The organism is Pseudomonadales bacterium (assembly GCA_024234165.1).
Taxonomy (GTDB): domain Bacteria; phylum Pseudomonadota; class Gammaproteobacteria; order Pseudomonadales; family UBA5518; genus UBA5518.
In genome coordinates this window covers 1-111,912 of the sequence record JACKOP010000003.1, presented here as the reverse complement: position 1 = coordinate 111,912, position 111,912 = coordinate 1, and the positions used below count along the sequence as shown (strand labels likewise).

Annotated in this window: 111 protein-coding genes, 1 other RNA gene and 1 pseudogene (1 of these 113 only partly in view); 50 read left to right on the top strand and 63 right to left on the bottom strand. The window is 64.2% G+C overall.

All coding sequences use genetic code 11. From position 1 onward, the window contains the following. From ubiA to H7A12_09820, 4 genes are all read right to left on the bottom strand, one after another. Positions 1-525, bottom strand: partial view of a 4-hydroxybenzoate octaprenyltransferase gene (ubiA, locus tag H7A12_09835; GenBank protein MCP5321108.1) — the 5' portion only. Its footprint begins 339 nt before the window's first position; the window shows 525 of its 864 coding nt (coding positions 1-525); it begins with the start codon at positions 523-525; the stop codon falls past the left edge of the window. Between the two features lie 29 nt (positions 526-554). Beyond that, entirely contained in the window at positions 555-1,121 is a 567-nt protein-coding gene (locus H7A12_09830) for a chorismate lyase (GenBank protein MCP5321107.1), read from the bottom strand. Positions 1,122-1,267: 146 nt separating this feature from the next. After that, positions 1,268-2,122, bottom strand: coding sequence for a class II glutamine amidotransferase (locus H7A12_09825; protein MCP5321106.1), 855 nt, complete (start codon positions 2,120-2,122; stop codon positions 1,268-1,270). A 221-nt stretch (positions 2,123-2,343) separates the two neighbouring features. Next, complete coding sequence (locus tag H7A12_09820) at positions 2,344-3,720, bottom strand: pyridoxal-phosphate dependent enzyme (GenBank protein MCP5321105.1); 1,377 nt, start codon at positions 3,718-3,720, stop codon at positions 2,344-2,346. A 23-nt stretch (positions 3,721-3,743) separates the two neighbouring features. Here H7A12_09820 and H7A12_09815 point away from each other — a divergent pair, with 23 nt between their 5' ends. Beyond that, the gene (locus H7A12_09815; protein ID MCP5321104.1) at positions 3,744-5,111 is read left to right on the top strand and encodes an FAD-dependent oxidoreductase; all 1,368 of its coding nucleotides are present in this window, start codon (positions 3,744-3,746) and stop codon (positions 5,109-5,111) included. A gap of 32 nt (positions 5,112-5,143) precedes the next feature. Here the strand turns inward: H7A12_09815 and H7A12_09810 are convergent, their stop codons facing one another. From H7A12_09810 to H7A12_09780, 7 genes are all read right to left on the bottom strand, one after another. Beyond that, the gene (locus H7A12_09810; GenBank protein MCP5321103.1) at positions 5,144-6,508 is read right to left on the bottom strand and encodes an HDOD domain-containing protein; all 1,365 of its coding nucleotides are present in this window, start codon (positions 6,506-6,508) and stop codon (positions 5,144-5,146) included. 90 nt (positions 6,509-6,598) lie between these two features. Continuing rightward, complete coding sequence (gene recG / locus H7A12_09805) at positions 6,599-8,695, bottom strand: ATP-dependent DNA helicase RecG (GenBank protein MCP5321102.1); 2,097 nt, start codon at positions 8,693-8,695, stop codon at positions 6,599-6,601. Positions 8,696-8,767: 72 nt separating this feature from the next. Further along, positions 8,768-9,157, bottom strand: coding sequence for a RidA family protein (locus tag H7A12_09800; GenBank protein ID MCP5321101.1), 390 nt, complete (start codon positions 9,155-9,157; stop codon positions 8,768-8,770). Positions 9,158-9,188: 31 nt separating this feature from the next. Next, a complete protein-coding gene (spoT, locus tag H7A12_09795) occupies positions 9,189-11,309 on the bottom strand; it encodes a bifunctional GTP diphosphokinase/guanosine-3',5'-bis pyrophosphate 3'-pyrophosphohydrolase (protein MCP5321100.1) in 2,121 nt (706 codons plus the stop codon). 55 nt (positions 11,310-11,364) lie between these two features. Continuing rightward, positions 11,365-11,622, bottom strand: coding sequence for a DNA-directed RNA polymerase subunit omega (gene rpoZ / locus H7A12_09790; protein MCP5321099.1), 258 nt, complete (start codon positions 11,620-11,622; stop codon positions 11,365-11,367). Between the two features lie 73 nt (positions 11,623-11,695). Next, entirely contained in the window at positions 11,696-12,328 is a 633-nt protein-coding gene (gene gmk / locus H7A12_09785) for a guanylate kinase (protein MCP5321098.1), read from the bottom strand. Next, positions 12,325-13,179: a YicC family protein gene (locus H7A12_09780; protein ID MCP5321097.1), complete on the bottom strand. Its 855-nt coding sequence runs from the start codon at positions 13,177-13,179 to the stop codon at positions 12,325-12,327. Before H7A12_09780 ends, gmk begins: the two co-directional genes overlap by 4 nt. A gap of 133 nt (positions 13,180-13,312) precedes the next feature. On the opposite strand from H7A12_09780, the gene rph reads away from it, so the two are divergent. Continuing rightward, entirely contained in the window at positions 13,313-14,047 is a 735-nt protein-coding gene (rph, locus tag H7A12_09775; protein ID MCP5321096.1) for a ribonuclease PH, read from the top strand. Between the two features lie 49 nt (positions 14,048-14,096). Here rph and H7A12_09770 read toward each other — a convergent pair whose 3' ends face one another. Then, positions 14,097-14,873 carry an endonuclease/exonuclease/phosphatase family protein gene (locus H7A12_09770; GenBank protein ID MCP5321095.1) on the bottom strand — a complete coding sequence of 259 codons (777 nt, stop codon included), beginning with the start codon at positions 14,871-14,873 and terminating at the stop codon, positions 14,097-14,099. Positions 14,874-15,035: 162 nt separating this feature from the next. Between H7A12_09770 and pyrE the strand changes: the two genes are divergently transcribed. Both pyrE and H7A12_09760 read left to right on the top strand, forming a co-directional pair. Further along, positions 15,036-15,686, top strand: a complete 651-nt coding sequence (gene pyrE / locus H7A12_09765; GenBank protein MCP5321094.1) for an orotate phosphoribosyltransferase — start codon at positions 15,036-15,038, stop codon at positions 15,684-15,686. Positions 15,687-15,767: 81 nt separating this feature from the next. Further along, complete coding sequence (locus H7A12_09760) at positions 15,768-16,424, top strand: hypothetical protein (protein MCP5321093.1); 657 nt, start codon at positions 15,768-15,770, stop codon at positions 16,422-16,424. Between the two features lie 24 nt (positions 16,425-16,448). On the opposite strand, the gene slmA is transcribed toward H7A12_09760, so the two are convergent. From slmA to coaBC, 4 genes are all read right to left on the bottom strand, one after another. After that, positions 16,449-17,033: a nucleoid occlusion factor SlmA gene (gene slmA / locus H7A12_09755; protein MCP5321092.1), complete on the bottom strand. Its 585-nt coding sequence runs from the start codon at positions 17,031-17,033 to the stop codon at positions 16,449-16,451. A 53-nt stretch (positions 17,034-17,086) separates the two neighbouring features. Next, on the bottom strand, positions 17,087-18,007 hold the full coding sequence (gene argB / locus H7A12_09750) for an acetylglutamate kinase (protein MCP5321091.1): 921 nt from the start codon (positions 18,005-18,007) through the stop codon (positions 17,087-17,089). Between the two features lie 92 nt (positions 18,008-18,099). Next, entirely contained in the window at positions 18,100-20,547 is a 2,448-nt protein-coding gene (locus H7A12_09745) for a phosphomannomutase/phosphoglucomutase (GenBank protein MCP5321090.1), read from the bottom strand. Next, the gene (gene coaBC, locus H7A12_09740) at positions 20,544-21,761 is read right to left on the bottom strand and encodes a bifunctional phosphopantothenoylcysteine decarboxylase/phosphopantothenate--cysteine ligase CoaBC (protein MCP5321089.1); all 1,218 of its coding nucleotides are present in this window, start codon (positions 21,759-21,761) and stop codon (positions 20,544-20,546) included. Before coaBC ends, H7A12_09745 begins: the two co-directional genes overlap by 4 nt. A 113-nt stretch (positions 21,762-21,874) precedes the next feature. Between coaBC and radC the strand changes: the two genes are divergently transcribed. The 5 genes from radC to H7A12_09715 all read left to right on the top strand — a co-directional run bounded on the left by radC (position 21,875) and on the right by H7A12_09715 (position 24,586). Further along, the gene (gene radC / locus H7A12_09735) at positions 21,875-22,549 is read left to right on the top strand and encodes a DNA repair protein RadC (protein ID MCP5321088.1); all 675 of its coding nucleotides are present in this window, start codon (positions 21,875-21,877) and stop codon (positions 22,547-22,549) included. A 134-nt stretch (positions 22,550-22,683) separates the two neighbouring features. Then, complete coding sequence (gene rpmB, locus H7A12_09730) at positions 22,684-22,920, top strand: 50S ribosomal protein L28 (GenBank protein MCP5321087.1); 237 nt, start codon at positions 22,684-22,686, stop codon at positions 22,918-22,920. Positions 22,921-22,945: 25 nt separating this feature from the next. After that, on the top strand, positions 22,946-23,101 hold the full coding sequence (gene rpmG / locus H7A12_09725) for a 50S ribosomal protein L33 (protein ID MCP5321086.1): 156 nt from the start codon (positions 22,946-22,948) through the stop codon (positions 23,099-23,101). Positions 23,102-23,196: 95 nt separating this feature from the next. After that, positions 23,197-24,015 carry a bifunctional DNA-formamidopyrimidine glycosylase/DNA-(apurinic or apyrimidinic site) lyase gene (mutM, locus tag H7A12_09720; protein ID MCP5321085.1) on the top strand — a complete coding sequence of 273 codons (819 nt, stop codon included), beginning with the start codon at positions 23,197-23,199 and terminating at the stop codon, positions 24,013-24,015. 262 nt (positions 24,016-24,277) lie between these two features. After that, positions 24,278-24,586, top strand: a complete 309-nt coding sequence (locus H7A12_09715) for a hypothetical protein (protein ID MCP5321084.1) — start codon at positions 24,278-24,280, stop codon at positions 24,584-24,586. A gap of 39 nt (positions 24,587-24,625) precedes the next feature. Here H7A12_09715 and coaD read toward each other — a convergent pair whose 3' ends face one another. Beyond that, a complete protein-coding gene (coaD, locus tag H7A12_09710) occupies positions 24,626-25,111 on the bottom strand; it encodes a pantetheine-phosphate adenylyltransferase (protein ID MCP5321083.1) in 486 nt (161 codons plus the stop codon). Positions 25,112-25,235: 124 nt separating this feature from the next. Further along, positions 25,236-25,817 (bottom strand): 16S rRNA (guanine(966)-N(2))-methyltransferase RsmD, encoded by a 582-nt coding sequence (gene rsmD, locus H7A12_09705; GenBank protein MCP5321082.1) that lies wholly within the window; start codon positions 25,815-25,817, stop codon positions 25,236-25,238. Positions 25,818-25,907: 90 nt separating this feature from the next. Here rsmD and ftsY point away from each other — a divergent pair, with 90 nt between their 5' ends. From ftsY to trmB, 3 genes are all read left to right on the top strand, one after another. Continuing rightward, positions 25,908-27,011 carry a signal recognition particle-docking protein FtsY gene (gene ftsY / locus H7A12_09700; protein ID MCP5321081.1) on the top strand — a complete coding sequence of 368 codons (1,104 nt, stop codon included), beginning with the start codon at positions 25,908-25,910 and terminating at the stop codon, positions 27,009-27,011. Between the two features lie 95 nt (positions 27,012-27,106). Beyond that, positions 27,107-27,961, top strand: coding sequence for an RNA polymerase sigma factor RpoH (gene rpoH, locus H7A12_09695; protein MCP5321080.1), 855 nt, complete (start codon positions 27,107-27,109; stop codon positions 27,959-27,961). Beyond that, positions 27,958-28,710 carry a tRNA (guanosine(46)-N7)-methyltransferase TrmB gene (gene trmB / locus H7A12_09690; GenBank protein ID MCP5321079.1) on the top strand — a complete coding sequence of 251 codons (753 nt, stop codon included), beginning with the start codon at positions 27,958-27,960 and terminating at the stop codon, positions 28,708-28,710. The genes rpoH and trmB overlap by 4 nt, the downstream gene beginning before the upstream one ends. Here trmB and hemW read toward each other — a convergent pair. From hemW to H7A12_09645, 9 genes are read right to left on the bottom strand one after another with little or no spacing between them, the layout of a single operon-like run. Further along, entirely contained in the window at positions 28,677-29,816 is a 1,140-nt protein-coding gene (hemW, locus tag H7A12_09685; protein ID MCP5321078.1) for a radical SAM family heme chaperone HemW, read from the bottom strand. The genes trmB and hemW overlap by 34 nt on opposite strands. Next, complete coding sequence (gene rdgB, locus H7A12_09680) at positions 29,810-30,406, bottom strand: RdgB/HAM1 family non-canonical purine NTP pyrophosphatase (protein MCP5321077.1); 597 nt, start codon at positions 30,404-30,406, stop codon at positions 29,810-29,812. The genes hemW and rdgB overlap by 7 nt, the downstream gene beginning before the upstream one ends. A 4-nt stretch (positions 30,407-30,410) precedes the next feature. Beyond that, positions 30,411-30,851 carry a DUF4426 domain-containing protein gene (locus H7A12_09675; GenBank protein ID MCP5321076.1) on the bottom strand — a complete coding sequence of 147 codons (441 nt, stop codon included), beginning with the start codon at positions 30,849-30,851 and terminating at the stop codon, positions 30,411-30,413. Beyond that, entirely contained in the window at positions 30,851-31,441 is a 591-nt protein-coding gene (metW, locus tag H7A12_09670; GenBank protein MCP5321075.1) for a methionine biosynthesis protein MetW, read from the bottom strand. Before metW ends, H7A12_09675 begins: the two co-directional genes overlap by 1 nt. Further along, positions 31,431-32,612: a homoserine O-acetyltransferase gene (locus H7A12_09665; GenBank protein MCP5321074.1), complete on the bottom strand. Its 1,182-nt coding sequence runs from the start codon at positions 32,610-32,612 to the stop codon at positions 31,431-31,433. Before H7A12_09665 ends, metW begins: the two co-directional genes overlap by 11 nt. A gap of 48 nt (positions 32,613-32,660) precedes the next feature. After that, positions 32,661-32,966 carry a YggU family protein gene (locus H7A12_09660; protein MCP5321073.1) on the bottom strand — a complete coding sequence of 102 codons (306 nt, stop codon included), beginning with the start codon at positions 32,964-32,966 and terminating at the stop codon, positions 32,661-32,663. After that, positions 32,966-33,553, bottom strand: a complete 588-nt coding sequence (locus H7A12_09655) for a YggT family protein (protein MCP5321072.1) — start codon at positions 33,551-33,553, stop codon at positions 32,966-32,968. Before H7A12_09655 ends, H7A12_09660 begins: the two co-directional genes overlap by 1 nt. Positions 33,554-33,569: 16 nt before the next feature. Next, on the bottom strand, positions 33,570-34,394 hold the full coding sequence (locus H7A12_09650; GenBank protein ID MCP5321071.1) for a pyrroline-5-carboxylate reductase: 825 nt from the start codon (positions 34,392-34,394) through the stop codon (positions 33,570-33,572). 32 nt (positions 34,395-34,426) lie between these two features. After that, entirely contained in the window at positions 34,427-35,113 is a 687-nt protein-coding gene (locus H7A12_09645; protein MCP5321070.1) for a YggS family pyridoxal phosphate-dependent enzyme, read from the bottom strand. Positions 35,114-35,258: 145 nt separating this feature from the next. On the opposite strand from H7A12_09645, the gene H7A12_09640 reads away from it, so the two are divergent. Both H7A12_09640 and H7A12_09635 read left to right on the top strand, forming a co-directional pair. Then, entirely contained in the window at positions 35,259-36,293 is a 1,035-nt protein-coding gene (locus H7A12_09640) for a type IV pilus twitching motility protein PilT (GenBank protein ID MCP5321069.1), read from the top strand. A 75-nt stretch (positions 36,294-36,368) separates the two neighbouring features. Further along, on the top strand, positions 36,369-37,514 hold the full coding sequence (locus H7A12_09635; GenBank protein MCP5321068.1) for a PilT/PilU family type 4a pilus ATPase: 1,146 nt from the start codon (positions 36,369-36,371) through the stop codon (positions 37,512-37,514). On the opposite strand, the gene ruvX is transcribed toward H7A12_09635, so the two are convergent. The 4 genes from ruvX to gshB all read right to left on the bottom strand — a co-directional run bounded on the left by ruvX (position 37,515) and on the right by gshB (position 40,391). After that, positions 37,515-37,940: a Holliday junction resolvase RuvX gene (gene ruvX, locus H7A12_09630; GenBank protein MCP5321067.1), complete on the bottom strand. Its 426-nt coding sequence runs from the start codon at positions 37,938-37,940 to the stop codon at positions 37,515-37,517. Further along, a complete protein-coding gene (locus H7A12_09625; protein ID MCP5321066.1) occupies positions 37,941-38,501 on the bottom strand; it encodes a YqgE/AlgH family protein in 561 nt (186 codons plus the stop codon). A gap of 74 nt (positions 38,502-38,575) precedes the next feature. Further along, positions 38,576-39,469 carry an energy transducer TonB gene (locus H7A12_09620; GenBank protein MCP5321065.1) on the bottom strand — a complete coding sequence of 298 codons (894 nt, stop codon included), beginning with the start codon at positions 39,467-39,469 and terminating at the stop codon, positions 38,576-38,578. Next, positions 39,441-40,391 (bottom strand): glutathione synthase, encoded by a 951-nt coding sequence (gshB, locus tag H7A12_09615; GenBank protein ID MCP5321064.1) that lies wholly within the window; start codon positions 40,389-40,391, stop codon positions 39,441-39,443. The genes H7A12_09620 and gshB overlap by 29 nt, the downstream gene beginning before the upstream one ends. A gap of 124 nt (positions 40,392-40,515) precedes the next feature. Here gshB and pilG point away from each other — a divergent pair, with 124 nt between their 5' ends. Genes pilG through H7A12_09585 form a run of 6 tightly spaced genes read left to right on the top strand, consistent with a single transcriptional unit; the run spans position 40,516 to position 49,865 of the window. Then, the gene (gene pilG / locus H7A12_09610; GenBank protein MCP5321063.1) at positions 40,516-40,905 is read left to right on the top strand and encodes a twitching motility response regulator PilG; all 390 of its coding nucleotides are present in this window, start codon (positions 40,516-40,518) and stop codon (positions 40,903-40,905) included. Positions 40,906-40,914: 9 nt separating this feature from the next. Continuing rightward, entirely contained in the window at positions 40,915-41,289 is a 375-nt protein-coding gene (locus H7A12_09605) for a response regulator (GenBank protein MCP5321062.1), read from the top strand. After that, positions 41,286-41,834, top strand: a complete 549-nt coding sequence (locus tag H7A12_09600; GenBank protein ID MCP5321061.1) for a chemotaxis protein CheW — start codon at positions 41,286-41,288, stop codon at positions 41,832-41,834. Before H7A12_09605 ends, H7A12_09600 begins: the two co-directional genes overlap by 4 nt. 46 nt (positions 41,835-41,880) lie before the next feature. Then, positions 41,881-43,920 (top strand): methyl-accepting chemotaxis protein, encoded by a 2,040-nt coding sequence (locus H7A12_09595; GenBank protein ID MCP5321060.1) that lies wholly within the window; start codon positions 41,881-41,883, stop codon positions 43,918-43,920. Positions 43,921-43,938: 18 nt separating this feature from the next. After that, positions 43,939-49,392, top strand: coding sequence for an Hpt domain-containing protein (locus H7A12_09590; protein ID MCP5321059.1), 5,454 nt, complete (start codon positions 43,939-43,941; stop codon positions 49,390-49,392). Continuing rightward, on the top strand, positions 49,389-49,865 hold the full coding sequence (locus H7A12_09585) for a chemotaxis protein CheW (GenBank protein ID MCP5321058.1): 477 nt from the start codon (positions 49,389-49,391) through the stop codon (positions 49,863-49,865). Before H7A12_09590 ends, H7A12_09585 begins: the two co-directional genes overlap by 4 nt. A 205-nt stretch (positions 49,866-50,070) precedes the next feature. Here H7A12_09585 and H7A12_09580 read toward each other — a convergent pair whose 3' ends face one another. The 16 genes and pseudogenes from H7A12_09580 to H7A12_09505 form a co-directional block, all read right to left on the bottom strand. Then, entirely contained in the window at positions 50,071-50,802 is a 732-nt protein-coding gene (locus tag H7A12_09580; protein ID MCP5321057.1) for a 16S rRNA (uracil(1498)-N(3))-methyltransferase, read from the bottom strand. A gap of 2 nt (positions 50,803-50,804) precedes the next feature. Then, positions 50,805-51,650 carry a methylenetetrahydrofolate reductase gene (locus H7A12_09575; protein MCP5321056.1) on the bottom strand — a complete coding sequence of 282 codons (846 nt, stop codon included), beginning with the start codon at positions 51,648-51,650 and terminating at the stop codon, positions 50,805-50,807. Between the two features lie 9 nt (positions 51,651-51,659). After that, a complete protein-coding gene (locus H7A12_09570; protein ID MCP5321055.1) occupies positions 51,660-53,045 on the bottom strand; it encodes an adenosylhomocysteinase in 1,386 nt (461 codons plus the stop codon). Positions 53,046-53,079: 34 nt separating this feature from the next. Further along, on the bottom strand, positions 53,080-54,240 hold the full coding sequence (locus H7A12_09565) for a methionine adenosyltransferase (GenBank protein ID MCP5321054.1): 1,161 nt from the start codon (positions 54,238-54,240) through the stop codon (positions 53,080-53,082). Continuing rightward, positions 54,237-55,244: a metalloregulator ArsR/SmtB family transcription factor gene (locus H7A12_09560; protein MCP5321053.1), complete on the bottom strand. Its 1,008-nt coding sequence runs from the start codon at positions 55,242-55,244 to the stop codon at positions 54,237-54,239. The genes H7A12_09565 and H7A12_09560 overlap by 4 nt, the downstream gene beginning before the upstream one ends. 68 nt (positions 55,245-55,312) lie before the next feature. After that, positions 55,313-55,516, bottom strand: a complete 204-nt coding sequence (locus H7A12_09555; GenBank protein ID MCP5321052.1) for a hypothetical protein — start codon at positions 55,514-55,516, stop codon at positions 55,313-55,315. Between the two features lie 41 nt (positions 55,517-55,557). After that, positions 55,558-55,768, bottom strand: a pseudogene (locus tag H7A12_09550) (transcriptional regulator). Between the two features lie 106 nt (positions 55,769-55,874). Then, positions 55,875-59,066: a type I restriction endonuclease subunit R gene (locus tag H7A12_09545; GenBank protein MCP5321051.1), complete on the bottom strand. Its 3,192-nt coding sequence runs from the start codon at positions 59,064-59,066 to the stop codon at positions 55,875-55,877. A 22-nt stretch (positions 59,067-59,088) separates the two neighbouring features. Continuing rightward, on the bottom strand, positions 59,089-60,522 hold the full coding sequence (locus H7A12_09540) for an ATP-binding protein (protein MCP5321050.1): 1,434 nt from the start codon (positions 60,520-60,522) through the stop codon (positions 59,089-59,091). A gap of 117 nt (positions 60,523-60,639) precedes the next feature. Further along, positions 60,640-60,810: a transcriptional regulator gene (locus H7A12_09535; protein MCP5321049.1), complete on the bottom strand. Its 171-nt coding sequence runs from the start codon at positions 60,808-60,810 to the stop codon at positions 60,640-60,642. Then, positions 60,810-62,090, bottom strand: coding sequence for a putative DNA binding domain-containing protein (locus H7A12_09530; protein ID MCP5321048.1), 1,281 nt, complete (start codon positions 62,088-62,090; stop codon positions 60,810-60,812). Before H7A12_09530 ends, H7A12_09535 begins: the two co-directional genes overlap by 1 nt. Beyond that, positions 62,090-62,797, bottom strand: a complete 708-nt coding sequence (locus tag H7A12_09525) for a hypothetical protein (GenBank protein ID MCP5321047.1) — start codon at positions 62,795-62,797, stop codon at positions 62,090-62,092. Before H7A12_09525 ends, H7A12_09530 begins: the two co-directional genes overlap by 1 nt. After that, the gene (locus H7A12_09520; protein ID MCP5321046.1) at positions 62,794-64,074 is read right to left on the bottom strand and encodes a restriction endonuclease subunit S; all 1,281 of its coding nucleotides are present in this window, start codon (positions 64,072-64,074) and stop codon (positions 62,794-62,796) included. The genes H7A12_09525 and H7A12_09520 overlap by 4 nt, the downstream gene beginning before the upstream one ends. Before the next feature lie 42 nt (positions 64,075-64,116). Next, positions 64,117-66,054, bottom strand: a complete 1,938-nt coding sequence (locus H7A12_09515; GenBank protein ID MCP5321045.1) for a putative DNA binding domain-containing protein — start codon at positions 66,052-66,054, stop codon at positions 64,117-64,119. Next, complete coding sequence (locus H7A12_09510) at positions 66,051-67,631, bottom strand: SAM-dependent DNA methyltransferase (protein MCP5321044.1); 1,581 nt, start codon at positions 67,629-67,631, stop codon at positions 66,051-66,053. Before H7A12_09510 ends, H7A12_09515 begins: the two co-directional genes overlap by 4 nt. An 11-nt stretch (positions 67,632-67,642) precedes the next feature. Beyond that, on the bottom strand, positions 67,643-67,981 hold the full coding sequence (locus H7A12_09505) for a transcriptional regulator (GenBank protein ID MCP5321043.1): 339 nt from the start codon (positions 67,979-67,981) through the stop codon (positions 67,643-67,645). A gap of 280 nt (positions 67,982-68,261) precedes the next feature. Here H7A12_09505 and tkt point away from each other — a divergent pair, with 280 nt between their 5' ends. The 6 genes from tkt to H7A12_09475 all read left to right on the top strand — a co-directional run bounded on the left by tkt (position 68,262) and on the right by H7A12_09475 (position 75,756). After that, entirely contained in the window at positions 68,262-70,271 is a 2,010-nt protein-coding gene (tkt, locus tag H7A12_09500; protein MCP5321042.1) for a transketolase, read from the top strand. Beyond that, positions 70,268-71,383 carry an erythrose-4-phosphate dehydrogenase gene (locus H7A12_09495; GenBank protein MCP5321041.1) on the top strand — a complete coding sequence of 372 codons (1,116 nt, stop codon included), beginning with the start codon at positions 70,268-70,270 and terminating at the stop codon, positions 71,381-71,383. The genes tkt and H7A12_09495 overlap by 4 nt, the downstream gene beginning before the upstream one ends. Further along, positions 71,380-72,552, top strand: coding sequence for a phosphoglycerate kinase (locus tag H7A12_09490; protein MCP5321040.1), 1,173 nt, complete (start codon positions 71,380-71,382; stop codon positions 72,550-72,552). Before H7A12_09495 ends, H7A12_09490 begins: the two co-directional genes overlap by 4 nt. A gap of 28 nt (positions 72,553-72,580) precedes the next feature. After that, positions 72,581-73,648, top strand: coding sequence for a cyclic nucleotide-binding domain-containing protein (locus H7A12_09485; protein MCP5321039.1), 1,068 nt, complete (start codon positions 72,581-72,583; stop codon positions 73,646-73,648). Between the two features lie 511 nt (positions 73,649-74,159). Further along, entirely contained in the window at positions 74,160-74,444 is a 285-nt protein-coding gene (locus H7A12_09480) for a helix-turn-helix domain-containing protein (GenBank protein ID MCP5321038.1), read from the top strand. Beyond that, on the top strand, positions 74,434-75,756 hold the full coding sequence (locus H7A12_09475) for a type II toxin-antitoxin system HipA family toxin (protein MCP5321037.1): 1,323 nt from the start codon (positions 74,434-74,436) through the stop codon (positions 75,754-75,756). Before H7A12_09480 ends, H7A12_09475 begins: the two co-directional genes overlap by 11 nt. Positions 75,757-75,910: 154 nt before the next feature. Here H7A12_09475 and H7A12_09470 read toward each other — a convergent pair whose 3' ends face one another. Together H7A12_09470 and H7A12_09465 are read right to left on the bottom strand one after the other, a co-directional pair. Next, the gene (locus H7A12_09470; protein MCP5321036.1) at positions 75,911-76,195 is read right to left on the bottom strand and encodes a hypothetical protein; all 285 of its coding nucleotides are present in this window, start codon (positions 76,193-76,195) and stop codon (positions 75,911-75,913) included. Positions 76,196-76,318: 123 nt separating this feature from the next. Then, positions 76,319-76,873 carry a hypothetical protein gene (locus H7A12_09465; protein MCP5321035.1) on the bottom strand — a complete coding sequence of 185 codons (555 nt, stop codon included), beginning with the start codon at positions 76,871-76,873 and terminating at the stop codon, positions 76,319-76,321. A 170-nt stretch (positions 76,874-77,043) separates the two neighbouring features. Here H7A12_09465 and H7A12_09460 point away from each other — a divergent pair, with 170 nt between their 5' ends. The 4 genes from H7A12_09460 (at position 77,044) to H7A12_09445 (ending at position 81,285) form a co-directional block, all read left to right on the top strand. After that, positions 77,044-78,108: a fructose-bisphosphate aldolase class II gene (locus H7A12_09460; GenBank protein ID MCP5321034.1), complete on the top strand. Its 1,065-nt coding sequence runs from the start codon at positions 77,044-77,046 to the stop codon at positions 78,106-78,108. A 7-nt stretch (positions 78,109-78,115) separates the two neighbouring features. After that, positions 78,116-79,093, top strand: a complete 978-nt coding sequence (locus H7A12_09455) for an alpha/beta hydrolase (protein ID MCP5321033.1) — start codon at positions 78,116-78,118, stop codon at positions 79,091-79,093. An 11-nt stretch (positions 79,094-79,104) separates the two neighbouring features. Then, positions 79,105-79,614 (top strand): histidine phosphatase family protein, encoded by a 510-nt coding sequence (locus H7A12_09450; protein MCP5321032.1) that lies wholly within the window; start codon positions 79,105-79,107, stop codon positions 79,612-79,614. A 72-nt stretch (positions 79,615-79,686) separates the two neighbouring features. After that, positions 79,687-81,285, top strand: a complete 1,599-nt coding sequence (locus tag H7A12_09445; GenBank protein ID MCP5321031.1) for a fumarylacetoacetate hydrolase family protein — start codon at positions 79,687-79,689, stop codon at positions 81,283-81,285. 52 nt (positions 81,286-81,337) lie between these two features. Here H7A12_09445 and H7A12_09440 read toward each other — a convergent pair whose 3' ends face one another. The 3 genes from H7A12_09440 to H7A12_09430 form a co-directional block, all read right to left on the bottom strand. Continuing rightward, positions 81,338-83,032, bottom strand: a complete 1,695-nt coding sequence (locus H7A12_09440) for a potassium channel protein (GenBank protein ID MCP5321030.1) — start codon at positions 83,030-83,032, stop codon at positions 81,338-81,340. A gap of 18 nt (positions 83,033-83,050) precedes the next feature. Then, entirely contained in the window at positions 83,051-83,434 is a 384-nt protein-coding gene (locus tag H7A12_09435) for a hypothetical protein (GenBank protein MCP5321029.1), read from the bottom strand. Between the two features lie 160 nt (positions 83,435-83,594). Further along, positions 83,595-83,951: an H-NS histone family protein gene (locus H7A12_09430; GenBank protein ID MCP5321028.1), complete on the bottom strand. Its 357-nt coding sequence runs from the start codon at positions 83,949-83,951 to the stop codon at positions 83,595-83,597. A gap of 79 nt (positions 83,952-84,030) precedes the next feature. Here H7A12_09430 and H7A12_09425 point away from each other — a divergent pair, with 79 nt between their 5' ends. Further along, positions 84,031-84,564, top strand: a complete 534-nt coding sequence (locus H7A12_09425; protein MCP5321027.1) for a DUF488 domain-containing protein — start codon at positions 84,031-84,033, stop codon at positions 84,562-84,564. A 20-nt stretch (positions 84,565-84,584) separates the two neighbouring features. Here H7A12_09425 and H7A12_09420 read toward each other — a convergent pair whose 3' ends face one another. Continuing rightward, a complete protein-coding gene (locus H7A12_09420) occupies positions 84,585-84,935 on the bottom strand; it encodes a carboxymuconolactone decarboxylase family protein (GenBank protein ID MCP5321026.1) in 351 nt (116 codons plus the stop codon). 170 nt (positions 84,936-85,105) lie between these two features. On the opposite strand from H7A12_09420, the gene ccoN reads away from it, so the two are divergent. The 4 genes from ccoN to ccoP are packed head-to-tail and all read left to right on the top strand — an operon-like array spanning position 85,106 to position 88,349. Continuing rightward, positions 85,106-86,572 (top strand): cytochrome-c oxidase, cbb3-type subunit I, encoded by a 1,467-nt coding sequence (gene ccoN / locus H7A12_09415; GenBank protein ID MCP5321025.1) that lies wholly within the window; start codon positions 85,106-85,108, stop codon positions 86,570-86,572. A 9-nt stretch (positions 86,573-86,581) separates the two neighbouring features. Then, positions 86,582-87,250 carry a cytochrome-c oxidase, cbb3-type subunit II gene (gene ccoO / locus H7A12_09410; protein ID MCP5321024.1) on the top strand — a complete coding sequence of 223 codons (669 nt, stop codon included), beginning with the start codon at positions 86,582-86,584 and terminating at the stop codon, positions 87,248-87,250. Beyond that, positions 87,247-87,441: a cbb3-type cytochrome c oxidase subunit 3 gene (locus tag H7A12_09405; GenBank protein MCP5321023.1), complete on the top strand. Its 195-nt coding sequence runs from the start codon at positions 87,247-87,249 to the stop codon at positions 87,439-87,441. The genes ccoO and H7A12_09405 overlap by 4 nt, the downstream gene beginning before the upstream one ends. Then, positions 87,438-88,349, top strand: a complete 912-nt coding sequence (gene ccoP, locus H7A12_09400; GenBank protein ID MCP5321022.1) for a cytochrome-c oxidase, cbb3-type subunit III — start codon at positions 87,438-87,440, stop codon at positions 88,347-88,349. The genes H7A12_09405 and ccoP overlap by 4 nt, the downstream gene beginning before the upstream one ends. A gap of 201 nt (positions 88,350-88,550) precedes the next feature. On the opposite strand, the gene rpiA is transcribed toward ccoP, so the two are convergent. Beyond that, positions 88,551-89,234 carry a ribose-5-phosphate isomerase RpiA gene (gene rpiA / locus H7A12_09395; GenBank protein MCP5321021.1) on the bottom strand — a complete coding sequence of 228 codons (684 nt, stop codon included), beginning with the start codon at positions 89,232-89,234 and terminating at the stop codon, positions 88,551-88,553. A 163-nt stretch (positions 89,235-89,397) separates the two neighbouring features. Here rpiA and ilvA point away from each other — a divergent pair, with 163 nt between their 5' ends. Further along, complete coding sequence (gene ilvA, locus H7A12_09390) at positions 89,398-90,933, top strand: threonine ammonia-lyase, biosynthetic (GenBank protein MCP5321020.1); 1,536 nt, start codon at positions 89,398-89,400, stop codon at positions 90,931-90,933. Here ilvA and H7A12_09385 read toward each other — a convergent pair. The 4 genes from H7A12_09385 to H7A12_09370 form a co-directional block, all read right to left on the bottom strand. After that, on the bottom strand, positions 90,912-91,520 hold the full coding sequence (locus H7A12_09385) for a 5-formyltetrahydrofolate cyclo-ligase (protein ID MCP5321019.1): 609 nt from the start codon (positions 91,518-91,520) through the stop codon (positions 90,912-90,914). The genes ilvA and H7A12_09385 overlap by 22 nt on opposite strands. Positions 91,521-91,565: 45 nt before the next feature. Beyond that, a non-coding RNA gene (ssrS, locus tag H7A12_09380) (6S RNA) lies at positions 91,566-91,744 on the bottom strand. A 48-nt stretch (positions 91,745-91,792) separates the two neighbouring features. Continuing rightward, positions 91,793-92,113 carry a cell division protein ZapA gene (locus tag H7A12_09375; protein ID MCP5321018.1) on the bottom strand — a complete coding sequence of 107 codons (321 nt, stop codon included), beginning with the start codon at positions 92,111-92,113 and terminating at the stop codon, positions 91,793-91,795. Then, entirely contained in the window at positions 92,110-92,331 is a 222-nt protein-coding gene (locus tag H7A12_09370) for a TIGR02449 family protein (GenBank protein ID MCP5321017.1), read from the bottom strand. The genes H7A12_09375 and H7A12_09370 overlap by 4 nt, the downstream gene beginning before the upstream one ends. Before the next feature lie 103 nt (positions 92,332-92,434). Between H7A12_09370 and H7A12_09365 the strand changes: the two genes are divergently transcribed. The 8 genes from H7A12_09365 (at position 92,435) to ptsP (ending at position 101,386) form a co-directional block, all read left to right on the top strand. Beyond that, a complete protein-coding gene (locus H7A12_09365) occupies positions 92,435-92,971 on the top strand; it encodes a UPF0149 family protein (GenBank protein ID MCP5321016.1) in 537 nt (178 codons plus the stop codon). Between the two features lie 10 nt (positions 92,972-92,981). Continuing rightward, on the top strand, positions 92,982-94,328 hold the full coding sequence (gene pepP, locus H7A12_09360) for a Xaa-Pro aminopeptidase (protein ID MCP5321015.1): 1,347 nt from the start codon (positions 92,982-92,984) through the stop codon (positions 94,326-94,328). Next, on the top strand, positions 94,325-95,566 hold the full coding sequence (gene ubiH / locus H7A12_09355) for a 2-octaprenyl-6-methoxyphenyl hydroxylase (GenBank protein MCP5321014.1): 1,242 nt from the start codon (positions 94,325-94,327) through the stop codon (positions 95,564-95,566). Before pepP ends, ubiH begins: the two co-directional genes overlap by 4 nt. Next, a complete protein-coding gene (locus H7A12_09350; GenBank protein MCP5321013.1) occupies positions 95,563-96,792 on the top strand; it encodes an FAD-dependent monooxygenase in 1,230 nt (409 codons plus the stop codon). The genes ubiH and H7A12_09350 overlap by 4 nt, the downstream gene beginning before the upstream one ends. 105 nt (positions 96,793-96,897) lie before the next feature. Beyond that, positions 96,898-97,290, top strand: a complete 393-nt coding sequence (gene gcvH, locus H7A12_09345) for a glycine cleavage system protein GcvH (GenBank protein ID MCP5321012.1) — start codon at positions 96,898-96,900, stop codon at positions 97,288-97,290. 30 nt (positions 97,291-97,320) lie between these two features. Then, positions 97,321-98,523, top strand: coding sequence for a class I SAM-dependent rRNA methyltransferase (locus H7A12_09340; protein MCP5321011.1), 1,203 nt, complete (start codon positions 97,321-97,323; stop codon positions 98,521-98,523). 30 nt (positions 98,524-98,553) lie between these two features. Further along, entirely contained in the window at positions 98,554-99,096 is a 543-nt protein-coding gene (locus H7A12_09335; protein ID MCP5321010.1) for an RNA pyrophosphohydrolase, read from the top strand. A gap of 16 nt (positions 99,097-99,112) precedes the next feature. Further along, on the top strand, positions 99,113-101,386 hold the full coding sequence (gene ptsP / locus H7A12_09330) for a phosphoenolpyruvate--protein phosphotransferase (GenBank protein ID MCP5321009.1): 2,274 nt from the start codon (positions 99,113-99,115) through the stop codon (positions 101,384-101,386). Positions 101,387-101,434: 48 nt separating this feature from the next. Here ptsP and H7A12_09325 read toward each other — a convergent pair whose 3' ends face one another. Next, positions 101,435-103,672: an NADP-dependent isocitrate dehydrogenase gene (locus H7A12_09325; GenBank protein MCP5321008.1), complete on the bottom strand. Its 2,238-nt coding sequence runs from the start codon at positions 103,670-103,672 to the stop codon at positions 101,435-101,437. 318 nt (positions 103,673-103,990) lie between these two features. On the opposite strand from H7A12_09325, the gene H7A12_09320 reads away from it, so the two are divergent. From H7A12_09320 to H7A12_09305, 4 genes are all read left to right on the top strand, one after another. After that, positions 103,991-105,442 carry a catalase gene (locus H7A12_09320; protein MCP5321007.1) on the top strand — a complete coding sequence of 484 codons (1,452 nt, stop codon included), beginning with the start codon at positions 103,991-103,993 and terminating at the stop codon, positions 105,440-105,442. Positions 105,443-105,637: 195 nt separating this feature from the next. Continuing rightward, positions 105,638-106,237 (top strand): Rrf2 family transcriptional regulator, encoded by a 600-nt coding sequence (locus H7A12_09315; GenBank protein ID MCP5321006.1) that lies wholly within the window; start codon positions 105,638-105,640, stop codon positions 106,235-106,237. 48 nt (positions 106,238-106,285) lie between these two features. Next, entirely contained in the window at positions 106,286-107,017 is a 732-nt protein-coding gene (locus H7A12_09310; GenBank protein ID MCP5321005.1) for an NAD(P)H-binding protein, read from the top strand. Positions 107,018-107,124: 107 nt separating this feature from the next. Continuing rightward, positions 107,125-107,544 (top strand): cupin domain-containing protein, encoded by a 420-nt coding sequence (locus H7A12_09305; protein MCP5321004.1) that lies wholly within the window; start codon positions 107,125-107,127, stop codon positions 107,542-107,544. Positions 107,545-107,757: 213 nt separating this feature from the next. Here H7A12_09305 and H7A12_09300 read toward each other — a convergent pair whose 3' ends face one another. Together H7A12_09300 and H7A12_09295 are read right to left on the bottom strand one after the other, a co-directional pair. Continuing rightward, a complete protein-coding gene (locus tag H7A12_09300; protein MCP5321003.1) occupies positions 107,758-108,210 on the bottom strand; it encodes a carboxymuconolactone decarboxylase family protein in 453 nt (150 codons plus the stop codon). Positions 108,211-108,310: 100 nt separating this feature from the next. Further along, the gene (locus H7A12_09295) at positions 108,311-109,252 is read right to left on the bottom strand and encodes a redoxin family protein (protein ID MCP5321002.1); all 942 of its coding nucleotides are present in this window, start codon (positions 109,250-109,252) and stop codon (positions 108,311-108,313) included. A gap of 507 nt (positions 109,253-109,759) precedes the next feature. On the opposite strand from H7A12_09295, the gene H7A12_09290 reads away from it, so the two are divergent. Then, the gene (locus H7A12_09290; protein MCP5321001.1) at positions 109,760-109,990 is read left to right on the top strand and encodes a hexameric tyrosine-coordinated heme protein; all 231 of its coding nucleotides are present in this window, start codon (positions 109,760-109,762) and stop codon (positions 109,988-109,990) included. A 65-nt stretch (positions 109,991-110,055) separates the two neighbouring features. On the opposite strand, the gene H7A12_09285 is transcribed toward H7A12_09290, so the two are convergent. Next, positions 110,056-110,853 carry an NYN domain-containing protein gene (locus tag H7A12_09285; protein MCP5321000.1) on the bottom strand — a complete coding sequence of 266 codons (798 nt, stop codon included), beginning with the start codon at positions 110,851-110,853 and terminating at the stop codon, positions 110,056-110,058. A gap of 110 nt (positions 110,854-110,963) precedes the next feature. Between H7A12_09285 and H7A12_09280 the strand changes: the two genes are divergently transcribed. Next, positions 110,964-111,215, top strand: a complete 252-nt coding sequence (locus H7A12_09280) for a CBS domain-containing protein (protein ID MCP5320999.1) — start codon at positions 110,964-110,966, stop codon at positions 111,213-111,215. A gap of 43 nt (positions 111,216-111,258) precedes the next feature. Here the strand turns inward: H7A12_09280 and H7A12_09275 are convergent, their stop codons facing one another. Beyond that, positions 111,259-111,750 carry a rhomboid family intramembrane serine protease gene (locus H7A12_09275; protein MCP5320998.1) on the bottom strand — a complete coding sequence of 164 codons (492 nt, stop codon included), beginning with the start codon at positions 111,748-111,750 and terminating at the stop codon, positions 111,259-111,261. Between the last annotated feature and the right edge of the window lie 162 nt (positions 111,751-111,912).

The following is a 111,912-nucleotide window of genomic DNA, read 5'->3' as shown; positions in this document are numbered from 1 at the left end:
CAGGAGCGCGGCGCTGAACGGCACCCACAGCGCGGGCGGCAGTGCATCGCGTTCGGCAGCAAACGCCATCGGGATGCCCCAGGAAAACGCGACACCGAGTCCAAACTGCGGCAGGTGGGTAACGCGTTTCAGGTACGGATAGCCGATCGCAAACACCAGGCCCGCGACCGACAGCAGCACGGTGAGGGTGTTCGTCATGAGCACCAGCGCGAATGCAGCGAGCACCAGTACCGCGGCGAGAGCGAGTGCCTCGCGCTTGCTCACCCGGCCGGTGGCGAGCGGACGCTCGCGCGTGCGCTCGACAGCACCGTCGATATCGCGGTCGGCGAAATCGTTGGCGATGCATCCGGCCGAGCGCATCAGGAACACGCCCGCGGTGAAGATCAGCAGGTTCGCAGCCGAGGGCGTGCCTTCGGCGGCCAGCCACAACCCCCACCACGTCGGCCACAGCAGCAGGAAGCTGCCGATCGGGCGATCGAAACGGATCAGTTGCAGATACAGCGACAGGCGCTCGAGCAGGTTCATGTACCGGTCATTCGCGAAGGGCGCACGGATTATAGCGAGGGCAGTCGGCAGGCCGGCAGGAAGAACTCCGCAACCAGCAGCGGTGCGCCGTGCACGTGGAACACCGAACGCCTGCCCCATACCGGCGCAGCCCCGGCCAACGCGGCAGGCAGTACCCGGTGTGCGACGTCGATACGCGCCAGCTCGAACGGCGCACGGTGCAGTCCGCGGGTGGAAAACAGCAGCGCACCGAGCGAGCGCTCACCGAAGCGACGCAGGTGGCGAAGCCGTCCGCGCAGGGTCGTTGCCGGCAGGATGCTGCGGGCAAACACCCAGGGTTCGCCGGCGCATTCCAGCACCACTTCGCGTACCAGCGCGACTTCGTGTGCGCGCAGGCCCAGTGCATGGCGCTCCGATGTGCGCGGGCGTTGCCACTGCTGGTTCAGCACCCGCACGCGCAGACGGTTGCCACTGGCTGCCTGCAGGCGTGCGGTCAGCGAGCTTTCGTCGAGCAACCAGCTGCGGGTTCGCCGCGGCAGCTCGAGCGCATCGAAACGCCGCCAGGGCTTCCATGCAGGCTCGTCGGGGTGGATGCCCGCGGGTGGCGGTGGGTGCAATGCGCGTGTCTCCGTGAGACGAAACGCCGCAGATTCTATCCGGTTGCATGTCGGCTGAGCGTGTCGCAAAACATTACGAGACGTGTCGTCACGCGCGGATCACGTGAACGCTCGTCGAAGTCCGCAGGATCGTGCTGCCCGGAGAGTCAACCGGCAGCGAGGCGCGCCGGAGCGAGCATCGGATCGCGTGCCAGCGGCTCGATGCGCAGCGCCAGGCCGGTATCGATACCAAGCACGCAGGCTTCGGGCAGCAGCCGCCAGGCATCCCCGGGCGTAATCGGCTCCGATGCCACCTCGACCGCTCGATACGCTGCACAGGAGGAGCGTTCGACGTGCGACTGGCCGCATTGGTGGCAGGAACCTGCTGTGTCGTGCTCCAGGAACCAGAGGCTGCGACCGTAGCGCGAAGCGACCATCTGTTCGCCGTCGGTCAGCAGCACGTTGAGACCGATCGGGCAATCCGGTGCAAGCTCATGGCACCAGTCCAGCACCTGCGCGATGCCGTCACGAGTCGTGGCCAGCAAATCGGCCCTGCGCTCGCGCGACCACCGTGACAGCAGGTAGTGAAACAGGTGCTCGCTGTCGGTTTGCCCGCGGATCGCGGTGCGGTGCCGCTGCGCGGTCGCGGCGAGCAGCCGGGGTTTCAGGCGATCGAAGGCGGGGAGCGTACCGTTGTGTGCGAACGTGAAGCGTCCGTGACGGAACGGGTGGGTGTTGTCCACGCTGAGCGAACCCACGGTGGCGCGGCGCACATGAGCCAGCACCGCGCGGGAGCGGATCTGCGCCACCCGCTGCGGAAATTGTTCGCCGTCATACGCGGCCCAGGCCTGGCGTTCGACCACCGGGCCCCGATTCGTGTACTCGGCCACGCCCCAGCCGTGTGCGTGCTGTACGCCGTCCGCATCACCCGCACTTTGGCGCATGAGGTTGTTCTGTGAACAGGCGAGACTGCACCCGACCCGGGTGGGTTCGCTGGCGAGCAGGGCATACAGCCGGCACATGTGGTGTGGACTCCACGCAATCCTCCTTATACCTAATCGTTGCGCGGGCATTTCGCAAGGCCGCACGATCCGGTTGCGACAAATATCCGAAACTGTTCACGGTTCGCGGACTTCCGGCCTCCCGCCGTCCCGCTGGCGAGGGTGTCGAAGCCCATGGTGCGGCGGCGTGGTGACACAGCTTCGCACCGGTCCTGCTCCACCCTCTCGAGCCGTGTCGGGCGTTACGGCAACGGCAGTTGGTCGACCTGCGCCAGGCTGTCGATGACGTGCTCGGGGACGGCGTTGCCGCCACCACCGCCGGCGGCGCCGGTCAGGCTGCAAAGCACCCGGCTTCCTGCAGCCACTACTCCGGCATCGATGGCCTTCACCACACCCGCCAGCGCCAACAGGCCCGCCTTTTCGACGACTTCGCCGTTGCGTATCGCCACCAGCACGCCGTTATCGTGCAGCAGTTGCAGCGGCGTGCGGCCATCGAAGCGCCTGGAGAGAAACTCGTCCAGCTCGCTGGCATCCACGGTCGTCATGCTGCCGCCGCTGTTCACGAGCACCCGTTCCAGCGCGGCGAATGTGCCGTGGGTCTGTGGCTTCTCGTCATACATCACCGAGACGAGCAGCGGCTCGTCGCGCTCGGGAATGGTCGCCACGCCGCCGATACTCGCCAGCCAGGCCCGGTACATCGGGCAATTGGATGCCTGCTGCACCCCGAGGAAGCGCGGCAGGAGCTCGAACTCCCCGCGATGGCGCATCAGCGCCCGGTAGATACCGATCGGCCCGAAACCCGCGCTGATGGTCTGCGCCAACCAGTCGAAGCAATTGCCGGCAAGCATCTGCTCGAGAATGAAAAAACCGCGGAACATGGCGGCTTCGAGGCGCCACTCGACGCGTGGGACGAGCGTGAGGCCGCGCTGTTGCGCGAAGCGGTGGGTCGCTTCCTTGACCATGCCGCGGATTTTCACCGCGATCAGATGGCTGGTCGGATTTGCAAACACCTCACCGTTCAACAGGGGCAGGTTGGCTTGTGGCACGAAACAGAAGGTTTCGATCCCCAGTCGCTGACAGTAGGCAGCCAACGCGGTACCGCTGTTCCCGCCCGACTCGAGCACCACGCGCAGATGGCCGGCGAGCCTGCAGTGAGCGGCCGTCACGCAGCCATCGATGGACTTGAAGGTGCGCGTGTGCATGAGGGAGCTTTCATCGAGCAGATGAATTGCCACTCCGCGATGTTCGAAGAGCGGGAACAGGCGCACGCCTTCCTGTACGCTCGCCCGCGCCAGCCAGTCGTGGAATTGCCTCCGCGTGCGTGCATCCAGTTCGTCGCCCGATGCGGCGAGATAGCGCCTGACCAGACTGGTCTCTGCCGAATGGCGATTGTCTATGAACGGTGCGAAGCTGTTTGTCATCGTGTTTCCGTCGGGCACGTCGAGAGTTCGCACGATAGCCAGCGAGTGCTGGTGAGACAACGAAACATCGGACGACCATCGATCCTGCGGATCGATCCGGCGGATTCGCTCGGTCGGTCGGGCTGCGCGTACAATGCTAGGATTCCCGTGACGCCATGCGCGGCTCGACATCCTCGGGCGGCACGTGCGCCGCGACAACGAATCATGGCGGGAGTCGAGTGATGGCACGGTGGGAATGCATCGTCTGCGGCTGGGTTTACGATGAGGAAAAAGGCTGGCCCGACGACGGCATTGCACCGGGTACGCCGTGGGAGCAGGTGCCGGAAGATTTTCTTTGCCCGGAGTGTGGTGCCCCGAAGGAAGACTTCGTGCTGCTCGACTCGCCCGGCACCGTGGAGACCGCAACCAGGCAGGCTGCTCCGCCACAGCCGCGTCGGCTGGTCGTGATCGGTACCGGGCTGGCGGGCTATTCCTTCGCACGGGAGTTCCGCAAGCTCGACACCAGCACGCCACTCTTGCTGATCACGGCCGATGACGGACGCGCCTACTCCAAGCCGATGCTGTCGACCGGATTCACGCGGGCGCTGGAAGCGGAGCAACTCGCTACGGCAGACGCGAACACGATGGCGGAGACGCTGGACGCGACGATCCGTACCCATGCGCGCGTGACAGCGATCGATACGGTCCGACGCGAACTGCAACTTGCCGACGGTTCGGTCGAAGCCTGGGAAAGGCTGGTCATCGCGTGGGGCGCAGAAGTCGTCCAGCCACCGCTCGCAGGCGACGCAGCCCTGCAGGTGCACGCCGTCAACAACCTGCAGGACTACGCGAAGTGGCGTGGTGCGCTCGCCAATGGCAAGGCCGGTAAGGTATTGCTGATCGGTGCCGGGCTGATCGGCAGCGAATTCTGCAATGACCTCGCCAACGCCGGCATCAGCACCGAAGTCGTCGATCCACTCGGCTGGTGCGTGGCGACGTTGCTGCCGGAACCTCTGGGGCGCGCGCTGCAACATGCGCTGGAGGCGCGGGGTGCTCGTTTCCATTTCGGCACCGTGGTGCGCTCGGTCGATCAGGCGCGACCCGGAGCCGGCATCGTCGCCACGCTGGCCGATGGGCGGCGTGTGGAAGCCGACCTGGCACTGTCGGCAGTGGGTGTGCGTCCGCATATTGCGTTGGCGCGCACCGCAGGCCTTGCAGTGAATCGGGGCATCGTGGTCGACCGGCTGCTGCAGGCCAGCGTGCGCGGGGTGTATGTGCTTGGCGATTGCGCCGAGGTGGAGGGCCATGTCCTGCACCATGTGGCGCCGCTGATGGCGTGTGCGCGCAGCCTGGCGCAAACGCTTGCGGGCAACCCGGTTGCGGTTGGCTACCCCGGAATGGCGGTCACGCTGAAGACGCCGGCCTGCCCGCTGGTCGTTGCAGCACCGCCAGCCGCTGCAGACGGTGCGTGGTCGATCACCGGAACGGCCCCGGACTTCATCGCCGAATTCCGCAGTCCCGACGGGGTGCTGCGCGGCTTCGCGCTGAGCGGTGCCGAAGTCGAGCACAAGGCACGGCTGCAGCTCGAACTGCCACCGTTGCTGGCCTGAAACCGGGTTGTTCGCGTGCGGCGTGAGTCACCTCAGGCCGCAAGATCACGGGCGATCGCAGCGAGCTGCTCGCGAGCGCTGCGGATGTACTCGCTGACTTCGAGTGCGGCGCCGCGATCGATGCCGAGCGCGGCGAAGGCCTGATCCGGCAGCGGTTCCAGCGGTGCGCTGCCGATGCCGTGCTGGCGCAGCAGACGCGTTGCGACCTGCAGCACCCTCGCTGCCGTCTCGTGTTCACCCGCCTGTTCCGGCGCGTGCTGGAAGCGCAGCGTGGCACACACCGCTTCCGGCAGATGCCAGAAGCGCATCAGCCGGGCCGCCATCTGTTCGCGCGTGACGCCAAGCAGGAAACGCTCCACGTACCAGTGCCCGAGGTGCGGGTTGGCGTCGGTATAGCGACATACCAGTTGCATCTGCGGCTTGAACAGTTCGCCGAGAATCAGCGCGCCGAAGTTGTGCAGCAGACCACTCAGATACATATACCCCAACGGGGGACGCAGGGTCGACGGCATCGCTTTCGCAAGGCCTTCGGCCATCGCAGCGCCGTGGACCGCCTGCACCCAGTACGTGCGATAGCCGTGTGGACCATCAGCACTCATTCGCATCGTCTTGCCGAGGGCAAGGCCGAGTGCGAGATTCATCACGAGATCGAAGCCGAGAACGCGGACGATCGCATCCTGGATCGACCGGACCTTGCCGGGTGCGGCGTAATACGGTGACGAGGCCCAGCTCACGACCTGCGCGGCGAGCGCCGGGTCGATCTCCACCACGCGGGCAAGATCACTGACGCTCGCGTACGGGTCGGCACTGATGCGGATGATGCGGTGTGCGATCTCGGGCAGCGGCGGAAAGTCGAGGGTGTCTTCCAGGCGTCGCTCGACGCGGCGCGAGGTGAAGCGTGCGACCGCGTTGCCGATGTCATTGTCGTCATCCGATGCATCGATGCCGCCCGGATCGATGGTGCTCAGTGCAACGCAGAAATCCGCGCTGCTGCAGGTCTCGTGCTCGAGCAGCGCAGCGAAATGTGCTGCCGGCATGCGTATGCGCACGCCGGCTGCGTCGAGTTCGAGTTCGCCGCGCGAACAAAGCGAACGATCCGCGATGATCGGCAGTTGCAGCACTCGCGGCAGGGCGGGAAGTGATGGCAAGCCCTGTGCCGCACAGCACGCAGCGACGGTTGCCTCGTCGGCTGCAAGCAGTTCACGGCCACTGAAACGGTTCAACGCTTCAAGGTCGAGCAGCGCGTCGGCCGGCATCAGGATCAGCACCGGTCCGACCGCATCCTGCAGCAGGGTTGCCTGCACCCTCGTGACGGTGCCTGGTTCAGTTGCTGCGGCCAGCGTCCAGTGGGTTGCTCCGTCATCGAGCACGCGGCTCACGGATTGCGCCAATTGCATCGTTGTCATTCCTGGCCCGATGCGCCAAGTGTAGTTGAAGGTCTGCGTGGGCACACGGAGCCACCGCGGACGGCTGTGCGGCCAGCAGCTTCAGGCATCGGCGTAGCGTGTGCGCCCGGGAATCCAGCGTTCGAGCAGCGGTGCGACGAGCTCGGCATGGTGCTCCAGCAACTGCATGGCGGCTGAGCGTACTTCGGGCAGCAGCACGGCGTCACGTTGCGGATCCGCGAAGCGCAAACCCATCAGTCCGGTCTGACGCGTTCCCAGCAGTTCCCCGGGACCACGCAGTGCGAGGTCGCGCTCGGCGAGCACGAAACCATCGCTGGTATCACGCATCGCCTCGAGGCGCGCGCGCCCGAGGTGTGACAGCGGCGGCTGGTAGAGCAGCACGCAGTGGCTGGCGATGCTGCCGCGTCCGACACGACCACGCAACTGATGCAACTGCGCGAGCCCGAGCCGCTCGGCGTTCTCGATGATCATCAGAGAGGCGCGTGGTACGTCCACGCCGACCTCGATCACCGTGGTCGCCACCAGCAAGTCGATCTCGCCGCGCTTGAACGCGTCCATCGTCGCGAGCCGCTCGCGTGTCGGTATGCGACCGTGGACCAGGCCGACACGAAGTTGTGGCAACTGCGCGGCGAGTTCGCCGGCGGTGGCTGCCGCGGCCTGCGCCTGCAGGGTTTCGGATTCCTCGATCAGCGTGCAGACCCAATACGCCTGACGACCTTCGGCACAGGCTGCACGTACGCGCTCGACGACATCCGCACGCCGCGTGTTTGCCAGCACCGCGGTGGTCACGGGCGTGCGTCCCGGTGGCAGCTCATCGATCAGCGAGTAGTCGAGATCGGCGTAAGCGGTCATCGCCAGCGTGCGCGGGATCGGGGTTGCCGTCATCACCAGCTGGTGTGGTGCAACGCTGTCGCTGTTCCCCTTGTCGCGCAGCGCAAGCCGCTGGTGTACGCCGAAGCGGTGCTGTTCGTCGATGATCACCAGGCCGAGACGGGAAAAGCGCACCTGCTCCTGGAACAGGGCCTGCGTCCCGACCGCGAGGTGGATCGTGCCGTCGGCAATCCCGCCGATCGCTGCGCGCCGCCGTTGTGCCGACAGTCGCCCGCCGAGCAGCACGCAACGCAGGCCGAGCGGTTCGAGCCATGCTGAAAAACTGCGCTGATGCTGTTCGGCGAGCAGCTCGGTGGGAGCCATGATCGCTACCTGCCAGCCTGCGCCGATCGTGGTCAGCGCCGCGAGCGCCGCCACCAGCGTCTTGCCACAGCCGACGTCACCCTGCACCAGCCGCAGCATCGGGTGGCCACTGACGAGGTCGCTGCGGATCTCCTCGCTGACCCGCACCTGCGCCGCGGTTGGACGGAACGTGAGATTCTCCAGCAGACGCCTGCCGAGCCGTCCGTCGTCGTGCAGCACCGGTGCGGCCTGCGTGCGTGCCCGCTGGCGGATCAGCAGCAATCCGAGCTGGTGTGCGAGCAGCTCTTCGGTGGCCAGTCGCTGCTGGTATGGATGAGTGCCGCCCATGAGCTGCGCGACGGGTGCATCGGGCGGTGGGCGATGCAGGTAGTGCAATGCCGCTGCAAGTGGCACTGCCGCCGTGTGGGAGCCGGTGGGAAGCAGCTCGGCAAGGCTGCCATCGTCGAGCATTTTCAATGCCTGCGACGTAAGCGAGCGCCAACTGCCCTGGTGCAGGCCTTCGGTGCTTGGATAGATCGGCGTGAGGCCGGGCTCGGCACCGGAGTCGGCCTCGTCGGTCAATACCCGATATTCCGGATGGTAGATCTCGATACCGTTGCGCCCGCGGCGTGCTTCACCGAAACAGAGCAGGCGTGTGGCGGAATCCAGGTTGCGTTGTTGGGCGGCGCTGAAATGATAAAAGCGCAGCGTGATCACGCCGCTGGGGTCACCGAGCAGGCACACCAGGCTGCGGCGGCGTCCGGACTCGACGCGCAGTTCGAGCACCCGACCTGCCACGAGCGCCTCGACGCCGGGGCGCAAGGTGCCGATCGGGACTATCCGCGTCCGATCCTGGTAGCGCAGCGGCAGGTGAAACAGCACATCGGCAACGCTGCGGATGCCGAGCGTGGCCAGGCGTGCGTCGAGTTGCGGCCCGACTCCGTGCAGCGCGCTGACGGGCACACGCTCGAGAGCGGGTCTGGCGGGTGCGCGATCCTGGGGCAAGCGACTGGCTGATCCGGTGACTCAACTGCGGTATGTGATCATAACCGACCGCAGCCGCAGAGAGCTCGTGGCTCAGGGCTTCAGCGTCATCGTGGCCTCGATCTCGACCAGCGCACCACGCGGCAGCGCGGCGACCTGCACGCAGGCACGTGCTGGGTACGGTTCGCTGCAGTGACGCGCCATCACCGCATTCACGGCGCTGAAATCGGCCAGATCGGTCAGGTAGATGTTCACCTTCACGAACTGGTTCAGATCACCACCAGCGGCACGTGCGACGGCGGCGAGATTGCGGAATACCTGCTCGGCCTGTGCTGCTGCGTCACCCGGCACCAGCTCCATCGTTGCCGGATCGAGTGGAATCTGTCCCGAGAGCCAGACCGTATCGTTGACCTTCACCGCCTGCGAGTAAGGCCCAATCGCCTGCGGGGCTTCGCTGGAATGGATGACTGCGCGGTTGCTCATCGGGTTTCCTCGGAATGGGTTGGAACCGGCTTCAGTGCCGGACTCGCGTGACTTTCATCACCAGATTCTGGGTGCGGATACGACGCATGATGCGTGCGAGCGCAACCCGGTTAGCCACACCGACCACGAGGCGGATCTGGCTGATGCGTGCGTCACGCTCCTCCATGTCGATCTTCTCGATGTTCACGTCCATCGCACTGATGCGGTTCGCGAGCGCGGCGATCACGCCCTTCTGGTTTTCGAGCTCGACCAGCAGCTCGACATCGAATTCGCCGCTGACATCCTCGGCCCAGCGCAGTTGCGTGCAGCGCTCCGGGTCGGCGACGAACTCGGCGATGTTGTTGCAGTTCTCGCGGTGCACGACCATCCCGCGCCCGGCACTGATGTGCCCTACGATCGCGTCTCCCGGAATCGGATAGCAACACTTCGCGAAGTTGAGCACCATGCCTTCGGTGCCATGGATCGTTAGCGGCGCCAGGTCGCTGCCGGGTGAGCCGGTCGTCAGTTCGCTGATGCCGAGCAGGTGCCTGGCGGTCAGCAGCGCGACACGGTTGCCCAGCCCGATCTCTTCGAGGATGCCGTCCAATGACGGACGCTTCGTTTCGAGCAGCAGTTGCTCGACCGCGCCTGTCCCGAGCGTTGCGCGGATGCTGCTGCCAAGACCGCCGAGCGCCTTGTCGAGCAACCGGCGTCCCAGCTCGATCGATTCCGATCGTTGCTGGCTCTTCAGATGGTGGCGGATGTTGGTGCGCGCCTTGGCGGTGACCACGAAGCTGAGCCACGTTGCGTTCGGGTTTGCGCGTGGTGCAGTGACTATTTCCACGGTCTGGCCGCTCTGCAACCGGGTGCTGAGCGGAGCGAGGTTGCGATCGATGCGGCAGGCGACGCAGCTGTTGCCGATGTCGGTGTGCACGGCGTAGGCGAAGTCGACTGCCGTTGCGCCCTTCGGCAGCTCGAAGATCTCGCCGCGCGGTGTGAACACGTAGACCTCGTCGGGAAACAGGTCGATCTTCATGCTCTCGATGAATTCCAGCGAATTGCCGGCCCGCTGCTGCATTTCCAGCAATCCCTGCACCCACTGGCGTGCGCGCGAGTGGCCACCGCCCTGTCGCTCCGAGCTGCTGGACTTGTACAGCCAGTGTGCCGCAATCCCGTTGTTCGCCATTTCCTCCATGTCGGAGGTGCGGATCTGGATCTCGATCGGTACACCGTGCATGCCGAACAGCACGGTATGCAGTGACTGGTAGCCGTTGGCCTTCGGGATGGCGATGTAATCCTTGAAATGCCCGGGTACTGGCTTGTAGAGGTTGTGCATGACACCGAGCACGCGGTAGCAGGTGTCGACATTCTCGACCACGATACGAAATGCGAACACGTCCATGATCTCGGCGAACGACTTGCCCTTGCTGCGCATCTTGCGATAGATGCTGTAGAGGTGCTTCTCGCGACCGATCACGCGCGCGCTGATTCCTTCGTCGCGCAGCCGGACTTCGATCTTGCGCTGGATCTGGCTCACCAACTCCTTGCGGTTGCCGCGCGCCTTGCGTACCGCAGCTCCGATGCGTCGTGCGCGCATCGGGTGGAGTACGGCAAAACCGAGATCCTCGAACTCCAGGCGCAGGTTGTTCATCCCGAGTCGCAGCGCGATCGGGGCGTAGATTTCCAGCGTCTCTGCAGCGATGCGCCGGCGTTTCTCGGGCTTCAGCACATCCAGCGTGCGCATGTTGTGCAGGCGGTCGGCAAGCTTCACGAGGATCACGCGGATATCGCGTGCCATCGCCATCGCCATCTTCTGAAAGTTCTCTGCCTGCGCTTCCGCACGCGAGGCGGTTTCGAACAGTGAGAGCTTGCTGACACCGTCGACCAGTTCGGCCACCGGCGGGCCGAACTGTGTTGCCAGTGCTTCCTTCGGGATCCCGGTGTCCTCGATCACGTCGTGCAGCAGCGCGGCGATCAGGCTCTGGTGATCCATCCGCATGTCCGCAAGGATCGTGGCGACCGCGAGCGGATGGGTGACGTAGGGCTGCCCGGTGCGTCGCACCTGGCCATCGTGCGCCTGCTCTGCGAAATAGTACGCACGGCGTACCGCGTCGACCTGCTCGGGAGCGAGGTAACCGCGGAGTCTGTCGGTCAGCGTGCCAAGCTGTTGCATGCAACGGACTCGCGTGGGCAGGCTACGCGAGGTGCGGGGCGATGACCCCGGGCGGTCACAGGTTGGCCGCGTCGACCTGCGCTTCGAGCAGTTCTTCGAAAGAGGGTTCGATCCTTTCCTCGAAGATCTCGGGCCCGATCAGCCCCTCCTCGATCTCGCGCAGTGCGATCACCGTGGGCTTGTCCGATTCTGCGTGCACCAGCGGTTCCTTGCCGCCGGTGGCAAGCTGGCGGGCGCGCTTTGCCGCGAGCATCACCAGTTCGAAGCGGTTATCGACCTTGTCGAGGCATTCCTCTACCGTAATACGTGCCATGGGGTGTACCTGTAGCGTCTGTAGGGCGCCGGCGTCCGGGTCGGCGCGGGGGCGAGGATTCTAGCAGAGTCTCTCAGGGCCCAGACAGCAGGTTGGCGATCAGGCCGTCGAGTCGCACCGTCTGTGCCGGGCAGCGCAGGCGATTGGTTCGCAGGATCGCACGCAAGTCATCCAGGGCCGATTCGAATCGGTCATTGACGATGATGTAGTCGGCTTCGCCATGGTGCGACATCTCGCTGACCGCCTCGCGCATCCGGTTGGCGATGACTTCATCGTCGTCCTGGTTGCGTGTGCGCAGGCGTGCCTCCAGTGTCGCGCGTGATGGCGGCAGAATGTAGATCGACTGTGCAGCGGCGACCCGTTCGCGCACCTGGCGTGCGCCCTGCCAGTCGATCTCGAGGATCACGTCGATTCCGATCGCGAGGTTGTGCAGCACCTGGGCGCGCGAGGTTCCATAGCGGTTGCCGAACACCGTCGCGCATTCGAGAAAGTCGTTGCGCGCCAGCATTGCATCGAACAGCTCGTGCGAGACGAAATGGTAATTCACACCGTCGGTTTCGCCGGGGCGGCGCTCGCGTGTGGTGTGCGATACGGAGACCCGCAGGCCGGGATCGCCGGCGACCAGCGCCGCGACCAGACTGGTTTTGCCGGCACCGGAAGGCGCCGACACGGTATACAGCGTGCCAGTGGCGATGCCTGTATTCATTCGATGTTCTGTACCTGTTCGCGCATCTGCTCGATCAGCACCTTCAGCTCGACCGCCGAGCGGGTGGTCGGTGCCGAAAGGGATTTTGACGCCAGAGTGTTCGCCTCGCGGTTGAACTCCTGCATCAGAAAGTCGAGCCGTCTTCCGCAGCAACCGCCTGTCGCGAGGCTGTGACGCGTCTCGTGCACGTGTGATTGCAGTCGATCGAGCTCTTCGGCGACGTCGGAGCGCGCTGCCAGCAGCACGATTTCCTGCTCCAGGCGTTGTGCGTCGATCGTGGCGCCCAGCTCGGCGGTGCGCTCCCGCAGTCGTTGGCGATGGGTGTCGAGGATGCTCGGCAACCCGCTGCGAATCTCGCCCACGATCGTGTCGATACGCGCCAGTCGTTGTTCGAGTTGCGCCGCGAGCGTTGCACCCTCCCGCGTGCGCATGGCGACCAGATCGCCGAGCGTCTCGTCGAGCAAGCCGAGTACCCCGTGCGCAACCTCATCCTCGTCGGGCTGCTGTTCCGCGATCACGCCCGGCCAGCGCAACACGTCGAGAGCGTTCGGCGTGCCCAGTGGCCCCATCAGCGTACAGACGTGTGTCGAGGCCGCGTGCAGGCGACGCACGAAGTCGTCGTCGATCGCCAGGGATCCCGGCGTGGTGCGCCCTGCGTGCAGCCGCAAGTTGCAGTCGACCTTGCCGCGCCCGATGCGTTCGCGCAGCAGTTCACGCGACGGCATCTCGATGTGGCGTGCCGATTCGGGGAGTCGTACCTGCGCTTCGAGATAGCGATGATTGACCGAGCGGACTTCCCACGACAGGGAGCCCCATGGAAAAACCCTCTCACGTCGCGCGAACGCCGTCATGCTCTGGATTGCTGGCAAACTTCGCCTCCGGTGGCCTTGCCACATTGTAATCATGCCACCCGCATAAATCATGCGCCGGGCGGCGTGTGTATAATCGCGCGCCCCGACCCTGCAGCATTCCGGAGTACCGATCATGGAACGACCCAGTGGACGTCGTCCGGACCAGCTTCGCCAGGTACGCTTCACGCGCGCGTTCACGCGCCATGCAGAAGGTTCGGTGCTGGTCGAGTACGGCGACACGCGCGTGATCTGTACTGCCAGCGTCGAGCGGGGCGTGCCGCGTTTCATGCGTGGCGAAGGTCGCGGCTGGCTTACGGCAGAGTACGGCATGCTGCCGCGAGCCACCAACACTCGCACCGAGCGCGAGTCGGCCCGTGGCAAGCAGGGTGGGCGAACCGTCGAGATCCAGCGCCTGATCGGCCGCTCGCTGCGTTCCGCGCTCGATCTTGCGAAGCTCGGCGAGAACACGATCATCGTCGATTGCGACGTGATCCAGGCCGACGGTGGTACGCGCACCGCCGCGATCACCGGTGCCTGCGTGGCGTTGGTGGACGCGCTGACAGTCGGGCGGCGCAAGCGCATGATCGCCGAGGATCCGCTGCGGCACCTGGTGGCTTCGGTATCGGTGGGCATCTGCGGTGGGCGTGCGGTACTCGATCTCGACTACGCAGAGGATTCGAATGCGGAAACCGACATGAACGTGATCATGACCGAGCACGGTGACTTCGTCGAAGTACAGGGAACGGCTGAGGGACGCCCGTTTCGAGGCGACGAACTGCAGCAGATGCTCGAACTGGCGTCCCGGGGAACCGAAAACCTGGTACGTGTGCAGAAGATGGCGCTGAGCACGCCGTTGCCCGGGAAATAGGCAAGCCGCCATCGTCTCCGGACACGCCGTCTGCGACGGTGAAAAGGATCTACAGCTGCTCTGACTCGATGTCGTAGTCCATGACCAGCGGCGCGTGGCTGGAGAATTCCTGCCCCTTGTAGATCACACCATACTCGATCGTCGAGCGCAGCCCTGACGAGACGATCTGCAGGTCGAGTCGCCAGCCGTCCCCGTCATCGCGTCCGGCGGGCCACCACGAGAACTCGTCCTCGTCCTGGTTCACCAGACGGAATGCATCGCAGTACCCGAGCTCGTCGTAGAGCGTATCGAGCCACTGCCGTTCGGCGTCGAGGAATCCGGCCGTAGCGCCGTGGCGTGCGGCCTCCTGGACGTCGCGTGCGGCATGCGCCATGTTCCAGTTGCCGCACAGGATGTACTGGCGCCGCTTCTTGCGCACCTTGTCGAGCTGGATGCGCAGTTGTTCGAAAAAGCGCGATTTGTGCGCGAGTGATCCCGGATCATCCAGGCTGGCAGCAGGAGCCAGCAGGCTGACGACGCTGATGTTTTCGAAATCGGCCTGCATGTAGCGGCCTTCGCCGTCGGCCTCACCGAGGCCCAGTCCGGTCATGATGGCTTTCGGCATCTTGCGACAGTAGATGGCCACGCCATTTGTCGTCGCATCGATGGCGTCGAAAAAGTACGCGAAATAACCATCCGGATTGTACAGAGCGCTCCCGAGTGCGGATTCCGCAGCACGCAGATCCTGGACGCAGATCACGTCGGCGTCCTGTTCGAGAGCCCAAGCGTAAAAGCCTCGCGAGGCAGCTTCGCGAATGCCGTCGGCGCAGAAACTGATGACGCGCATGGCCTTCCCATCCCTTAAACCTGAATATCATACATGATGCCGTTCGCCGAGGCGCGCACGGGGTCGCGATGCCTGGCGTTCGCACACCCCTTGCCGGGAGAGTCGCGCTGCTATAATCGCTCCGCGCTTCATTGCTCGGGAACTTGCGTGGAACATACGTCAATCGGCGATCATCGACGCGATTTCATCGCGCTCGCCCTGCGCTGCAGAGCGCTGCGTTTTGGTGATTTCACGCTGAAGTCGGGACGGCGCAGTCCCTACTTCTTCAACGCCGGTGAGTTCTCGGGCGGCGTGGCACTGGCAGCTCTCGGGCGCTGTTACGCGGCCGCAATCGCTGCTGCGGGCATCGAGTTCGACATGCTGTTCGGGCCTGCCTACAAGGGCATTCCGCTGGCTGTCGCGACGGCGGTGGCGATCGCCAACGACACGGGCCGTGACGTGCCGTGCGCATTCAACCGCAAGGAAGCCAAGACCCACGGTGAGGGAGGAGCCTTGATCGGAGCGCCGATTGCCGGGCGCGTATTGATCGTCGACGACGTCATTACTGCGGGTACCGCAGTGCGAGCGGTGGCGGAATCGATCGGTACGGCCGGTGCGCAGATCGCGGGCGTGGTGCTCGGCCTCGACCGGGCAGAGCGCGGACGCGGTACCGGCTCGGCGGTATCCGAGCTGGCGCGTGAGCTGGGGGCGCCGGTGTTCAGCATTGCACGACTGGACGACATCGTGGCCTATCTCGAGGACTCCCCCGCCTTGCGTGAATACCTGCCGGCGATGCACGCCTACCGGCTCGAATGGGGGGCGTCGTCTGCCTGAGGGTGCCGGCCCCCGCTCGTGCGTCGATATTGAATCCGGGCTAGACTTCGATCCAGGCATGTTCCCGTTCCTGAGGCCCGCATGAAAGTCGTTCTGCACGCCAAGCCATCCGGGCGCTGCCGTAGCGCTTTGCCGGTGCTGTCGCTGCTGCTCGGGGTCGGGCTTTGCGCCGGCGTGGCGGCAGAGGAACTCTTCTACAAATACGACAACGCCGACAGCATTACGGTGATCGATGATCACATCCCGCCCGAGTTTGTGCACAAGGGCTATGTGGTCCTGAATCGTGCCGGGCGCGTCATCGAGGTGGTACCGCGTGCGCTGACCGAAGCCGAGATGCGCGCCAACGGGCCGGAGATCCAGGCGCGCCTGCGCGGTGAGGAAGCCGAGCGCCAGCAGCGCTACGACCAGAAGTTGCTTGCACGTTACAGCTCCGTAGCGGATATCGAAGACATGAAGCGACGCCGGAGCGGTGAGATCCAGGTGCGCATCAATCTTCAAAAGGGCAATATCGCAGGCTTCAAGGCGCAGCTCGAGAAGGAGCAGGGAGAAGCAGCCGAACTCGAGATGTCGGGGCAACCCGTGCCGGAGAAGATCAGCGCTCATATCGAGGAGCTGCGTGCTGCGATCGCCGAGGAGGAAGCGCGGATTGCCCGGCTGGAGGCCGACAAGAGTACGATCGAGGCGCGCTACCAGTTCGATATCGAACGTTTCCGCATGATCCGTCCTGACGTGCGCTGAAGCCCGTCGTGTCGCTTCGTCAGCTCAGCGAAAAAAGGCACCGGTCAGGACGCGCCACTGCTCGTTCCAGTATTCGGTCGGCGAGCGCCGGAATTCCGAACGCACATACTGGATGATGCGGCCCTCGGCCGTCACGAGCAGCAGGTTTGCCGCGAGTGCAGCCGGCAGCACCGTACGCAATCCGTCGCGCAATTCGGCGTCACGCAGCACCTGTCGAAGCTCGGTTTCAAGACGGTCGAAGAGCTGCTGCACGCGCGCGCGGAGCCGGTCGGTTTCGCCGGTGAGGGCGTCGCCGGTGAGCAGGCGTGTGATGCCCGGGTTGCGCTCGCAGAAGGTCAGCAGCAGGGTCAGGATCTGTTCGCATTGTGCGCGACCGTCGGGTTCATCCTCACGAATCCGGCCGATACGGCTGAACAGTGTGGTTTCGATGAACTCGATGAGTCCTTCGAATATCTTTGCCTTGCTGGGAAAATGACGGTACAGAGCTGCTTCGGAAACACCGACGTCGGCTGCCAGCGCTGCCGTCGTGATGCGTCCGCCGGGGGTGGCTTCCAGCATGTGTGCCAGCGACTGCAGGATGGCGTCGCGTCGCGGTGTCTTGCCATTCATCTGGGCGCGTTGTTCCCTGTTCCTGCCGGCGGCGCCGTACTCTAGCGATTCGTTCAACCCGCGGCAACGACGTGCCTGTTGCCACCCGATATCAGTGTGCCGACGCCCTCGTCGGTGAACACCTCGAGCAGCACCGCGTGCGGTACCGTGCCGTCGATGATGTGCGCGCTCGTCACGCCACCCGTGACGGCATCCAGCGCGCAGCGGATCTTCGGCAGCATTCCGCCACGGATCACTCCGGTGTCGATCAGCTGCTGCACCCCGCCATGATCCAGCCCGGTGAGTACCTTGCCGTCGGCATCCATCAATCCCGGTACGTTGGTCAACAGGATCAGTTTTTCCGCTTGCAGCACTTCAGCAATCTTCCCGGCCACGAGGTCGGCGTTGATGTTGTACGACAGGCCGGCCCGATCGACACCGATCGGTGCCACCACCGGAATGAAGTCGCTGTTCAGCACCATGTCGAGTACGGCGCGGTTGATGCGGCGTACCTCTCCGACGTGTCCGATGTCGACGATCTCCGGTGCGTTGGTTTCTGCGGTGCGTACCGTGACCGACATCCGCGTCGCCTCGATCAGGTTGCCGTCCTTGCCGGTCACCCCGATCGCCTTGCCGCCATGACGGTTGATGTTGGTCACGATTTCCTTGTTGACGGTCGCGCCGAGCACCATCTCGACCACGTCCATTGTCTGCGTATCGGTGACGCGCATGCCCTCCACGAAGCGGGACTCGATGTTCAGCCGTGTGAGCAGCGAGCCGATTTGCGGGCCTCCCCCGTGCACCACGACCGGATTCATGCCGACCAGCTTCATCAGCACGAGATCGCGTGCAAAGCTGTCCTTGAGCTGCGGATCGACCATGGCGTTGCCGCCGTATTTGACGACGATCGTCTTGCCTATGAAGCGCTGTATGTAAGGCAGGCTTTCGGTCAATACGCGGGCAATGTTCACGGCGTTGGCGCGGTCGAGTGACATCGGCAGGATCCTTGGCCTCGGACTGGGTCGTGCGGCATCTTATTACGCTGTGACGCCGCCGGGATACACCACCTGCGTTGCGCGCACAGGCGCTAGAAACTGCCGCTCGTTTCCGGCAGCAGACGCGACAGTTCGCTGCGGAATCCCGCCCGGATCCGCTCCAGCGCCGCTTCGTCCCGCGCCTCGAACCGCAGGATCAGCGCGGCAGAGGTGTTCGATGCACGCACCAGTCCCCAGCCGTCGACAAACTCGGCACGCACACCGTCGATGCGGCTGATGCGCGCGCCTTCGAGCGTGATTCCTGCCTCGACGGCCGCCATCGCGGCAAACTTGCGATTCTCCGCGATCGGAATCCGAAGTTCTGGTGTGGCCACGCTTTGGGGCAGGCTCGCGAGCAGTTCATCGAGCGAGTGTCCCTCTGCAGACAGGATCTCGAGCAGGCGGGCGGCGCAGTACAGCGCGTCGTCGAATCCGTACCAGCGGTCGCGGAAACAGATGTGGCCGGTGAACTCGCCGCCGAGCAGTGCGCCGGTTTCCTTCATTTTTTCCTTGATCCACGAGTGCCCGCTGCGGCACATGATCGGCCGGCCACCGTTCTGCGCCACGATCGCGGGCAGGTCGCGGCTGCATTTGACGTCGAAGACCACGTCGGCGCCCGGGTGGCGTGACAACAGTTCGCGTGCGAACAGCATCAGCAGGCGGTCGGCGGTCACTACCGTTCCGCTTGCGCTGACCACTCCGATGCGGTCACCGTCACCGTCGAACGCGATCCCGAGCGCGGCGCCGTGTTCCTTGACGGCTGCGATCAGGTCACGCAGGTTGTCCGGCTCGGCCGGGTCGGGATGGTGGTTCGGGAAGCGTCCGTCCAGCGTGCAGTGCAGCGGAACGACATCGCAGCCGAGTTCGCGGAACAGGTCTTCGGCAACCACTGCAGCAGCACCGTTGCCACAGTCGATGACGACACGCCGCGCACCATCGATCAGTACGTCTTCGGCGATTGCGCGGATATAGTCGCTGTCGATGCCGGTGACGCGATAGCTCCCCTGCCCTTCGCGGAAACGGCCAGTGATGATCCGCTCGCGCAGTGCTGCAATGGCGTCCCCGCGCAGCGTCTCGCCATCGAGCATGATCTTGAAGCCGTTGTGGTCGGCGGGATTGTGGCTGCCCGTGACCATCACGCCGCTCGGCGTGTGCAGGTGGTGACAGGCGAAATAGAGCATCGGTGTCGCAACCGTCCCGGTATCGATGACGTCGATGCCGGTCGCCAGCAAGCCCTTCACGAGCTGTTCGCGTAGCCGCGGGCTGCTGTCGCGACCGTCGACGCCGACCATGATGGCGTCGCAGCCGCGCTCCAGTGCCTCGCTGCCGATCGCACGTCCGATCGCAAGTGCGAGTTCGGAGCCAATCAGTGCTGCCTGGCCACGGATGTCGTAATCGCGAAATATCTCGGCCGGTACCTCGGTCGCTGGCAGCGACGCCGGTGTCGCCTCTGCGGACCCGTGCGGGATGAATTCCGTGAGGATTTCCAGTGGGTCGGCCGCCGGCATCGTGGCTTCGGCGGAGCCTGGTGGGAGTGACGGTGCTGTCGATTCGCCGCCCGCCTGCTCGCGCACCACCGCCAGCAGTGCCTCACCGAGCGGCTTGAGTTCCGCTACGTCGAGCGGCGGCAGGGTCGCGGTGGTGCCGCGTTGGAGGAGGGTCAGGTCGCGCAGGCGGTTGGCGTCGGCGCCGAGCGTGCTGCCGAGGCGACGAAATGCCGTCAGTACCAGAGCACCCAGCCCGAGCATGGCGGCCAGACCTGCAGATAGCATGATGGCGCCTGCAAAGACTGCCCGAGATGGCAGCGATGATGTCGGGTCGAAGCCGGCGTAGATGGGGCGCACATCGGTTTCGGCAAGGTATCTTGGTGCCTCCGGGGGCGCGTCGCCCGCGCCTGGTTGTGCGACGAAACGGTAATGGTCCTCCGCGCCGTGTGCCCACAGCGAGAATGTACCCGCATCGCTGTGCAAGGCGAGGTGTTCGCGTGCGGCCATGCCGAGGTCGGTCCGCAGCAGCAGCACGCCGCGTGCGTCGGGCCTGTCCGCGCTCAGGCGTGCTGCGGCGATCACGATCCAGCGCTCACCGTCGCGGTAGGCCTCGGCGCGTACGGCTTCACCATTGAAGGCTCGCCCGACCAGCCGAGTCTCGATGTTGTTGCGCAGCAGCCCGGAATCGAACGATGGGTCGGCGATGCCGAGTCCGCCGAGCGGCACGAACTGCGACGATTCCAGTGTCGGAAAGGTGATCTGCGCAGTGTCCGGATTGCCGTGCGCGGCCAGTGTCTGTGCCTGCGCCTGCAGCAGCGCGCCGTAGGCGGAGACCGCGCGCGCCGCTTGTGCGGCCTGCGCTTCGATCCAGTGTGCGTGTGCCAGGCGCTCGCTCGACGAGTTCCAGACGAGCAGCGCGCCAAGCAACACGGCGAGGCCGAGCGTGCTTGCAGTCAGGATGCGGTTGCGGGCTGTCGCGAGGGCACCGACCGGCGGGCGGTTTGCGTGATTCATGCGTGTCCCCGCGCGCGGTGCGTGTGGTAGCGTGTGGCGATTGCTGCGACCAGGTCGTGTGCAAGCCGGATCTTGCTGCCGCGCGGGAGTGCCACGGTTTCATCGGCGCCGATCAGGGTGACTTCGTTGTGATCGCTGTCGAAGCCGATGTCCGTGCGCGAAACATCGTTGGCGATGATCAGATCCAGCCGCTTGGCCTGCAGCTTGCCGCGAGCGTACTCCAGGACTTCGTTCGTTTCGGCTGCGAAGCCGACCGTGAACGGGTGTGGTTCGCGTGCGGTCACGGCCGCAAGGATATCGGGGTTGCGGGTCAGTTCGATCTGCATGTGTGCGACGTGCTTCTTGATCTTTTGGGTGGCAACGCTCGCCGGTCGGTAGTCGGCGACCGCAGCACACGCGATGAATATGTCACTCGCATCGATCTGTGCGAGCACGGCATCGTGCATCTGCAGTGCGCTCGTGACATCCACGCGAGTAACACCTGGCGGTGTCGCCAGGTTGACCGGGCCGGTGATCAGCGTGACCTCTGCGCCGGCAGCAGCAGCCGCAGCGGCGAGCGCGAACCCCATGCGTCCCGAGCTGTTGTTGCTGATGTAGCGCACCGGATCGATCGCCTCGCGTGTGGGGCCGGCGTCGACCAGCACCCGTACTCCCGCGAGTTGGCTGCTGCCGAAATGCGCATCCACCGCCGCAAGCAGGTCCTGCGGTTCGAGCATTCGTCCGGGTCCGCTATCGCCACAGGCCTGCGCACCACTGGCGGGTCCCAGCAACGTGATGCCGTGTTGCGCGAGCAGGGCGCAGTTGTGCCGTGTTGCGGCGGCACGCCACATGGCCTGATTCATCGCCGGGGCGACGCACACCGGTGCCGTGGTCGCGAGGCAGAGCGTGCTCAGCAGATCGTTCGCGAGCCCATGGGCGAGGCGCGCGATGAAGTCTGCGCTCGCCGGAGCGACCAGCACCAGTTCCGCCCAGCGCGCCAGTTCGATATGCCCCATCGCCGCCTCTGCATTTTCATCCAGCAGTTCGCGGTGCACCGGATTGCCGGAAAGCGCCTGCATCGTCAGCGGTGTGATGAACGCGCTCGCGCCCGGGGTCATTACCACGCGCACCTCGGCGCCGGCATCGCGCAGGCGGCGTACCAGCTCGGCCGATTTGTACGCCGCAATACCTCCGGTCACACCGAGGAGAATCTTTCTGTGCTCGAGTCGTGCCATGTGTCGGGGTGTCCAGGGACGGAGACGATTCGTACGGACGGTGCAGTTCCACCTCGCCACGGCATTCTAGTATAGTCGTGCGACCCGATTCGCCGCGGACAGGGAGGTTCGCGATGAGCATCCGGAATTGGCCCATCGACGAACGCCCACGTGAGCGCCTGCTCGATCACGGTGCGCACGCGCTCTCCGACGCCGAGTTGCTGGCGATCCTGCTGCGTACCGGTCTGCCGGGTGGCACCGCAGTCGATCGCGCGCGCGACTCGCTGAGTTGCTTTGGAGGACTGCGTCATCTGCTCGACGCCGAGCGTGAAGTCTTCTGTGCGGCGCGCGGCCTTGGCGAAGCAACCTATGTGCAGTTGCAGGCGGCGCTCGAACTGACACGGCGTTACCTGCTGTGCCGCATCAGTCGCGGGCAGGCGTTGGCGTCGCCGGACGAAGTCCGGCAGTTCCTGCAGCTCAAGATGCGCGGTCTGCCGCACGAGGTGTTTGCCTGCCTGTTCCTCGATAACCAGCATACCGTGATCAGTTACGAGGAGTTGTTCCGCGGCACGATCGACGGCGCCAGCGTGTACCCGCGTGAGATCGTCAAGCGTGCACTGGCGTTGAATGCAGCAGCGCTGATCTTTGCGCACAATCATCCGTCGGGAATCGCCGAACCTTCGCAGGCCGATCAGCGGTTGACGCAGCGACTGAAGGGCGCACTTGGCGTGGTTGATATCCGGGTGCTGGATCACTTCGTCGTTGGCGAGAGTGAGGCGCTTTCATTTGCCGAGCGCGGCCTGTTGTAAGGGCGCAAAAATACCTGATCACGGCACCTGCCTTGTCTGCCCCGGGAGCTTCTGATATAAAGTCGCGCTCTTTCGGGCAGGCGCGCCGGCAGCGTGTGTGTGCACCGAGACAAATTCTTCGTGAGGCTCCATCGATGTCCAAGGTGTGTCAGGTAACCGGGAAGCGTCCAGCGGTCGGGAACAACGTATCTCATGCCAACAACAAGACGAAGCGCCGTTTCGAACCGAACCTGCACAAGCACCGGTTCTGGGTCGAGGCGGAGAAGCGCTTCGTGACCCTGCGCATATCGGCCAAGGGCATGCGGATCATCGACAAGAAGGGTATAGACAGCGTGATCGCCGAGCTGCGCGGGCGCGGCGAGCGTATCTGAAGCAACACCGGGAGCAACCATAGCCATGCGTGACAAGATCAAGCTCGTATCCAGTGCCGGCACTGGGCACTTCTACACGACCGACAAGAACAAGCGCACCACGCCCGACAAGCTGGAGTTCAAGAAGTACGATCCGGTCGTGCGCAAGCACGTGGCGTACAAGGAAGCCAAGATCAAGTGAGCGCGGATCGCGCGAGCAAGAACCCGGCTGCGGCCGGGTTTTTTGTCTTCGCCGGGTGCATTTCCTGGCGCCTGCGTGACGACTGAGCACGTGGCGTGCCGGAGCTGCCCGAGGTAGAGACGACACGACGGGGCATCCTGTCGCGGCTGCAGGGACGGCGTATTGCCGCAGTGACGGTGCGCGAAAGCCGTCTGCGCTGGCCGGTGACTCCCCGGCTGGCCGCGCTGCTGGATGGGCAGTCGCTGCTGGCGATCGATCGGCGCGGCAAATACCTGTTATTTCGGTTCACCGGCGGCACACTGCTCGTGCATCTCGGGATGTCCGGGAGTTTGCGTGTGCTTACTTCTCCTGCAGAACCTTGTCGCAAGCACGATCACCTGGAATGGTGCTGGGACGATGGCAGCCTGCTGCGTTATCACGATCCGCGCCGTTTCGGCGCCGTGCTCTGGGTGGGCGAGGAGGCGAGCAAGCACCCTCTGCTCGCCGGACTCGGTCCAGAGCCATTGGGAGCGGACTTCGACGGTGCGTACCTGTTCCGGCGTTCGCGTGGGCGGCGCAGCAGCGTGAAGCAGTTGCTGATGGACGCCGGGGTCGTGGTCGGAGTCGGCAATATCTATGCAAACGAGGCGCTGTTTCGTGCCGGCATCGACCCACGCTGCGCGGCCGGGAAGATCGCGCTCGCGCGCTACCTCACGCTGGCAACGAGCGTACGTGCGGTGCTCGAGGCAGCGCTCGCGCGTGGTGGTACGACACTGCGTGATTATGTCGATGGTGACGGTACACCGGGGTACTTCGGGCTCGAACTCGGCGTGTACGGGCGCGCCGCGCAGCCGTGTGTTCGCTGTGGCACGCCGATCCGCATGCTGCGCCATGCCCAGCGCAGCACCTTCTACTGTCCGCGCTGCCAGCGCTGAAGAGGCTGTCGCAAAAGCCCGTCCAGCATTTACATGAGCTGCGTGTGACAACGCTTTGCACCGGTGGGACGCCGTAAATGCATCCCGGCTGCGGCCACGTCTCCCGCTGCGAAGGCGTCGTCGCACGCCTCGTGATGTTTTGCTGCGGCCTCTGAAGCGCTCCGTACATAAACGGTCTATCCTGTCCGTACGCTTCGCCGCGTGATGCGTGCACGGCATTGTCGATCCTTCACCCTATTTGGAGACGCCCATGAAAAATGCGATCACGGCGCGGCTTGCGGTTGCCGCTCTCGGGCTGGCGCTGCTCGCCCCCTGGTATGCCGATGCGCAACCTGTAGAAGAGGACCCGGGTTTCATGGCCATGACCGGGGATCTGCTGGTCGCACGACCGCTGTTGCTGGTCACCACCGTTGCCGGGACGGCCGCATTCCTGGTTTCGCTGCCGTTCACCGCCTCCGGTGGCAACACCCATCAGGCTGCGGAGGTGCTCGTTGCAGGACCCGCGCGCCAGACCTTCGCGCGCTGCCTTGGTTGTCGTGCCAGCACAGCGAAGCCACGCGACCGGGAATGAACTGGCTGCGTGGCAGGCAATCCTGTTTCGCTGCGTGGCTCAGACCGGATCTGCAAACTTGTCCAGCAATGCCTGGCGTACGATCGGGTGCACGAACTGACTGACGTCGCCCTGCAGCGAGGCAATTTCGCGCACCAGTGTCGATGATATATAAGAAAGGTGATCTGCCGGGGTAAGGAACACCGTCTCGAAGGAAGTGTCCATCGCGCGGTTCATGTTCGCGAGCTGGAATTCATATTCGAAGTCCGACACAGCGCGCAGGCCTCGCAACACCGCACAGGCATGCCGTTCGCGCAGGTACTTCACGACCAGGATATCGAAACCCACGATCTCGACGTTGTGCTGGTGTCCCAGCGCCGCTTCACAGAGCGTGATTCGTTCTTCAAGAGAGAAGAGCGGACGCTTGCGCTCACTGAGCGCGATGGCGACCACCACACGATCGAACAGCCGACAGGCGCGTTCGACGAGGTCGATGTGGCCGTTCGTTATCGGATCGAAGGTACCAGGGTAGATGACCGTGCGCATGATCGATCCGTGCCGATTCGGTGACGGGGGCGCATGGTAGCCAAATCACGGGGCTGCGACAAATTCATCTTTGGGTGTCATCTTCACGGGGGCCGTGTCTGGTCGCGGTCTCCAACGCTCGACGCTAGGGCGCCATCAGCAAGCGGTAGCTGACCTGGCCGGCAGTTTTTTCGCGGTGCAGCATCCAGCCTGTTGGCAGTTCGGGTGCGGGCTCGTCGATGGCCGATTCCACATATACGCGGGCTGCTGGCGCCAGCACTCCGGGGGCCGCGAGCAGCGGCAGACAGGCTGCAATGATCGCCCGACCGAACGGTGGATCCAGGAACACGATATTCCAGCCCGTCCCCTTCCCCACGCGTAGCCATTCGAGTGCGTCGGCGCGCACCAGCTCGGCACCGGTGGCGTCGAGGCGGCGCAGATTCTGGGCAACATCGCGCAGGACCGCCGCCGATGTGTCAAGCAGGGTCACGCTTGCGGCCCCGCGCGACAGTGCCTCGATCGCCAGTGCCCCGCTGCCGCAGAACAAGTCCAGGCAACGACTGCCGGGAAGTACGGGCTGCAGCCAGTTGAACAGCGTTTCGCGCACGCGGTCCGGTGTTGGCCGCACCCCCTCAATGGCGTGGAAGGCGATCCGGCGTCCGCGCCAGCGACCGCCAATGATGCGCAGTTCGCTGAGTGCTGGGGCGCGCGAGGGGCGTCGTGGCATGGGGTGGCAGTGGATGTAGTGGCTGCGGCAGGATGGGTGCGAAGGATACCGTATAATCGCCCACCCCCTCCCCGTGTGGTGACTCGAACCGTGCTCAGGATCTTCAGCCGCAAGAAGGCGCAGGATACGGAGTCGGAGGCGCAGCTGGCCGACGCGAGCGCGATCTCCGCCGAGGCGCTCGTACAGGCTCCGTCCGCGCCCCCGTCTCCGGCTGCGGAGGCGACGACGAGCGTGCCGGACAACGCCGCCGCTATCGGAACTTCCCGCCCGGGCTGGCTGACGCGCCTGCGCAGCGGGCTCGACAAGACCCGGCGTGCACTTTCCGGCGGGCTTGGCACTCTGTTGCTCGGGCGCAAGGAGCTGGATGAGGATCTGCTCGAGGAGCTCGAGACGCGTTTGCTGCTGGCCGACGTCGGCATGTCGACCGTGCGCGTGATCATCGACGGCCTGACCGAGCGGATACGACGCAAGGAGCTCGACGACCCGCAGGCGCTGTACCGGGCACTGAAGGCGCAGTTGGTCGACGTGTTGACGCCGGCGAGTGTGCCGCTGGCCATCGACACGACGCGCAAGCCGTTCGTGGTCCTGATGGTGGGTGTCAACGGTGCAGGCAAAACGACGACGATCGGCAAGCTGGCGCGCCGCTTCCAGGCGCAGGGGCACAGTGTGATGCTGGCAGCCGGCGACACCTTTCGTGCCGCCGCCGTCGAGCAGTTGCAGGTCTGGGGCGAGCGCCACGGTGTGCCTGTGATCGCACAGAAAAGCGGTTCGGACGCAGCCTCGGTGATCTTCGATGCGCTGCAGTCGGCGCGTGCGCGTGGTTGCGATGTGTTGCTGGCCGATACGGCCGGGCGCCTGCATGTGAAGAGCAATCTGATGGAGGAGCTGCGCAAGATCGTGCGAGTGATGCAGAAGCTGGATCCTTCGGCGCCGCATGAAGTGCTGCTGGTGCTCGATGCCGGCACCGGTCAGAACGGTCTGGCGCAGGCGCGCAGCTTTCGCGAGGCGGTCGGGGTGAGCGGTGTGGCGTTGACCAAGCTCGATGGCACCGCCAAGGGTGGCATCGTGTTTTCAGTGGCGCGCGAACTCGGCCTGCCGATCCGCTACGTCGGCGTCGGCGAGACTGCCGAGGATCTGCGTGAGTTCGACGCACGCGATTTCGTCGAGGCGCTGTTCGCCGACGAAGGTGCCTGAACGCCGTTGCCCGTATCGGAGGGGAATTTTTGCTGCGCTTAGCACTCAAAGGAGCCGAGTGCTAAGATGAGTCGCCATGATGAGGAGGCGAACCGATGAGCAGGGAATTGCAGCCGATGCTGGCGCTGAGCCCGGGCGGCAACATCAACGCGTACATCCAGGCGGTGAACGCGTTTCCGATACTGAGCGCAGAGCGTGAGCGCGATCTCGCCGAAGCGCTGTATTACCGCGACGAGCTGACGGCGGCTCGTGAGTTGGTGCTTGCTCACCTGCGGTTTGTCGTCCATATCGCACGTTCGTATTCAGGCTATGGCCTGCCGCTGGCGGATCTGGTGCAGGAAGGCAACGTCGGGTTGATGAAGGCCGTGCGTCGCTTCAATCCGGAAAAGGGCGTGCGGCTCGTGTCTTTTGCGGTGCACTGGATCAAGGCCGAGATGCACGAATACATCCTGCGCAACTGGCGGATCGTGAAGGTCGCCACGACCAAGGCGCAGCGCAAGCTGTTCTTCAATCTGCGCAGCGTGAAGAAGAGCCTCGGCTGGCTGAACAACGATGAGGCAGCGGCGGTGGCGCGTGATCTTGGCGTCGAGGTTGCGGAAGTGCGCCGCATGGAAGGACGGCTGAGTGCGGCTGATGTCGCTTTCGATGCCGACACGGATGAAGACGACGAAACGGCCCGGTTCGCGCCGGTACACTACCTCGAGGATCGGCGTTTCGATCCCCAGCGGGTACTCGAGGACAGCGACTGGGAGGCGAGCAGCCATGAGCAGCTCGCGCACGCTGTCGCGACGCTCGACGAGCGCAGCCGCGAGATCGTGCAGCGGCGCTGGCTGGTCGAGGACAAGGCCACCCTGCATGAGCTGGCCGCCCGCTTCGGAGTGTCCGCCGAGCGTATCCGTCAGCTCGAGCAGGCCGCACTCGGCAAGCTGCGTGCTGCGATGAGTGCGTGAGCCACGCAGACAACGGCGGTAGTGCACGCTCACAGCGCACGATCCGCAGCTTCGTACGCCGGCAGGGACGTTTCACGCCGGCACAGCGTGCAGCGTTCGAGCGACTGTGGGCGCAATACGGCCTGGACCCTGCGGCGGGGATGCTCGACCCGCCCAGCCTGTTCCCTGGCAGTACCCGTCTGGTCGTCGAGATCGGTTTCGGCATGGGTCATACCCTGGCGGAGCTTGCAGCACGTGATCCCGGCAACGGCTTCATCGGCATCGAGGTGCACCGCCCTGGTGTAGGCAAGTTGCTTGCGCTGGCGGAGGAGCAAGGGCTCACCAACCTGCGGGTCTACTGCCACGATGCGGTGGAGATCCTGGAGCACTGCATCCCCGACGCAGCGCTCGATGCGCTACTGCTGTTTTTCCCCGATCCCTGGCACAAGAAGCGTCACCACAAGCGTCGCCTCGTGCAGCCGGCGTTCGTCGGGCTGGTGCAGCGCAAGCTGAAGCCAGGTGGCATCTTCCACCTCGCAACCGATTGGGAGGACTACGCGCAGCAGATGCTTGAAGTGATCGAGGCGGCGCCCGGGTGGCGGAACCTCGCTGACGCAGGCTGTTTTGCACCGCGCCCGCAGACGCGCCCGCAGACGCGTTTCGAGGTGCGGGGGCTGCGCCTCGGACACGAGGTGCGTGATCTGCTGTTCAGCAAGACCACAACGGATTCGAGTGCTCAGATGAATTCGGTGAGCACCGAGTCCAGATAGCGGAAGCCGGTCGCCGTCGTCGCCAGGCGTTCGGGTTCGTCACGCAGCAGGCCACGGGCGACAAGTCCATCGATACGATCCGCGATCACCGCCAACGCAAGTCCCGTGCGCGCCTCGAATTCCGTGACCGTGGTGCCGTCGGGCAGGCGCAGCGCATTCATCAGGAACTCGAGCACGAGTTGCGCCGGTTCCACGGTTTCCTGGATACGGTTTGCTTGCACGCTGCCGGCGAGGTAGTCGGCAGGCGAGCGCGTACGCCGGGTGCGTACCACGCGCGCTGGCTTGCCCAGACTGAGCTTGCCGTGTGCGCCGGCGCCGATCCCGAGGTAGTCACCGAAATGCCAATAGTTCAGGTTGTGGCGGCAGCGAAATCCGGGACGTGCCCACGCCGACACTTCGTAACGCGTGTACCCGGCTGCAACGAGCAGCCGCTCGCCGTGTTCCTGGATTTCCGCCAGTGCGTCCTCGCTCGGCAGTCGCGGCGGATGGCGATGGAAGACCGTGTTTGGCTCCAGCGTGAGCTGGTACCACGACAGGTGCTCCGGTGCGTGTGCCAGCGCGACAGCAAGATCCGCCATCGCCATGGCGTTTGTCTGGCCGGGCAGCCCGTGCATCAGGTCGAGGTTCAGTGCGTCGAATCCGGCTGCACGCGCCGCCGTGATCGCTGCGTGCGCACCACGCGCGTCGTGTACGCGTCCCAGCGCGGCCAGACTCGTGTCGTCGAAGCTCTGCACCCCGATCGAGAGCCGGTTCACGCCGGCCGCCCTATAGCCGGCGAACCGCCTGGCGTCGGCGCTGCCGGGATTTGCCTCCAGCGTGATTTCCGCATCTGCCGCCAGCGCCATGCGCGCGCGTACGCCGGCGAGCAGTGTCGCGATCAGCGGATCCGGGCACAGGCTCGGCGTGCCGCCGCCGATGAAGATCGATTGCAGTTCGCGGCCCGCTACGCCAGCCAGCTCCAACTCCAGATCCTGCAACAGGCGTTGTACATAGGCCGCGAACGGTGCTTCTTCACGCACCGCGTGCGAATTGAAGTCGCAGTAAGGGCATTTGCGCTCGCACCATGGCAGGTGGATATAGAGCGTGAGTGGCGGCGTGATCAGCATCCGGTTGCGAGCGCCAGCAGCAGCGCCGCCAGTGCCTGGGCGCGGTGGCTCAGGCGATTCTTCGTCTCGCGTGGCAGTTCGGCTGCGGTGACGGATTCACCGACCGGCACGAACAGCGGGTCGTAGCCGAAACCGCCGGCGCCAGCGCCTGCAGTGGCGATCCTGCCTTCCCAGGCGCCACCGCAGATCAGCGGCACCGGGTCTGCCGGGTGGCGCAACAGTGCCAGTACGCAGTGGAATCGCGCACCGCGTTGCGACGTGGGTACGTCGCGAAGCGCCGCCAGCAGCTTGCGGTTGTTGGCAGCATCGCTGGCTCCTTCTCCGGCGTAGCGTGCCGAGTGCACGCCTGGTTTCCCGCCCAGAGCGTCGACGACGAGGCCGGAGTCGTCGGCAAGTGCAGGCAAGCCACTGCACACGCTGGCGTGGCGTGCCTTCAGGATTGCGTTCTCGACGAAGCTGGCCCCGGTTTCCGCGATTGGCCTGACGGCGAATTCGCTCTGCGCACGCACGCGGATTCCAGCCGGTGCGAGCAGTGCCTGCAGTTCGGCGAGCTTGCCTGCATTCCCGGTGGCTATCACCAGCTCGCGAATTGATTCAGTCGGCATGCAGTGCCTGGCTGAACTTGAGTTGCAGGGGAGTGGCTTCACCGGCCAGGGTGATGACTAGGTCGAAATACAGCGTCTCGCCGCTGGTGAAGCCGAACTCGGCGATGTAGTAGATCGCGCCGTCTTCGCGGATCGCGCGAAATGCCAGTTGCTCCTTGCGGATCAGATCGCCGCGCGTGCCGGTGAGCTGCGCCTCCATGCTGCCTGCCGCATTGCGAACTGCGACGTTCAGCACGGCACGGTCACGCCCGCGCACGATTCCGTAGGCTGCGGCGATGCCGGGTTGCAGAAAGCTGCTGGTGAACGCGCTGTAGTGCACTTCGAAGGCGCCGAACCGGCGTGTCTCGGCACGCGCGGTCGATGCCGATAGCAGAGACATTGCGCCGAGTGTGAGTGCCAGCAGCGGAACCAGGTGTCGGGGTGTTTTCATCAGCGGGTCACACGGTAGATCGCGGTGGCACCGAACAGGTTGGGCAAGGCGCGGGCTGCCAGCGATCCCTGGCCCTGCGTGTCGACCACCACGCGGTTGATGATATGGATGTTCTTCTGGTAGCACAGCGCCTCGAAGTCGGACACCGTGCAGAAATGGATGTTCGGTGTGTCGTACCAGGTGTATGGCATGAAGCGCGACACCGGCATCCGACCAAAGCCCGCGAGGTGCAACCGGCAGCGCCAATTGGCGAAGTTCGGAAACGTGATGATGCATTCGCGCCCGATCCGCAGCATCTCGTCGAGCACCAGGTGTGGATAGCGGACGGCTTGCAGCGTCTGGGTCATGATCACGGTGTCGAAGCTCGCGGCGCGGAAGTTGTCGAGTCCGCGATCCAGGTCCTGTTCGATCACATTCACGCCACGCTCCAGGCACAGTGAAATCCTGACCGGATCGATTTCCAGGCCGTACCCGTGGACGCCGCATTGCTCGGCCAGACCGGCCAGCAGGCTGCCGTCACCGCAGCCCAGATCGAGCACGCGTGATCCCGGCCGGATCCAGTCGCGGATGATCGGCAGTTCAACGCGCATCGTTGCCTCGTGCCGTCGCCGGGGCGGGTCGTGCGCGCTCGAGGTAGCGACGCAGTGCATCGTGGTAGCGCGCTATCGGCAGCAGGAACGCGTCGTGTCCCTCGTTCGCCTCGATTTCGACATAGCTGACATCGCGGCGTGCGCCGATCAGAGCATCGACGATTTCACGTGAACGCCGTGGCGGGAATCGCCAGTCGCTGGAAAACGACACGACGAGGAAACGGCAACGCGCGCGCTCGAATGCAGCCACCGCGTCGTCGTCGAAATCACGGGCCAGATCGAAATAGTCGAGCGCGCGCGTCATCAGCAGGTAGGTATTGGCGTCGAAATTGTCGGCGAACTGATCACCCTGATAGCGCAGATAGCTCTGGACCTGGAACTCCGCGTCTGCTTCGTCACCCGGGGTGACCGAGCCGCGGCGCAGTTCGCGTCCGAACTTGTCGCGCATCAGTTCATCCGAGAGGTAGGTCACGTGGCCGATCATGCGTGCAATCGCCAGTCCCTGTCGTGGCAGCGTGCCGTGCTCCAGAAACCAGCCGCCGTGGAACTGCGGATCTGCCGTGATCGCCTTGCGTGCGATCTCGTTGAACGCGAGGTTCTGCGCCGAGAGCCTCAGTGCGGCGGCAATCACCACGCAGTGGCGTACGCGTTCCGGGTAGTCGATCGCCCAGCGCATCGCCTGCATGCCACCGAGGCTGCCACCGATCACTGCAGCCCAGCAGTCGATCCCGAGCATGTCGGCCAGATGTCGCTGCGTGGCGACCCAGTCGCGCACGTGCACCGCAGGAAACTCCGGTCCCCAGAGACGACCACTGGTCGGATTGACGCTGCGCGGTCCGGTGCTGCCGGCGCAGCCGCCCACATTGTTCAGTGCGACGACGAAGAAGTGGCGTGTGTCGATCGGCTTGCCCGGTCCGATGCAGTTGTCCCACCAGCCGGGCTTGCGGTCGCCTGGCGAATGGAATCCGGCCGCGTGGTGGTGGCCGCTCAGCGCGTGACACACCAGTATCGCGTTCGACCGTTCTGCATCCAGCGTGCCGTAGGTCTCGTAGACGAGTTCCCACGACGCAAGCGTGCGGCCGCAGGCGAGCGTCAGCGGCGTATCGAAGCGATGGATACACGGAGAGACAATGCCGACGCTGCCGGTCATTGCCGGCGGTTCCAGGTTCATGCGGGTTCCTCGGGGTGGTCCCAGCCTAGCAACTGCGCGTGGAGCTGTTCAAGCGTGAGTTGTTTCGCAGCCCATTTCGGCCGGTATCCTGGCCGGTGCACGGATGCGCACGGTTTTCAGTCGTGCGCCATGGCCGCTGCTGATTTCGACCGCGCCTGCGGCAACACCGAATGCCTGGGCGAGAAAGTGCCGCAGGCGTACGTTCGCTTCGCCGTCGCTCGGCACCGCGCGGATGCGCACCCGCAAGCGCTCACCATGCTCACCGACGATGCGATCCTCACTGGCGCGCGGCTGCACCTGGCAGCGCAATACCAGAACCTCGCCTTCATAATGCCACCAGGCGCCACGCGTCATCAGAAGCCGATCACGGCGCCGGCGGGCAACCTGATCGCGTTCGCGATGCCGTGGAGCAGGATCTCGAGCACGTTGATCGCAAGGAAGACGAGGATCGGTGACAGGTCGAGGCCGCCGAGCGGCGGCAACAGCCGGCGTACCGGCGCCATCACCGGTTCCGTGAGCTGGTACAGCAGCGCGATCGCGGGGTGATGACTCCGCGGTGCGATCCAGCTCAATACGATCGCAGCCAGGATGGCAAAGAAATAGATGTTGATCAGCACCGCGCAGATGCCCGTGGCAGCCCATGCCAGCAACAGCAGCAGATTGGGCGGGGGGAAGCCGGCGAGGGTGAATACCAGCAGGGTGGCTGCGCACTGGATTGCCAGTGCCAGCGCCAGACCTGCCGAATCGAGACGGCGCCACGGCGGAATCACGCGGCGCAGTGGGCGCAACAGCGGATCCGTGACCCTGACCACCAGTTGCGATACCGGATTGTAGAAGTCGGCTCGCACCATCTGCAGCAGCAGACGCAGCAGCACAGCCAGCAGCAGCAGGCCCAGCAGGCTCTGGAATACGTAACGGAGTGCCTCGGAAACGGTTCCCATGGTGCCTGATCCTGCTTCAGGGCTGGCCGAGCTCGTCGGCGAGTTCCCGCGAGCGGTTGCTCGCGGCTTCAAGAGCGCCTTCGAAGAGGCGACGCAGCCCGCGCTCCTCGAGCACACGCAGTGCGCGCTCGGTGGTACCCCCGGGAGACGTCACGCGACGACGCAGTTCGGTGATCTCGACCCCGCTCTCGAGCGCCATGCGTGCAGCGCCGAGGGCCGTCTGCGCGGTCAGCGCCCGTGCGAGTGCCGGGTCCAGCCCGAGGTTCTCGCCGGCGGTCTGCATCGCTTCCATGACCAGGAAGAAATACGCCGGGCCGCTGCCGGAAAGCGCAGTGACCGCGTGCATCGCGTCCTCGTCGTCGATCCAGACCACTGAGCCGATACCGCCGAGGATACGATCCGCCTGCGCGCGCTGCGCCGCACTGGTCGTCGCGGTCGCATAGAGCACCGTCGCACTCGCCTGCAGCAGCGCCGGCGTATTGGGCATGCAGCGCACGATGGCGGTGCCTTCGCCCAGCCACGAGTGCAGGGACGTCGTGCCGATACCTGCTGCGATCGAGATCACCACGGCGTTGCTGTGCGCGACCGCCGCGGAGATGTCGCGACAGACAGCACGCAGTTGCTGTGGCTTGACCGCGAGCACGACGATATCGGCTCCGTCGGCAGCCTCCGCATTGGCGGTGAGTGCCGTGACGCCGAGTGCCGCAAGCCGTTCGCGACACTGCGGGTCCGGGTCGGCTACGCGGATCGTGGCCGGATCCTGTTCGCGTGCGATCAGCCCGCCGATCATGCTGCCGGCCATGTTGCCGCCGCCGATGAAGGCGATACTGTTGCGTGTCATCTGCATTTTCCTCGTGCCGGGCCTTCAGCCCGTCACCTCTTGCGTGGTCCGAACAACGCGGTGCCGATGCGAACGATCGTCGCGCCCTCGGCGATTGCCGCCTCCATGTCGCCACTCATCCCCATCGACAGCGTGTCGAGACCCGGGATCCGCCGCCGCAACTCGTCGAGGTGGCCTGCAAGCCGAGCGAACGGGCGTCGCTGCAGGTCGAACCCCATGGCCGGTTCCGGCAGCGTCATCAGTCCGCGCAGGCGCAGCCGCGGTAGTGCCGCAATCGCCATCGCGAGCGCAGGCAACTCCTCTGGCATGACCCCTCCCTTGCTGCGCTCGCCCGAGAGGTTCACCTCGATGCAGCACTCGATGGGCGGCAGGGACGCCGGGCGTTGCTCGTTCAGCCGCTCGGCGATGCGCTGGCGATCGATTCCGTGTATCCATGCGAACTTCTGTGCGATCGATGCCGTCTTGTTGCTCTGGATGCGTCCGACGAAGTGCCATGTTAACGGAAGATCGGCCAGCGTCTCGATCTTCGGCAGTGCTTCCTGGACGTAACTTTCACCGAACTGTGACAGTCCTGCCCGATGCGCTTCGCGTATCCGTTCGGGAGCATGGGTCTTGCCGACGGCAAGCAGCGTGACCGAACCGTGTGGACGTCCGTAGCGACTTTCGAGCGTCGCGATCCGCGCCAGCAGTGCGTCCACGCGTTCCGCAATCGTGTTCATCGATGACCCCTGCGTCTGCCGGCGCGCAACGACGCTCTCATGCCCGTCCCCTTTCCTTTACCCGCAGCCAGCGTGGTCTATTATACCGGAGGGCGTCGCGCAGCCGGTCGTGGTGGCGCCCGATCACTCACCGCCGGGGATTTCCATGGACATCACCGAACTGCTCGCCTTCTCCGCCAAGCAGCGTGCGTCAGACCTGCACCTGTCAGCCGGCCTGCCGCCGATGATCCGTGTCGACGGTGACGTGCGACGCATCAACCTGCCGCCGATGGATCACCGGCAGGTTCATGACCTGATTTATGAAATCATGAACGACAAGCAGCGCCGGGACTACGAGGAGTTCCTGGAGACGGACTTCTCGTTCGAGGTTCCGGGTGTGGCGCGTTTTCGCGTCAACGCGTTCAACCAGAACCGTGGTTCGGGCGCAGTGTTCCGCACGATTCCCTCCAAGGTGCTCACGATGGAGGACCTCGGCATGGGCCAGGTCTTTCGCGAGATCAGCATGGAGGCGCGTGGCCTCGTGATCGTGACCGGCCCGACCGGATCGGGCAAGAGCACCACGCTGGCGGCGATGGTCGACTACATCAACGACAACAAGTACCACCATATCCTGACGATCGAGGACCCGATCGAATTCGTTCATGAGTCCAAGAAGTGTCTGGTCAACCAGCGCGAAGTGCATCGCGATACCCACGGCTTTGCCGAAGCGTTGCGCTCGGCGTTGCGCGAGGATCCGGACATCATCCTGGTGGGCGAGATGCGCGACCTCGAGACGATCCGGCTTGCGCTGACTGCGGCCGAAACGGGTCACCTGGTGTTCGGCACACTGCATACCACGTCGGCAGCGAAAACCATCGACCGCGTCGTCGACGTGTTCCCGGCGCAGGAAAAATCGATGGTGCGCTCGATGCTGTCGGAGTCGCTGATGGCCGTGGTCTCGCAGACGCTGCTGAAGCGCGTCGGTGGCGGCAGGATCGCGGCGCACGAGATCATGCGCGGCACGCCCGCCATTCGTAACCTGATCCGGGAGGACAAGGTGGCGCAGATGTATTCGGCCATCCAGACCGGTTCCGGTGTCGGGATGCAGACGATGGACCAGTGTCTGAGCGAACTGGTCGCCAAGCGTCTGGTCACACGCGAAGCGGCACGCGAAAAGGCGAAGATCCCCGACAATTTCTGAGCCGGGCCTCACTGCCGACCAGGCCACCACGAAGGATGATGCATGATGGATACCCAGGAATCACCGCGCAGGGAGCTGGAAGTCACGGACATGCTGGCACGCATGGCCGAGAAGAAGGCTTCCGACCTGTTCATCACGGCAGGCGTTGCGCCGTGCATCAAGGTGAACGGACGCCTGTATCCGATCGACGAAACGCCGCTCACACCGGAACGGGTGCGTGAGCTGGTGCTCAGCGTGATGAGCGACGCCCAGCGCAAGGAGTTTGTGCACACCCACGAGTGCAATTTCGCGATCAGTTCGCGTGGCGTGGGGCGTTTCCGTGTCAGCGCGTTCTATCAGCGCAATCTGGTCGGCATGGTGCTGCGGCGCATCGAATCGAAGATACCGACCATCGAGGAGCTGCAGCTGCCGACGATCATCAACGAGCTGGCGATGACCAAGCGCGGGCTGATCATCTTCGTCGGTGCCACCGGCACCGGCAAGTCGACGTCGCTGGCAGCGATGATCGGTTACCGCAATCGCAACGCTTCCGGTCATATCATCACGATCGAGGATCCGATCGAGTACGTGCACCAGCACATCAAGAGCATCGTGACGCAGCGCGAGGTGGGCATCGATACCGAGAGCTACGAGATCGCGCTGAAGAACACGCTGCGCCAGGCCCCCGACGTGATTCTGATCGGTGAGATCCGTACCCGCGAGACGATGCAGCATGCGGTGACCTTCGCCGAGACCGGTCATCTGTGCCTTGCCACGCTGCACGCGAACAACGCGAACCAGGCGCTCGACCGTATCCAGAACTTCTTCCCGGCCGATGCGCGTGACCAGCTGTGGATGGACCTGTCGCTGAACCTGAAGGCGATGATCGCCCAGCAGCTCATTCCGACGGTCGACGGCCAGGGGCGTCGTGCGGCGGTCGAGGTGCTGATCAACACGCCGCTGGTCGCCGACCTGATCCGCAAGGGCGAGGTTCACTCGCTGAAGGAGCTCATGGAGCGCTCGACCGAGCTCGGCATGCAGACTTTCGACCAGTCGTTGTACCAACTGTACTGCGACGGCGTGATCTCCTACGAAAACGCCATGCAGTACGCAGATTCGCAGAACAACCTGCGTCTGATGATCAAGCTCGGTACGCATACCGGTGGGCTTGGTCGTGCCGCCGGACTCACGCTCGATGACTCCCAGGAGAATGCCGGCCAGTTCTTTGGCCGGCGCCCCTGATCAGCCGTCATCGCGTTCGCCTGCGGCGCTGGTGAACCAGCTCTCGAGGATGATGCAGGCGGCGATGCTGTCGAGCGCTGCCCGCCCGGCGCCGCCGCGCGCCCGTTCGCGTGCCTCGAAGGTGCTCAGGCGTTCATCCACCAGCTCGCAACGGATACCGAAGCGTCCGTGCAGGCGTCGCGCGAAGCGGCTCGCGCGTTCGCTGATCGCGCTGGGCGTGCCATCCATGTTCAACGGCAGGCCGACCAGCACCACAGCGGGCGCCCACTCGGCGAGCAGGCGGCGCACCTGCTCCCAGTCGGGCACGCCATCGCGTGCCGGCAGCGGCGCCAGCGCACTGGCGGTCGTGCTGACCGGGTTGCCGATGGCCACTCCGATACGACGCAGGCCGTAGTCGAAGGCCAGGACGTTGCCCGTCGGAGTCACTCAGGCGTTGCCGAAGCTGCTGCTGAGCAGGTCGAGATTGATCCCGAGCCGGGATGCGGCCGCCTGGGCGCGCTGCTCGAGCGGTACATCGAACAGCTCCACGACTGTCGCCGGCAGCGAGAGCCACGCGTTGGTGGCGAGTTCCTGTTCCAGTTGCCCGGAACCCCAGCCGGCGTAGCCGAGCGCGATCAGCGCATTCACCGGACCGTCGTCGTGCGCGATCGACTCCAGGATGTCGCGCGACGTCGTCAGGCTGACCTCTGCAGTCACGTCCAGCGTGGCCTGCCAGCGACGCGAATCGTCGCGTCGGTGCAGCACGAAGCCACGTTCGGTATGCACCGGGCCGCCGGCGAGCACGGGCTGCGGGTGATGGCGATGGAAGTCGCGGATCTCCAGGTGTTCGAAGATGTCGTCGAAACTGATGTCGAGGGGACGGTTCACCACGATGCCCATCGCGCCGTGCCGATCGTGCTCGCACAGGTAGGCGATGCTGTGGGCGAAGATGGAGTCCTGCAGCCCCGGCATGGCGATCAGGAAATGGTTGCGCAAGCTGACGCTCATGCCGGCATTGTGGGTCTGCGCTGCAGCGCAAGGCAAGCACGGGCGTACCAGCGCGCATCTGCCCGCCGGGATGCTCAGTCGCCCGCACTCAGGCGGTTGGCGCGGAACTGCCAGGTGCGGATGATTTCGAGGCGATCGGCGCGTGCGGCGAGCGGCGGAGGAAACGCATCGAATGGAGCCGCCACGCGCACGATCTGTACCGCCGCGTTGTCGAGCAGTACGTGCCCCGAACTCTGCAACACCCGCGTTTCGACCACGCTGCCGTCGGGGCGCAGCGCGACCAGCAGCCGCAGCTCGCCGTAGAGACGCCGTCGTTTCGCCTCTACCGGATAGTGTTCGTTGCCGATTGCCTCGACACGTTGTTTCCATGCGTATAGATAAGCTGCGTCGGCTGCCTCACGCGCTGCGGCCGACGTCAGGCGTTCTACGCGCGGCATCTTCGCGTATGCCTCACGCCTTGCATCGAGCCGTGCGATCAGGGTGGCGATCTCGTTTGCGGGTTGCGCCTGCCCCGGCGCGTCGAGCGGTACCGGATCGTTGGGTTCGGGCAGATCGGAAAGTGATTCGTCGACCGCCTCCTCGCTGCGCGGGGCGCTCAGCAGCGGCGTCACCTTGGGTGCCGCCGGCGTCACGGGCGGTGCGCCGTCGACGGGCTGCACGATGACCGCGTCGAACGCCGCTGTCAGGGGTACCGCAGGATCGCCGACCTCGCGTTCGATTCCGCTGCCGCGCTGGTCGAACTGGGCCAGGAAGTCGGCATCCCGATCTGCGCGCTCGTCGCGTTGCAGCGCCAGCGTTACGTCCAGTGTCGGTGCGTATGTCGTGGCATTGCGGTGAGCGACGCCGACACCGAGGATCACTGCTGCGTGCAGGGCCAGAGCCAGCAACAGGCAGAACCGCAATCGGTTCCCGGCGGCTTCGAGGTGATGGCGCACCGGATCAGCGTTCCAGGCGCGCTGCCACGGCATCGATGAGCGCAGCGCCGATATCGAGGCCGCATGCCTTGTCCAGCTCGCGGATGCAGGTCGGGCTGGTCACGTTGATCTCGGTCAGGTAGTCGCCTATCACGTCCAGGCCGACGAACAGCAGTCCGCGCGCGCGCAGTTCCGGGCCTACTTCGGAGGCGATCCAGCGGTCGCGCTCGCTCAGTGCGCGCGCCTCACCCCGCCCGCCTGCGGCAAGATTGCCGCGGGTTTCGCCGGCTTGCGGGATGCGTGCCAGCGCGTACGGAACCGGCTCGCCGTCGATCATCAGGATGCGCTTGTCGCCGTCGACGATTTGCGGAATATAGCGCTGCGCCATGATCGTCGTGCTGCCATGCGCGGTCAGCGTCTCGAGGATCACGCTGAAGTTGGGATCCCCGTCACGCACACGGAATACCGCTGCGCCGCCCATGGCGTCGAGTGGCTTCAGGATCACGTCGCCGTGTTCGCGCTGGAACTCGCGCAGCCTCGCCGGATCGCGGCTCACCAGCAATGGCGGACAACACTGCGGGAAACGTGTCGCGAACAGCTTCTCGTTGCAGTCGCGCAGTGCGCGCGGCTCGTTGACGACCAGGCAGCCGTCGTTTGCGCCTGCCTCGAGGATATGCGTCGAGTACAGGAACTCGCTGTCGAACGGTGGGTCCTTGCGCATCAGCAACGCATCGAGCTCGCCCAGGGCGAGCTCGCGTGGCGCACCGAGCGTGAACCAGCGTGCCTGGTCGCGCTGCACCTCGAGATGGCGCACGCTGGCACGCGCGACGCCGTCACGCAGGAACAGATCCCCCTGTTCCATGTAGAAGAGATCCCAGCCGCGATCCTGTGCCGCCCACAGCAGCGCGAGCGTACTGTCCTTGGCATAGTTCACGTTTGCGATCGGGTCCATGACCACGCCGAGTCGTGTCTTCATCTGCGAACTCCGTCCGGATTTCGGGCGCACTTTCTGTATTTCCACCCGTCCATGGTCTATTAATTGTCGACTGTCGGGCAACGATAGCAGATGACCGTTGACGTGGTCGGGAGGGAGGCTGGAGATGGAATCGAGCTTGAGTGGTCTCAAGGTGATGGTCATCGACGACAGCAAGACGATCCGCCGTACGGCCGAGACCCTGCTGGCGAAGGAAGGCTGCGAGGTGATCACTGCCGAAGACGGTTTCGATGCCCTGGCGAAGATCGTGGACAACCGGCCCGACATCGTGTTCGTCGACGTGATGATGCCTCGCCTCGACGGCTACCAGACCTGCGCCCTGATCAAGAACAACCGCGAGTTCGCCGCCACGCCGGTCATCATGCTTTCGAGCAAGGACGGGCTGTTCGACAAGGCGAAGGGACGCGTCGTCGGTTCCGACCAGTACCTGACCAAACCGTTCAGCCGCAACGAGCTGATCGGCGCGATCCTGCAGCACGCGCGACCGGTGCACTGAGGGCGGATCATGGCGCGAATCCTGATCGTCGACGACTCGCCGACGGAAAACTTCAGTATCGGCAGCCTGCTGGGGCGTCAGGGTCATGACGTCATCGCGGCCGAATCCGGTGAGGAAGGAATACGGCTCGCGCGCGAGCAACGACCCGATCTGATCCTGATGGATATCGTGATGCCCGGCCTCAACGGCTTCCAGGCCACGCGCCAGCTTACGCGCGACCCGCAGACCGCCATGATCCCGATCGTGATCCTGACCTCGAAGAGCCAGGACACCGATCGGGTCTGGGCCGAGCGCCAGGGGGCCAAGGGCTATCTGACCAAGCCGGTCGAGGAGGCCGTACTGCTGTCCACGATCACGCACGTACTCGGTGGAATGCAGCGTTGAACCCCGGGCCGATGGACAGCGTGTCGCCGTTCGGGTTGCTGCTGGAAATCGATGCACGGGCGCGGCGCGGACGCGAGGGCAGCGATGCGCGGCTGCGTGCGCAGGCGCACTGGACCGGAGTGGGCTTCTCGGTGCTCGGCAAGCAGCTCGTGGCGCCGATGGGCACCGTCACCGAAATCCTCAAGGTGCCGCCACTCGCGCGTTTGCCGCGTGTGCAGCCGTGGGTGGAAGGCGTGGCGAGCCTGCGTGGTCGCCTGGTGCCGGTGATCGGCCTGGCGGCGTTCCTCGGTGGCCAACCCGCACTGGCGTGGCGTGGCCGGCGTGTGCTGGTGCTGGGCAGCGGCTTCGATTGCGCGCTGCTGGTCGATGAAGTGCATGGTTTGAAGCATTTCCCCGCGGAGTCCTTCCGCGACAGGGCCACTGGCGTGGAGCCGGCGCTGGTGCCCTATATCGGCGGCTTCTACAGCGGGGTCGAAGGTGACTGGGCGGAATTCCGTCCGGATCTGCTGCTCGGCGATGCGCGTTTCCTGGATGCAGCGCGCTAGCGCGTGCGGCTGGCTGCGTCCTGTATGTACAGCGGAGGATCGAGTGATGATCGCAAAGCAGGGGTCGGCCAAGGCGCCGCAGGTGCGCTGGATCGCTGTGTGGGGGGCCGTGCTGACTGTCGCGATCCTCGCCTTCGTGTGGAACCTCTACGTGATACTGCGTGATACGGGCCGTGATGCCGCCTATCGGGAAATGCTCGGCAATCTGCGTGTGCTGTCGCAGCAGATCGACGCGGCGGCCCGCGAAGCGGTCGGCGGCGACGTACAGGCACTCGATACGCTCGCAAGGGCGCGTGCCGAGTTCGCCACCACCTTCGCGGAACTGGATCGCGGCGGTGAGCGCCTGCCACCGCTGCGCGATCTGCTGCCCGAGGAGCTTGCCGAGATCGGGGCCGCGTGGAGCGAGGTCGATACCGCAGCGTCGGGCATCGTGACGCGCCGTGACAGCATCCGCTTCCTGGGCGAGCTGTCGACGACGGTCGATGGCTCGATCGAGGCCGTGCAGAAGCATGCGGCCCGTGTTGCGGAGCTGATCGGTGTCAGCGGGGGTTCAACGCAGCAGGTCGCTCTGGCGGAGCAGCAGCAGTGGCTCACCGAGCGCATCGCACGCAATCTCGAGAAGGTCCTGCAGGGTGAGAATGCGGTCGAGGCAGCCGCCCGGCTTGGTGCCGACGTGGAAGATTTCGCAGACCGGCTCGGTGTGCTGCAGCGCGGCAGCACCACGCGCGGAGTGCCGGCGCTGCCCGCCGGTGACGCCCGTGACGAGGCCGCCGAAGTGCAGCGCGTGTTCCGTACCATCGGCGATGCGCGCCAGCGCATCCTCGACGCCGCACCGGATCTGGAGCAGGCACGCGCTGCGGCCGATGCCATTGCGCGCAAATCGCCGCGACTGCTGAACGCGACCGGAACGACCTCGGACCGCATCAGTGCGCTCGAGGACAGGCGCAGTCTCAATATGGGCAGCGCCCTGCTGTTCGGCAGCCTGATCACGATTTCACTGATCATGATCGGCATCCTGTGGTCGCTCGATACCCGGCGTCGCCTGGTGCAGACCGCGGCGACCAACGAGCGTAACCAGCACGCGATCCTGCGTCTGCTCGACGAGATCGCGGGGCTCGCCGATGGCGATCTCACCAGCAGCGCAACGGTGACCGAGGACTTCACCGGAGCCATCGCCGACGCCATCAACTACACGATCGACCAGTTGCGCGTGCTGGTGTCCTCGATCAATCGTACTTCGCACAGCGTCTCGCAGGCTGCCGAGGACACGCAGGCAACCGCCCTGCATCTTGCCGAAGCGGCAGAGCACCAGGCGCAGGAAATCGCGGGAGCTTCGTCGGCGGTCAACGAGATGGCCTTCTCGATCGACCAGGTATCCTCGAACGCAGCCGAGTCGGCGTCCGTGGCCGACCGTTCGGTCGCGCTGGCCAATACCGGTTCGCGGGTCGTGCAGAACACCATCGGCGGCATGGACACGATCCGGGAGCAGATCCAGGAAACCGCAAAGCGCATCAAGCGCCTTGGCGAGAGTTCCCAGGAGATCGGCGATATCGTTTCGCTGATCAATGACATCGCGGACCAGACGAACATTCTGGCGCTCAACGCCGCGATCCAGGCGTCGATGGCCGGCGAGGCAGGGCGCGGCTTCGCGGTGGTCGCCGACGAGGTGCAGCGGCTCGCCGAGCGCTCGAGCGGCGCGACCCGCCAGATCGAGGCTCTCGTGAAGACGATCCAGTCCGATACCCATGAAGCCGTGATGTCCATGGAGCAGACCACGAGCGAGGTGGTGCGTGGCGCGCGCCTCGCCGAGGACGCGGGCGTTGCGCTGGAAGAGATCGAGACCGTGTCGAAGAGTCTTGCCGCCCTGATCCAGAACATTTCGAACGCGGCGCGCCAGCAGGCGTCGTCGGCGGGCCATATCTCCAACACCATGAACATCATCCAGGAGATCACCTCCCAGACTGCGGCAGGAACCACTGCCGCAGCGCAATCGGTCGGCAAGCTCGCCTCGATGACCAACGAGCTGCGCGGTTCGGTAGCCGGCTTCAAGCTGCCCGAGTCCGGGCACTCGCTGCGCTCGCGCTGATTGCACGCGGTACGCGCGATGGAAAAGGATCTCGGTGCGCTGCAGTGGGTAGCGGACGAGCTCGGACAGGTATCCGACGAGCTCGTGCGCACACTGCTCGGCTTTGCCGACGATCCGTCCGATTCGACCCGTCTGCGCAGCGGACTCACGGGCGCGCACCAGATCCACGCCACGTTGCGTCTGCTCGCGGTGCCGAGCGCGGAACGCCTTGCCGATGAAATCGAACAGACCCTGCAGGCGCTGCTGAATGCGGAGCTGGCGCCCTCCAGCGATGCGTTGCAGACACTGCTTGCCGCCGTGATGGAACTGCCCGCCTACCTGCGGCGGGTTGGCACCGAGCGTCGCGAATCGCCACACGACGTGCTGATGGTGCTGAACGATCTGCGCGCGCTGCGGGGTGCGGCGCCGTTGCCGCCACCACCGGCCGAACTGTCGTTCGCGCTCGATGCGCTGCATCGCGATACCGGTGAGCAGGCGCCGTCGGCATCACCGGAAGAGATGCAATTGCTGCGACTGGCACGCCAGCGTTTCCAGGCGGAGCTCCTTGGGGTGTTGCGCCGGGACGCGTCGGCGCAGCGCCTGGGCCAGCTCGTCCGCGTGTTCGCACTGCTTGCGCAGCGCCTGGGCTCGACCGGGCACCGTCTGTTCTGGGAAACGGCGGCTGCGTGGGTGAATGCGCTCGAGTGCGCCGGCGTGGAACCCGACGAGCAGGCACTCGCGTTGCTGCGTGAGCTCGACGGCGAACTGCGCGCGGGCATCGCGCTCGAGGCAGGCTGTTACCGGCGTGCACCCGACGTGCAGACCTGCACCCGCCTGCTCGCGGGGCTTGCGGCTTCGGCACCGGTCAGCGAGCGGGTGGTCGAGGTACAGCGACGTCATCGGCTGCTCGCTGCAGCCGCAACCCGGTACGATCTGGGCGCGGTCGCGGCGGCGATCGTGGCGCTCACGGACGAGCTCGGCTCCGTTCTGCAGCGCCTCGAGTCCACCGAAGGTGATGCGATGGCGAACGCCCGCACGCTGCGGGAAGTGGAGCCGGAGTTGCGCCGCATCGCACAGCTGCTTGCGGGACTCGGCTTCCAGGACGAGCAGCACCTGCTGCAGACGCAGATCGAGCGGATGGCTGCTGGCTTCACCCCCGGTCCCGGGCTCGATGATCAGATCACGGCGGTCTCGGCAGCGCTGCTCGACCTCGACCAACGGCTTGCCACGCGTGCGGTGGCCGCAGGCGGTGGAGGGGCTGTCGCCAACCGTCGCCACCCGTTGCAGCGTGCGCTCGAGGCGGTGTGCCGCGAGGTCGGCAATGCACTGGAACGGGTAAAGCAGACCGTCACCGACTATTTGTCTTCATACGGTGGAGTCAGCGTGCTCAGTGGACTGCCGGACGAGCTGCATCGGCTTGCCGGTGCGCTGCAGGTCGCCGGGCTGGACGCTGCAGCCGATGTATTGCAGGGGTGTCGTGACCATCTCGTCGCGATCCAGACCGACGAAGGCGCGAGACCGGGTGCGGCGGTGATCGACACCCTGGCCGACGCGCTCGGCGCGGTCGAGTATTTCCTCGAACGTTTCCTGATCGACGGTTACGCCTCGGACCTGATCCTGGTGCGGGCCGCCGCAACGTTGCACGGGGGCGGCGCAGAGCCGGTGGAGCCGGCACTCACGACAGACGAGCTGCTGTCGCTGGTATCGCTGGCCCCGGCAGAGCCTGCGACGATTGCTGCGGGCCCGATCGAGGTGCAGGCACCCTCGCCTGTCCCCACGCCCGTGACCACGCAGGTAATCGCCGCGCCCGATCCGGAGATCGTCGAGGTCTTTGTCGAGGAAGCCACCGAAGTGCTGGCGACGATCAGCGAACAACTGCCGCAGTGGAGCGTTGCGCCGGAGCCGGGCAGCGCGCTCACCGAGTTGCGCCGTGCGTTCCACACGCTGAAGGGCAGCGGGCGCATGGTCGGCGCCGACCTGATCGGCGAACTCTCCTGGTCGGCCGAGAATCTGTTGAACCGCGTCATCGACGGTACGTTGGCGGTCACGCCGGTGCTGGTGGCTGCGGTGGCTGCGTGCCGGGCACTGTTGCCGGATCTGGTCACTGCGTTCGCGCAGGGCGTGGAGGGCCAGCGCGATGCGGTAACACCACTGCGCAGGCGTCTCGACGCCCTGGCGCGCGGTGAGGAGCCGCCTGCCGAGGTGCCTGTTCCGCCCGCGCCTGCGCCAGTGGCAGTTCCGTCCGAGCCGGTGCCGGAACCGGTCGGCGTGGGCGATGTCGAGCAGGAAGCCGGTGAGCGGCTGCGTACGATATTTGGCGAAGAGCTCGCCGAACACCTGCACGCGTTGCGTGCATACCTCGGTGTTGCAGAGCCTGCGGTGGTGAACCAGTCGCTGCTGCGCACCCTGCATACCTTGCGCGGCAGCTCCTGCGCGGCAGGCAACGATACCCTCGCGCTCGTGCTCGAGCCGCTGGACGATATGGTCCACGCTGCCGGCGAGGCTGCACAGGCGCTCACTGCAGGGCAGTTGGCACTGCTGACGCAGCTTTGCGACCTGCTCGACCACGCGCTGAGCGAACCGGCGGATACGTTGGGCCTCGAGGCGCGGGCGCAGGCACTGCGCGCGGGCATCGACGACGTCTTTCCGCGAGCGGCGCGTGCGGCCCATCCCGATGCGCGCCTCGTACGTTTCCTGCACGAGGCGCTGGAAAAACTGTTCCATGCGGGTTCACTGCTCGAGGCCTGGCGTGCGGGGCACGATACGGCGGCTGGCGGGCACGCATTGCTGGATGAATTGCGGGCAGTGCACGAGCGCGCTGCCCAGCTCGGGGTCACGGGCGTGCTGCGGCTCGCGCGACCCATGCTGGATGCGCTCGAACCGGCAGTCCTCGGCGGGGTGGGGCCATCGGTCGAGCTGTTCGGAGCGCTCGGTGCGGCATGCGAGGCGTGCCTCGATGTGCTCGATCGCCTTGCTGCCGGTGAATTGCCGGAAACTCCGGCCGCGATCATCGAGCGCCTGGCAGCTGTCACGCGGACTCCAGCAGCGCCGGTCATCGCCGAGCCGCCGTTGTTCGACGATACCCCCGACGTCGCGCAGGAGCGCATGCAGCGCGATCTGCAGCACGCAGAAGCGGAACTGCTCGGCATTTTCCTCGAGGAAGCCGAGGAGCTGATGCTGGCGATCGACGAATCGATCGATGCCTGGCGTCACGATCGCGGCAACCGTGCGCCCTTCGACGACCTGCAGCGCCACGTGCATACGCTGAAGGGTGGCGCCCGCATGGCGGGGCTGAAGTACTTCGGCGAGCTTGCGCATCATTTCGAGACGCTGCTGATCAACGAGGCGCTGCGCTTCGGGCGTTTCGACGACGCCTTCTTCGCGCGCGTGGCGGAATTCCACGAGCGGCTGCTGCGGGCGATGGATGCGATCAGGGAGCAGCCGGCTGTCGCTGTACAACCGCCGCCTCGCGCGCCGGAGCCGGAGGTGCCTTCGGTCGTCGCAGTTGCATTCGAAGCGCAGGAGCCGGTCGAGCCCGTCGGGGAGTCGGTCGCGTCCGTCACGGAGCCGGTCGCAGCCTCTGCGGAGGTGACGGAGACGGTGATCTCGGTGCCACCTTTCGTGGCGGCGACGCCTGCTGCCGCGCCGAAGCCGCGCGACGAGGTGGTACGGGTCTCGGCACAACTCCTCGAGGAGCTGGTGAACCTCGCGGGCGAGGCGAGCATCTCGCGTGCCCGGGTCGAGGAGCAGGTGAACGAACTCGGCCAGCTGTTCGACGACATGCAAGGCGCGATCGAGCGCGTGCAGGGTCAGGTGCGGCGACTCGACATCGCTACCGAAGCGCAGGTGCTGTTCCGCCGTGAGCGCGCCGATGGCTCGTCGGCAGAAGGTTTCGATCCGCTCGAGATGGATCGCTATTCGCAGTTGCAGCAACTGTCACGTTCGCTGGTGGAGAGCGCCTCGGACCTGCTCGACATCAAGCGCACGCTGGCCGAAAAGACCCGTGACCTCGAGACCGTACTGGTCCAGCAGGGGCGCCTCAACGGCCAGTTGCAGGAAGGGTTGATGCGTTCGCGCATGGTTCCCTTCTCGAGCGTGGTGCCGCGGCTCAAGCGCCTGGTGCGCCAGGTTGCAGGCGAACTCGGCAAGGATGTCGAACTCGTGGTCGGCAATGTTGGGGGTGATCTCGATCGCGGCATCCTCGAGCGCGTGATGGCGCCGCTCGAGCATATGTTGCGCAATGCCGTCGATCACGGCATCGAGGCTGCTGCCCGGCGTCGCGAGCGCAACAAGCCGACGACGGGACAGATCCATATCGATGTCGCGCGTGACGGCGGTGACGTGGTGATCGTGGTTGCCGACGACGGCGGCGGCGTGGATCTGGCGGCCGTGCGCAGCAAGGCGATCGAGCGCGGACTGCTGGATCCGGTCGCGCAACTGCGCGACCACGACGTGTTGCAGTTCATCCTGCACCCGGGATTCAGTACGGCCACCGCGGTCACCCAGATTTCCGGGCGTGGCGTTGGCATGGATGTGGTCAGCAGCGAGATCCGCCAGATGGGCGGTTCGCTCGAGATCGACAGTCGTCCGGCCGAGGGCACGCGTTTCGTGGTGCGCCTGCCATTCACCGTGTCGGTGAACCGTGCGCTGCTGGTCGGTGTCGGGCAGGAGACCTATGCGCTGCCGTTGAATACCGTGGCTGGCGTGGTGAGGCTGCGCGTCGACGAGCTCGCACAGTACGCGGCGGATGAACGGCTGCTGGAGTACGCCGGTCAGGGCTATCGCGTGCGCTACCTCGGTGCCGTGCTGCACCCCGACGAGCACCGTGATCTCGGCATCGACGGCGATACCGTGCCGCTGGTGCTGGTGCGCGGCGGCGGCCAGGCGCTGGCAGTCGAGGTCGATCGCCTGCTGGGAGCGCGCGACATCGCGGTGAAGAGCCTGGGCCCGCAGTTCGGCACGGTTCCGGGGCTGAGCGGTGCAACCGTGCTCGGCGACGGTTCGGTGGTATTGATCCTCGATTTGCCGGCCATGTTGCGCGCCGACGCTGCCAGTGGCTTCACCGCCTACGAGCGCGGCACGCGTGTGCTGGCGCCGCGTCACGGCGAGCGTCCGCCGCGGGTCATGGTGGTCGACGATTCGGTGACCGTGCGCAAGGTCACGACGCGTTTCCTCGAGCGCGAAGGGATGCAGGTGGTCACGGCGAAGGACGGTGCCGAGGCGATGTTGAAGCTGCAGGAACAGGTGCCTGACGTGATGCTCCTCGACATCGAGATGCCGCATATGGATGGCTTCGAGGTGATCAGCAAGGTCCGGCTCAGCGATGTGCTGCGCGACCTGCCGATCGTCATGATCACCTCGCGCACCGGCGACAAGCATCGTGAACGCGCGTTTGCGCTGGGTGCGAACGCTTACCTCGGGAAGCCCTACCAGGAGTCGGTGCTGCTCGAGCAGATACGCGCGCTGCTGGCGCCAAAAGAGGTCACGGCATGATGGCAAGCGAGCATTCGTCGCATGATCTCAGCGCGCTGCTGGTCCCGCTCGCAGAAGAATTGCTCGTGGTGCCGAGCGCGGTGGTGGTCGAGATCATCCGTCGTCGCGATCTGGTGCGGCCCCTGAGGGCACCTGCGTGGCTGCTCGGGATGCTGCATTGGCACGAGACGACGATTCCGGTGCTGTGCTTCGAGGCGCTGAATGGCGGCGCGCTCAGCGATACCGGGCATGGTGGGCGCATCGTGATCATGAGCGCGCTCGGTGATGGTGGCAGATGGCGCAACTACGCGGTCCTCGCGCAGGGCGTGCCGCATCTGCTGCTGATGACGGCTGCGGACGTGCACCCCGACCCGCAGCGTACGCCCGGACGGACCGAATGCATGAAGGTGCGCGTACACGGGCAGGATGGCGCGATACCGGATCTGGATGCGGTGGAGGCGGCCCTGCGCCAATACGGCAGCGTCGAGCGCTGAGCCGAACGTACCCGGACGCGCGCCACCCCTAGAGGCTGTCGCAAAAGCCTCCGACCGTCGATGCGAGCAGCGCGGGACGATGCCTTGGCACCGGTTGGACGCCGTAAATGCATCCCTGCAGGCTCGAGTGCCGCATCCCTGCGGCACACGCCCCCCCGATACCAAGGCATCGCCCCACGCTTCACGGCGTTTTGCGCCACCCTCTTCAGGCTCGCAGATCACCCCACAGGTACTGCAGGATCGCCAGCGCTGCGACCGGAGCCGTTTCGGTGCGCAGCACACGCGGCCCCAGCGACCACGGACTGAACCCTGCCGTGCAGGCGCGAGTGAATTCCGTCGGGTCGAGCCCGCCTTCCGGACCCACCAGCACGCGCACCGCCCCGGGTGGCGGATCAGCCACCAGCGCGCCGTTGCCGGTGGTGTGCAGCACCAGTCCCGGCATGTCGGCACGGGCAGCGAACCAGTCCTCGAGCGGCAGTGGTGGCTCGATCGACGGCAGGCGCCTGCGTCCGCTCTGCTCGCAGGCAGCGATCGCCACCTGCCGCCAGTGGCGCAAGCGGTTGTCGCCGCGACCGGCGTCGAGTTTCGCGTTGCAGCGCGCGAGCAACAGGGGCGTGATCGTCGCCACGCCCAGTTCGGTGCTCTTCTGCACGGTCCAGTCCATGCGCTCACCGCGCGCCAGACCGATTCCGAGATGCACGCTGAGCGGACTTTCGGTGGCAGCCGCGAGTGCATTTCCGAGCGCGAGGCGCAACGAGCGGCGTTCGATGGCCGCCAGTACTGCCGTGAACTCGCTGCCGCTGTCGTCGAATACGCTCAGTGTGTTTCCACGCTCGAGGCGCAGCACGTTGCGCACATAGTGGGCTGGCGCGTCGTGCAGCGTGATCTCCGTGCCCGCGACGAGCGCTTGCTCGATGAACAGGCGCGGCATGCGCATCGTCACAGCAGGCCGGCTGCGCGACAGATCGCGAGTGTCGGGGCGGCCTGGTTCATCGTGTAGAAGTGCAGTCCCGGCGCGCCACCGTCGAGCAGGCGACGGCACAGGTCGCCGACGAATCCGGTGGCGAACTCGCGCATTCCGGTTTCGTCGTCCTGCAGCGATTCCAGCCGGCAGCGCAGCCAGCGCGGGATTTCCGCGCCGCAGTTGTGCGCAAAGCGCGCGAGGTTCTGGTAGTTCAGAATCGGCATGATGCCCGGGTAGATCGGCTCTCCGATGCCCTCGGCGCGACAGGTCTGCACGAAATGGAAATAGGCGTCGGCGTTGTAGAAGAACTGGGTGATGCCGCTGTCGGCGCCGGCGTCGAACTTCTGCTTCAGGAAGCGTATGTCACTGGCGAAGTCACGCGCCTGCGGGTGCATTTCGGGGTATGCCGCGACCTCGACCGTGAAATGCCCACCCATGTGCCGCCGGATGAAGCGCACCAGTTCGCTGGCGTGGATCAGTTGCGACATGCCGCCCACGCCCGACGGCAGGTCGCCGCGCAGGGCGACCAGTCGATGGATGCCGTTGTCGCGATACGTCTGCAGCAGCTCGAGAACCAGCGATTCGTCGTCACCGCCGAACGACAGGTGCGGTGCAATGGCATTGCCACCGCGGGCCAGTTCGAGCACCACGTCACGCGTGGCCTCACGCGTCGAACCGCCCGCACCGTAGGTCACCGAAGAGAATGCCGGTGCGAGCACGCTCAGCTCCTCGTGCGTGGCCAGCAGCTTCGCGCGCCCGTCGGCTGTCTTGGGCGGAAAGTATTCGCAGCTCAGCCGAAAGCCTGCGGGGGGTCGTGTCATCACCGTGCCTCAGTAACGATACTGTTCGTTCTTGAACGGCCCGTCGACCGGCACCTTGATATAGTCCGCCTGCTCCGGTGTGAGGCGTGTGAGTACGCCACCGAATCCGCTGACCATGTGCCGCGCCACCTCCTCGTCGAGGCGCTTCGGCAGCACCTCGATGCGCAGTGCCGACGGCTTCATCTCCGGTTCCAGCTCCGCGAAGCGACGCTCGAACAGATAGATTTGCGCCAGCACCTGGTTGGCGAACGAGCCGTCCATCACGCGCGACGGGTGTCCGGTCGCGTTGCCGAGGTTCACCAGCCGGCCTTCGGAAAGCAGGATCAGGTGATCGTTGCTGGCGCGGTCGCGATAGACCTGGTGCACCTGCGGCTTCACCTCTTCCCACTCCCACTCGCAGCGCATGAAGGCGGTGTCGATCTCGTGGTCGAAGTGACCGATGTTGCATACCACCGCACCACATTTCAGTGCGCTCAGCATGTGGCGATCGCAAACGTCGCGATTGCCGGTTGCGGTGACGACCAGGTCGATTTGGCCGAGCAGCGCACGGTCGACGCAGGCCGCGCTGGCGTCGTTGCTGCCACCGATATACGGTGACACGACTTCGTAGCCGTCCATGCAGGCCTGCATCGCGCAGATCGGATCGATCTCGCTGATGCGCACGATCATGCCTTCCTGGCGCAAGGACTGGGCAGAACCCTTGCCGACGTCACCGTAGCCGATCACCAGCGCCTTCTTGCCTGCCAGCAGATGATCGGTGCCGCGCTTGATCGCGTCGCTGAGGCTGTGACGGCAGCCGTACTTGTTGTCGTTCTTCGACTTGGTCACCGAGTCGTTCACGTTGACCGCCGGCACCTTCAGCGCGCCCTGCTGAAGCATTTCCTGCAGACGCAGTACGCCGGTCGTCGTTTCCTCGGTGATGCCATGCACGCGGTCGAGCAGGTGCGGGAAACGCTGGTGCAGGATCGCGGTCAGATCGCCGCCGTCGTCGAGCACCATGTTGACCGGCCACGGCCTGCCGTCCTTCAGGATCGTCTGCTCGATGCACCAGTCGTACTCTTGCTCGGTCTCGCCCTTCCAGGCGTAGACCGCGATCCCGCGCGCAGCGATTGCTGCTGCCGCATGGTCCTGGGTGGAAAAGATATTGCACGAGGACCAGCGCACTTCGGCGCCGAGCTCGACCAGTGTCTCGATCAGTACCGCGGTCTGGATCGTCATGTGCAGGCAGCCGAGGACGCGTGCGCCGGCGAGCGGCTTGCTGTGGCGGTAGCGGGCGCGGATGGCCATCAGTGCCGGCATCTCGGTCTCGGCGATCGCGATTTCGCGCCGTCCCCACGCCGCGAGCGTGATATCGGCAACCTTGTAGTCGGCAGGGGCGTGCTGTGCAGTAGTCATGTCCGGATTCCTCGGGTGTATGTCGGCGTCGGCATCACAGTGCCTTCGCGAGTTCTGGAGCCTTGTCGGTGCGCTCCCACGTGAAGCCGGGTTCCTCGCGGCCGAAATGCCCGTAGGCTGCGGTTGCGCGATAGATCGGGCGCTTCAGGTCGAGCATCTCGGTGATTCCGCGCGGACGCAGGTCGAAGTGCTCGCGGATCAGCTCGATGATCCTGGCATCCGGCAGTTTGCCGGTATTGAAGGTGTTGACCGAGATCGAGGTCGGTTCGGCAAGGCCTATCGCGTACGACACCTGGATCTCGCAGCGGTCGGCCAGTCCGGCCGCGACCAGGTTCTTCGCGACGTAGCGCCCTGCGTAGGCGGCGGAGCGGTCCACCTTCGACGGGTCCTTGCCGGAGAAGGCGCCCCCGCCATGACGTGCCATCCCGCCGTAGCTGTCGACGATGATCTTGCGCCCGGTGAGTCCGCAGTCCCCGAGCGGGCCGCCGATGATGAACTGGCCAGTGGGATTCACGTGGTACCTGGTCCCGGCGTGCAGCCATTCGGCGGGCAGCACCGGACGGATGATTCCTTCGATCACCAGTTCGCGCAGTTTCTGCTGTGCCATGTCGGGGGTGTGCTGTGTCGAGACGACGACCGCATCGACGGCGACCGGTCGGCCATTGTCGTAGCGGATCGTGATCTGGCTCTTGGCGTCGGGGCGCAGCCACCGCCACCGTGGATCGCCGCTCCTGCGCAGGGCCGCCTGCTGGCGCATCAGCCGGTGCGCGTAGGTGATCGGCGCCGGCATCAGCACATCGGTCTCGTTCGACGCGTAGCCGAACATCAGGCCCTGGTCGCCGGCACCCTGCTCCTTGCTTTCGGTCGCGTCGACGCCGATCGCGATGTCGTGCGACTGCTTGCCGATCGCGTTCAGCACCGCGCAGGTGGCGCCGTCGAACCCGACGTCCGAGCTGTCGTAGCCGATGTCGAGGATCACCTGGCGGATCAGCGGCTCCAGATCCACGTAGGTGTTGCTGGTCACCTCGCCGGCGACGATCGCCATGCCCGTCTTGACCAGTGTTTCGACCGCGACGCGTGCGTTCGGATCCTTGTCCAGAATCGCGTCGAGGATGGCGTCCGAGATCTGGTCCGCCATCTTGTCGGGATGGCCCTCGGAAACCGATTCCGAGGTGAAAGTCGCGTATTCGCTCATGATCGTGCCCTTGTCGCGTCAAGCCTTCGATGAAAAACCCGCACCTGGATGCGGAAACCGTTGCGTAGTGCCAGATAGACGCTCTCCCCTTCGTCCAGTCCTGCCGCGCTGCCCCAGCGCGACAGTTCCTCGGGGGCGAAGCCAAGCCACAGATCGCCGCAGGTCTCGCGGGTCCAGCCCTGTGCGTGGGTACACAGATCGCTCAGCAGCAGCAGCCCACCCGGGCGCAATGCCGTGGCGAGATCGCGCAGCACGCTGGCAGGTGAAGCCGTGTGGTGCAGCACCATGTTGGCCACCACCACGTCTGCACTGGCCGCCAGTGAGCGCGCGTGCGTACTGTCGTCGTGCACCAGTTCCACGTTCGCGAGACCCGTTGCCACGCAGTGCATGCGAGCCTGTTCGAGCATCTCGGCCGAGCTGTCGATCGCCACCACGCGCTGACTGCGGCACGAGAGCTCCGGCAGCAGCCAACCGTCGCCTGGCCCCAGCTCGATTGCCAGCGCACACGGCTGCGCCAGCAGCGTCGAGAGCAGCTCGCCGACTGCCCCAGCGTAGCGCGAGTACGGCGCGATCAGCTCCTGCTGCGCCTGCAGCTTGCGTGCATTCGCGGCGAAGAACTCGCGCGAGCTGCGAACGCGTGCCTCCTGCACCACGGCGACCCCGCGCGCCGTCGCTTCACCAGGCTCCAGTCGATCGGCGGCGGCAAGGATTGCCTGCATCGGCGCGTCCAGCTCCTCGGACGCAGCCCGGTGACTGCGCCCGTAGTAGATCGACGTTGCTTCGCGGCGCCGGTGCACCAGTCCGGCTTCCGCCAGCACCTTCAGGTGGTGGCTCATCGCGGGTTGGCGCACGCCGAAGATCTGGCACAGCTCCAGCACACCGTATGCATCGCGTGCCAGCAGGCGCAGGATCTCGAGGCGCAGCCGATCTCCGGCCGCACGGCACAGCCGGCTCAGGCCTTCGTAGCCGCCGACAGGCAGGATGGGCGTTGCACCAAGCGTCATGGGGCCGGAGTCTAGCAGGGCCTGCCAGCATATATCGAAATTTTTTGATGAAATAGTTTGTGCTGGGATTACCAAAGCGCTGTTGCAGCGGTTCCGCCGTCAGGCACACAGGCGCAGTCCAGCAAGTGATCCAGCGTGTGTTCGATTTCCTGTGTATCGCACGACCGGGCATGAATGAGGTGCTCAACATTCGGCTCGGCTGCCCGCGCCGCTTGTCGTTGAAGTTCATTCACTTGCGCCGCAAGGGGCGCAATGCTGGCAAGGGCATCCATCAGGCTTTCTGCTCCAACCATCGCCGCCCGAGGGTGGTCAGGCGGTAGCGGCGGCTGACGGCGCGGCCCGCCTTCAGGTCTTCCATGCGGATCGACCGATCTGGGCCGGGGTAGCTGACGACCACCAGTTCGTCATGGCTGATGCGCACCTCGATGGGCTCACGCTCCTCATGGGAACGGTGATACACCGCGTTGACCACGGCCATCTTCGATGGCGGTATAGGGAAAGTTCCAGAGCCGCGTCGCCTCGGCGAATCTTCCGCCAACGCGCTGCCGACCTCCTGCAAAAAACCCTGCATCAAGGACTTGGATAGATCATTTTTCGGGTCGACGTTCGGGCGATCAGCAGAAAGGGCTGTCATCTGTTCCCTCCCTGAACCCACTCAGCCGACAGCGCCTCGGCCTGCTGCAACACCGTCTGCACCGCTGCGTCCTGCAGATCGGGCGGGTAGCCGTACTTGCGCAGGATGCGCTTGACCAGCACGCGCATCCGGGCGCGTGCCGAATCGCGATGCGCCCAGTCCACCGAGACATTGCCTTTTAAGCTGACGAGCAATTCGTGGGCGATGACCTTGAGCTTGTCGTCGCCCATGGCCTGCACCGCCGAGTCGTTCTCGGCCAGCGCGTCGTAGAAGGCGATTTCCTCGTCGGACAAACCCGATTCCTCGCCACGCTGCCGCGCTGCGCGGATGTCCTTGGCCAACTGGATCAGCTCCTGCAGCACTTCGGCGGTGGTGATGGCATTGGCGTGGTAACGGGCCACGGCATCTTCCAGGCGTTCCGAAAAGGCCCGTGTCTCGACGATATTGGCCTTGTTGCGCGAACGGATGCCGTCGTTGAGCAGCTTGCGCAAAGCCTCCAGCGCAAGGTTCTTCTTGCCCATCTGCTGCACTTCGGCGAGGAATTCGTCGGACAGGATGGAAATGTCCGGCGACTGGATGCCCGCCGCTTTCAGGATGTCCACGATCTCGGTCGAGACCACCGCCCGGCTGACGATCTGCTGGATGGCGAAATCGCGCTCCTGCGAGGTCACGCCGGAGCCGCCGGCTGACTTGACCAGTGCGGCGCGGATGGCCTGGAAGAAACCGACTTCCTCGCGGATGCTGCGCGCCTCGTCGGAGGCCGACGCCAGCGAATACGCCTTCGATAAGGCCAGCATCGCATCCTGATAACGCCGCTGCGCGTTCTTCTTGCCTTCCGCCGTTGTTTCGGCGGCAGCCCATTGCTGCTGCCTGTCCAGAATCCACTCGATGGCCCCGGCCATCATCGCCAGCCGTTGTTGCGGTGTGCCGTTCAGCGCCGTGGCGTAGTCAAAGCCGTGGAACATCGCCCGCACGATGTCGTGTTTCTCCAGCAGCACGGCAACGGCTTCGGCTTCGTCGACGCCCGTGGTGGCCTGATCGCGCGGCGAATACTGGGCCAGTGCGGATTTCAGGCTCTGCGCGATGCCGATGTAGTCCACGATCAGGCCCGCCGGCTTGTCGCGGAACACGCGGTTCACCCGAGCGATAGCCTGCATCAGGCCGTGACCCTGCATCGGCTTGTCCACGTACATCGTGTGCATGCACGGCGCATCGAAGCCGGTCAGCCACATATCGCGCACGATGACGAGCTTCAACGGATCTTTCGCATCACGAGCGCGCTTGGCGAGCAGATCGCGTCGCACCTTGTTGCCGATGTGCTGCTGCCATGCCGGTGGATCGCTGGCTGCGCCAGTCATCACGATCTTGACGGCGCCGGCCTTGTCGTCGGTGCTGTGCCAGTCCGGGCGCAGCTTGACGATTTCGTCGTACAGCGCCACGCAGATACGGCGGCTCATACACACCACCATGGCCTTGCCGTCCAGCGCGGCGAGGCGATCCTCGAAGTGCGTGACCAGATCCTTCGCCACTAGCGCAAGGCGTTTTTCGCTGCCGACCAGCGCCTCGACAGTCGCCCACTTGCGCTTGAGTTTCTCCTGCTCAGCCTGCGCTTCGTCTTCGGTCAGTACCTCCACCTCGGCGTCGAGCCTGGGCTTCTCATCCTCGTCCAGCTCGATGCGCGCCAGCCGCGATTCGTAGTAGATCGGCACGGTCGCGCCATCTTCCACCGCGCGGCTGATGTCGTAGATGTCGATGTAGTTGCCAAACACCATCGGCGTGTTGACGTCCGTCGCCTCGATCGGCGTGCCGGTGAAACCGATGAGCGAGGCGTTCGGCAGCGCATCGCGCAGGTATTTGGCGAAACCGTAGGAAACCTCGCCGGTCCTGCCGTCCACCCTGGCGCGGAAGCCGTATTGCGAACGGTGCGCTTCGTCGGCGATGACGACCACGTTGCGACGCGTCGTCAGCGGTTCGGCCACCTCGCCGAATTTCTGCAACGTGGTGAAGATCACGCCACCTGATGCGCAATTGAGCAGCCGCTGCAAGTCCTCGCGGCTTTCCGCCTGTACCGGCGTCTGGCGGATCAGGTCCTTGCACATCGAAAACGTGGCGAACAACTGGTCGTCCAGATCGTTGCGGTCGGTTAGCACCACCAGCGTCGGGTTCTGCATCAAAGGGTGCTTCACCAGCCGTCCGGCGTAGAAGGCCATCAGCAGGCTCTTGCCGGAACCCTGTGTGTGCCAGATCACGCCCGCGCGTCGGTCGCCCCTGGACTGCGAGGCGACGCTCGGCAGCCGGTAGTCGGCCGGGTCTTCGCCGGCCGCGTCGGCGGCGGCACGAATCGTCGATTCGATGGCGCGATTGACGGCGTGGTACTGGTGATAGCCCGCTATGATCTTCGCCAGCCCCGCCCCCGTTTCGCCGAACACGGTGAAGTCGCGTAGCAGATCGAGAAACCGCTGCTGCTCGAATACGCCTTCGATCAAGGTTCCCAGTTCCGGCAAACCTTTGGGCGCGATGGCCGCGCCATCGGTCGTGCGCCACGGCATGAAGCGCTCCAGATCGGCAGACAGCGATCCCACGCGCGCGGCGATGCCATCGGACGTGACCAGCAGTCCATTGCTGTGGAACAGCGCGGGAATCTGCTGCTTGTAGGTCTGCAACTGGTTGAACGCACCCGCCAGATGCGCGTCTGCGCTGCCCGGCGCTTTGAGTTCGATCACCGCCAGCGGCAGGCCGTTGACGAACAGCACCACATCCGGCCTGCGGTTGACCTGGCCGTTGATGACCACGAACTGCTGCACGGCCAGCCAGTCATTTCTTTTGGGTTGTTCGAAGTCCAGCAATGCCACCTTGCCGGTGGTCAACGCTCCATCGTCGCCGTCGTATTCAACGTCCACGCCTTCGGTCAGCAGCGCATGGATGCGGCGGTTTTCTTCCAGCAGTCCGGGGAAGACGGACTGGGTGAGCTTGCGCAGCGCATCGTCGCGCGCTTCCTGCGGCATCTGCTGATTGAGCCGCGCCACGGCTTCGGCCAGCCTCTTGTGCAGCACCGTCACATCGTGGCTGTCGCGCTCCGGCGCGCTGCCGTCCGGGCCGATCACCTCGTCCGACGTCGTGGCCCAGCCGAGCGAGCGCAGTTGCGCAAGCAGGGCTGATTCGATGTCGGCTTCGGAGAGGAAGGCCATCAGCGGGGCTCCGGGTTCCACGTCATGCGGTGATGTCCTTGATCTGCGCTTCATAGCCGGCCAACCGGCCCTGTACGGCGCGGACGCCATAGTGGAACGCCAGTGCGGCTGCGGGCCATTGGCGGATCTCGCTGCCATCGATCACTTGTTGCCTGATCCTGTTCCGGGTCGTGGCCCAGGCCAAGGGCAGTCGATTGTTGCGCACGAATTTCATCAGACCCTTGAGCGCTTCCGGCTTGTCCGCGAATTTGTCGCTCCACTTGATTTCCAGCGCGGAGACCGGCTTGAACGTCAGCGAGGATTCGACGAGATCCACTTCGCAATCGTCGGCTCCCCAGCGGGCGTAGTTCAACCGGGCGTCCTCATGGAAACGCTGCGCGAACAAGGCTGTTTCCACCAAATGCCCGAACTCCGGGTCATCCGGCGACTTGGCACCGAACAAGCCGGTGTACATCGCCGAGTTGGTCAGATAGACCTTGAAGTTGCGCTCACGCTGATAGCGTTTGCCATCCTGATCCACCCGGAATACACGCTTGATGAGGAACGCCGCTTCCAGATATTCGATGTATTTCTGGATGGTCTGCTTGCCCACGCCGCTGCGCTGCGAAAGCTGCTCGAATGACACTTCTTCCGCCGTGTTGAACGCCAGCAAGGTGAACAGCGAATTGAGCTCCTGGATGTCCTTGATGCCGTACAACTGCGGCAGATCGCGCAGCAGCACCTTTTCCACGATGTCGGATTTCACGAAGCGTTCCGGGTTGCTCCGCACCGTGGGCGACAGCGCCAGTTCCGGATAGCCGCCATAATTGACGTATTCGGCGAACTGCGCGTTCAACTGCGCGATATCGGCCAGCACATAGAGCCCCGGTTCTTCCTCGGCAATGGCTGCCGGCTCCTGCCGCAATTGCAGGTATTCGGAAAACGTCAACGGCGGCAGCAGGAAGTCGGTGAAGCGGCCCGCGCCGGATTCGCTGCTCTGGCGCTTGAGCGCGGCAGCAGCAGATCCTGACACCAGAATCTTCAGGTCTGGCCGGTGATCCACCAGCGGCTTGAGGTGTTTTTCCCAATCCTTGTGCGACTGGATTTCGTCGAAGAACAAATAGCGCGTGCCTTCGCCATCGGGCGTAGCGTCTTCGATCTGGCGAATCAGCGCTTCCAGCGATTGCCCATGTAGCAGCGGATGATCCATTTCCACGTAGGCGATGCGCCGCGTGGGCACGGACTGCTTCAGCAGATCGGCGATCAGATGGCGGATCAGGATGGTCTTGCCCACCCGGCGCGGCCCCAACAGCACCACGGCACGACGCAACTTGGGTTCCTGAAGCAATTGCCGCACTGGGCCAAGATAGGCGCGGGGACACAGGGCCAGCGTCTCGGCATCCATCGTGGCGCTCTGCCACCATGGATTCAGGCGCTTAAGATGCTCTGCAACCTGTTGATCTGAAACTTCTTTCATCGGAAATTTGCATTAAACACACCTTGTTGTGCTTAACTTTAGCACGCCCGATGGGTCTGGATCGGGGAAGTTGCGGTGTTTGGACTTGCTCGAGATCGGCTTCGGAGAGAAACGCCATCAGTTCGCCTCCTTGACGATACGCGCCAGGCCCGCCGCCGTGGTGCGGTATTGCTGTTTTGGACTGCGCGGCTTGTCGGGGATGGTCAATTCGAGCAAGCCTGCATCCAGCAGCGGGCGCAGCACTTGGTCACGGAATCGTGTTCGATTGGTGTGGCCCGCAAAGGCCATCAGCTCCGGCTGTGCCCGTGGCTCCTTGGTAAATCCCAACAACTCAACTTGGGACGCACTTGGGACAAAGCCACCGCATCCGCCACCACCTCCGCCGCAAAACTCACCGTCACGAAACCCGCATTTTCGTTGAACACTGGGTCGGCTACGCCGTAAGCACGGCAATCATCAATCACCCGGTTCGTGCCCCGCCCCCAAACCTCGATCGCGCCGGTTCGATGGAATGCCCCGGCAATCAACGGGTTGCGTGGTTTGGATGTGTGTTCTTGCGTCAGCATCTCCGCGCTGATGCCCGTGGGCAAATCGCCCGCGCTGCGCACTTCGATGCGGTCGTCAAACACTGCAATCGCCACATAGCCGTAAGGCAGGCTGCAATCGCGGTGAATGACCGCATTGATGATGATTTCGCGCAGCGCATCGGCAGGCACGGGCAGGCGGTCTTGCCGGAAGATCGTGCCCACAAGGCCCCCCGCCTCGCTGGCTTTCGGAAAATGCGCCGCCAGCGGCAGCGTACGATCCAGCCACGCCATGGCCTCACGCACCATCGCAAAGGCGTGCATGTGCTCCTGCTTGTTGTCGATGATGTCGCCAGTAATCTTGTCGCCACGAAAGCGCCCCAGCTTCAGCAAGGCTTGCGGGTAATGCGGTAGAAATTTGGTGCCGTAGAGCATCTGTGCTGCGTTGGTGATGTTGCCGTCCACGCGCAGGCCGAGCCGGTCGAGAATGTCGCCGATGTCCATGCTCGTGCTGGCAGACAAGCGCCGCTGTGCAATGGCCGTTTGCCGCGTAAGCAGGATTTCTTCTGCATCCAGATCATCCAGCGTCACGCCCACGGCGGGCTGGTTTTCCCAACGGTGACGGCTGTGGCTGCGGTCGAGCAGCAGCCGTGCGTACTCGTCCTGCGGCATTACCGAAGTCGTGGAACCCGTGCGCTTGCAAGGCCGCCCATCGAAGGCAAACGGCGCATATTCCCGCGCCGATGGCACCGCCAGCACGATGACCTCGCGCCCGCCAGCAACGGCGATACGCTCCATCTCCACCTGCGCCGCCGGTTCAAAGCGCCCCAGCATGGCGGCAATGTCGCGCAGCGTGGCATCACTCACATCCTGCCCCACGGCCTTGTTGTCTGGCGATACGCCGATCAACACCCGTCCACCGTTGCCGTTGAGAAAGCCGCACAGCGTTTCGCCTGCGCGGCGCAGTTCGGCGGTGGATTTCTTGAACTTCAGCGTGTCGGATTCGCCGGCAGTGAGCCAAGCGGGGAATTGAGCAGAGCGCATCAACTCGACTCCTCGCCAGTGCCAGATGGATTTCCCTTCACGACTTGTCTTGTTCTCTGCTCCGTTTTTGTCGCATCGATAAGCTGTGCTGAGCCAAACGAAGCCAATCCACTTGAGCGAGTTGCCAGTTTAACGATCTGTTTCTTGATGTCGGCCAGTTCGTCGGCAATCCGCATCAAATGCGGCTTGTTCATCATTCCCGGTAAGCCTGCATAAGCGGAAACATCAAGTTGGTATTTCTCCGAGAGTTGTTCGTCACTACCGGATGCGCGCCAGTTCACTTTGACATGGAAAGGCTTGAGTTGCTGGCTAACATTCGGGTCTTTGGGCTGGAACAGGTTGAATCCAATGGCAAACAGGAAGCTGATCTTCTCGCCCTGTGCGATCATCGTCATCGTGGGACGTTGGGCAGAATAATCCACAATGATGTTGTAATTCTCGAAGTCACCCGCTTTCCGCTCGAACGAAAACGACACATCGAAGGCGGGGCCAGTACCGACATTGGACAATGCCATGTTCAGCCCGCCAGTGCCATCAGGGTGCATTTCAAAGTGAGCTACCACCCGCGGGGAATTCCCAGCCTTTCGTAACAGTCTGTTTTCTTTAATTAGCGCAATGGTCAGGATTGCGACCATGGTGGTGGACAAGCCGCCGATCATTGCGCCTGTTGCCGACCAATCAATGCTGGCATACCAATCCAAAATCATTCCATCCCCTCCCCGGAGGCTCGCTCTGCATTACCCATTCTTAGTCTGCCGGAAATTAGACGGGGCAGCAGGGTATCGCGCAGGGTGGCGAGGGTGGCGGCTTGCTGGCGGTTGTGTTCGATTTTTTTCAATATCGGTGCGATAGCTTCATCGAAAGCGGCGATGGATTCCTTGCTTGCGATGGCGGCGTGCGCACTGGCGAGTTGATCGGGTTTGACGCGTTGATGACTGTTCGATGTGCCGGTAACAAGTTGGCGCATCGTGGCGTTGAACTCTGGCGAAGTGGCGACGAAATAGATGAATGCACTGCCAATACCGGGCTTTGGCGTCCATACGAGGAACTCGGTTGAGCACACGGCGCTGTCACCTGTCTCGCCGACGAACCAGATGCGCGGAATGTGCGGGTTGAGTTTCGACACCAACACTGCGTCGAACGGAACCGGCGTCTTGTTGCTCTTGATGGCTTGACCCGTTTCGGCAATCGGCATTTGGCCTGCGTCGAACGCGGGCAGGCTGTAATGCTGGAATACGGTTTGCGGTTGCGTTGCAGGGTTCACGCTGCCTTTGCCGAGAGTGGCGATTTCGCCGAAGGCATAAGCTCGCCACCCCTTTGGAATCAAGCCCAGTTCCGATTCCTGCATGTCCTCTTGCGGCACGCCGTCGAAGTCCACGAACCATGACTTGAACAGCGCCGCGGCGATGGCTTGCAGCGTGGCGTTGGTCTGCCGCAGGTTGGCGATGCGGTCGTCGAGTGCACCAAGGGTTTCGGCGATAGCGTGTTGTTCTTCGAGGGGTGGAACAGAAAAAGGAACTCCAAGAATTTGCCCCGGAGACAAATTGGCTTGCCCGCCAGAACTTGTAGCCACAGCAATGAAATGTTGCTGATAGTCCCAAGCTGAAAGCACATACCCAGCAAAACGAGGCAAAACCCTTGCGCCCGGTTTCAGCCGCAACGCGCCAACCCGCTGGTTAATTAGATGGGTTTCATCTTTTGAGAAATAGGCAACTTTACCGACCCAAGTCTCTGGCGAGCCATCATGCCGATTCCCAGACATGGAAATCAGCAAGTCATCTTGCTTGGCAAGTTTTTCACCACGCAATTTCAAGAACTTCTCATCAACATACGAGAACTCGTGTTCGCTGAATGCGCCTGCTTTGATGTTCTTGATTTTGATTACACGGACACCGGAATCTATAAAGTCTGCGCTCTTGAATGCGTAGCCATTAACCAAGTCAAAGGCATCACCAACGCAGTTGATACTTAACTCAGACGCCATAACCCAGCGCCCCCATCTTTTCGCAGATGACCCAACGCAGCTTCACGATTCGCCCTCCCCCACGCTGCGATACGCCTGTTGCGGTGAATTGGGTGTGTCGGGCAAGGTCATTTCGATGCGTTTCTGCACCAGCAAAGGGCGCACATAGTATTGGCTGATGGTTTTCGGGTTGCGCGCCAGCAGCAAGGCCAGTTCCTCTACTGTCCAGGCGCGGACTTGGCACAGATCAGCCACCAGCTCCCGAATCTCATCGGGCGGGTGGCGCTGGCCTATGCTGCCGGTGCGGGCCGCCAGATGGCCTAGCAGTTCGTTCAGTAGCACATTGCGAGCGGTTCTGTCCAGCTTACCCGGCAAGTCTTCCGAGTTACCCGATAAGGCCGTGAACTTACCCGATAACCCGTCCAGGTTACCCGGTAAGCCCTCCGACTTGCCAGATAAGGGATCGAACTTGCTGGATAAGCCGCCCGCTTCCCCGTTCTTTCCTGCATGGCCATCGATCAGCCTTTCGGTCGGCTGATACCAGGTGGCCGAGCCGCGCCCTTGCTGGCTAAACAACCCGGCATCGCGCAGGCGGCGCAGGGCGGCGCTGGCGGCAAGGGTATCGATCTTGTTCAGGGCGCGATAGGTGGCGTTGTCGATGGCCCCGGCTTCCCGCGCTACTACGAGGGCGCGGGCTTCTTCGTCGGTGAGGTGCAGATCCTTGAATCGAGCCAGCCAGCGGATATCGTCTTCGCCCAAAAAATGGTGGAAAAGGAATTGGGCGACGAATTGGTCTTGCCCGCGGTCGGATTCAAACAGCGGCGGTGCCAACCCGGCCTCGTCCATGCTTTCGCGGATGGCGCGGATACCGCTGCCCTTGGTTTCGGCAAAGCGGGTTTCGTGCAGCACGGCGGCGATGGCCGGGTTGCGCGGCATGGAGCCGGGTTCGCCCAGATGATCCGGCAATTTCAGCGAAAAGCCGGGGTTGCGGATTTCCAACCGGTTGGCGTAGCGGATGACTTGAACCGGCGCATGCACGCGGTAACTGCGGTGCATAAGGGCATTGACCAGCGCCTCGCGCAGGGCGCGCAGGGGGATGACGGGTTTGTCGTTGCGTTGCAGTTGGCCTTCTTCCAGCCCGAAGGCTTTGGGCAGGTCGTCGAGGATGGCAGCCTGGGTACGGCGCAGCAGCGTAAATAGTGGGGCGCGCAGTTCCACCGTGTCGAAACGGCGTTCGGGATGGGGCACCCACTCGCGCCCGGGAACGCGGATGTAGTCCACCCGCGTCATCGGGAAACTGCGCCGCAGGGCGACGGGCTTGCCGAACAGTAACAGACCGGCCACGGTGGGCTTCCAGTTTCCGGCCGCGTCGCGCCGAACGGCGTTCAGGGCTTGCAGCAGTTCGATGTCCGGCCAACGCAGTTCTTCGGCGTCGGGGTTGGCTTCAGCCCTGGCCCGGCGGTAATCGGCGATGGCGTTTTCGTCGAGTTCATCCAGTGCGGCGTCGGGCACGAGGCCGACATCGAAGCTTTCGCGCTGGCGCGATTGGTAAAGGGTTTCAAGATCGTCTTCCGTGCAGCGTTGGTCGGTGCTGCCGATGCGACGGAAAGCCCCCTTGGGTAGCCCGGTAGCCTTGAAATAGATGGGCTTGTCCTGTGGAGTGGCCTCCGGCACGAAGACCACGATGACGACTTTGCCTTCCAGCGTCTCGGTGCTGATGTCCTGACGCAACGGAATGTTAAAGGCGGTGGCGCATTGGCTAGCCAGATCGGCGCTGAGTTTGTCCGGGTTGGTGATGCCTTGCACTTCATAGTTCGGAAACAGCGCCAACTCTTCCCGTACGACACCCAACAACAGCCAGCCGCCGCCGAGATGGGGTTCGTTGGCGAAGGTGCAGATGGTTTCGAGCGTGGATCTGCCCACGTCTCGCGCCAGCTTGGCTTCGATGCGTTCGTTTTCGTCGAGCAGGGTCAGGCTTTGCAGCAGCTCTTGGGCGTTCATGATGTCGATGCTCCATAACCCAGCCCCGCCAGCTTGTCGCGGATGACGGCATCCAGTTCCGCGCCGCGCGCCATCTGTTCGGCCAGTTGCGCGGTCAGGCGTCGCATCTTTTCGTCGAAGGCTTCGTCGTCTTCGTCCTGCACCTCCGTGCCGACATAGCGCCCCGGCGTGAGGACGTGGCCGTGCTTGCGGATTTCGTCGAGGGTGGCGGATTTGCAGAAGCCGGGGATGTCCGAATATTCGCCCGCGTCGGCTTCGCCGCGCCATGCGTGGTAGGTGGCGGCGATTTTTGCGATTTCGGTGTCGGTCAGTTCGCGCCGGGTGCGATCCACCAGCGCGCCGAGCTTGCGTGCGTCGATGAACAGCACTTCACCGCGCCGGTCGCGTAGCTTGGTCTTCTTCACCAGCCCGTTGCTGCGGTCTTTCGCAAGAATCCACAGACAAGCCGGAATCTGCGTGGAGTAAAACAACTGGCCGGGCAAGGCGACCATGCAATCCACCGCACCGGCTTCGATCATGGCGCGGCGTATCTCGCCTTCGCCGCTTTGCTGCGAACTCATGGAGCCGTTGGCGAGCACCACGCCGGCGAAGCCATGGGGCGCAAGGTGGTGGAAGATGTGTTGCAGCCAGGCGTAGTTGGCATTGCCTACCGGCGGCGGGCCGAATTGCCAGCGCACGTCCTCGCGCAATCTGTCGCCACCCCAGTCGGAGATGTTGAAGGGCGGGTTGGCGAGGATGAAGTCGGCCTTGAGGTCGCGTAGTTCGTCCTTGTGGGAGCTGCCTTCGTTGTTCCAGCGGATGTCCGAGTCGATGCCGCGCACGGCGAGGTTCATCTTCGCCAGCCGCCAGGTGGTGTAGTTGCTTTCCTGCCCGTAGATGGCGATGTCGCCGATGCGCCCACCGTGTTCGGCGACGAATTTCTCGCTCTGCACGAACATGCCGCCGCTGCCGCAGCAGGGATCATAGACACGGCCCTGGTACGGCTCCAGCATTTCGACCAGCGTGCGCACCACGGAGCGCGGCGTGTAGAACTCGCCGCCGCGCTTGCCTTCGGCGCCGGCGAACTGGCCGAGGAAGTATTCGTAGACGCGGCCGAGCACGTCCTTGCTTTTGTCGTTGCCTTCGTTCAGCGCGATGCCGGAAATCAGGTCGATCAACTCACCCAGCATCACCTTGTTGAGCGCGGGACGGGCATAGTCCTTGGGCAGCACGCCTTTCAGGGATTCGTTGTCCTTCTCGATGGCGCGCATGGCGTCGTCGATCAGCGTGCCGATGCGGGCTTGCCTGGCATTGGCTTGCAGGTGCGACCAGCGCGCTTCCTTCGGCACCCAGAAGATGTTGTCGGCTAGGTACTCGTCCTTGTCCTCGGCGGCAGCGGTATCCTCGGCCAACAATTGCGCGTGGCGGGCCTCGAAGGCGTCGGAGATGTACTTGAGGAAGATCAGGCCGAGCGCGACGTGCTTGTAGTCGCTGGGTTCCATGTTGCCGCGCAGCTTGTCGGCGGCCTTGAACAGCTCTGCCTCGAAGCCGAGCTGACCTTGTTTTGAAGCTGCGCCGTTGTTGTCGTTCCGTGCCATCGTGTCCTGTCCTATGTGCCTGCCGGGTCGTTCAGCAAGACCAGAAATTCCGTTGCCAGCGCTACCGGCTCCACGCCGTGACCGTCGCGCTTGAGCTTGACCAAACCGTAGCCTTCCATCATCCGCAGCGAGCGCGACAGGTTGGGCACGCGCCGCCCGGAGAGCGCCGCGAGTTCCGTCAGCGACTTGGGCCGCTGGTCACGGATCAGACGCAGCAGCGCCCGGTTGTCCTCGGACAGCACTGCCGCCATCGTCGCCATCGACGGAAACCAGACCGAGGGCTGGCCCCGGCCAGTGGCCGGATGGCTCCGTTCTTCGGGGCGGCGAATACCAACGGTGCAGCGCTTCATCGCAGGTGGTCGGTCGGATGGAAGATGAACACCAGCTTATCAGGCTGGCATACAGGCAGGGGACCGCCCTGCAGCAGTTTCTGCTTGGCTTCCGCGCCGAACAGCGCGTTCATCGTGCTCCCGATCACCCCTGCCCACGGCATCCCGGCCCGGAGCCTGGCGAATACCGGGGATTCGGCCAAGAAAAAGGCCAACCCGGCAGAGTTGGCCTTGAATGTGTGGTGGAGGACAATAGGCAGCCGATTGCTGTCCCTCCGACCACCTAGCAGGAGTTCACCACATGCCCACACGCTTCGAACTGGCCAATGCGATCCGTGCGCTCAGCATGGATGCCGTACAGAAGGCGGAGAGCGGTCACCCGGGTGCACCCATGGGGATGGCCGACATGGCCGAGGTCCTGTGGAACGATTTCCTGGTCCACAACCCGGTCAACCCGCACTGGTTCAACCGTGACCGCTTCGTGCTGTCGAACGGCCACGGTTCCATGCTGCTCTACGCGCTGCTGCACCTCAGTGGCTACGACCTGCCGTTGTCGCAGTTGCAGGCGTTCCGCCAGTTCCACTCACAGACCCCGGGCCACCCCGAATACGGCCATACCCCCGGAGTCGAGACCACCACCGGGCCGCTCGGCCAGGGCCTGGGCAGCGCGGTCGGCATGGCGCTCGCCGAAAGGATGCTGGCGGCGCGGTTCAATCGCCCCGGTCACGCGTTGATCGACCACCACACCTACGCCTTTGCCGGTGATGGCTGCCTGATGGAGGGCATCTCGCACGAAGTGTGCTCGCTGGCGGGCACCCTCGGGCTGGGCAAGCTGATCGTGCTCTATGACGACAACGGCATCTCGATCGACGGCCGGGTTGCCGGCTGGTTCACCGACGATACGGCAAAGCGTTTCGAAGCCTATGGCTGGCAAGTGATCACTTCCATCGACGGCCATGACCCACGGGCGATCCGGGACGCGATCACGACTGCACGCGAGGACGCTGCACGGCCCAGCCTGATTCTCTGCCGCACCGTGATCGGCAAGGGCGCACCGAACAAGCAGGGTAGCGAGCATGTGCACGGCAGCCCGCTCGGTGCTGCCGAGGTTGCCGCTGCGCGTGCCGAGCTTGGCTGGAACCACCCGCCGTTCGAGATACCGGCAGAAATCTACGCGGGCTGGGACGCCAGGACACGCGGCGCGGCGGCCGAGACAGCATGGCAGCAGCGCCTGGACGCCTACCGTGCGGCGTTTCCGGAACAGGCGGGCGAACTCGAACGGCGCATGCGCGGTGAATTGCCGGCAGGCTTCGAGCGTGCTGCAGCCGATTACGTGCGCGCCTGCCAGCACAAGGGTGAGACCATCGCCAGCCGCAAGGCATCCCAGAACGCGATCCAGGCGCTGGCGCCGCTGCTGCCCGAACTCACCGGCGGTTCGGCAGACCTTGCCGGCTCGAACCTCACGCTGTGGAAGGAGGCTCGCAGCGTGTCGGGTGCGGATGCCAGTGGCAATTACATCCACTACGGTGTGCGTGAATTCGGCATGGGCACCATCATGAGCGGGCTGGCATTGCACGGTCTGCGTCCATTCGGCGGCACCTTCCTGGTGTTCATGGAGTACATGCGCAATGCGGTACGCCTGGCGGCGCTGATGCGCCTGCCGGTCATCTACGTGTACACGCACGATTCGATCGGTCTGGGCGAAGACGGCCCCACGCACCAGCCGGTGGAACAGATCGCCAGCCTGCGCGCGACACCGCACCTCTCGACCTGGCGTCCGGCAGACACGGTAGAGACGGCCGTCGCCTGGCAGCAGGCGATCCTGCGTGCCGACGGTCCTACCGCGCTCGTGCTGTCGCGCCAGAACCTGCCGCACCAGCCGCGCAGCGACGAGCAACTGGCCGCGATCCAGCGCGGTGGCTACGTGCTGGTCGATTGCGCCGGGACGCCCGAGACGATCCTGATTGCCACCGGATCGGAGGTGGCGCTCGCCGTGGCTGCAGCACGTACATTGAGTTCCAGTGGGCGGCGCGTGCGGGTGGTCTCGATGCCGTGCACGGATCGTTTCGAGGCGCAGGATGCGGCGTACCGTGAATCGGTGCTGCCTGCGGCAGTCCGGGCACGGGTCGCGATCGAGACGGCGCACGCCGACTATTGGTACAAGTTCGTGGGGCTGGACGGGCGCGTGGTTGGCATGCACGATTTCGGCGCCTCGGCGCCGGCCGGCGTGCTGATGAAGCATTTCGGCTTCACCGAGGAGCACGTGGTCGCGGTGGTCGAAGAACTGCTGGCCAGCAGCCGCGGTAGATGATTGCCGTGAGCGGCGAGCACGCGGACTCGCGAACCTCGCCGCAAGGATCCCGCGGCTTGGGTGCGCGGGCTGCGATCAACGGCTACGGCCGCATCGGCCGCTGTCTGCTGCGCGCTGCGCACGAGCGCGGACTCGCGGGACGGCTCGACATCGTCGCGATCAACGAGCTCGCAAACCTCGAGACGATGGCCTACCTGACCCGCTACGATTCCACGCACGGACGCTTCCCGGGCCGCGTGGAATGCAGGGGCGGCATGCTCGATATCGACGGCTGCGCGATCGCCGTGAGCTCGCATGACTCGCTGGCCGAACTCGACTGGGCGCGGCACGGCATCGATCTGGTGTTCGAATGCACCGGCGCCTTCGGCTCACGTGCCGATGCGATGCGGCATCTCGCGCGCGGGGCGCATCGCGTGCTGTTCTCGCAGCCCGCCGATACCGATATCGACGCCACCATCGTCTATGGCATCAATCACCGGACTCTGGATGGCAGCGAGCGCGTGGTCTCGGCGGCCTCGTGCAGCACCAACTGCATCGTGCCGGTGATCGACACGCTTGCGCGCAGCTTCGGCGTCGAGTGCGGCGTGATCACGACGATCCACTCGGCGATGAACGATCAGCCGGTGCTCGACGCCTACCATCACACCGACCTGCGCAAGACGCGAGCGGCGCTGCAGTCGATCATTCCGGTCGATACCGGGCTCGGCGCCGGAATCGGACGCATACTGCCCGCGCTCGCGGGACGTTTCGAGGCGCAGGCGATGCGCGTGCCAACGCTCGACGTCTCGGCGATCGATCTCTCGGTGGTGCTCGGCCGTCGGGTCGGGGTGCACGATGTGAACACGCTGCTCGCCGAGGCGGCGGCGGGAGCGCTGGCCGGGATCCTCGGCTACACCGAAGAACCGCTCGCGTCCTGCGACTTCATTCACGACCCGCGTTCGGGCATCGTCGATGCCTCGCAGACCCGTGTCAGCGGAGACCGGCTGGTCAAGCTGCTGATCTGGTTCGACAACGAGTGGGGCTACGCCAACCGCATGCTCGATGTCGCGCTATATTGGGTCGAGGCGGCCCGTACCGGGTCGCAAGCGCTGGCTGGAGAACAGGGAGCATGAGCGTGAAATTGATGACCGACCTCGATCTGCGTGGCAAGCGCGTGCTGATCCGCGAGGATCTCAACGTGCCGGTGAAGGACGGCCGGGTCAGCAGCGATGCGCGGATCGTCGCCGCGCTGCCGACGATCCGCCGGGCGCTGGACGCGGGCGCACGCGTGCTCGTGATGTCGCACCTCGGGCGACCGAAGGCCGGTGCCAGCGACGAGGAAAATGCTGCGTTCAGCCTGGCGCCGGTCGCCGCACGGCTCGGCGAACTGCTGGGTCGGCCGGTGCCGCTGCTGCGCGACTGGCTCGACGGTGCCCAGATCGAGCCTGGCGCACTCGCGCTGGCCGAGAACGTCCGCTTCGTGAAGGGTGAAAAGCAGGACGACGAAGCGCTGGCACGGCGCATGGCGGCGTGGTGCGATATCTATGTGATGGACGCGTTCGCAACCGCACATCGGGCCGAAGCGTCCACTCATGGCGTGGCGCGTTTCGCACCGATCGCCTGCGCCGGTCCGTTGCTCGCGGCCGAACTCGCGGCGCTCGGCAAGGTGTTGCGCGCTCCTGCCCGTCCGCTGGTTGCGATCGTCGGTGGCTCCAAGGTATCGACCAAGCTCACCGTGCTCGACACGCTGGCGGCGAAGGTCGATCACCTGATCGTCGGTGGCGGCATCGCGAACACCTTCCTTGCAGCCGCGGGCCTGCCGATCGGCAAGTCGCTGGTCGAGGCCGACCTGCTCGATGAGGCGAGGCGGCTGATGACCCGCACCGAGATCCCGTTGCCAGAGGATGTGGTCGTCGCGACGGCGCTGGCAGAGGACGCGGTAGCAACCGTGAAGAGCGTCACGGAAGTGGGCGCCGACGAGATGATCCTCGACATAGGCCCGCGCACTGCTGCCCGATTTGCGAAGCTGCTCACGGAAGCCGGCACGATCCTGTGGAATGGTCCGCTCGGGGTGTTCGAGATCGAGCAGTTCGCTGGGGGTACCCGTGTGATCGCCGAGGCGATCGCCGCCAGCAACGCGTTCTCGCTCGCTGGCGGTGGCGATACGCTGGCTGCACTCGAGAAGTTCGGGGTCGGCGAGCGGGTATCGTACACGTCGACCGGCGGCGGTGCGTTTCTCGAATACGTCGAAGGCAAGCAGCTTCCTGCGGTCGTGATTCTGGAGAGCCGCGCTGCTTGCTGATCCGGTACGCAACGGCACGGAGGACGCGATGACGACGATCGACGGTGTCTCACTGACGCCGGAGCGGCTGCACCACTTTCACCCGTTGACACTCGTCGCGGAGAAGCACTTCGATCGACTGCTCGAAGGCGCGGCGGTGGTGCGCATCGAGAAGGGGCGCTTCCTGTTCCGCAAGATGCCGCAGCCCGGTACGGCGTATTTCATTCTCGAGGGAGCGATCGAGGTCCGCGAGTCCTTCGAGAAGCGCACGCTGGTCGAGGCAGGAAGTCACCAGGCGCGTTTTCCGCTCGAGGATCTGTACCGCAACGGCGCGTCTGCGCGCGCGCAGACCGACGCCTGCGTGCTTACGCTGCGCCGCGACGTGATCGACCGCCTGATGGCCAGTGCCGACGAAGCGAGCTTCGATGTGGTGCTGGTCGCGGAGGTCGACGAGCGTATCGAAGAGGCGCGTTTCGACGACGAGTATTCCGAGGACTGGATGGCGCGGCTGCTCGACTCGCCGCTGATGTCGCATCTTTCCGCCGCCAACATCCAGCGCTGCTTCATCGAACTCGAGCGCATCGCATTGCGTGCCGGCACCGACGTGGTGCTTGCCGGAACGCCAGGTGATTACTTCTACATCCTGCTCGAAGGCGAGGCGCGCGTGATCACCGGCCGGACAGGCCCTTTCGCAGGCCAGAGTTTCGATCTGGTTCCCGGTGACTATTTCGGGGAGGAAGCGTTGGTCGCCGACACGATCCGCAACGCGACGGTGCGCATGGCGAGCGACGGCGTCGTCGGCCGGCTGGATCGCGCCCAGTTCGACGCGATCTTCAAGTCGTCGCTGGTGCAGACGATCGATCTCGCGAAGGCGAAGCGCTTCCTGGCCAGTGCGGGAATCGGTTTCGACGTGGTCGACGTGCGCTTTCCGGCCGAATACCGCTGTGGTCATGCCGACGGCAGCAGCAACATTCCGATCGTTGCGCTGCGCAAGCGCCTGCGTGAACTCGACCGCAGCCGCACCTGTCTGGTCACGCCCGACGGCGGCAGGCGCAGCGAGCTCGCGGTGTACCTGCTGCGCCAGGCGGGGTTGAATGCCTACCTGCTCACCGGCTGAGGGCGAGCCTGCGCTGGGTGCGTTGTCGTGCCGTGCAGCCGTTGGGCCAGCCCGGATTTCTCACAAGTGCCCCGGCGGCGGGATCGGGACTGCTCGCCCAAGGCAAAGGCGCGCGAGATGCGCGGCAGGTCGAACAGCGCGGAGGTGACGCGCACCTTCTCGCACGCGGTGTCAACCACGATGCTGCACTTCATGTTCAGCCACTCGGCGCAGTTGTTGAACTGGTACCCAAAAGAAAATTCCGTATACCCAACCTTCATAGCTACCCAAACCGCCCCTTCGTTTTAGTGCGCCGCCATCACTCAGTTCATATTCCGCTGTGTGCAAAATTCTGCCCGCAAGCTGCCCTTATGATCAATTGAATGGACAAAACTTGACCGAATACCAACACCATGACATGGTGTGCAAAATTTTGGACATGAAAAGACTTCATGTTCATTCGAATGAACAAACAGGTATAACCGTGCCCCGCCAAAGAAGCTACTCCAGAGTCACGCACCTGGCGCTCGCTATGCTCGGCAAGCTGATCCGCGTCGGCCGGGCCGAACGCGGCCTGACCGCGCAGGAACTGGCGGACCGCGCCGGCATAAGTCGCACCACCCTTTCCAGCATCGAAAAAGGCGCGTCTGGCCCTGAGATCGGCATCGTCTTTGAGGTTGCCTCACTCGTCGGCGTGCGCCTGTTCGACTACGACGAGCGCACACTGCAGATGCACAATGCCCGCCTCGACGAAAAACTGACCCTGCTACCCAAGAGCGTCCGCCACGCCGTGAAGGATGTTGATGATGACTTCTAAGGCGGATGCGACAGAAGCTTTTGTCTGGATGTGGCTGCCAGGAGCTATGGAGCCGGTGGTGGCCGGCCGCCTCGACCAGGATGGCGAGCGCCTGCTCTATACATACGGCGCCAGCTACCGGCGCCGTCAGAGCGCCATTCCCATCTACGAGCCTGAACTTCCCCTCCAGGAGGGCGTCATTGCGCCCATCAACGGCCTGTCGATGGCCAGTTGTATTCGTGACGGCTCGCCGGATGCCTGGGGCCGCCGTGTCATCATCAACAGGCTGACGGGCAAAAAGCCCGACGCTGCCGGCGTGCCGGAGCTTGGCGAGCTGACCTTCCTGCTCCAATCGGGTTCCGACCGGATTGGCGCCCTCGATTTTCAGGCATCGGCCACAGAGTATGTCCCCCGCCTTACCGCACAGGCCTCCCTGGACGAGCTCATGGAGGCGGCTGCCCTCATCGAAAAAGGCGTCCCCCTGACCCCGGCACTCGATCAGGCCATCAAGCATGGCACGTCGATTGGCGGGGCGCGCCCCAAGGTACTCGTTGATGACGGCGCAAAAAAATTCATCGCTAAATTCTCGGCAGCCAACGACACCTACAGCGTCGTGAAGGCCGAATTTATCGCGATGAAGCTGGCAGCCGCCTGCGGACTCGATGCCGCACCCGTGTCGATGATTCGTGCTACCCATAAGGATGTGCTGCTTATCGAGCGCTTTGACCGCACGCACACGAAGGATGGATGGACGCGCCGCGCCATGGTCTCGGCACTGACCATGCTCGGGCTCGATGAGATGATGGCCCGTTACGCCTCCTACGAAGACCTCGCCGAACTCATCCGCCACCGCTTCACTGAACCCAAGGCCACGCTCAAGGAGCTCTACGGGCGGATCTGCTTCAACGTGCTGTGCGGCAACACCGACGACCACGCCCGCAACCATGCCGCCTTCTGGGACGGCCGGATGCTCACGCTCACGCCTGCCTATGACATCTGCCCGCAAGGCCGCACCGGCAACGAAGCCACGCAAGCCATGCTCATCAAGGGTGGGGGCCGTGCCAGCACGCTCGCCACTCTGCTTGCCGCCGCGCCGGATTATCACCTGAAGGAGGCCGAAGCCAGCGCATTGATCGAACATCAGGTCACAACCATGGCTCACCTCTGGCAAGAGGTCTGCGACGAAGCGGAGTTGAGCCCCGTAGACAGCAAGCTGTTCGCCGGGCGTCAGTTCCTCAACAGCTACGTCCTCGACGGCCTCGATGATCACAAGGCGCTGCAGGACGCATTCCGCGCCGCACGCGACACGCTGATCGTCAGTGGAGGCGCTTAAGAATAACAGCGCCCAGGCAGCTCAAAAGACGTGCATGGCCAGGGGCTTTTCTCCGGTCCCTCGGCCATGAGCCATGGGCTGCCGGCGGTGGAGGCGGAGTTACCGCTCTCGCTGACCTTCGATCACCGCGCCGTGACCGGCGGCGAAGCGACGCTCATCGCACGTGGCGCCCCATGCCCAGATCGAACGGGAATGCCGAGCGTGGCGAATCACGCTCCTCCTCGATCGGTTCGAGAGTCAACGATGACGCGAAGCTCGAACGCATGACCTTCACGTACTCGTCGAGCACGTTCTGCGCCGAATAGCGATCGCTGAAAGGACCTTCGACGGTGCCTTCCCGGGTCTGGAAATACCACCGGCCGTTGGATTCGAAAGCCCGTGAACCGCTGCGCAACCAGCTCCGCCGGGTGTCGGTATCGTTTTCGCGTTTGTCCGTCATGGCCGCTGTCTTCGTGGCTGCCCGTATTGCTTCGAGCTTAGTCGCCGCGACGGCAGCGGTGCAGTGCCTGCTGTGAACCCCGTCACGTTTCCGCGCACGAGTGGTGCAGCGCAGGCAGACGTTTCAGTTCAGATTGGGATCCTTCCAGAATTTCGTGCCCTGGATCGTCGCCTGCAGCGCCAGCCCGGCCTCGGTGATCTGGTAGACGCGAATGCCATCGAGCAACAGCTCCCCGCCGACCGCACCGCCCTGGCCACCCGATTTGGCTGCAGCGTCCGCCTGGCCGCCGACGTTCAGGCCCTGCTCGATGAAGCGTTCCATGATGTGGCGTTTCTCGAACACGTAGACGGCGCGGTAATCCTTGACCCCTGCACCGAGGCCGCCACCGAGCGCACCCATCTGCATGTACGTGTGCGCGCCGCTGGTGTTGTCCACGACTACACCATAGCCCTGCCCCACCGAGGCGAAGATCAGGTACGCATTCCAGTTCGAGAAGACGGCGTAACCAGGAGCGTTGTTGACCGCCTGTTGGGCGCCGGGATTGATGCGATACAGTTCGGTCAGCACTTCCTTGCGCATGTTCTCGACATGGCGTCGCTTGTCGTCCTTGGTCTGACCGGAAGCCAGGCAGCCGCTCAGAACGACCGCGGCCGCGAGCAGGATCGTCGCAGTTCTCATGGAAAGCTCCTGGAAGATGAAAGCCGCGGCCATTGTAGACGCATTGGTGCGGGGGCGAAAACCGTGCCGATGACAGCCTCTGATGGCTGCATTAGACTCGGGTTCCGTTTCATGCAGTGATGGTTCGTGGCGTCCTGGGGGACCGAGCGCACCGGAACCGGAGGTATTCCATGGCTTTGATCAGTATGCGCCAGTTACTGGACCATGCAGCCGAACACGGCTACGGCGTCCCGGCGTTCAACGTCAACAACCTCGAGCAGATGCGCGCGATCATGGAGGCGGCCGACGAGGCATCGAGCCCCGTGATCGTGCAGGCCTCGGCCGGAGCACGTAAATACGCCGGGGCGAATTTCCTGCGTCACCTGATTCTCGCGGCCATCGATGAGTTTCCGCACATCCCGGTCTGCATGCACCAGGATCACGGTGTGTCGCCCGCGATCTGCCAGCGCTCGATCCAGCTCGGCTTCAGCTCGGTGATGATGGACGGCTCGCTCGGCGAGGACGGCAAGACCCCCACCGATTATGCGTATAACGTGCGTGTCACGCGCGAAGTGGTCGCGATGGCGCACGCCTGCGGCGTGTCCGTCGAAGGTGAGATCGGCTGCCTGGGTTCGCTGGAAACCGGCACTGCGGGCGAGGAAGACGGCATTGGTGCCGAAGGCCAGCTGAGCCATGCGCAACTGTTGACAGACCCGGAGGAGGCGGCGCGCTTCGTCCGGGACACCGGCGTCGATGCGTTGGCGATAGCGATCGGCACCAGCCACGGTGCCTACAAGTTCACGCGCAAGCCGACCGGCGACATCCTCGCGATCGGGCGCATCCGGGAGATCCATGCACGCATCCCGAACACGCACCTCGTGATGCACGGCTCCTCGTCGGTGCCGCAGGACTGGCTGGCGATCATCAACGAGTACGGTGGGGAGATTCCCGAGACCTACGGAGTGCCGCTGGAGGAGATCCGCGAGGGTATCCGCAACGGCGTGCGCAAGGTCAATATCGATACCGATCTGCGCCTTGCCTCGACCGGTGCGATCCGCCGCTTCCTTGCGAAGAACCGGGCGGAGTTCGATCCCCGCAAGTACCTGAAGGAAACGATGGTCGCGATGAAGGCGATCTGCAAGGAACGCTATGAGGCCTTTGGCGCTGCGGGCTGGGCCGGCAGGATCACGCCACTTTCGCTCGAGGTGATGTATCGGCGCTACGCCAGCGGTGAACTCGACCAGAAGGTCGACTGAGCCTGCGATGGAAGAACAGCAGCCGGCAGCGGCGAACACGGTGTTGCATCGTTTCGATCCGACGCTGGTGCGCGCCGGGCTGCGACCGCTCGAGTTCAGCGGTGCCGACCCCGCAAGCCGCCCTGAAGCCGACTATTTCGCTTATTACGGCATCGATTTCGAGAATCACGTTGCAGGTGTGAGGCATCACTTCGGCGCCCTCGCGGCCAACGGCTTCACGATCGCGTGCCATTTCTACGAGCAGCAGGACGCCCGCGGCACCTGCGTGCTGCTGCACGGCTATTTCGATCATGCAGGCCTGTACGGGCATCTGATCGAACATTGTCTGCGCAGGCACTACAACGTACTGATCTGGGATCTGCCGGGGCATGGCCTGTCGGACGGTCAACAGGCGAGCATCCACGACTTCGACGACTACACCGACGTGCTTGCGGCGGTGCTCGACCATCACGGCAGCCGGCTGACCACACCGTTGATCGCGATTGGCCAGAGTACCGGCGCCGCGGTGCTGATGAGCTGGGCGTTCCGCAAGTGTCATGCGCCAGAGCAGCGTCCGTTCGAGCGCATCGCGCTGCTGGCCCCGCTGGTGCGGCCTGCCCGCTGGCGTTCGGTGCGGCTGCTGCATTCGACGCTGAAGCCTTTTCGCAGTGGCGTGCGGCGCAAGTTCATGGCCAATTCCACCGATTCGCAGTTTCTCGAGTTCGTGCGCACGGATCCCCTGCAGAGCCTGGTTCTTCCGGTGCGCTGGGTGAGTGCGATGCGCGCATGGGTACACGAATTCCGTACCCACCCCGTGAGCGACCTGGCGCTGCTGGTCGTGCAGGGAACGCACGACGAGACGGTGGACTGGCGCTGGAACCTGGAGATGATCCGCCAGAAATTTCCACGCGCCGACGTACACATGCTCTACGGAGCGCGCCACCACCTGGTGAACGAGGCGCCGCGCACCCGCGAAGCGGCCTTCGAGGCGCTCGGGCTGGATTGAGCAGGGCGTACATGAAACAGCTGATACTGCTGCGTCACGCGAAGTCGGGCTGGGCCGACGGGGGGCGGGATTTCGATCGTCCGCTCAGCGCGCGCGGTGAACGCGATGCGCCGGAGATGGCGGCGCGGCTCGCGGCGCGTGGCTTCCGCCCGCAACTGATCGTGGCCAGCGGTGCACGCCGGGCACTGACCACGGCGCAGAAGATGGCTGCGGTGTTCGACTACCCGCTGGCAGATATCGATATCGTCGATGCGCTCTACGAGGCCGGCGAGCAGACCTGGATCGCGCAGATCCGTGCATTGCCGGTGCGCTGCACTGCCGTGTTGATGGTTGGGCACAACCCCGTGATCACGGCAGTCGCGAACCGCCTGTGCCCGTTGGCGCGCATCGGGCATATGCCAACCTGCGCGATGTTGTGGCTGCAGTACCCGCCTGGGGTCGGCGCGTGGCCTGATGTGCTGCAGTCGGTGCCGGCGCACTGGGATTTCGATTGTCCGAAGCGGCCGCCGACGGTCAGCTAGCCGCCACCGCTTTCCTTGTGGCCACGACTCGGCGATTGCTAGTATGCAGCTCGCTTTCTCCCGGGCCATTCCATGTTGCATCCGGCACTGCAACGCGAACGCAGCGCGGTTGTCGCCTATCTGAGCACCTGTGCGCAGCGTTGGCGTGAACTGCTGCCGCTGCTCGTGGACGATGCCGGAGTCGAAGTGCTGCACGACTTGCGCGTACAGCTGCGGCGGGTGCGATCGGCGTTGCGTGCCTTGGACGGCGCGCTGCCGGTCCCCGAGGCGGCGAGCCTGGCGGTCGAATGCCAGTGGCTGGCGGGTCGCGGCAGCGGGCTGCGCGACGTCGATGTATTTCTCCAGCGTCTGGATGACTATCGGGGTGGCGATCCCGATGATGGCGTATCGCTGGCGCGTCTGCACAAGGCGCTGGCGCGCCGGCGCCGCCGTGAACGGCGAGCGTTGCTCGCCTCGCTCGGGACCGGTCGTGCCAGGCGGTTGCAGGAGCGGCTCGGGACACTCGCAGATCTGGCAGTCGACGCTCCCGGATGGGCGGGCGAGCCGTTCGCTGGCGCCGTGTTGCGGCGCGCCTACCGGCGCGTACGCCGCCTGGGCCGACGCATCACGCCCGAGTCCCCGGCCGAGGACCTGCACGAGCTGCGCAAGCGCTGCAAGCGTTTGCGCTACCTGCTCGAGATGTACGCGGCGGCCTTCGATGCCACCGAGCTGACAGACACGCTGCGCCGTCTGCGCAAACTGCAGAAGGTGCTCGGCGATTTCCAGGATTTTCACACTCACGCGGCGCTGCTGCGTGAGCTGCGTGTCGAATGGGCGAGTGCCCCCTCGGCCGCCGTTGCCTCACTGGCGCTGATCGATCGCCTGCTGGGCGGGCTGGCAGACCGTGCCACGGCGGTACGCTCACAGTTTGCGAGCCGCTTCGCGCAGTTCGACGGGCGCAAGCGCCATGCCGCACACCAGCGCCTGTTTGCATCCGATCCCGCACTGGCGCCGCCGATGCTGGGCAGCGGAGGCTACTGCCATGGCTGGCTGACCGGGCGAAGGATCCCGCTGCCCGTAGGCAAGGTGGTGTGCGTGGGGCGCAACTATGCTGCGCACGCTGCAGAACTCGGCAATCCGGTGCCCGCGGTGCCGTTGCTGTTCATCAAGCCGGCGTCGGCGGTGGTCGATATGGCGCCGTGGTTTTGCTTGCCGGTGGATCGTGGCACGGTACACCACGAACTCGAGATCGCCGTCCTGATCGGGCGTCGCCTGTGCCACGCGGAGCCGGACGAGGTGCGCGCGGCGATCGCAGGCCTCGGGCTCGGCCTGGATCTCACGCTGCGCGAGGTGCAGGACCGGCTCAAGTCGCAGGCGCACCCGTGGGAGATCGCGAAGGGCTTCGATGGTGCGTGTCCGCTGTCGGCATTCGCCCCGCTTTCACCCGACATGGATCTGGGACGGCTCGAATTGAGCCTTGGCGTCAACGGAACACGGCGCCAACGCGGCAACAGCGCGCAGATGCTGATGCCGATCGTCGACCTGCTGTGTTACACGACGCGTCACTTCAGTCTGTGGCCTGGCGACGTGGTGCTGACCGGCACCCCGGCTGGCGTTGCGGCGCTCGCGCGGGGTGATCGTGTGCTCGCCGAACTCGACGGCCTGCTCAGCGTTGATGCCGTGGTTCTGTAGAGTGCAGCGCCGCACGCTTCGCGGCCTTTCGCGACAGCCCGTTCCAGGAGGTTCAATCCCTGTTGCCGGACAGTCGCTGCCACAGCCAGCCGCCGCCGCTTTCACGACCGCTCAGCACATACTCCATGACATTGCTGTTCTGCAGCGTCAGTTCGAAGCGCCGTCGTGTACCGTCGGCACCAGCCAGCAGCAACTGGTCACCGGGCATCAGCGCGAACTCTGGCGGTGGCAGCAGTTGTGGCTTGCCGTTGCGTTCCAGCAGTAGTGCCACCATGGGGATGCTCTCGCTGCGGTCCACGTTGTCCAGCATCAGTTCGCCCAGATCCACGGGGCGTGCCTGCATCAGACGGCGATGTACCGCGCCTGCGTCGCGCACATTCAGGCATACGCTCCAGACTTCGGGTACGCGATCGGGGCACACGGCCTGCAGTCTTGCCGCCATGCGTGCACTCCACGGTTCATCGCGTTCGCGCAGCAGGCGCAGGAAGCGCGCCAGCATCGGTGTGGTCAGGATGGCAAGACACTCTTCGGCCACGATGCGGCTGGGTACCATGCAGAAGTCGCCGATGAAGGCGTCGAACAGGGAGCTGTTGGCGGCGAGATTCTGGCGTGTGACGACGAACAGCTCGGGGTTGAGTTCGCGCGCGGTGATCGCGATCGCCAGATTGCTCACGTCATCGTCGCTGCCTGCCACGATTCCCCGTGCATCGCGCACACCGGCGGCTTCGAGGGTCGCTGCGTCGGCCCCCCGGCCCCGGATGCCATTGACACCGTTGTCGGGGTCGGCATGGGGATCGACCACGGTGACGCTGGCGCCGGTTGCCTCGAGGTTGCGCACCACGGCCTGACCAAAGATGCCGAAGCCGCAGACGATCCAGCGCCCCTGGGGTGGTCGATGCAGTTCGGGAATGGCAGTGCCCGGCAAGCCGGTCAGCAGTTCGATCAGATGGAAGCGCTCGGGCGCCACGGCAGCCAGTGACAGGTATTCGGCAAAGCGTTCGAACGGATTGATGATGTGATCGGTGCTGAAGGATTTCATGTTGGCCGCGATCATGGCGCTGCGCGCGCGTGCCAGTACGGGGGCAGTGGGATTGAGCAGGCGTACTGCCATCGTGATCGCGAGATTGGTCGATTCGTCGTTGGTCAGTGCCAGCACCCCCTGGCAGCGACGGTGACGCAGGCCCGCCTGCAGCAGATGCTCGGGTTGGCGGGCGTCGGCTGCCAGCGCGAGCGGGTCGGTGAGGTAGCTTTCCTGCGTCACCGCCTGTATCTGCTGTTCGTCCTTGTCCACGATCACGAAGCGCTGGTTCAGGTGGTCCAGAGCCTGGCAGACCAGGCGTCCTGTTTCACCGTAACCGCAGATCAGGTAGAAGGGTTCGTTGAGCCGCTTCAGGCGTCGGATGAAGCGGCTGGACACCAGGGCGCTCTGCAGGCCCTTGTCCTGCAGGCAGGCCAGCAGCGTGACGATCACGACCGACCAGCTGATGACCAGCATGTAGATGCACGCAGTGATCCATATCCGCTGAGCATCCGAAAAGCCGCTGACCGGTTCCGTATAGCCGATCGTGGTGGCGGTGTACGTGATGAAATAGAAAGCATGAAAGAAATCGAGGGGAGGTGCGGGTTGGCCGTGGACGTCGGCGCCCGGAATCAGGGTCAATCCCAGTACTGCAATCGCATGGTTCACGATCACGAAGATCAGTGGTCCTCGCATGCGCCGCAGCAACAGGAAGAAGATCACGTCCACGTGTTGTCTCCGTCGGCGCTAGCGCCGAAGCATGACGGTTTCCACGATCAGGATGATGACGGAGACAATATTCGCAAACAGTGCGCCACCAGCGAGCGAAACCACGCTTGATGTAACGTGCGGCGTCATGCCGACTCCGGTGCCATATACGGCGACCGCCCAGGTGATTGCCGCGACGATGAGCTGGAGATCCGCGACCAGGCTGGTCGAAAGGTGCACTGCGCCGATCTGGGTTCGATCACCGAACTTGAGTGCCGTCGCGATGAAATTCACCACGATGGCAGCAAACAGTTCATACACATTGTGCAGCTCTGCATGCTCGATGTCTCCGACGAAAAAGCCGAAGTTGAGCGTGGCCGACAGGACGATGAAAAAGCCGAAAACCACCTTTTCGAAGTTCATGCGTCCCTTCTCCGGGAAATGAAAAAGCGGGGGCGGTAATGCAGCGATGTCATGCCCGCACCCGGGAGATGGGCGTACAGCAGCGCTCCGCCTGCGGGGTATACCCGACAGGCCAGAGCGTTGTCACGGCATGATCATTCCCCGAGTGTGCGGGGTGGGCTCACTGGATCAGCAGCTCGTCGAGCGAGCGGCCAGACTCCACCCATGCAGCGGCCCATTTCGGCGTGCGTCCACGACCGCTCCAGGTGAGCTTGCTGTCGGTTGGCGAACGATATTTCGGTTTGACCTTGGCGGTGCCCTTTGCTGCCTTGCCCTTGCGCTTGCCGGTTTTGGGCTTGCCGGCGGATTCCGCGGGCACCCGCTTTTTCGTCGTGTCGATATCAGCCAGACTCAGGCCAAACTCCCGCATCAGGTTGCGGATCTGCTGGATGGCCGATTTCAATTCATCCTTGCGCACCTTGTCCGCTTCGCGCTGGAGACGTGCAATTTCTTCTTTCAATTGGCCGTATTTCGTCATTTCCATCGGGTTTGTCTCGGGTGTTAAAGGACGGCGGCAAATTTTGCATAATCCAAATCGAAATAAAAGGGTCATCGCAATGAATCTGCCCTTTTTTACAATCGGTCATTCAACCCGTACGCTGGAAGACTTCGTCGTATTGCTGCGGGTGGCGAAGGTGGAACTGGTCGTGGATATACGAACCGTGCGCAGATCACGGACCAATCCGCAATACAACGATGACTCGATCACAGACAACCTTGCCGCTTGCGGTATCGGCTATGAGCCGATGCCGGAACTCGGAGGATTGCGCGGCAGGACGAAGACGGTATCGCCCGATGTGAACCGTCTATGGAAGAACCGGAGTTTCCATAACTATGCCGATCACGCGCTCTCGGCTGTCTTCTGTCGCGGTCTGGCGCGGCTGATCGCGCTGGGACACGAGCGTTGCTGCGCCGTGATGTGCGCCGAGGCGCTCTGGTGGCGTTGCCATCGGCGTATCGTGGCAGACCATTTGCTGGCGCACGGTGAGAGCGTCTTCCATCTGATGGGGCGCGACCGCATCGAACCCGCGCGGCTGACCGCGGGGGCGCATATCCAGCCGTCCGGTGCAGTGATCTATCCCGGCCGCTGATCCTGGAGACGCGGACGGAATCAGGCGTTCTTGCTGCGCGCCGCCGAGCGGTTCATTTCCTCGAGCGTGAGCAGCGAATGTGCGTAGGCACCCCCCGCCCGCATTTCGGCTGCCACCCAGATCGCTTCCATCAGCTCCTGCTCCGATGCGCCGTGGCGCAACGCTGCCCGCGTATGTCCCTTGATGCAATACGGGCATTGCGTGACGTGTGCTACGGCCACGGCGATCAGTTGCTTGACCTTGACCGACAGCGCCCCGTCGGCGAAGACCTGCTTGCTGAATGCCTGGAAGGCCGACTCGATTTCGGGTGTGAGTTCGTGGCGCTTCTTCGCGAGTTCCACGGTTGCAGCCGGATACATATCATCGGACATCGCTTTTTCTCCCTGCACGTTCGTGCTGTCGTCTGTTGGGCGATACGAGAATACGCTCCAATAGATGAATTGTGAGTACTGCTGATTGTCAATGCGTCGCGAACAGGATTAATCTTCCGGCATTCCGTCCCGTCGTGGAGTCACGACAGCTCTTCGAGGCACAGGCCACGATGACAAGTACCGAATACTACAACGACCACGTCGTGCGACTGTTCCTGCTGGCGTCGAGCGTATGGGGCATCATCGGCATGCTGATCGGCATGTACGCGGCGGCCGAGCTGGCGTGGCCAGCCCTGAATTTCGACCTGTCGTGGCTGACGTTCAGCCGCTTGCGGCCGGACCATACCTTCGGTGTCATCTTCGCCTTCGGTGGCTGTGCCCTGATGGGTACCTGCTACTACGTCGTGCAGCGCACCGGCCACACCCGGCTCGCGTGGGGCCCGGTGGCGGAGTTCACGTTCTGGGGCTGGCAGCTGGTGTGCGTGCTCGCGATGACGACGATGCCGCTCGGCATCACGCAGAGCAAGGAATATGCAGAGCCCGAATGGTTCATCGATATTCTGATGACCATCGTCTGGGTAGCCTTCGGTGCGGTGTTTTTTGCAACGCTGGCACGCCGGCGGATTCGTCACATCTATGTGGCCAATTGGTACTACGGCGCGTTCATCATCGCGGTGGGCCTGCTGCACGTCGTCAACAACCTGGCGCTGCCGGCATCGTTGACCAAGTCCTACCCGATCTACTCGGGCGTGACCGATGCGATGGTCCAGTGGTGGTACGGGCACAACGCGGTGGCGTTCTTCCTCACGGCCGGCTTCCTCGGGATGATGTACTACTTCGTTCCCCGTCAGGCCCAGCAGCCGTTGTGGAGTTACCGCTTTTCGATCGTCAATTTCTGGGCCCTGATCTCGATCTACATGTGGGCGGGTTCGCACCATCTGATGTATACGGCGCTGCCCGACTGGGTGCAGTCGGTCGGCATGGCATTCTCGCTGGTGCTGCTGATGCCGAGCTGGGGTTCGGCCGCGAACGGTCTGCTGACTTTCAATGGCTCGTGGCACCGTCTGAAGAGCGATCCGCCGGCAAAGTTCATGGTGCTCGCGCTGGTGTTCTACGCCGCATCGACCACGGAAGGCTCGCTGATGGCGATCAAGACCGTGAACTCGCTGTCGCACTACACCGACTGGACCGTCGCGCATGTGCACTCGGGCTCGCTCGGCTGGGTGGCGATGATCACGCTCGGATCGCTGTATGCGATGGCGCCGCGTGCACTGGGGCGCCCCGCGATGCATTCGCACAAGGCGATGGATCTGCATTTCTGGCTGCACACCGTCGGCACCCTGTTCTATGTCGTCGCGATGTGGATTGCCGGAGTGACCGAGGGCGCGATGTGGCGCGCGACCGAAGCCGATGGCTCGCTGACCTACGCGTTCATCGACAGTCTGCTGGCGATCAAGCCGTTATACATAATGCGCTGGTTCGGCGGCGTGCTGATCTGGGCCGGCATGTGGGTGATGGCGTGGAACCTCTGGTTCACGGCTGCGGATGCCCGCAGGAAGGTGATCGTGCCGGTACCGGTACCCATTCCCGAGCCGGTTTCGAAGCAAACCCCACCGCCGCTGCCGGCAGCGGGTTGAGGAGCGCTCATGGCTTATCGTCACTTCGAATTCATCGAGAAACACGCCGGGGTGCTCGGTATCCTGACGGCGATCATGGTGTCGCTGGGCGGTCTTGCGGAGATCCTGCCGACCTTCGTCGCCGCCAACCGGGTCAAGCTGGAGGCGAGCGGCAAGCCCTACGATGCTTTGCGTCTGGCCGGCCGTGACGTCTACGTGCGCGAAGGGTGCTATCTCTGCCATTCGCAGATGATCCGTGCACTGCGTTTCGAAACGCAGCGTTACGGTCATTTTTCCACTGCCGAGGAATCGATCTACGACCGGCCGTTCCAGTGGGGCTCCAAGCGCACCGGACCCGATCTCGCCCGTGTGGGCGGCAAGTATTCCGACGAGTGGCAGCGCCAGCACCTGATGGATCCGCGCGCGGTGGTGCCGGAGTCGAACATGCCAGCCTATCCGTGGCTGGCTACGGGCAAGATCGATGGCGCCGATATCGCGGCACGGATGCGTACGCTGCGCAAGCTCGGTGATCCGTACACCGACGCCGACATCGATGCTGCCGCGGCCGCAGTCGAGGGCAAGACGGAACTGGATGCCCTGATCGTCTACCTGCAGGGGCTTGGCATCGCCAGTGAACCGCGCCAGGCGCAGGCGGCGTCTGCGGTGGCCAGGGTACCGGTGACGGACGGGGCGCCATGAGTCCAGTCTGGGGGCACGCCGTCGGGGTGTTCATCGTCGCGATGATGGCGGTGTTTCTCGCCATCTGGGTCTGGGCCTGGTTGCCGTATCACAAGCGCACGCACGGGCGGTTGGCGCGCCTGCCGATGGAAGACACCATGGCCTCGACGGATCATTCGATTCCGCGCACCGATCAGGAGGAGCGTCGATGAGCAGCGGCTGGTCCTGGTTTGTGATCGGACTGATCGTTTTCAACCTTGGGGTGACGTTCTTCCTGTTTCTGTGGGCGCCGCGCGCCGAGGTGCCGGTATTGGCCGACGGCACGACGGGCCATGCGTGGGCCAGTGGCACCATACGCGAGGGGCTGCACCGCTTGCCGCGATGGTGGGTCGTGGCTTCCTTCGTGATGTACTTCAGTGCCTTCGGCTATCTCGCCCTGTTCCCGGGTTTCGGCAATCACGAGGGTGCGCTCGACTGGACATCCGAAAAGGAGCTGAACGCGGCAACAGTCGCCAATACCGCAAAGCTCGAACCCGTCATGCAGCGCCTCGCTGCTCTGGATATCGACGCCGTCGGCGCGGATCCGCAGGGGCGGCAGCTCGGCGAACGCCTGTTCATCGACAACTGCGCGGCTTGTCACGGTCGCCACGGCCAGGGCAACCAGTTGCTCGGCGCGCCGGACCTGGGCGACGCCGACTGGCTGTGGGGTGGCAGCGCTCAGGACGTCATGAATTCGATTCGCAACGGACGCACGGGTGCGATGCCCGCCTGGGGGGCACTCGGGGATGCGGCCGTGAAAGGCCTGGCCCAGTACGTGCTCGCCCTCTCGGGCCAGGCGCACGATGCGACGGCTGCGGCCGCTGGCGAGGCCGTTTTCAAGGCGACCTGCATCGCCTGTCACGGCCCTGATGGCAAGGGCAATCCGATACTCGGTGCGCCGAACCTGACCGACTCCGTGGGGTTGTATGGAGCTGCGGAGCAGGCGATCGAAACGTCGATCCGTGACGGTCGCCAGGGTCATATGCCAGCCTGGAACGCGCGCCTGTCCGACCAGGAGATCCACGTGCTGGCCGGCTACGTCCATCATTTGTCGCAGCGTGGAAAAGCCGCTACCCCCTGATCCCCGCCGGGGTCGCGGGGACTGGTATGCGCAACCGGTCGTCTGGCTCGGGATCGCGGTGTTCGTCGCATCGCTGGCAGGTTGCATCTGGCTGATCGTCGTCGGAGCGCGGTATGAAGATACGGCGATTCCTGCCAGCAACCGGGTCTTCGGCGTTCCGACCGGATCCGCCATTCCTTCGCCGAGCCGGGCAGATCCGCCTCAGGCTCCGGGTCGCAGCAGTTCTCGCACCCCGTTCTGACCGGCAAGCAACAGGCGATCGGCAGGCCGGTATCCGAAGATTCCGTTGCTCACCACGCCGACGATATTGTTGATCGTTGCCTCCATTGCCAACGGCTCGGGAAGCATGAAATCGTAGACATCGAGGATGATGTTTCCGTTGTCGGTACTCACGCCCTGACGGTAGGCCGGATTGCCACCGAGCTTCACCAGTTCGCGCGCAACATGGCTGCGCGCCATCGGAACCACTTCGACCGGTAGCGGGAACCGGCCGAGAACGCCGACGAGCTTGTTCTCATCGGCGATGCAGACGAATTCGCGCGCAACCGCCGCGATGATCTTCTCGCGCGTGAGCGCCGCGCCGCCACCCTTGATCAGTTGCAGCGCCTCGTTCGCCTCGTCGGCACCGTCGACATAGAAGTCCACGCCGTCGACCACGTTCAGATCGAATACCGGGATGCCGTGGGCGCGCAGACGCTCGGCCGATGCCGAGGAACTGGCAACGGTGGCGCCGATCCGTGCGCTGAGCGGCGCCAGCAGGTCGATGAAATGGTTGGTGGTCGATCCCGTGCCGATGCCGAGCACGGTACGCTCGTCCAGGCGCTGGCATACGTACTCGAGCGCTGCTGCAGCAGCGTCGTGCTTGAGCTGGTCCTGGTTCTTCATTGGCCGCCTCGCACCGATCCGCCCCATCCGGCGCGCAGCTTAAGTGATCGGCCGCTGCGTGGTACAGCCGCAGGACTTATTCGCCCGTCTGCCGGTGGCGCGTACCGGAGGCGCTGTTTACCATGTTGCACGCAGGCCATCATCGAGCGGATACCGCAGCACCATGCCGAAGACCTATATCAAGCGCATCCTCGATGCGCGCGTCTACGATGTCGCGATCGAAACGCCCATCGACGAAGCGCCGCAACTGTCGACCCGCCTGGGCAACCGGGTCCTGTTGAAGCGCGAGGATCTGCAGCCGGTGTTCTCCTTCAAGCTGCGCGGCGCGTACAACCGGATTGCCCGGCTGTCGGACGAGGAGCGCGCGCGGGGTGTGATCACCGCCTCCGCGGGCAACCACGCGCAGGGTGTGGCGCTGGCCGCGCAGCGGCTCGATATCCGCGCACTGATCGTGATGCCGCGTACCACGCCCGAGATCAAGGTCGCCGCGGTGCGCCGGCGCGGTGCGCGCGTGGTGTTGCATGGCGATACCTACGACGAGGCATCCACGCACGCATACGAACTTGCGGCACAGAAGGCCATGAGTTTCGTGCATCCCTACGATGACCCGGACGTGATTGCCGGTCAGGGTACGATCGGCATGGAGATTCTGCGCCAGCTTTCCGGTCCGGTGGATGCAGTCTTCGTTCCGGTCGGTGGCGGAGGGCTGCTGGCTGGAATCGCCGCCTACATCAAGTACGTGCGCCCCGAGGTGCGCGTGATCGGTGTCGAGCCGGTCGACGCAGCGTGTCTCGATGCGGCACTGAAGGCGCGCCGGCGCGTCGTGCTGCCGCAGGTGGGTATCTTCGCCGACGGTGTGGCGGTCGCACAGATCGGGCGTGAGACCTTTCGCGTGATCCGTCAGACGGTGGACGAAGTGATCACCGCCGATACCGACGAGATCTGTGCTGCGATCAAGGATATCTTCGACGACACGCGTTCGATTGCCGAACCTGCCGGGGCGCTCGCGCTGGCAGGATTGAAGAAATACGTGCAACGCACCGCCGTGCAGGGGCAGACGCTGGTCGCGATCGACAGCGGTGCGAACACCAATTTCGATCGGCTGCGTCATATTTCCGAGCGCACCGAAGTCGGTGAGAAGCGCGAGGCGGTGCTGAACGTCACGATTCCGGAGCGTCCCGGCAGCTTCCGTGCGTTCTGCAATGCGATCGGACGCGGGCGTTCGATCACCGAGTTCAACTACCGCTACGCCGACAGCGGCAGTGCCCAGATCTTCGTCGGCATCCAGGTCTCACCCGAACGCAACGACCGCGAGACGCTGATCGCGGACCTGCGCAGCAAGTGCTACGAGGTGATGGATCTCAGCGACAACGAGATGGCCAAGCTGCACGTCCGCTATATGGTCGGCGGGCGTGCACCCTCGGTGGGAGATGCCGAGATCGTCTACCGCTTCGAGTTTCCGGAACGCCCCGGCGCCTTGCTGAACTTCCTGAACCGGCTCGAGCACGGCTGGAACATCTCGTTGTTCCACTACCGCAATCATGGTGCGGCCTATGCACGCGTGCTGGTCGGTTTTCAGGTGCCCGAGCGCGATAGGGCAGCACTGGCAGCGTTCTTCGCAGAAATGACACGCCGCCACAGCATCTACAGCTACTGGGACGAAACGACGAATCCGGCCTACCGTGCGTTCCTGCGCTGAACGCCGCTCGCGCATTCGATCAGGCCGTGCTCGGTGACTACCGCGTCCAGCGGCACGTCCCACGTGGCACGCTCGAGTGTCGCCAACTCCTGGCACGCGAACGCCGCACCGATCAGCAGCGGTCTCGCGAGCCGTTCCTCGCGCACGAACGCGAATGCGCGGTCATAGAAGCCGCCACCCTGGCCGAGGCGATTGCCGTGGCGGTCGAAACCGAGCAACGGGACGCAAACCAGATCGAGTTCCCGTGTCGTGATCGTCGCGCCCATTTCCGGCCGCGGCTCTGCTATGCCCCAGTCATTGAGCCGCAGCATGGTCGGGTCGCCGAGCGGGCGAAATTCCAGTACACGCGCGGGCAACATGCGCGGCAGGTAGAAGCTGTGCGCCGCTGCCGATGGCAGCCGGAGCAGTTCGCGCAGATCCACTTCATCGTCGACTGGCCAGTAGATCGCCACATGGCGGGCGTTGCGGTAGTGTTGCGATGCCGCGAGGTGTACAGCGATCGCGAGCGAGGCATGATTGCGCGCCTTGGCATCGAGCGCTGCACGTGCGGTTCGGCAATGCTGGCGCAACTCCTTGCGGAGGGACATCGGAGAGGCCTTCGGGATGCGTTCGGGCGCAGTGCGTGGGATGGTGGATTCCCCGAGACTACCGCTGCCGGCGTCGCCCTTGAACCCGGTGGTTCAAGGTGGCGGACTCCGTGACGCGTCGGGCTTTCCGTCGAGCGGACCTGCACACCTGCGTCTGCTGGAGACCTCCATATCGGTTTGAATCGGCTCCAGGACTAACTGGCTGGCGAATAGCCCAGGGAATCGAAACGGAGTATATCAGCGGATTGCCGATCCTGCTCCCTCGCCGGATCTCACTGGATCTCGATCTGGCGGTAGTTGCCGAGCGTGTCGTCGATCCTGGCGGTCAGCCGACGCAGGCGATCGCCGAGATCCTGGCTGCCCCTGTCGGAGAGCTGACCCTGGCGTATGAGTTCGTGCGTGATGTTCAGCGCCGCCATCACGGCGATGCGCTCGAGGCCGATCACCTTGCCGCTCTGGCGGATCGTGCGCATCTGCTGGTCGAGATAGCGTGCGGACTCGACGAGCGCATCGCGCTCATCGGCCGGACAGGCAACCTGGTAATCCTTGTCCAGGATATGTACGCGTACGGTCTGAGGTGTATCGACGCTCACGTTTCCTGCTCCAGCGAGCGCAGCCGCCCGATCATTGCCTCGACCTTGACCCGAGCGTCTTCATTCTTGCGCAGCAGTTGGGCGCGTTCGTCCCGCAGCATGCGTTCCGCCGCGCGCAGCGTGCGGATTTCCTGGTCCATCCCGGCACAGAGGCGAATCAGTTCGTCCACGCGCTGTTCCAGCGCCTTCAATTGCTGCAGTTCCATCGACGCCTTCATCGCATCAAGCGGTTCCGGTACTATAAAAGACGCTCTCGAACATGGTCAATTGAACACGCCGAGCCGCCGCGAATCAGCCACCGGCGCCTCAGGGGAGGCGCGTATGCATACTGATCCGGACAGCATGGCCAGAATCGCGGCCGACCTCGCAAGTACACTGCCCGGTTCGCGCGTGCACGGCGCGCTCACTGGTGGATTGTGTTGCAGTGCCCACGACGATGCCGGGTGGTGGGAGCACATCCTCGATGCGGCGATCGGCACGCTGCCCCTGGACCAACGCCTGCGTCGAATGCTGGTGCTGACCGAGGGTGCGCTGGCGGATCCCGAGTGTGGCTTCGAGCCGTTGTTGCCCGACGAACACGCATCGCTGTCCGAGCGAGTGGCAGCCCTCGCCGACTGGTGCGATGCCTTCGTGCTGGCGTTTGCGGCCGGTCGCGCCGCGAGATCGGCGACGAGTGACGAAGATGCCGAACTGCTTGCAGACCTGAATGCGATCGCTGCCGGACTCGACCCGGAAGCGGTCGTTTCCGGTAGCGACGACGACGAGGACGACTTCATGCAGATCGTCGAATACGTGCGCGTTGCTGCGCTCAGCCTGTTTGCCTCGCGCGAAGGCGAGGCGTCTGGCGTGCACCATTGAGAGGCGGTCGATGACCGTCGCTGCATTGTCCGGGCGCCCGCGCATCGCTGTGCGCGAACTCGCACGCCGGCGCCGTGAGCTGATGGCGCTGATGGGCGAGGGCTGCATTGCGATCCTGCCCTCGGCGCAGCGGGTGGTGCGCAATCGCGACGTGCACTATCCGTTCCGGCAAGACAGTGACTTCCACTACCTCAGTGGTTTCGACGAACCCGATGCGGTGCTGGTGCTGGTACCGGGGCGCCAGCACGGCCAGTACCTGCTGTTCTGCCGCGAACGTGATCCCGAGCGGGAAAACTGGGAGGGTCCATGCGCGGGGCCGGAAGGCGCCTGCGCACGCTTCGGTGCCGACGATGCGTTTCCGGTCGGTGATCTCGACGATATCCTGCCCGGGCTGATCGAGGGGCGCGAGCGGCTCTATTACACGATGGGCCGCCAGCCCGGGTTCGACCGCCAGTTGCTGAACTGGATCAACGGGATCCGCGCACGTGCGCGCAGTGGCGCTCGTCCTCCCGGCGAGTTTCTCGACCTGGATCATTGCCTGCACGAACTGCGGCTGTTCAAGAGCGTCGGCGAATTGCGCGTGATGCGCCACGCGGCGACGATTTCTGCCGGTGCGCACCTGCGGGCAATGCGAGCGTGTCGCCCCGGGATGTTCGAATACGAGCTGGAAGCGGAACTGCTGCACGAGTTCCTGCGTCATGGTGCCCGTGCGCCGGCCTACAGCAGCATCGTCGCGGGTGGGGCCAACGGCTGCATCCTCCACTACACCACCAACGATGCGCCGCTGCGTGCCGGTGAACTGGTGCTGGTCGACGCAGGCTGCGAGTTCGAGCACTACGCAGCAGACATCACGCGCACGTTCCCGGTGAGTGGACGCTTCAGTGCGGCCCAACAGGCGCTCTACGAGCTGGTGCTCGCCGCGCAGCTTGCGGCGATCCGTGAAATCGCACCTGGGCGGCACTGGAACGAGCCGCACGATGTGGCCGTGCGCGTGATCACCGAGGGCCTGCGCGACCTCGGTCTGCTCGATGGCGAAGCCGCCGAACTGGTCGAGCAGCAGGCCTGGCGTCACTTCTACATGCAGCGCACCGGGCACTGGCTCGGGCTCGATGTGCACGATGTGGGCGATTACAAGGTCGGTGGCGCGTGGCGTGTGCTGGAGCCGGGCATGGTGCTGACCGTGGAGCCAGGTATCTATGTTGCACCGGATAACCGCGAGGTTGCACCGAAGTGGCGGGGCATTGCGATCCGGATCGAGGACGCTGTGGCGGTCACGCGCAGCGGCCACGATGTGCTGAGTGCCGCAGCACCGAAGACGGTGGACGACATCGCGTATGTGATGGCGGGAAGCGCATGAGCCGCGAGGATTGCGACGTCCTGATCGTGGGCGGCGGCATGGTCGGTGCGAGTCTGGCGTGTGCGCTGGCTCGTGGCGCGCATCCGTGGCGCGTCACGTTGATCGAAAGCATCGCGATGCCGTCACCGGGTTCCCGTGCGCTGCAGCCGAGCTTCGACAGCCGGTGCACCGCGCTGTCGGTCGGTAGCGCCAGATTTCTCGAACGCCTCGGATTGTGGCAGGGCCTGCGGGCACTGGTGGAGCCGATCCGCAGCATCCATGTCTCCGATCGCGGACATTTCGGCTCGGTGCTGATGGATGCAGCGCAGGAAGGACTCGATGCGCTGGGTTATGTCGCGGAGAACCGGCACCTTGGGCAGGTGCTGCTCGGTGCACTGCGGCAGGCACCGGATGTGCGCATCGTCGCACCTGCACGCGCCCTCGTGGTGCGCGCCACGGCTGGCGGCATGGTGGTGGAGATCGAACATGGTGCCGAGCGCACGCGACTTGCCGCCACCCTGGTCGTGATCGCCGACGGTGCACGCTCGGCGCTGGCGGGCGCTCTCGGCATTGCCAGCGAGCAGCGCGACTACGGGCAGACGGCATTGATCGCGAACATTGCGCATCGTCAGCCGCACCAGGGGCGTGCGTTCGAGCGCTTCACGGCCGACGGGCCGCTGGCGATGCTGCCGTTGGGTGTGGCGACTGATGGACTTGCACGCAGTGCGCTGGTGTGGGTGCAGCCGCATGAACAGGCGGGCGCAACCGGCGCCTGTGACGACGCGATGTTCCTGGCACGCCTGCAGCAGCGTTTCGGTTACCGGTTGGGGCGACTGCTGCGCGTCGGTGAGCGCCAGTCGTACCCCTTGTCGCTGGTACGCGCGACTGAACAGGCTCGCTCCGGTGTGGTACTGCTCGGCAATGCTGCGCACGCGTTGCATCCGGTGGCGGGGCAGGGGTTCAACCTGTCGCTGCGTGATGTGGCTGCGCTCGCCGCGGTGCTCGACGATGCGCGCACACGCGACGAATCGCCGGGCGAAGCCGTGGTGCTGCAGCGCTTCGTTGCGCGCCAGGCAGTCGACCAGCAGCGCACTATCGGCTTCAGCGACCTGCTGCCGCGCCTGTTCGGCAGCGGAGCCTTGCCGTTGGCTGCCGTGCGTGATCTCGGATTGATCGGCTTCGAACTCTTTCCCGCACTGCGCAGTCTGCTGGTACGCCATGCGACCGGGGTTGGCTCCGGCGGGAGCGCTTTCCCATGAACGGTCCGCCCGGAGGGAAATACGACGTCGTCATAGTAGGTGCCGGAATCGCCGGTGGTGCATTCGCGGCGTTGCTGGCACCGTCCGGACTCAGGATCCTGCTGCTCGACGCGACGACGCGCCCGCCACGCATGCCGCCATTGGCAGCGACGATCCACGAGGTGGGGTTGCGCGTCAGCGCGCTCAACCCCGCCTCGGTGCGTCTGCTGGCGCAGGCTGGTGCGTGGCAACGGTTGCCAACGGGTAGCGCGAGTCCGTACGAGTACATGCGGGTCTGGGAGGAGGATGGCACCGGGCGTATCGCTTTCGATGCCGCTGCACTCGGTGAACCGGTACTGGGGCACATCGTCGAGAATCAGCGGATCGTCGCCGCGCTGTTCGCGCAGCTCGACGAGACGAAGAACGTCAGCGTGTGCTGCGGCGAGACACTGGAGCGGCTGGAACTGCCGGACGGCAGCGTGTCGAGCGTTCGCCTGTGGCTGGCGTCGGGAGCGTGCGTCGATGCGGATCTGGTCGTGGGCGCCGACGGTGCCCGTTCGCTGGTGCGCGAGCGGTGCGCGATCGCTGCACCCGAGCGCGACACCGGCCAGCGTGCGATCGTCGCCACCGTCACCACGGCGATCGCGCATGAACGCACCGCACGCCAGTGCTTCCTGCGCAGCGGCCCGCTGGCCCTGCTGCCGCTGACCCAGCCTGCCGGCGAAGGCAGTTGTTCGATCGTCTGGAGCGCCGATGAAGCGGTCGCGGCAGAGTTGCTCGCGCTCGATGACGTCGCGTTCGCAAAGCGTCTCGGGTGCGCGAGCGAACACGTGCTCGGCGAGGTCGTGGCCGTGTCGCGCCGGCTCGCGTTCCCATTGCGCCCGCTGCATGCGACCAGTTACGTCGCACCGGGAGTGGCACTGATCGGCGACGCTGCCCACGTGATCCACCCGCTCGCCGGACAGGGCATCAACCTGGGCCTGGCCGATGTGCGCGTGCTCGTCGAGGAGTTGATCGGCGCTCGCGCCCGCGGGCTGGCGTTGGCCGATGGTGGCGTGCTGGCGCGCTATCAGCGCAGGCGTCGGGGCGACAACGCACTGATGCTGGAGGCGATGGAGGTGTTGCGCCGGCTCTATGCCGACCGGCGACCTGCGGTGCGACTGCTGCGCAGCCTCGGAGTGGCAGCGGTGGACGCCGCCGCACCGTTGAAGCGGTTGTTGATGCGGCGTGCGGCCGGGCTCGACTGAACATTGGCGGAGCGTTGACGGCGTGTTGTTTCGTTTTGCCGGGGTGGAAGCTAGAATCGCGGCGGCTCGCGATTTTTGATCATGTGCACTTCACCGGGGGTTCCGATGAGCAACGTTCCTGCCGATCGCAGATACGCCGTCACCCACGAATGGGCGCTTGCAGACGTCTCCGGCATCGTTACGGTGGGCATCACCGATCATGCGCAGGCTGCGCTGGGTGACGTGGTATTCGTCGAACTGCCTGAAGTCGGTGCACGCTTTGCGACGGGCGACGAGGCCGGTGTCGTCGAATCCGTGAAAGCGGCCTCCGACATCTATGCACCGGTTGCCGGCGTCGTGATCGAGGTCAACGAGGCGCTCGAGGATTCGCCCGAGCTGGTCAATGGAGCCCCGTACACGGACGGCTGGTTCTTTCGCCTGCGCGCGGACGCCGTCGCGGACGATCTGGCTGCATTGCTCGATGCACCCGGCTATGAAGCCAGCCTGGACGAGGGTTGAGTCGCGCGCTGCCGCGGGGTCGTAGCGCCCATGAGCAACGCTGCCGGGCTGCCGCAGTTGCAACTGCGCCGCGGCGAGGAGCGGCGCATCCGCCACGGTCATCCGTGGGTGTACAGCAACGAGATCGATACTGCCGCCACCCCGCTTAAGGCCTTCACCCCCGGAGCCCAGGCGCTGCTCGTCGCTGCGAACGGACGTCCTCTCGGAGTGGCGTTCGTGAATCCACACTCGCTGATCTGCGCACGTCTGCTCGAGCGCGACGCGGCTTGCGCGCTCGGGCGTGACTTCCTGCACGCGCGGCTGAGTGCGGCGCTCGTGCTGCGCGAACGCCTGTTTGCCGAGCCGTTCTACCGGCTCGCCTATGGTGACAGCGACGGGCTGCCCGGGCTGATCGTCGACCGCTACGGTGGGCTGCTGGTCGTGCAGGTCGGCACGGCGGGCATGGAGGTGCTGCTCGACGAGGTCATCGCCGTGCTGGTCGAACTGCTCGCACCAGAGGGGATCCTGTTGCGCAACGACACCCCGGTGCGCGTCATGGAGCAATTGCCGCTGTACACGCGCATCGCGTGGGGCGCGGTGCCGGACGTTGTCGAGCTGTGCGAGAACGGTGCACGTTTTTCCGTCGCCGCTGCGGGCGGGCAGAAGACCGGCTGGTTCTACGACCATCGGGAGACGCGTGCACGGGTGGCAGGGCTGGCACGCGGACAGCGTGTACTCGACGTGTTCAGCTACGTCGGCGGCTGGGGTGTGCAGGCGGCGCTCGGTGGCGCCAGCGCCGTGACCTGCATCGACAGTTCGCAGCCTGCGCTCGCACTTGCGGCGCAGAACGCACGGACAAACGGTGTGGCCGAGCGCGTCACACTGCGTTGCGGCAACGCCTTCGACGAACTGGCAGCGCTGGCGAGTGCCGGTATGCGCTTTGATCTCGTCGTGCTCGATCCGCCGGCATTCATAAAACGCCGGCGCGACCAGAAGAGCGGCGAGAGCGCGTACCACCGTCTGAACCGTGCTGCGATGGAGGTGCTTGCCGACGATGCCATCGTCGTGTCCGCGTCGTGCTCCATGCATCTCGACGAGCCGACCCTGCTCGACATCGTGCGCGGGGCCGCTCACCACGCCGGACGCCGGCTGCAGATTCTCGGCTTCGCCGGCCAGGGACCGGATCATCCGGTTCATCCCGCGATCGCTGAAACCCGCTACCTGAAGACCCTGATCGCCCGCGTGATGCGCTGATCTGGGCGTGCCGGGCCGAAATATGGAAGAATGCCGGCAAGCACGGGGTGTCCCCGTGCAGCATCCGACAGGCCATCCACAGTGATCGACGAGCACGGCTTCCGGCCCAACGTGGGCATCATCCTGGCCAACTGCCGGGGCGATCTGCTGTGGGCGCGCCGTCGTGGGCAGAGTGCCTGGCAGTTTCCGCAAGGTGGCATCCACGAAGGAGAATCACCCGAGGACGCGATGTACCGCGAGCTTGGCGAGGAGGTCGGGCTGGCAGCCGATGACGTCGAGTTGCTCGACTGCACGGGAGGCTGGCTGCATTACCGCCTGCCGCCGCAGTTCATGCGCAACCGCAAGAACCCGAACTTCGTCGGCCAGAAGCAGAAGTGGTTCCTGCTGCGTCTGGTGAGCAACGATGAGCGGGTGCGGGTCGATGCGCACCCTTCACCGGAATTCGACCAGTGGCGCTGGGTTTCGTACTGGTACCCGCTCGGCCAGATCGTCGCATTCAAGCGTGAAGTCTATCGCCGTGCGTTGTGGGAGCTCGCTCCGCGCCACGGCCGGCTCGTGCGCAATGGGCGCTGAGGCAGCACCGCACACGATGCTGAAATCGCTGCGCCGGGTGGCGCAGGAAGTGTTCGGTGCGGTCGATCTGGCCGAGGCACTGGCGATCATCGTGCGCCGGGTGCGCGAGACGATGCAGACCGAGGTGTGTTCGGTCTACATTCACGATCCGGGCACCGATCGCTACGTGTTCATGGCCACCGAGGGACTGAACAAGGCGCTCGAAGGTCGCTTCAGCCTGGCGCTGGACGAGGGTCTGATCGGATTCGTCGCGCGCCGCGCGGAGCCGCTGAACCTCGAAGACGCCGAGGCGCATCCGGACTTCAAGTTCATCGAAGGTTCCGGCGAGGAAGTATTCAAGTCCTTCCTTGGCGTACCGATCATCCACCATCGGCAGGTCGTCGGCGTACTGGTGGTGCAGCAGCGTGAGCGACGCCGTTTCGACGAGGAAGAGGAAGCCTTCCTGATCACCCTGTCGGCACAGCTTGCAGGGATGATCGCGCACGCCGGTGCCGCACGCAGTGTTCGCCGTGATGCGCGCAACCTGGCTGCACGCGCCACCGAGTTTGCGGGCGTGGCTGGTTCGCCGGGAATCGCGGTCGGTCGGGTGGTGGTGGTTTCGCCGCCTGCGGACATGAGGGCGGTGCCGAGCCGGGAATGTGCGGATCCACAAGCCGAGGTGCGGCTGTTCCGGCACGCGATCGCCGCCGTGCGTTCAGAAGTGCTGGCAATACGCGCAGACCTGAGTACCCGCGTGCGGCCGGAGGAAATCGCGCTGTTCGACGCCTACGTGATGCTGCTCGACGACCGCACGCTTGGCGGTGAGGTCATCGAAGCGATCCGCGCCGGGCAGTGGGCCCAGGGTGCGCTGAGCCAGGTGGTGCTGGCGCATGTGCGCACCTTCGAACTGATGGAGGACCCGTACCTGCGCGATCGTGCCACGGACCTGCGCGATCTGGGGCGGCGCGTGCTGGCGCACCTGCAGGCCGGGGAGCGCAACACGGTCGACTACCCGGAGCGAACGGTGCTGGTGGGCGAGGAGATTCCCGCATCGCTGCTTGCGGAGGTACCCGAGGCGCGCCTCGCCGGGATCGTCTCGGTGTCGGGTTCCGGCAATTCGCATACCGCGATACTCGCGCGCGCGATGGCGGTCCCCTGCGTGCTGGGTGCGGTCGATCTGCCGTTTGCGGAGATCGACGGCGCCGGGATCGTCGTCGATGGTCATGCAGGGCGGGTGTTGATCGATCCCCCGCCTGAGCTGCTGCAGCAGTACCTGGCGGTGATGGAGGCCGAACGCGCGCTGACCCGCGAGTTTGAAAGCATGCTCGACCTGCCGTGCCAGTTGAGCGATGGGCATCCGGTGCGGCTGTTCGTGAATACCGGCTTCGACTCGAAGCTGATGCGTACGCTCGGGCGAGGCGCCGAGGGTGTGGGGCTCTACCGCACGGAGATCCCGTTCCTGTTGCGCGAACGCTTTCCGACCGAGGAAGAGCAGCGCCTGATCTACCGCGAACAACTCGAGGCCTTTGCACCACGGTCGGTGACGATGCGCACACTGGACATCGGTGGCGACAAGGCGTTGCCGTACTTCCCGATCGAGGAGGCAAACCCGTTTCTGGGTTGGCGTGGCATCCGTGTGACGCTGGATCACCCGGAGATTTTTCTCGCGCAGGTGCGCGCGATGCTGAAAGCCAGTGCCGGCCTCGACAATCTGCGCGTGATGTTGCCGATGATCAGCAACACACAGGAACTCGACGATGCACTCGCCCTGCTGGCGCGGGCGCACGCGGAGATCGTCGAGGAAGGCTGGGCAGTGGTCGCACCGCAGGTCGGCGTGATGGTCGAGGTGCCGGCCGCCGTATACCAGGCCGCCGATCTCGCGCGGCGAGTGGATTTCCTGTCGGTCGGGAGCAACGATCTCACCCAGTACCTGCTGGCGGTGGACCGCAACAACGCGCGTGTCGCAGCGCTCTATCACCCGTTCCACCCCGCGGTGCTGCAGGCACTGGCATACGTCGTCGTGGCCGGCCATGCGGCCGGTCGCCCGGTCGGGATCTGCGGGGAGCTTGCCGGCGATCCCGGCGCTGCCCTGCTGCTGGTTGCGATGGGCTATGACACGCTGTCGATGAACGCGACCAGCCTCGCACGTGTGAAGGCTGCGCTGCGCCGCTTCTCGCGCGCGGAGGCCGACGAGTTGCTTGCAACGGTGCTGTTGCTCGACGACGCGCAACGCATCCGCGTCACGGTCGAAGAGCGCTTGCGTGAGGGCGGCGTAGCGCTGCGCCTGCAGACGGCGCAGCCGGCAAGCTGAAGCCGACCCCGGTCCGGCGGCGGCGCGGGGTCGGCCTTCTCGGGTGCTTCAGGCCTGCAGCGACGCCAGCGCGTCGTTGAAGGTCTGGCTCGGGCGCATCACTGCCTCGACCCGGACCGGGTCGACCTTGTAGTAGCCACCGATGTCGGCCGCCTTGCCCTGCACCGCGGCCAGTTCCTGCACGATCCGGTCTTCGTTGCGCGTGAGCGTCTCGGCCAGCGGTTTGAAGCGGGTGGCCAGCGCGGCATCATCGGTCTGCTCGGCCAGTGCCTGCGCCCAGTACAGCGTGAGGTAGAAGTGGCTGCCGCGGTTGTCCAGCTCGCCGGTGCGCCGCCGTGGACTCTTGTCCTTTTCCAGCAGCTTGCCGGTAGCCGTATCCAGGGTCCTGGCGAGGATGCCGGCACGGGTGTTGCCGTCCTTGTGTCCCAGATCCTCGAGACTCACCGCGAGCGCCAGGAATTCTCCCAGCGAATCCCAGCGCAGGTGGTTTTCCTCCAGCAGTTGCTCCACATGCTTGGGTGCCGAGCCGCCCGCGCCTGTTTCGTACATGCCTCCGCCGGCCATCAGCGGCACGATCGACAGCATCTTGGCACTGGTGCCCAGCTCCATGATCGGGAACAGGTCGGTCAGGTAGTCACGCAGGATGTTGCCGGTGGCGCTGATCGTGTCCAGGCCACGAATGACGCGCTCCAGCGTGTAGCGCATGGCACGCACCTGGCTCATGATCTGGATGTCGAGGCCAGTGGTGTCGTGTTCACGCAGATAGGTCCGGACCTTGGTGATCAGCTGGTTCTCGTGCGGGCGGTACGGGTCGAGCCAGAACACCACCGGCATGCCCGACTGGCGTGCGCGCGTCACCGCGAGCTTGACCCAGTCGCGGATCGGGGCGTCCTTGACCTGGCACATGCGCCAGATGTCGCCGGCCTCGACGTTCTGGCCCATCAGGACTTCGCCGGTATCCAGGTCGGTGATGTTGGCGACGCCGTCCTCGGGAATCTCGAAGGTCTTGTCGTGGCTGCCGTATTCCTCGGCCTGCTGCGCCATCAGACCGACGTTGGGCACGGTCCCCATCGTGCGCGGATCAAAGGCTCCATGCCATTTGCAGAAATTGAGCATCTCCTGGTAGATGCGCGCGAATGTGCTCTCGGGCATCACTGCCTTGACGTCCTTCAGGCGCCCGTCGGCGCCGTACATCTTGCCGCCGTTCCTGATCATCGCCGGCATCGACGCGTCGACGATCACGTCGCTGGGTGAATGGAAGTTCGTGATGCCCTTGTCGGAATCCACCATGGCCAGCTCGGGGCGGTGCGCATGGCAGGCGTGGATGTCGGCGCGGATCTCGTCCTGTACGCTCTTCGGCAGCACGGCGATCTTGTTGTAGAGGTCGACCATGCCGTTGTTCACGTTCACGCCGAGTTCATCGAGCACCTTGGCGTGCTTGGCGAACGCGTCCTTGTAGAACATGCGCACGCAGTGGCCGAACACGATCGGGTGCGATACCTTCATCATCGTCGCCTTGACGTGCAGCGAGAACATCACGCCCGTCTTGTACGCGTCGTCGATCTGCCTTTCGTAGAACTCGAGCAGCTTTTTCTTGCTCATGAACATCGAGTCGATGACTTCGCGATCCTGCAGTGCGACCTTGGGCTTGAGCACGATGGTCTTGCCGCTCTTCGTGATCAGCTCCATTTTCACGTTGCGGGCACGGTCCAGCGTCATCGATTTCTCGCCGCTGTAGAAATCGCCATCCATCATGTGCGAGACGTGGCTGCGCGATGCCTGGCTCCACTCGGCCATCTGGTGCGGATGCTTGCGGGCGTACTCCTTCACGGCCTTCGGTGCGCGGCGGTCGGAGTTGCCCTGGCGCAGCACCGGGTTGACGGCACTGCCTATGCAGCGGTTGTAGCGTGCGCGAATGTCCTTTTCGTCGTCCGTCTGCGGGTTTTCCGGAAAATCGGGGATCCTGTACCCCTTTTCCTGCAGCTCGGCGATGGCCTCCTTGAGCTGTGCCACCGAGGCGCTGATGTTGGGCAGCTTGATGATGTTGGCTTCGGGCCTGAGGCTAAGCTCTCCCAGCGCTGCGAGATTGTCCGGCACCCGCTGTGTTTCGGTCAGCCGCTCGGGAAACTGCGCCAGGATGCGCCCGGCCACCGAGATATCGCTGCTTTCGACCGTGACGCCGGCTACGCCTGCAAAGGCGCTCAGGATCGGCAGCAACGAAGCCGTGGCCAGTGCCGGCGCTTCGTCGGTCAGGGTGTAGATGATGGTCGACGGCGTAGGGCTCATGGCAGGTATTCCTTGTACAGAGGTTGAACTCGGCGAGGGGGCTGCGCATCGATGGATGCGAGGCGACCCGATAGCCGCTTGGTGCAGGCGTTCAGCCTGCCGTCCGACTGCGCATGTTAAGCGCTGCACGCGAGGACGCAAACAGGCGTTGACGGGGGTTGACCGCTCGCCTGCTTCGGCTTGCCACTCGCGTGCACAAGGTCGAAGATGAAGGAATTCCGTACATGGCCCCGAAAACGAGCCTGTCAGCCGACCCCATCGCGCGGACGGTCCCGGTGTCACTGCTGCAGGCAGGCTGATGATACGAGGAGCATGATGATGAGCAATGACGACAAGAAACTGACCACGGTGGCCGGATGCCCGGTCATCGACAACCAGAACGTGATGACGGCCGGCAAGCGGGGCCCGCAGTTGCTGCAGGACGTCTGGTTTCTGGAAAAACTCGCGCATTTCGATCGCGAGGTGATCCCCGAGCGCCGCATGCACGCCAAGGGCTCAGGGGCCTACGGCACCTTTACGGTCACCCAAGACATCACGCAATACACCCGCGCAAGGCTGTTCGGCCAGATTGGCAGGAAAACCGATCTCTTCGTGCGCTTCTCGACGGTTGCGGGTGAGCGCGGTGCAGCGGATGCGGAGCGCGATATCCGTGGTTTCGCCATCAAGTTCTATACCGAGGAGGGGAACTGGGATCTGGCCGGCAACAATACACCGGTATTCTTCCTGCGTGACCCGCTGAAATTTCCCGACCTGAACCACGCGGTCAAGCGCGATCCGCGCACCAACCTGCGCAGCGCGAGGAACAACTGGGATTTCTGGACACTGTTGCCGGAGGCGCTGCACCAGGTGACCATCGTCATGTCCGACCGTGGCATCCCGGCCAGCTACCGCCACATGCACGGTTTCGGCTCGCATACCTTCAGCTTCATCAACGCCAGGAACGAGCGCTACTGGGTCAAGTTCCATTTCAGGACCCAGCAGGGCATCAAGAACATGACCGATGCCGATGCCGAGGCGGCCGTCGGCAAGAACCGCGAGACGCATCAGCAGGATCTGTATGAAGCCATCGAACGCGGCGAGTTCCCGAAGTGGACGATGTATGTGCAGGTGATGCCGGAAACCGATGCGGAGAAGGTGCCCTACCATCCCTTCGACCTGAGCAAGGTATGGCCACACAAGGACTACCCGCTGATCGAAGTGGGTGTCATGGAGCTGAATCGCAATCCGGACAACTATTTTGCCGAAGTCGAGCAGGCAGCCTTCAATCCGGCCAACGTCGTCCCGGGCATTGGCTTCTCGCCCGACAAGATGCTGCAAGGCCGACTGTTTTCGTATGGCGATGCGCAGCGTTACCGGCTCGGTGTCAATCACGGCATGATTCCGGTCAATGCGGCTCGCTGCCCTGCACACAGCTATCACCGGGATGGTCTGATGCGCGTGGATGGCAACTTCGGCGGCACGCCGGGCTACGAGCCGAATAGCTACGGAGAGTGGCAGGAGCAGCCGGACTTCCGCGAGCCACCGCTGAAGATTGACGGCAGTGCCGATCACTGGAATTTCCGCGAGGATGACGACGATTACTACACCCAGCCGCGCGCGCTGTTTCGTCTGATGACGCCGGCACAGCAGCAGTTGCTGTTCGAGAACACGGCCCGTGCGATGGGTGATGCACCTGAAGCGATCAAGCGCCGCCATATCGCCAACTGCAGCAAGTGTGATCCTGCCTATGGCGAGGGTGTTGCCCGCGCATTGGGCATGGCGGCGAACTGATTACAAGTACCTGTCATGCTGGGTATCTTCAAGAGCAGGAGACTGGCAGCGGCAATACCATTCACCGTGCTCGATCGGGTTGGCCAGGCAGCTCGTCTGTGACTCAGCCCCGCCCCGGGGCATTTCTGAACAGGTTTGACATATTTAACTCGGCTCATTAAGATCCGGGTTATAGATTAAGACGGTTGATAAGCGATGCCGCATATCGGAACCGGCGTGGAATACGCCCTGCACTGCTTGCTCTGGCTGGCTGAATCCGGCGACCAGCAGCCCAGCAGCCGTGACCTGGCCGACATCCAAGGGGTTTCCCCCAGCTACGTGGCAAAAATTTTTTCCCGTTTGACAAAGGCCGGTGTTGTCACGTCCAGCGAAGGCATCCGGGGCGGCTACCGGCTGTCGCGCAGCCCGGAGAAGATCAGCGTGCTGGAGGTGACGGATGCCATTGAAGGCAACAATCCGTTATTCGATTGCAAGGAAATTCGTGGCGACTGCGCGTTGTTCGAAGACGGACAACCGGAATGGGCATGCAGCGGAGTCTGTGGAATTCACGCGGTCATGCTCAGGGCGGAAAAGGCCATGCGTGCCGAGTTGGCCAAAACCAGCCTGGCCTCGCTGGTCACCGGCATGGCCAAAAAGGGTATGCCGGAAACTTTCGGCAACGAGGCGCAGGTTTGGTTTGCCGGTCGACAGCAGTCGCGTGAATCTGCGCGGCTGGATGCCATGCAAAGCCAGCTGGCCAGGAGGCGGGCTAAAGGTGGACATGGCAAGGGACGAAAAGCGGCCGCTAACGGCTGATACCCGCCCTGGCCGAAGCTTCAAAACATTTACCTGAAGAACAACGGCATGACTGAACATAACAGCAAACGGATTTTTCTGGCCGGGGCGTCCGGCGCCATCGGACGCCTGCTGGCTCCCATGTTGCGAGCCCACGGCTGGACCGTATTGGGCACGACCCGTTCCGCCGCCAAGCTGCCTATGCTGCAAGAGCTGGGCATTGACGGCGTAGTGGCAGACGTTTTTGATGCGGACAAGCTGCGCGATATCGTCAGCGGGTTCAAACCCGACGTGGTGATCCACCAACTGACCGACTTGCCGCTGGGGTTGGACGAGAGTCAGATGGAAGCGGCCTTGGCACGCAACGCTCGTTTGCGCGATGAAGGAACACGCAATCTGGTAGCCGCGGCAGTTGCAGGCGGAGCCAAGCGCATGATCGCGCAGAGTATTGCCTTTGTTTACGACCAGAGCGAGCAGCCGCATCTGGAGGATGCCCCCCTGGTGCCCTCCAGCCACCCGCAGTTTGGCGAAACTGCAGACGCAGTGCGCAGCCTGGAGCGACAGGTAGTTGAAGCGCCACTGGAAGGTCTGGTGCTGCGCTACGGCTTGCTGTACGGTGAAGGAACCGGCTTTGATGCTGCCATTGCACCGTGTTCAGTGCATGTGGCTGCTGCTGCCAGAGCTGCCGAGCTGGCAGTTACCAAAGGTGAAACCGGCATTTACAACTGTGCTGATGATGACGGGACCGTCAGTATCAAAAAGGCACGACAGCAACTGGGCTGGGAGCCTGTATCCCGCTAAGGCCAGCCATCACAGCCAATTTTTTCAACAGGCAAGTCAGCAAGGTCTATCTTCTGGTTCTGTTGGCTTGTCGGGACAGCACTACACTAGTAATTTTGAGGTGTTTCATGAAAATCAAAAGCCTGATTGCTGCTGCAGCTGCAGCCCTCATTCTGCCCGTTGCTGTCAATGTGGCGGCACATGAATTTAATGCAGGCACAGTGATACCCAATTTTTCCGCTGACATCCCCAATATTCCGGGCAAGTCGCTGATTGCCGTAGAGGTTGAGTTTGCTCCTGGTCAGGAAGGCTCTCCACACACCCACGCGAACTCGGCGTTCATCTATGCCTATGTGGTTTCAGGGGCTATCGAATCCAAGGTGGATGACGAAGAAACCCGCGTTTACCACGCAGGTGATAGCTGGTCCGAGCGTCCTGGTGCCCTGCATTCCGTCAGCCGCAACGTAAGTAAAACCGAACCGGCCAAGCTGCTGGCCGTGTTTGTTGTCGATACCGATGACAAGGAGCTGGTTAAGCCCATGAAATAAGGCCGCAAAAAATGCGCTGTTGTCCCGGTTTGAAGCGCCGCCATGCATCCGGCAAGCTCAGTGCTGCAAGCGGAGTTGAACGCCGAGAAGGAAAAGGCGAAACAGCGCGAAGGGCGGGAACGCTGATGGCTTGTTTTTATCGAGATCTCTGATTCAACCGAACAGGCCTTTCACGCCGGTATGTCGCTCCATATCGGCCACCCTCGATTACAGCTATGCCCTAACCGAGTAATGGCTTGCAATGGCAATGCGATTCCATGCATTGATAATCACGGCAAGCCATTCGACAGCTGATATCTCTTCCTTGGAAAGCTCTGTTGCAGCCTGCTGGTAGATTGCATCGGGTAGCTGTTTGTCGGCAATCAGTGTAATCCGCTCGACCAGCTCCAGTGCGGCACGTTCTTTGGCACTGAAATAACCGGTCTCTTTCCATGCAGGCAATACCGCTACACGGTCAGCGGTTTCACCGCTGGCAAGTGCATCACGGGTATGCAGTCTGATACAGAAAGCGCACTGGTTGATTTGGGATGCCCGCAGGCGCAACAGATGTGACAAACCGGCGGCAATACCTGCGCGATCCAGCGCTGCAGAAGCCAGCCGGTCAAGCTCGACGACTGCCTGATACAACGCAGGTGCTGACTTGCCAAGATTGACTCTTTCGGTCATGTGATCTCCGATGTTCAATTGAGGTGAACTACTCTGCCTTCAGTCCTGCAGGCCGTAAACAGCACGGATGCCTTGCAGCAAGGCGCCCGTATCCATCGCATTATCTGGCTTGGATGCCCTGCAGTTGCTTGCGGATGGGGTCCGCAACAGAAAAATCAGAGATGCGTTCAACTGTCTTGCCGTCTTTGACCAGGATCAGCTCGGGCAGCTGGTGCACCGCAAACTGATGGAACAGCCGGTTGCTCTTGTCGATGGCTGCGGGGTGCTTCACCGCAAACTTGCCCAGGTACTCCGCCAGATCCTCGTCACCGGTCCACAAGCGGTTGATGACGCCCTGCCAGGCAATATCCTTATGCTCTTCAACCAGCTGATTGACGGCCTTTTGTGCTTGTACGCAGCTTTGTGCCGCTTCGGGGCGGGTTTCTGCCCAGTACCAATCACACCAGGTGGCGGTGAACAATAGTGCGTGGATCTTGCCGTCGTTCAGGTCGAGCGGGATATCCGCCGCCTTTTCTACCAGTACGTCGGAGTCCAGAATCTCGGCCTGCTGTCTTTGTGCTACCAGTGCCAGGGAGCTGTCGAGTACGGAGTCTGCTTCATGGCCTCGGTGGATCAGGTTCATATCCTTGTCGAACACCAGATGGTAGGGCGTGCCAATCAGGCGGAAGGCCTGGGCCAGGTCGCCACTGGCATCCAGTGCCATGGGCATGGTCAGGCCAAATTCCTTGACGGCTTCGTTAATGCTGCTGATGTCGTCGTTGATGCCGACGTTGACGGCAATCACCTGGATTTCATCACCGTAGGTTTGTTGTACATGCTCGAAGTGAGGCATTTGCTGGCGGCAAGGCTGACACCAGGTCGCCCAGAATTTCAAATAAACCGGCTTTTTGCCTTTGAAATCCGCCAAGCTGACCGGTTTGCCGGTCACCAGAGGAATCGGTTCGCGCAGCAGTTGCTCGGGCAGGTTGCTGGCCTGCGCACTACTGACTGCCATGAAAAGGGTCACGAAGCCCAGCATGATTCGCTTGAGATATGTGCGCATGACCGCTCCTCTTGCTATTGCTTATGCGACACCTAAATGGGCAGCAAAAGCCAAGCTATGGCCGTCAAATCTATTAACTCAGACCATGTTAGTCTGAATTATCAAGGCTTGCAATATTCAACTCGGGGCGGGGTTCTGTTCTTCCCGTGCTTCCGGCTGACGGCATCGCAGATCCGATGCGGAGCGGTCTGCCTGCGAGACAGCAACCGGCTGCGAGCCGGCATTGCCGGTGACGGGCTGAAGCGGCTATCGCAAAACATCATCACGCGCGTGGCAACGCCTTCGCATTGGGGGCGTGTGCTGCGGGGACGCGGCGTTCGAGCCCGCAGGGATCCATTTACGGCAGCCTCTGAAGCGGGACAAATGGCGAACAGCCGTCGTTGCCTCGATGGCTTTGCTGCAGTAGTTTGGACAAGCGGTTGACGGGCGTTGTCCAGAACGCCGAGCGGATGGCTGCATCGATTCGTTGCCGCGCGCTGTGCTTTCAATTTGCAAGAGGATCCGGTCATGGCAGACACCTGGCTTACGACGCTTCTCACCGACACGCCGCAGCAAGGCTTCGAGCTTGCGATCACGCTGAGCCGCCGCGGCGTCAAGTACACGCAACCGGATGCGGAGGTTCTGCACAAGCTTCGCCCGGTGTACGCCAACGATGCCGATGGGCTGACCGCGGCATCGCAGGTCATCGCGATCAATTTCCAGACGGTGGCTGCCGCCAACGACTATTGGCGCAAGTGAGCCCGGCAGGCACTCGTACGCGGTATTGTCGCGAGTGCTGTGTACAGTTCCGGGAGGTCGTGGCATCAGTCGTCGTGGGCGAGGCTGCGGATGATATAGTTGCCTGATTTCTCGTCGGGCTCGAGTTCCAGCAGCTTGCGCGCCTGCGCCTCTTCGAGCAGTTGCGCGAAGGTACGGAATCCGTGGTAGCGCTCGTTGAAGCCCGGATGACGGCGCTTCAGCGTCTGCTTGACCATCGATGCCCACACCTTGTCTTCCTGCCCGCGTTCCTCGAACAGGTCCTCGATGGTCGCCAGCACCAGATCGAAGGCTTCCTGGCGCTTTGCGTCGACGGGAGGCGTCTCCTGCTCCTTCGGCACGGCAGTGCTCTTTTTCGCTGCAGGACGTGCGCGGCGCTTCTGCTTTGCCTCGGGCTCGCGCACCAGGTCGTCGTAGTAGATGAATTCGTCGCAGCCCGATATCAGCAGGTCCGAGCTCGAGTTCTTCACGCCGACGCCGATCACGGTCTTGTTGTTCTCGCGCAGCTTTGCGACCAGCGGCGAGAAATCCGAATCGCCGCTGATGATCACGAACATGTCGACGTGTGATTTCGTGTAACAGAGGTCGAGTGCATCAACGACCATGCGGATATCGGCAGAGTTCTTGCCCGATTGCCGAACATGCGGAATCTCGATCAGTTCGAAGGCGGCTTCGTGCATCGCCTTCTTGAATTCCTTGTAGCGGTCCCAGTCGCAGTACGCCTTCTTGACCACGATATTGCCTTTCAGCAGCAGCCGTTCGAGCACTTTGCGGATGTCGAATGCGGAGTAGCGGGCATCACGCACGCCGAGTGCAACGTTCTCGAAGTCGCAGAAAAGCGCCATGTTGCGTGTGTTCGGGCGATCGCTCACGCTTGGTCTCCGGTCGTGTGTCTGCCTTGCAGCCGGGAGGCTTGCGGGTATATTACGGGCAGGAGCCAGCGGGAGACACCACCATGCTCAAAAACATCGACCTGAGCCGCTACGTAGTGCAGCACCCGATCAAGATCCGTCCGGATGCGAATCTGTTCGATGCGGTCGACCTGATCGTCACACACAGGATTTCCGGTCTGTGCGTGGTGGACGCCGACGACCGCCTGATTGGCGTGCTTTCCGAGATGGACTGCCTGCGCGGGGTGTTCAGCGCAACCTACAACGATTCGGGCGTGGGCAGCGTTGCCGAGTTCATGACGACGCGCAACCTGTAAGCGCGCGCGATAAATCGGCGGCCTACGCGCGATAAATCGGGGGCTATGGAATTTCGCGAGGCGCAACGAAATTGTCGCAGGCGCAACAACAGTTGCGGCGGCGGGTCGGTGCTGGCCGCGCCGGGAAAACGAAACCGGCACCAATCACCGCGCCCAGGACGTGCGCCGGCCATGCCACCCCACCGAAGTCCAGCGCAATGCTGGCGAACACGACTTGAAGTGCGACCCACAGAGCGATGAACGGTGCGTAGATCGAGCGCGGAAACAGTGCCAAGTGCGCGGCCATGACGGCCGCCACGGCGCCGCTGGCGCCGATGACGGGGCGCGCCATCAATGCAGCTGACGCACAGTTGGTCAGTATCCCGGCGAGCAGGAATAGAAACGAGAACTTCCACCAGCCGAGCGCACGAACGACACGCGGGCCGAACATGCCCAGCGCGAACACGTTGGTCGCTAGGTGCGCTGGACCGGCGTGGAGAACTGGCGATGAGCCCATAATTGTTGCAGCTGCAACAACGAATGCTTGCGATAGCACTGCAACGACTCGAATCCGAAACCAATGGCTACCCACAGCAGGTCGACAGCACAATAAACTCAGACTGCCATCGAGCGCGGGTGGCTTGTGCCACTCTCGTGCCACCGGGGCGTTAATCCGGCTCGACGTAGAGGCTCCACCGGGTGATCAGGTCGGTCAGCC

What these genes read in the sequence shown, in the direction of transcription:
- H7A12_09535 (MCP5321049.1), bottom strand. Translation starts at nt 60,810, where the DNA reads ATGGCCTTTGCGGGCCACACCAATCGAACACGATTCCGTGACCAAGTG.
- H7A12_09285 (MCP5321000.1), bottom strand. Translation starts at nt 110,853, where the DNA reads ATGGCGCTTTTCTGCGACTTCGAGAACGTTGCACTCGGCGTGCGTGAT.
- H7A12_09660 (MCP5321073.1), bottom strand. Translation starts at nt 32,966, where the DNA reads ATGACGCGTGGCGCCTGGTGGCATTATGAAGGCGAGGTTCTGGTATTG.
- H7A12_09585 (MCP5321058.1), top strand. Translation starts at nt 49,389, where the DNA reads ATGATGGCAAGCGAGCATTCGTCGCATGATCTCAGCGCGCTGCTGGTC.
- rsmD (MCP5321082.1), bottom strand. Translation starts at nt 25,817, where the DNA reads ATGCCACGACGCCCCTCGCGCGCCCCAGCACTCAGCGAACTGCGCATC.
- H7A12_09825 (MCP5321106.1), bottom strand. Translation starts at nt 2,122, where the DNA reads ATGTGCCGGCTGTATGCCCTGCTCGCCAGCGAACCCACCCGGGTCGGG.
- H7A12_09335 (MCP5321010.1), top strand. Translation starts at nt 98,554, where the DNA reads ATGCCGGCAAGCACGGGGTGTCCCCGTGCAGCATCCGACAGGCCATCC.
- H7A12_09460 (MCP5321034.1), top strand. Translation starts at nt 77,044, where the DNA reads ATGGCTTTGATCAGTATGCGCCAGTTACTGGACCATGCAGCCGAACAC.
- rpoZ (MCP5321099.1), bottom strand. Translation starts at nt 11,622, where the DNA reads ATGGCACGTATTACGGTAGAGGAATGCCTCGACAAGGTCGATAACCGC.
- H7A12_09510 (MCP5321044.1), bottom strand. Translation starts at nt 67,631, where the DNA reads ATGGCACGGAACGACAACAACGGCGCAGCTTCAAAACAAGGTCAGCTC.
- H7A12_09770 (MCP5321095.1), bottom strand. Translation starts at nt 14,873, where the DNA reads ATGCGCGTCATCAGTTTCTGCGCCGACGGCATTCGCGAAGCTGCCTCG.
- spoT (MCP5321100.1), bottom strand. Translation starts at nt 11,309, where the DNA reads ATGCAACAGCTTGGCACGCTGACCGACAGACTCCGCGGTTACCTCGCT.
- radC (MCP5321088.1), top strand. Translation starts at nt 21,875, where the DNA reads ATGAGCATCCGGAATTGGCCCATCGACGAACGCCCACGTGAGCGCCTG.
- H7A12_09640 (MCP5321069.1), top strand. Translation starts at nt 35,259, where the DNA reads ATGGACATCACCGAACTGCTCGCCTTCTCCGCCAAGCAGCGTGCGTCA.
- H7A12_09560 (MCP5321053.1), bottom strand. Translation starts at nt 55,244, where the DNA reads ATGACGCTTGGTGCAACGCCCATCCTGCCTGTCGGCGGCTACGAAGGC.
- H7A12_09370 (MCP5321017.1), bottom strand. Translation starts at nt 92,331, where the DNA reads ATGAAGGCGTCGATGGAACTGCAGCAATTGAAGGCGCTGGAACAGCGC.
- H7A12_09555 (MCP5321052.1), bottom strand. Translation starts at nt 55,516, where the DNA reads ATGGATGCCCTTGCCAGCATTGCGCCCCTTGCGGCGCAAGTGAATGAA.
- rpoH (MCP5321080.1), top strand. Translation starts at nt 27,107, where the DNA reads ATGAGCAGGGAATTGCAGCCGATGCTGGCGCTGAGCCCGGGCGGCAAC.
- H7A12_09320 (MCP5321007.1), top strand. Translation starts at nt 103,991, where the DNA reads ATGAGCAATGACGACAAGAAACTGACCACGGTGGCCGGATGCCCGGTC.
- rph (MCP5321096.1), top strand. Translation starts at nt 13,313, where the DNA reads ATGGAACGACCCAGTGGACGTCGTCCGGACCAGCTTCGCCAGGTACGC.
- H7A12_09485 (MCP5321039.1), top strand. Translation starts at nt 72,581, where the DNA reads ATGACGACGATCGACGGTGTCTCACTGACGCCGGAGCGGCTGCACCAC.
- H7A12_09545 (MCP5321051.1), bottom strand. Translation starts at nt 59,066, where the DNA reads ATGGCCTTCCTCTCCGAAGCCGACATCGAATCAGCCCTGCTTGCGCAA.
- H7A12_09625 (MCP5321066.1), bottom strand. Translation starts at nt 38,501, where the DNA reads ATGAGCGTCAGCTTGCGCAACCATTTCCTGATCGCCATGCCGGGGCTG.
- H7A12_09780 (MCP5321097.1), bottom strand. Translation starts at nt 13,179, where the DNA reads ATGACGGCGTTCGCGCGACGTGAGAGGGTTTTTCCATGGGGCTCCCTG.
- H7A12_09420 (MCP5321026.1), bottom strand. Translation starts at nt 84,935, where the DNA reads ATGTCCGATGATATGTATCCGGCTGCAACCGTGGAACTCGCGAAGAAG.
- H7A12_09350 (MCP5321013.1), top strand. Translation starts at nt 95,563, where the DNA reads ATGAACGGTCCGCCCGGAGGGAAATACGACGTCGTCATAGTAGGTGCC.
- H7A12_09405 (MCP5321023.1), top strand. Translation starts at nt 87,247, where the DNA reads ATGAGTCCAGTCTGGGGGCACGCCGTCGGGGTGTTCATCGTCGCGATG.
- argB (MCP5321091.1), bottom strand. Translation starts at nt 18,007, where the DNA reads ATGTCACTCGACCGCGCCAACGCCGTGAACATTGCCCGCGTATTGACC.
- ilvA (MCP5321020.1), top strand. Translation starts at nt 89,398, where the DNA reads ATGCCGAAGACCTATATCAAGCGCATCCTCGATGCGCGCGTCTACGAT.
- H7A12_09540 (MCP5321050.1), bottom strand. Translation starts at nt 60,522, where the DNA reads ATGAAAGAAGTTTCAGATCAACAGGTTGCAGAGCATCTTAAGCGCCTG.
- H7A12_09595 (MCP5321060.1), top strand. Translation starts at nt 41,881, where the DNA reads ATGATCGCAAAGCAGGGGTCGGCCAAGGCGCCGCAGGTGCGCTGGATC.
- H7A12_09570 (MCP5321055.1), bottom strand. Translation starts at nt 53,045, where the DNA reads ATGACTACTGCACAGCACGCCCCTGCCGACTACAAGGTTGCCGATATC.
- H7A12_09295 (MCP5321002.1), bottom strand. Translation starts at nt 109,252, where the DNA reads ATGCGCACATATCTCAAGCGAATCATGCTGGGCTTCGTGACCCTTTTC.
- H7A12_09325 (MCP5321008.1), bottom strand. Translation starts at nt 103,672, where the DNA reads ATGAGCCCTACGCCGTCGACCATCATCTACACCCTGACCGACGAAGCG.
- ubiH (MCP5321014.1), top strand. Translation starts at nt 94,325, where the DNA reads ATGAGCCGCGAGGATTGCGACGTCCTGATCGTGGGCGGCGGCATGGTC.
- H7A12_09280 (MCP5320999.1), top strand. Translation starts at nt 110,964, where the DNA reads ATGCTCAAAAACATCGACCTGAGCCGCTACGTAGTGCAGCACCCGATC.
- rpiA (MCP5321021.1), bottom strand. Translation starts at nt 89,234, where the DNA reads ATGAAGAACCAGGACCAGCTCAAGCACGACGCTGCTGCAGCAGCGCTC.
- H7A12_09480 (MCP5321038.1), top strand. Translation starts at nt 74,160, where the DNA reads ATGCTCGGCAAGCTGATCCGCGTCGGCCGGGCCGAACGCGGCCTGACC.
- H7A12_09760 (MCP5321093.1), top strand. Translation starts at nt 15,768, where the DNA reads ATGAAAGTCGTTCTGCACGCCAAGCCATCCGGGCGCTGCCGTAGCGCT.
- H7A12_09620 (MCP5321065.1), bottom strand. Translation starts at nt 39,469, where the DNA reads ATGCCGTGGCAGCGCGCCTGGAACGCTGATCCGGTGCGCCATCACCTC.
- tkt (MCP5321042.1), top strand. Translation starts at nt 68,262, where the DNA reads ATGCCCACACGCTTCGAACTGGCCAATGCGATCCGTGCGCTCAGCATG.
- H7A12_09425 (MCP5321027.1), top strand. Translation starts at nt 84,031, where the DNA reads ATGAATCTGCCCTTTTTTACAATCGGTCATTCAACCCGTACGCTGGAA.
- H7A12_09455 (MCP5321033.1), top strand. Translation starts at nt 78,116, where the DNA reads ATGGAAGAACAGCAGCCGGCAGCGGCGAACACGGTGTTGCATCGTTTC.
- ptsP (MCP5321009.1), top strand. Translation starts at nt 99,113, where the DNA reads ATGCTGAAATCGCTGCGCCGGGTGGCGCAGGAAGTGTTCGGTGCGGTC.
- pepP (MCP5321015.1), top strand. Translation starts at nt 92,982, where the DNA reads ATGACCGTCGCTGCATTGTCCGGGCGCCCGCGCATCGCTGTGCGCGAA.
- H7A12_09565 (MCP5321054.1), bottom strand. Translation starts at nt 54,240, where the DNA reads ATGAGCGAATACGCGACTTTCACCTCGGAATCGGTTTCCGAGGGCCAT.
- H7A12_09365 (MCP5321016.1), top strand. Translation starts at nt 92,435, where the DNA reads ATGCATACTGATCCGGACAGCATGGCCAGAATCGCGGCCGACCTCGCA.
- ccoN (MCP5321025.1), top strand. Translation starts at nt 85,106, where the DNA reads ATGACAAGTACCGAATACTACAACGACCACGTCGTGCGACTGTTCCTG.
- H7A12_09575 (MCP5321056.1), bottom strand. Translation starts at nt 51,650, where the DNA reads ATGACACGACCCCCCGCAGGCTTTCGGCTGAGCTGCGAATACTTTCCG.
- H7A12_09310 (MCP5321005.1), top strand. Translation starts at nt 106,286, where the DNA reads ATGACTGAACATAACAGCAAACGGATTTTTCTGGCCGGGGCGTCCGGC.
- H7A12_09675 (MCP5321076.1), bottom strand. Translation starts at nt 30,851, where the DNA reads ATGAAAACACCCCGACACCTGGTTCCGCTGCTGGCACTCACACTCGGC.
- H7A12_09580 (MCP5321057.1), bottom strand. Translation starts at nt 50,802, where the DNA reads ATGCGCATGCCGCGCCTGTTCATCGAGCAAGCGCTCGTCGCGGGCACG.
- hemW (MCP5321078.1), bottom strand. Translation starts at nt 29,816, where the DNA reads ATGCTGATCACGCCGCCACTCACGCTCTATATCCACCTGCCATGGTGC.
- H7A12_09450 (MCP5321032.1), top strand. Translation starts at nt 79,105, where the DNA reads ATGAAACAGCTGATACTGCTGCGTCACGCGAAGTCGGGCTGGGCCGAC.
- pilG (MCP5321063.1), top strand. Translation starts at nt 40,516, where the DNA reads ATGGAATCGAGCTTGAGTGGTCTCAAGGTGATGGTCATCGACGACAGC.
- rpmG (MCP5321086.1), top strand. Translation starts at nt 22,946, where the DNA reads ATGCGTGACAAGATCAAGCTCGTATCCAGTGCCGGCACTGGGCACTTC.
- slmA (MCP5321092.1), bottom strand. Translation starts at nt 17,033, where the DNA reads ATGAATGGCAAGACACCGCGACGCGACGCCATCCTGCAGTCGCTGGCA.
- H7A12_09445 (MCP5321031.1), top strand. Translation starts at nt 79,687, where the DNA reads ATGTTGCATCCGGCACTGCAACGCGAACGCAGCGCGGTTGTCGCCTAT.
- ccoP (MCP5321022.1), top strand. Translation starts at nt 87,438, where the DNA reads ATGAGCAGCGGCTGGTCCTGGTTTGTGATCGGACTGATCGTTTTCAAC.
- H7A12_09475 (MCP5321037.1), top strand. Translation starts at nt 74,434, where the DNA reads ATGACTTCTAAGGCGGATGCGACAGAAGCTTTTGTCTGGATGTGGCTG.
- coaBC (MCP5321089.1), bottom strand. Translation starts at nt 21,761, where the DNA reads ATGGCACGACTCGAGCACAGAAAGATTCTCCTCGGTGTGACCGGAGGT.
- H7A12_09385 (MCP5321019.1), bottom strand. Translation starts at nt 91,520, where the DNA reads ATGTCCCTCCGCAAGGAGTTGCGCCAGCATTGCCGAACCGCACGTGCA.
- rpmB (MCP5321087.1), top strand. Translation starts at nt 22,684, where the DNA reads ATGTCCAAGGTGTGTCAGGTAACCGGGAAGCGTCCAGCGGTCGGGAAC.
- coaD (MCP5321083.1), bottom strand. Translation starts at nt 25,111, where the DNA reads ATGCGCACGGTCATCTACCCTGGTACCTTCGATCCGATAACGAACGGC.
- ccoO (MCP5321024.1), top strand. Translation starts at nt 86,582, where the DNA reads ATGGCTTATCGTCACTTCGAATTCATCGAGAAACACGCCGGGGTGCTC.
- H7A12_09745 (MCP5321090.1), bottom strand. Translation starts at nt 20,547, where the DNA reads ATGAATCACGCAAACCGCCCGCCGGTCGGTGCCCTCGCGACAGCCCGC.
- H7A12_09800 (MCP5321101.1), bottom strand. Translation starts at nt 9,157, where the DNA reads ATGAGCAACCGCGCAGTCATCCATTCCAGCGAAGCCCCGCAGGCGATT.
- H7A12_09645 (MCP5321070.1), bottom strand. Translation starts at nt 35,113, where the DNA reads ATGAACACGATTGCGGAACGCGTGGACGCACTGCTGGCGCGGATCGCG.
- gmk (MCP5321098.1), bottom strand. Translation starts at nt 12,328, where the DNA reads ATGAATACAGGCATCGCCACTGGCACGCTGTATACCGTGTCGGCGCCT.
- H7A12_09515 (MCP5321045.1), bottom strand. Translation starts at nt 66,054, where the DNA reads ATGAACGCCCAAGAGCTGCTGCAAAGCCTGACCCTGCTCGACGAAAAC.
- H7A12_09665 (MCP5321074.1), bottom strand. Translation starts at nt 32,612, where the DNA reads ATGAACCTGGAACCGCCGGCAATGACCGGCAGCGTCGGCATTGTCTCT.
- H7A12_09605 (MCP5321062.1), top strand. Translation starts at nt 40,915, where the DNA reads ATGGCGCGAATCCTGATCGTCGACGACTCGCCGACGGAAAACTTCAGT.
- H7A12_09290 (MCP5321001.1), top strand. Translation starts at nt 109,760, where the DNA reads ATGGCAGACACCTGGCTTACGACGCTTCTCACCGACACGCCGCAGCAA.
- H7A12_09435 (MCP5321029.1), bottom strand. Translation starts at nt 83,434, where the DNA reads ATGAACTTCGAAAAGGTGGTTTTCGGCTTTTTCATCGTCCTGTCGGCC.
- H7A12_09525 (MCP5321047.1), bottom strand. Translation starts at nt 62,797, where the DNA reads ATGATTTTGGATTGGTATGCCAGCATTGATTGGTCGGCAACAGGCGCA.
- H7A12_09430 (MCP5321028.1), bottom strand. Translation starts at nt 83,951, where the DNA reads ATGACGAAATACGGCCAATTGAAAGAAGAAATTGCACGTCTCCAGCGC.
- H7A12_09655 (MCP5321072.1), bottom strand. Translation starts at nt 33,553, where the DNA reads ATGGGAACCGTTTCCGAGGCACTCCGTTACGTATTCCAGAGCCTGCTG.
- gcvH (MCP5321012.1), top strand. Translation starts at nt 96,898, where the DNA reads ATGAGCAACGTTCCTGCCGATCGCAGATACGCCGTCACCCACGAATGG.
- H7A12_09530 (MCP5321048.1), bottom strand. Translation starts at nt 62,090, where the DNA reads ATGCGCTCTGCTCAATTCCCCGCTTGGCTCACTGCCGGCGAATCCGAC.
- H7A12_09590 (MCP5321059.1), top strand. Translation starts at nt 43,939, where the DNA reads ATGGAAAAGGATCTCGGTGCGCTGCAGTGGGTAGCGGACGAGCTCGGA.
- H7A12_09520 (MCP5321046.1), bottom strand. Translation starts at nt 64,074, where the DNA reads ATGGCGTCTGAGTTAAGTATCAACTGCGTTGGTGATGCCTTTGACTTG.
- H7A12_09650 (MCP5321071.1), bottom strand. Translation starts at nt 34,394, where the DNA reads ATGACACGCAACAGTATCGCCTTCATCGGCGGCGGCAACATGGCCGGC.
- H7A12_09300 (MCP5321003.1), bottom strand. Translation starts at nt 108,210, where the DNA reads ATGACCGAAAGAGTCAATCTTGGCAAGTCAGCACCTGCGTTGTATCAG.
- H7A12_09505 (MCP5321043.1), bottom strand. Translation starts at nt 67,981, where the DNA reads ATGAAGCGCTGCACCGTTGGTATTCGCCGCCCCGAAGAACGGAGCCAT.
- gshB (MCP5321064.1), bottom strand. Translation starts at nt 40,391, where the DNA reads ATGAAGACACGACTCGGCGTGGTCATGGACCCGATCGCAAACGTGAAC.
- H7A12_09465 (MCP5321035.1), bottom strand. Translation starts at nt 76,873, where the DNA reads ATGAGAACTGCGACGATCCTGCTCGCGGCCGCGGTCGTTCTGAGCGGC.
- H7A12_09315 (MCP5321006.1), top strand. Translation starts at nt 105,638, where the DNA reads ATGCCGCATATCGGAACCGGCGTGGAATACGCCCTGCACTGCTTGCTC.
- H7A12_09340 (MCP5321011.1), top strand. Translation starts at nt 97,321, where the DNA reads ATGAGCAACGCTGCCGGGCTGCCGCAGTTGCAACTGCGCCGCGGCGAG.
- H7A12_09495 (MCP5321041.1), top strand. Translation starts at nt 70,268, where the DNA reads ATGATTGCCGTGAGCGGCGAGCACGCGGACTCGCGAACCTCGCCGCAA.
- H7A12_09815 (MCP5321104.1), top strand. Translation starts at nt 3,744, where the DNA reads ATGGCACGGTGGGAATGCATCGTCTGCGGCTGGGTTTACGATGAGGAA.
- H7A12_09490 (MCP5321040.1), top strand. Translation starts at nt 71,380, where the DNA reads ATGAGCGTGAAATTGATGACCGACCTCGATCTGCGTGGCAAGCGCGTG.
- metW (MCP5321075.1), bottom strand. Translation starts at nt 31,441, where the DNA reads ATGCGCGTTGAACTGCCGATCATCCGCGACTGGATCCGGCCGGGATCA.
- H7A12_09305 (MCP5321004.1), top strand. Translation starts at nt 107,125, where the DNA reads ATGAAAATCAAAAGCCTGATTGCTGCTGCAGCTGCAGCCCTCATTCTG.
- H7A12_09810 (MCP5321103.1), bottom strand. Translation starts at nt 6,508, where the DNA reads ATGCAATTGGCGCAATCCGTGAGCCGCGTGCTCGATGACGGAGCAACC.
- H7A12_09470 (MCP5321036.1), bottom strand. Translation starts at nt 76,195, where the DNA reads ATGACGGACAAACGCGAAAACGATACCGACACCCGGCGGAGCTGGTTG.